Source organism: Oceanobacillus profundus, from assembly GCF_003515705.1.
Classification (GTDB): domain Bacteria; phylum Bacillota; class Bacilli; order Bacillales; family Amphibacillaceae; genus Oceanobacillus; species Oceanobacillus profundus.
The window spans coordinates 1-115,343 of sequence record NZ_QWEH01000006.1 but is presented as its reverse complement, the minus strand read 5'-3'; the positions used below and the strand labels follow the sequence as shown (position 1 = coordinate 115,343).

The 115,343-nt window shown below is 38.5% G+C and carries 113 protein-coding genes, 3 tRNA genes, 1 other RNA gene, 1 riboswitch and 1 other annotated feature; of the genes, 83 read left to right on the top strand and 34 right to left on the bottom strand.

Annotation, left to right across the window (positions count from 1 at the left end):
• Window positions 1-92: 92 nt before the first annotated feature.
• Entirely contained in the window at window positions 93-716 is a 624-nt protein-coding gene (gene cdaS, locus D1B32_RS10865) for a sporulation-specific diadenylate cyclase CdaS (protein ID WP_118889313.1), read from the top strand.
• 478 nt (window positions 717-1,194) lie between these two features.
• Here the strand turns inward: cdaS and D1B32_RS10860 are convergent, their stop codons facing one another.
• The 5 genes from D1B32_RS10860 to D1B32_RS10840 all read right to left on the bottom strand — a co-directional run bounded on the left by D1B32_RS10860 (window position 1,195) and on the right by D1B32_RS10840 (window position 7,054).
• Window positions 1,195-1,908, bottom strand: a complete 714-nt coding sequence (locus D1B32_RS10860) for an Ltp family lipoprotein (protein ID WP_118889312.1) — start codon at window positions 1,906-1,908, stop codon at window positions 1,195-1,197.
• A 259-nt stretch (window positions 1,909-2,167) separates the two neighbouring features.
• Window positions 2,168-3,541 (bottom strand): replicative DNA helicase, encoded by a 1,374-nt coding sequence (dnaB, locus tag D1B32_RS10855; RefSeq protein ID WP_095314238.1) that lies wholly within the window; start codon window positions 3,539-3,541, stop codon window positions 2,168-2,170.
• A 117-nt stretch (window positions 3,542-3,658) separates the two neighbouring features.
• The gene (gene rplI, locus D1B32_RS10850; protein ID WP_095314239.1) at window positions 3,659-4,105 is read right to left on the bottom strand and encodes a 50S ribosomal protein L9; all 447 of its coding nucleotides are present in this window, start codon (window positions 4,103-4,105) and stop codon (window positions 3,659-3,661) included.
• Window positions 4,102-6,078, bottom strand: coding sequence for a DHH family phosphoesterase (locus tag D1B32_RS10845; RefSeq protein WP_095314241.1), 1,977 nt, complete (start codon window positions 6,076-6,078; stop codon window positions 4,102-4,104). The genes rplI and D1B32_RS10845 overlap by 4 nt, the downstream gene beginning before the upstream one ends.
• A gap of 31 nt (window positions 6,079-6,109) precedes the next feature.
• A complete protein-coding gene (locus D1B32_RS10840) occupies window positions 6,110-7,054 on the bottom strand; it encodes a YybS family protein (protein WP_118889311.1) in 945 nt (314 codons plus the stop codon).
• Window positions 7,055-7,352: 298 nt separating this feature from the next.
• On the opposite strand from D1B32_RS10840, the gene D1B32_RS10835 reads away from it, so the two are divergent.
• Window positions 7,353-7,835, top strand: a complete 483-nt coding sequence (locus D1B32_RS10835; RefSeq protein WP_095314244.1) for a DUF1189 family protein — start codon at window positions 7,353-7,355, stop codon at window positions 7,833-7,835.
• Between the two features lie 49 nt (window positions 7,836-7,884).
• Here D1B32_RS10835 and rpsR read toward each other — a convergent pair whose 3' ends face one another.
• From rpsR to D1B32_RS10800, 7 genes are all read right to left on the bottom strand, one after another.
• Window positions 7,885-8,115 carry a 30S ribosomal protein S18 gene (gene rpsR / locus D1B32_RS10830; protein WP_095314025.1) on the bottom strand — a complete coding sequence of 77 codons (231 nt, stop codon included), beginning with the start codon at window positions 8,113-8,115 and terminating at the stop codon, window positions 7,885-7,887.
• A 35-nt stretch (window positions 8,116-8,150) separates the two neighbouring features.
• Window positions 8,151-8,663, bottom strand: a complete 513-nt coding sequence (gene ssb / locus D1B32_RS10825; protein ID WP_095314023.1) for a single-stranded DNA-binding protein — start codon at window positions 8,661-8,663, stop codon at window positions 8,151-8,153.
• A gap of 15 nt (window positions 8,664-8,678) precedes the next feature.
• A complete protein-coding gene (gene rpsF / locus D1B32_RS10820; protein ID WP_095314021.1) occupies window positions 8,679-8,966 on the bottom strand; it encodes a 30S ribosomal protein S6 in 288 nt (95 codons plus the stop codon).
• A gap of 182 nt (window positions 8,967-9,148) precedes the next feature.
• A complete protein-coding gene (gene ychF, locus D1B32_RS10815) occupies window positions 9,149-10,249 on the bottom strand; it encodes a redox-regulated ATPase YchF (protein ID WP_095314020.1) in 1,101 nt (366 codons plus the stop codon).
• Window positions 10,250-10,511: 262 nt separating this feature from the next.
• The gene (locus D1B32_RS10810; RefSeq protein ID WP_095314018.1) at window positions 10,512-10,706 is read right to left on the bottom strand and encodes a DUF951 domain-containing protein; all 195 of its coding nucleotides are present in this window, start codon (window positions 10,704-10,706) and stop codon (window positions 10,512-10,514) included.
• Window positions 10,707-10,744: 38 nt separating this feature from the next.
• On the bottom strand, window positions 10,745-11,644 hold the full coding sequence (locus tag D1B32_RS10805) for a mechanosensitive ion channel family protein (RefSeq protein WP_118889310.1): 900 nt from the start codon (window positions 11,642-11,644) through the stop codon (window positions 10,745-10,747).
• A 19-nt stretch (window positions 11,645-11,663) separates the two neighbouring features.
• A complete protein-coding gene (locus tag D1B32_RS10800; protein ID WP_095314014.1) occupies window positions 11,664-12,686 on the bottom strand; it encodes a YkvI family membrane protein in 1,023 nt (340 codons plus the stop codon).
• Window positions 12,687-12,777: 91 nt separating this feature from the next.
• On the opposite strand from D1B32_RS10800, the gene yyaC reads away from it, so the two are divergent.
• A complete protein-coding gene (gene yyaC / locus D1B32_RS10795) occupies window positions 12,778-13,401 on the top strand; it encodes a spore protease YyaC (protein WP_095314012.1) in 624 nt (207 codons plus the stop codon).
• Window positions 13,402-13,558: 157 nt separating this feature from the next.
• Here the strand turns inward: yyaC and D1B32_RS10790 are convergent, their stop codons facing one another.
• The 13 genes from D1B32_RS10790 to rpmH form a co-directional block, all read right to left on the bottom strand.
• Entirely contained in the window at window positions 13,559-14,263 is a 705-nt protein-coding gene (locus D1B32_RS10790; RefSeq protein WP_118889309.1) for a DUF554 domain-containing protein, read from the bottom strand.
• 238 nt (window positions 14,264-14,501) lie between these two features.
• Complete coding sequence (locus D1B32_RS10785) at window positions 14,502-15,341, bottom strand: ParB/RepB/Spo0J family partition protein (protein ID WP_118889308.1); 840 nt, start codon at window positions 15,339-15,341, stop codon at window positions 14,502-14,504.
• Window positions 15,322-16,095, bottom strand: a complete 774-nt coding sequence (locus D1B32_RS10780; protein WP_118889307.1) for a ParA family protein — start codon at window positions 16,093-16,095, stop codon at window positions 15,322-15,324. The genes D1B32_RS10785 and D1B32_RS10780 overlap by 20 nt, the downstream gene beginning before the upstream one ends.
• Window positions 16,096-16,280: 185 nt before the next feature.
• Window positions 16,281-17,138, bottom strand: a complete 858-nt coding sequence (gene noc / locus D1B32_RS10775) for a nucleoid occlusion protein (RefSeq protein WP_118889306.1) — start codon at window positions 17,136-17,138, stop codon at window positions 16,281-16,283.
• Between the two features lie 409 nt (window positions 17,139-17,547).
• On the bottom strand, window positions 17,548-18,264 hold the full coding sequence (rsmG, locus tag D1B32_RS10770; RefSeq protein ID WP_095314004.1) for a 16S rRNA (guanine(527)-N(7))-methyltransferase RsmG: 717 nt from the start codon (window positions 18,262-18,264) through the stop codon (window positions 17,548-17,550).
• A 75-nt stretch (window positions 18,265-18,339) separates the two neighbouring features.
• Window positions 18,340-20,226 carry a tRNA uridine-5-carboxymethylaminomethyl(34) synthesis enzyme MnmG gene (gene mnmG / locus D1B32_RS10765; RefSeq protein ID WP_095314002.1) on the bottom strand — a complete coding sequence of 629 codons (1,887 nt, stop codon included), beginning with the start codon at window positions 20,224-20,226 and terminating at the stop codon, window positions 18,340-18,342.
• A gap of 46 nt (window positions 20,227-20,272) precedes the next feature.
• Window positions 20,273-21,649, bottom strand: a complete 1,377-nt coding sequence (mnmE, locus tag D1B32_RS10760; RefSeq protein ID WP_095314000.1) for a tRNA uridine-5-carboxymethylaminomethyl(34) synthesis GTPase MnmE — start codon at window positions 21,647-21,649, stop codon at window positions 20,273-20,275.
• 238 nt (window positions 21,650-21,887) lie between these two features.
• On the bottom strand, window positions 21,888-22,511 hold the full coding sequence (locus tag D1B32_RS10755) for a hypothetical protein (RefSeq protein ID WP_095313998.1): 624 nt from the start codon (window positions 22,509-22,511) through the stop codon (window positions 21,888-21,890).
• 31 nt (window positions 22,512-22,542) lie between these two features.
• Window positions 22,543-23,412 (bottom strand): DUF7587 domain-containing protein, encoded by an 870-nt coding sequence (locus tag D1B32_RS10750; protein WP_095313996.1) that lies wholly within the window; start codon window positions 23,410-23,412, stop codon window positions 22,543-22,545.
• A gap of 355 nt (window positions 23,413-23,767) precedes the next feature.
• Window positions 23,768-24,382 (bottom strand): RNA-binding cell elongation regulator Jag/EloR, encoded by a 615-nt coding sequence (gene jag / locus D1B32_RS10745; RefSeq protein ID WP_095313995.1) that lies wholly within the window; start codon window positions 24,380-24,382, stop codon window positions 23,768-23,770.
• A gap of 14 nt (window positions 24,383-24,396) precedes the next feature.
• On the bottom strand, window positions 24,397-25,113 hold the full coding sequence (gene yidC / locus D1B32_RS10740; protein ID WP_379602079.1) for a membrane protein insertase YidC: 717 nt from the start codon (window positions 25,111-25,113) through the stop codon (window positions 24,397-24,399).
• 132 nt (window positions 25,114-25,245) lie between these two features.
• Complete coding sequence (gene rnpA / locus D1B32_RS10735; protein ID WP_095313992.1) at window positions 25,246-25,587, bottom strand: ribonuclease P protein component; 342 nt, start codon at window positions 25,585-25,587, stop codon at window positions 25,246-25,248.
• A gap of 211 nt (window positions 25,588-25,798) precedes the next feature.
• Window positions 25,799-25,933, bottom strand: a complete 135-nt coding sequence (gene rpmH, locus D1B32_RS10730; protein ID WP_011067894.1) for a 50S ribosomal protein L34 — start codon at window positions 25,931-25,933, stop codon at window positions 25,799-25,801.
• Window positions 25,934-26,876: 943 nt separating this feature from the next.
• Here rpmH and dnaA point away from each other — a divergent pair.
• The 8 genes from dnaA (at window position 26,877) to D1B32_RS10690 (ending at window position 38,342) form a co-directional block, all read left to right on the top strand.
• A complete protein-coding gene (gene dnaA, locus D1B32_RS10725; RefSeq protein ID WP_095313991.1) occupies window positions 26,877-28,220 on the top strand; it encodes a chromosomal replication initiator protein DnaA in 1,344 nt (447 codons plus the stop codon).
• A gap of 290 nt (window positions 28,221-28,510) precedes the next feature.
• Window positions 28,511-29,647 (top strand): DNA polymerase III subunit beta, encoded by a 1,137-nt coding sequence (gene dnaN / locus D1B32_RS10720; RefSeq protein ID WP_095313989.1) that lies wholly within the window; start codon window positions 28,511-28,513, stop codon window positions 29,645-29,647.
• A 569-nt stretch (window positions 29,648-30,216) separates the two neighbouring features.
• Entirely contained in the window at window positions 30,217-30,432 is a 216-nt protein-coding gene (gene yaaA, locus D1B32_RS10715; RefSeq protein ID WP_095313987.1) for a S4 domain-containing protein YaaA, read from the top strand.
• Between the two features lie 108 nt (window positions 30,433-30,540).
• A complete protein-coding gene (gene recF, locus D1B32_RS10710) occupies window positions 30,541-31,653 on the top strand; it encodes a DNA replication/repair protein RecF (protein ID WP_095313985.1) in 1,113 nt (370 codons plus the stop codon).
• Between the two features lie 28 nt (window positions 31,654-31,681).
• Window positions 31,682-31,963 (top strand): extracellular matrix regulator RemB, encoded by a 282-nt coding sequence (gene remB, locus D1B32_RS10705; RefSeq protein ID WP_095313983.1) that lies wholly within the window; start codon window positions 31,682-31,684, stop codon window positions 31,961-31,963.
• Window positions 31,964-32,218: 255 nt separating this feature from the next.
• Window positions 32,219-34,144, top strand: coding sequence for a DNA topoisomerase (ATP-hydrolyzing) subunit B (gene gyrB, locus D1B32_RS10700; RefSeq protein WP_095313981.1), 1,926 nt, complete (start codon window positions 32,219-32,221; stop codon window positions 34,142-34,144).
• A gap of 370 nt (window positions 34,145-34,514) precedes the next feature.
• Window positions 34,515-37,028 carry a DNA gyrase subunit A gene (gene gyrA / locus D1B32_RS10695; RefSeq protein WP_095313980.1) on the top strand — a complete coding sequence of 838 codons (2,514 nt, stop codon included), beginning with the start codon at window positions 34,515-34,517 and terminating at the stop codon, window positions 37,026-37,028.
• A gap of 207 nt (window positions 37,029-37,235) precedes the next feature.
• A complete protein-coding gene (locus D1B32_RS10690; protein ID WP_095313979.1) occupies window positions 37,236-38,342 on the top strand; it encodes an HD-GYP domain-containing protein in 1,107 nt (368 codons plus the stop codon).
• 27 nt (window positions 38,343-38,369) lie between these two features.
• On the opposite strand, the gene D1B32_RS10685 is transcribed toward D1B32_RS10690, so the two are convergent.
• Window positions 38,370-39,329 carry a YaaC family protein gene (locus tag D1B32_RS10685; protein WP_095313977.1) on the bottom strand — a complete coding sequence of 320 codons (960 nt, stop codon included), beginning with the start codon at window positions 39,327-39,329 and terminating at the stop codon, window positions 38,370-38,372.
• A 360-nt stretch (window positions 39,330-39,689) separates the two neighbouring features.
• Here D1B32_RS10685 and guaB point away from each other — a divergent pair, with 360 nt between their 5' ends.
• The 4 genes from guaB to D1B32_RS10665 all read left to right on the top strand — a co-directional run bounded on the left by guaB (window position 39,690) and on the right by D1B32_RS10665 (window position 44,654).
• Entirely contained in the window at window positions 39,690-41,162 is a 1,473-nt protein-coding gene (gene guaB / locus D1B32_RS10680; protein ID WP_095313975.1) for an IMP dehydrogenase, read from the top strand.
• A gap of 171 nt (window positions 41,163-41,333) precedes the next feature.
• Window positions 41,334-42,668: a serine hydrolase gene (locus tag D1B32_RS10675; RefSeq protein WP_118889305.1), complete on the top strand. Its 1,335-nt coding sequence runs from the start codon at window positions 41,334-41,336 to the stop codon at window positions 42,666-42,668.
• 85 nt (window positions 42,669-42,753) lie between these two features.
• Window positions 42,754-42,978: a binding site (T-box leader), on the top strand.
• Between the two features lie 70 nt (window positions 42,979-43,048).
• Complete coding sequence (gene serS, locus D1B32_RS10670) at window positions 43,049-44,323, top strand: serine--tRNA ligase (protein WP_095313972.1); 1,275 nt, start codon at window positions 43,049-43,051, stop codon at window positions 44,321-44,323.
• 238 nt (window positions 44,324-44,561) lie between these two features.
• Window positions 44,562-44,654, top strand: a tRNA-Ser gene (locus D1B32_RS10665).
• A gap of 65 nt (window positions 44,655-44,719) precedes the next feature.
• Here the strand turns inward: D1B32_RS10665 and D1B32_RS10660 are convergent.
• The gene (locus D1B32_RS10660; RefSeq protein WP_095313971.1) at window positions 44,720-45,454 is read right to left on the bottom strand and encodes a GTP pyrophosphokinase; all 735 of its coding nucleotides are present in this window, start codon (window positions 45,452-45,454) and stop codon (window positions 44,720-44,722) included.
• Between the two features lie 363 nt (window positions 45,455-45,817).
• Between D1B32_RS10660 and proC the strand changes: the two genes are divergently transcribed.
• Both proC and D1B32_RS10650 read left to right on the top strand, forming a co-directional pair.
• Complete coding sequence (gene proC, locus D1B32_RS10655) at window positions 45,818-46,630, top strand: pyrroline-5-carboxylate reductase (protein WP_118889304.1); 813 nt, start codon at window positions 45,818-45,820, stop codon at window positions 46,628-46,630.
• A gap of 14 nt (window positions 46,631-46,644) precedes the next feature.
• Window positions 46,645-46,929, top strand: a complete 285-nt coding sequence (locus tag D1B32_RS10650) for a TIGR04104 family putative zinc finger protein (protein WP_118889303.1) — start codon at window positions 46,645-46,647, stop codon at window positions 46,927-46,929.
• Between the two features lie 33 nt (window positions 46,930-46,962).
• On the opposite strand, the gene D1B32_RS10645 is transcribed toward D1B32_RS10650, so the two are convergent.
• Together D1B32_RS10645 and D1B32_RS10640 are read right to left on the bottom strand one after the other, a co-directional pair.
• Window positions 46,963-47,646, bottom strand: a complete 684-nt coding sequence (locus D1B32_RS10645; RefSeq protein ID WP_095313965.1) for a deoxynucleoside kinase — start codon at window positions 47,644-47,646, stop codon at window positions 46,963-46,965.
• Between the two features lie 19 nt (window positions 47,647-47,665).
• On the bottom strand, window positions 47,666-48,301 hold the full coding sequence (locus D1B32_RS10640; protein ID WP_095313963.1) for a deoxynucleoside kinase: 636 nt from the start codon (window positions 48,299-48,301) through the stop codon (window positions 47,666-47,668).
• 141 nt (window positions 48,302-48,442) lie between these two features.
• On the opposite strand from D1B32_RS10640, the gene D1B32_RS10635 reads away from it, so the two are divergent.
• From D1B32_RS10635 to D1B32_RS10620, 4 genes are all read left to right on the top strand, one after another.
• A tRNA-Arg gene (locus D1B32_RS10635) sits at window positions 48,443-48,518 on the top strand.
• 102 nt (window positions 48,519-48,620) lie between these two features.
• Window positions 48,621-49,847: a dicarboxylate/amino acid:cation symporter gene (locus D1B32_RS10630; RefSeq protein WP_095313962.1), complete on the top strand. Its 1,227-nt coding sequence runs from the start codon at window positions 48,621-48,623 to the stop codon at window positions 49,845-49,847.
• 244 nt (window positions 49,848-50,091) lie between these two features.
• Window positions 50,092-51,804 (top strand): acetate--CoA ligase, encoded by a 1,713-nt coding sequence (acsA, locus tag D1B32_RS10625; protein ID WP_095313960.1) that lies wholly within the window; start codon window positions 50,092-50,094, stop codon window positions 51,802-51,804.
• A gap of 91 nt (window positions 51,805-51,895) precedes the next feature.
• Window positions 51,896-52,432: a hypothetical protein gene (locus D1B32_RS10620; RefSeq protein WP_118889302.1), complete on the top strand. Its 537-nt coding sequence runs from the start codon at window positions 51,896-51,898 to the stop codon at window positions 52,430-52,432.
• Between the two features lie 75 nt (window positions 52,433-52,507).
• Here the strand turns inward: D1B32_RS10620 and hmpA are convergent, their stop codons facing one another.
• The gene (gene hmpA / locus D1B32_RS10615; protein ID WP_095313957.1) at window positions 52,508-53,737 is read right to left on the bottom strand and encodes an NO-inducible flavohemoprotein; all 1,230 of its coding nucleotides are present in this window, start codon (window positions 53,735-53,737) and stop codon (window positions 52,508-52,510) included.
• A 140-nt stretch (window positions 53,738-53,877) separates the two neighbouring features.
• On the opposite strand from hmpA, the gene D1B32_RS10610 reads away from it, so the two are divergent.
• Together D1B32_RS10610 and D1B32_RS10605 are read left to right on the top strand one after the other, a co-directional pair.
• The gene (locus D1B32_RS10610) at window positions 53,878-54,318 is read left to right on the top strand and encodes an Rrf2 family transcriptional regulator (protein ID WP_095313955.1); all 441 of its coding nucleotides are present in this window, start codon (window positions 53,878-53,880) and stop codon (window positions 54,316-54,318) included.
• Between the two features lie 63 nt (window positions 54,319-54,381).
• The gene (locus D1B32_RS10605) at window positions 54,382-54,897 is read left to right on the top strand and encodes a general stress protein 18 (RefSeq protein WP_095313953.1); all 516 of its coding nucleotides are present in this window, start codon (window positions 54,382-54,384) and stop codon (window positions 54,895-54,897) included.
• 143 nt (window positions 54,898-55,040) lie between these two features.
• Here the strand turns inward: D1B32_RS10605 and D1B32_RS10600 are convergent, their stop codons facing one another.
• Window positions 55,041-56,327: a glycoside hydrolase family 18 protein gene (locus D1B32_RS10600; protein ID WP_095313951.1), complete on the bottom strand. Its 1,287-nt coding sequence runs from the start codon at window positions 56,325-56,327 to the stop codon at window positions 55,041-55,043.
• A 64-nt stretch (window positions 56,328-56,391) separates the two neighbouring features.
• Entirely contained in the window at window positions 56,392-56,925 is a 534-nt protein-coding gene (locus tag D1B32_RS10595) for a cysteine hydrolase family protein (RefSeq protein WP_095313949.1), read from the bottom strand.
• A gap of 88 nt (window positions 56,926-57,013) precedes the next feature.
• Here D1B32_RS10595 and tadA point away from each other — a divergent pair, with 88 nt between their 5' ends.
• From tadA to rsmI, 20 genes are all read left to right on the top strand, one after another.
• Window positions 57,014-57,472 carry a tRNA adenosine(34) deaminase TadA gene (gene tadA / locus D1B32_RS10590; RefSeq protein ID WP_095313947.1) on the top strand — a complete coding sequence of 153 codons (459 nt, stop codon included), beginning with the start codon at window positions 57,014-57,016 and terminating at the stop codon, window positions 57,470-57,472.
• A gap of 66 nt (window positions 57,473-57,538) precedes the next feature.
• Window positions 57,539-57,804: signal recognition particle sRNA large type (ffs, locus tag D1B32_RS10585), an RNA gene on the top strand.
• A gap of 185 nt (window positions 57,805-57,989) precedes the next feature.
• Window positions 57,990-58,092, top strand: a riboswitch (TPP riboswitch).
• A 130-nt stretch (window positions 58,093-58,222) separates the two neighbouring features.
• Window positions 58,223-58,549: a hydroxyethylthiazole kinase gene (locus D1B32_RS24245; protein WP_168927293.1), complete on the top strand. Its 327-nt coding sequence runs from the start codon at window positions 58,223-58,225 to the stop codon at window positions 58,547-58,549.
• A gap of 24 nt (window positions 58,550-58,573) precedes the next feature.
• Complete coding sequence (gene tenA / locus D1B32_RS10575; protein WP_095313946.1) at window positions 58,574-59,263, top strand: thiaminase II; 690 nt, start codon at window positions 58,574-58,576, stop codon at window positions 59,261-59,263.
• A gap of 202 nt (window positions 59,264-59,465) precedes the next feature.
• On the top strand, window positions 59,466-61,148 hold the full coding sequence (dnaX, locus tag D1B32_RS10570) for a DNA polymerase III subunit gamma/tau (protein ID WP_118889301.1): 1,683 nt from the start codon (window positions 59,466-59,468) through the stop codon (window positions 61,146-61,148).
• Between the two features lie 237 nt (window positions 61,149-61,385).
• Entirely contained in the window at window positions 61,386-61,700 is a 315-nt protein-coding gene (locus D1B32_RS10565) for a YbaB/EbfC family nucleoid-associated protein (protein ID WP_095313943.1), read from the top strand.
• Window positions 61,701-61,797: 97 nt separating this feature from the next.
• On the top strand, window positions 61,798-62,394 hold the full coding sequence (gene recR / locus D1B32_RS10560; RefSeq protein WP_118889300.1) for a recombination mediator RecR: 597 nt from the start codon (window positions 61,798-61,800) through the stop codon (window positions 62,392-62,394).
• Window positions 62,395-62,410: 16 nt separating this feature from the next.
• Window positions 62,411-62,626, top strand: a complete 216-nt coding sequence (locus D1B32_RS10555) for a YaaL family protein (protein ID WP_095313940.1) — start codon at window positions 62,411-62,413, stop codon at window positions 62,624-62,626.
• 375 nt (window positions 62,627-63,001) lie between these two features.
• Window positions 63,002-63,265 carry a pro-sigmaK processing inhibitor BofA family protein gene (locus D1B32_RS10550; protein WP_095313938.1) on the top strand — a complete coding sequence of 88 codons (264 nt, stop codon included), beginning with the start codon at window positions 63,002-63,004 and terminating at the stop codon, window positions 63,263-63,265.
• Between the two features lie 95 nt (window positions 63,266-63,360).
• The gene (locus D1B32_RS10545) at window positions 63,361-63,558 is read left to right on the top strand and encodes a sigma factor G inhibitor Gin (protein ID WP_095313936.1); all 198 of its coding nucleotides are present in this window, start codon (window positions 63,361-63,363) and stop codon (window positions 63,556-63,558) included.
• 230 nt (window positions 63,559-63,788) lie between these two features.
• Window positions 63,789-65,213 carry an aminotransferase class I/II-fold pyridoxal phosphate-dependent enzyme gene (locus tag D1B32_RS10540; protein ID WP_118889299.1) on the top strand — a complete coding sequence of 475 codons (1,425 nt, stop codon included), beginning with the start codon at window positions 63,789-63,791 and terminating at the stop codon, window positions 65,211-65,213.
• A gap of 15 nt (window positions 65,214-65,228) precedes the next feature.
• Window positions 65,229-65,855 (top strand): dTMP kinase, encoded by a 627-nt coding sequence (gene tmk, locus D1B32_RS10535; RefSeq protein WP_118889298.1) that lies wholly within the window; start codon window positions 65,229-65,231, stop codon window positions 65,853-65,855.
• A gap of 15 nt (window positions 65,856-65,870) precedes the next feature.
• Complete coding sequence (locus tag D1B32_RS10530) at window positions 65,871-66,200, top strand: cyclic di-AMP receptor DarA (RefSeq protein WP_095313931.1); 330 nt, start codon at window positions 65,871-65,873, stop codon at window positions 66,198-66,200.
• Between the two features lie 38 nt (window positions 66,201-66,238).
• Entirely contained in the window at window positions 66,239-66,673 is a 435-nt protein-coding gene (locus D1B32_RS10525) for a YaaR family protein (RefSeq protein WP_095313930.1), read from the top strand.
• A gap of 177 nt (window positions 66,674-66,850) precedes the next feature.
• Complete coding sequence (gene holB / locus D1B32_RS10520; protein WP_118889297.1) at window positions 66,851-67,840, top strand: DNA polymerase III subunit delta'; 990 nt, start codon at window positions 66,851-66,853, stop codon at window positions 67,838-67,840.
• Window positions 67,841-67,846: 6 nt separating this feature from the next.
• Complete coding sequence (locus tag D1B32_RS10515; RefSeq protein WP_118889296.1) at window positions 67,847-68,671, top strand: PSP1 domain-containing protein; 825 nt, start codon at window positions 67,847-67,849, stop codon at window positions 68,669-68,671.
• Between the two features lie 14 nt (window positions 68,672-68,685).
• Entirely contained in the window at window positions 68,686-69,033 is a 348-nt protein-coding gene (yabA, locus tag D1B32_RS10510; protein ID WP_095313925.1) for a DNA replication initiation control protein YabA, read from the top strand.
• Window positions 69,034-69,255: 222 nt separating this feature from the next.
• Window positions 69,256-69,999 (top strand): tRNA1(Val) (adenine(37)-N6)-methyltransferase, encoded by a 744-nt coding sequence (locus D1B32_RS10505; RefSeq protein WP_118889295.1) that lies wholly within the window; start codon window positions 69,256-69,258, stop codon window positions 69,997-69,999.
• Complete coding sequence (locus D1B32_RS10500) at window positions 69,989-70,279, top strand: GIY-YIG nuclease family protein (protein WP_095313922.1); 291 nt, start codon at window positions 69,989-69,991, stop codon at window positions 70,277-70,279. The genes D1B32_RS10505 and D1B32_RS10500 overlap by 11 nt, the downstream gene beginning before the upstream one ends.
• On the top strand, window positions 70,257-71,132 hold the full coding sequence (gene rsmI, locus D1B32_RS10495; RefSeq protein WP_095313919.1) for a 16S rRNA (cytidine(1402)-2'-O)-methyltransferase: 876 nt from the start codon (window positions 70,257-70,259) through the stop codon (window positions 71,130-71,132). The genes D1B32_RS10500 and rsmI overlap by 23 nt, the downstream gene beginning before the upstream one ends.
• 157 nt (window positions 71,133-71,289) lie before the next feature.
• On the opposite strand, the gene D1B32_RS10490 is transcribed toward rsmI, so the two are convergent.
• Window positions 71,290-71,565, bottom strand: a complete 276-nt coding sequence (locus tag D1B32_RS10490; RefSeq protein ID WP_095313918.1) for a transition state genes transcriptional regulator AbrB — start codon at window positions 71,563-71,565, stop codon at window positions 71,290-71,292.
• A 410-nt stretch (window positions 71,566-71,975) separates the two neighbouring features.
• Here D1B32_RS10490 and metG point away from each other — a divergent pair, with 410 nt between their 5' ends.
• The 25 genes from metG (at window position 71,976) to D1B32_RS10365 (ending at window position 97,103) form a co-directional block, all read left to right on the top strand.
• Window positions 71,976-73,994, top strand: a complete 2,019-nt coding sequence (gene metG / locus D1B32_RS10485) for a methionine--tRNA ligase (protein ID WP_095313916.1) — start codon at window positions 71,976-71,978, stop codon at window positions 73,992-73,994.
• Window positions 73,995-74,210: 216 nt separating this feature from the next.
• Window positions 74,211-74,978 carry a TatD family hydrolase gene (locus D1B32_RS10480; RefSeq protein WP_118889294.1) on the top strand — a complete coding sequence of 256 codons (768 nt, stop codon included), beginning with the start codon at window positions 74,211-74,213 and terminating at the stop codon, window positions 74,976-74,978.
• A 258-nt stretch (window positions 74,979-75,236) separates the two neighbouring features.
• Window positions 75,237-76,454 carry a resuscitation-promoting factor gene (locus D1B32_RS10475; protein ID WP_118889293.1) on the top strand — a complete coding sequence of 406 codons (1,218 nt, stop codon included), beginning with the start codon at window positions 75,237-75,239 and terminating at the stop codon, window positions 76,452-76,454.
• Window positions 76,455-76,672: 218 nt separating this feature from the next.
• On the top strand, window positions 76,673-77,239 hold the full coding sequence (gene rnmV / locus D1B32_RS10470; RefSeq protein ID WP_095313912.1) for a ribonuclease M5: 567 nt from the start codon (window positions 76,673-76,675) through the stop codon (window positions 77,237-77,239).
• On the top strand, window positions 77,232-78,107 hold the full coding sequence (gene rsmA, locus D1B32_RS10465; protein WP_118889292.1) for a 16S rRNA (adenine(1518)-N(6)/adenine(1519)-N(6))-dimethyltransferase RsmA: 876 nt from the start codon (window positions 77,232-77,234) through the stop codon (window positions 78,105-78,107). Before rnmV ends, rsmA begins: the two co-directional genes overlap by 8 nt.
• Window positions 78,108-78,363: 256 nt before the next feature.
• A complete protein-coding gene (gene yabG / locus D1B32_RS10460) occupies window positions 78,364-79,236 on the top strand; it encodes a sporulation peptidase YabG (protein ID WP_118889291.1) in 873 nt (290 codons plus the stop codon).
• Window positions 79,237-79,608: 372 nt separating this feature from the next.
• Window positions 79,609-79,875 carry a biofilm formation stimulator Veg gene (veg, locus tag D1B32_RS10455; RefSeq protein ID WP_095313908.1) on the top strand — a complete coding sequence of 89 codons (267 nt, stop codon included), beginning with the start codon at window positions 79,609-79,611 and terminating at the stop codon, window positions 79,873-79,875.
• 239 nt (window positions 79,876-80,114) lie between these two features.
• Window positions 80,115-80,294, top strand: coding sequence for a small, acid-soluble spore protein, alpha/beta type (locus tag D1B32_RS10450; protein ID WP_095314433.1), 180 nt, complete (start codon window positions 80,115-80,117; stop codon window positions 80,292-80,294).
• Between the two features lie 190 nt (window positions 80,295-80,484).
• Window positions 80,485-81,339, top strand: coding sequence for a 4-(cytidine 5'-diphospho)-2-C-methyl-D-erythritol kinase (ispE, locus tag D1B32_RS10445; RefSeq protein WP_118889290.1), 855 nt, complete (start codon window positions 80,485-80,487; stop codon window positions 81,337-81,339).
• Between the two features lie 65 nt (window positions 81,340-81,404).
• Window positions 81,405-82,235 (top strand): pur operon repressor, encoded by an 831-nt coding sequence (gene purR / locus D1B32_RS10440; protein WP_118889289.1) that lies wholly within the window; start codon window positions 81,405-81,407, stop codon window positions 82,233-82,235.
• Window positions 82,236-82,395: 160 nt separating this feature from the next.
• Window positions 82,396-82,686 (top strand): septation regulator SpoVG, encoded by a 291-nt coding sequence (gene spoVG / locus D1B32_RS10435; RefSeq protein WP_010648994.1) that lies wholly within the window; start codon window positions 82,396-82,398, stop codon window positions 82,684-82,686.
• A gap of 322 nt (window positions 82,687-83,008) precedes the next feature.
• A complete protein-coding gene (glmU, locus tag D1B32_RS10430) occupies window positions 83,009-84,388 on the top strand; it encodes a bifunctional UDP-N-acetylglucosamine diphosphorylase/glucosamine-1-phosphate N-acetyltransferase GlmU (protein ID WP_118889288.1) in 1,380 nt (459 codons plus the stop codon).
• 15 nt (window positions 84,389-84,403) lie between these two features.
• Window positions 84,404-85,357, top strand: a complete 954-nt coding sequence (locus tag D1B32_RS10425) for a ribose-phosphate diphosphokinase (protein ID WP_095314427.1) — start codon at window positions 84,404-84,406, stop codon at window positions 85,355-85,357.
• Between the two features lie 191 nt (window positions 85,358-85,548).
• Window positions 85,549-86,184, top strand: coding sequence for a 50S ribosomal protein L25/general stress protein Ctc (locus D1B32_RS10420; protein WP_095314425.1), 636 nt, complete (start codon window positions 85,549-85,551; stop codon window positions 86,182-86,184).
• A 154-nt stretch (window positions 86,185-86,338) separates the two neighbouring features.
• Entirely contained in the window at window positions 86,339-86,902 is a 564-nt protein-coding gene (gene pth, locus D1B32_RS10415) for an aminoacyl-tRNA hydrolase (RefSeq protein ID WP_118889287.1), read from the top strand.
• Between the two features lie 172 nt (window positions 86,903-87,074).
• Window positions 87,075-87,305: an anti-sigma-F factor Fin gene (locus D1B32_RS10410; protein ID WP_118889286.1), complete on the top strand. Its 231-nt coding sequence runs from the start codon at window positions 87,075-87,077 to the stop codon at window positions 87,303-87,305.
• 78 nt (window positions 87,306-87,383) lie between these two features.
• Window positions 87,384-90,908 (top strand): transcription-repair coupling factor, encoded by a 3,525-nt coding sequence (gene mfd / locus D1B32_RS10405; protein ID WP_118889285.1) that lies wholly within the window; start codon window positions 87,384-87,386, stop codon window positions 90,906-90,908.
• Window positions 90,909-91,276: 368 nt separating this feature from the next.
• Window positions 91,277-91,810: a stage V sporulation protein T gene (gene spoVT / locus D1B32_RS10400; RefSeq protein ID WP_095314419.1), complete on the top strand. Its 534-nt coding sequence runs from the start codon at window positions 91,277-91,279 to the stop codon at window positions 91,808-91,810.
• A gap of 195 nt (window positions 91,811-92,005) precedes the next feature.
• The gene (locus tag D1B32_RS10395) at window positions 92,006-93,598 is read left to right on the top strand and encodes a putative polysaccharide biosynthesis protein (protein WP_118889284.1); all 1,593 of its coding nucleotides are present in this window, start codon (window positions 92,006-92,008) and stop codon (window positions 93,596-93,598) included.
• Window positions 93,591-95,039 carry a bifunctional methyltransferase/pyrophosphohydrolase YabN gene (yabN, locus tag D1B32_RS10390; protein WP_118889283.1) on the top strand — a complete coding sequence of 483 codons (1,449 nt, stop codon included), beginning with the start codon at window positions 93,591-93,593 and terminating at the stop codon, window positions 95,037-95,039. Before D1B32_RS10395 ends, yabN begins: the two co-directional genes overlap by 8 nt.
• Window positions 95,040-95,044: 5 nt before the next feature.
• Window positions 95,045-95,299, top strand: coding sequence for an RNA-binding S4 domain-containing protein (locus D1B32_RS10385; protein WP_095314414.1), 255 nt, complete (start codon window positions 95,045-95,047; stop codon window positions 95,297-95,299).
• A 58-nt stretch (window positions 95,300-95,357) separates the two neighbouring features.
• A complete protein-coding gene (gene yabP, locus D1B32_RS10380) occupies window positions 95,358-95,660 on the top strand; it encodes a sporulation protein YabP (RefSeq protein ID WP_095314412.1) in 303 nt (100 codons plus the stop codon).
• Window positions 95,657-96,265, top strand: a complete 609-nt coding sequence (yabQ, locus tag D1B32_RS10375; RefSeq protein WP_095314411.1) for a spore cortex biosynthesis protein YabQ — start codon at window positions 95,657-95,659, stop codon at window positions 96,263-96,265. The genes yabP and yabQ overlap by 4 nt, the downstream gene beginning before the upstream one ends.
• A gap of 4 nt (window positions 96,266-96,269) precedes the next feature.
• Window positions 96,270-96,650, top strand: coding sequence for an FtsB family cell division protein (locus D1B32_RS10370; RefSeq protein ID WP_095314410.1), 381 nt, complete (start codon window positions 96,270-96,272; stop codon window positions 96,648-96,650).
• A gap of 69 nt (window positions 96,651-96,719) precedes the next feature.
• On the top strand, window positions 96,720-97,103 hold the full coding sequence (locus tag D1B32_RS10365) for a S1 domain-containing RNA-binding protein (protein ID WP_095314408.1): 384 nt from the start codon (window positions 96,720-96,722) through the stop codon (window positions 97,101-97,103).
• A 588-nt stretch (window positions 97,104-97,691) separates the two neighbouring features.
• On the opposite strand, the gene D1B32_RS10360 is transcribed toward D1B32_RS10365, so the two are convergent.
• A tRNA-Met gene (locus D1B32_RS10360) sits at window positions 97,692-97,765 on the bottom strand.
• Between the two features lie 384 nt (window positions 97,766-98,149).
• Between D1B32_RS10360 and spoIIE the strand changes: the two genes are divergently transcribed.
• The 15 genes from spoIIE (at window position 98,150) to lysS (ending at window position 114,833) form a co-directional block, all read left to right on the top strand.
• Entirely contained in the window at window positions 98,150-100,606 is a 2,457-nt protein-coding gene (gene spoIIE, locus D1B32_RS10355; protein WP_095314405.1) for a stage II sporulation protein E, read from the top strand.
• Between the two features lie 203 nt (window positions 100,607-100,809).
• Window positions 100,810-101,550 (top strand): VWA domain-containing protein, encoded by a 741-nt coding sequence (locus D1B32_RS10350; RefSeq protein WP_095314404.1) that lies wholly within the window; start codon window positions 100,810-100,812, stop codon window positions 101,548-101,550.
• Window positions 101,513-102,448: a serine/threonine protein kinase PrkT gene (locus D1B32_RS10345; RefSeq protein ID WP_095314402.1), complete on the top strand. Its 936-nt coding sequence runs from the start codon at window positions 101,513-101,515 to the stop codon at window positions 102,446-102,448. Before D1B32_RS10350 ends, D1B32_RS10345 begins: the two co-directional genes overlap by 38 nt.
• Before the next feature lie 112 nt (window positions 102,449-102,560).
• Window positions 102,561-103,979: a tRNA lysidine(34) synthetase TilS gene (gene tilS, locus D1B32_RS10340; protein WP_095314401.1), complete on the top strand. Its 1,419-nt coding sequence runs from the start codon at window positions 102,561-102,563 to the stop codon at window positions 103,977-103,979.
• Between the two features lie 252 nt (window positions 103,980-104,231).
• Window positions 104,232-104,771 carry a hypoxanthine phosphoribosyltransferase gene (gene hpt, locus D1B32_RS10335; protein ID WP_118889389.1) on the top strand — a complete coding sequence of 180 codons (540 nt, stop codon included), beginning with the start codon at window positions 104,232-104,234 and terminating at the stop codon, window positions 104,769-104,771.
• Window positions 104,772-104,912: 141 nt separating this feature from the next.
• Window positions 104,913-106,907 carry an ATP-dependent zinc metalloprotease FtsH gene (gene ftsH, locus D1B32_RS10330; RefSeq protein ID WP_095314400.1) on the top strand — a complete coding sequence of 665 codons (1,995 nt, stop codon included), beginning with the start codon at window positions 104,913-104,915 and terminating at the stop codon, window positions 106,905-106,907.
• A gap of 188 nt (window positions 106,908-107,095) precedes the next feature.
• The gene (locus tag D1B32_RS10325) at window positions 107,096-107,872 is read left to right on the top strand and encodes a type III pantothenate kinase (protein WP_095314398.1); all 777 of its coding nucleotides are present in this window, start codon (window positions 107,096-107,098) and stop codon (window positions 107,870-107,872) included.
• A 32-nt stretch (window positions 107,873-107,904) separates the two neighbouring features.
• On the top strand, window positions 107,905-108,771 hold the full coding sequence (gene hslO / locus D1B32_RS10320; protein ID WP_095314397.1) for an Hsp33 family molecular chaperone HslO: 867 nt from the start codon (window positions 107,905-107,907) through the stop codon (window positions 108,769-108,771).
• A gap of 19 nt (window positions 108,772-108,790) precedes the next feature.
• Window positions 108,791-109,699: a peptidylprolyl isomerase gene (locus D1B32_RS10315; protein ID WP_095314396.1), complete on the top strand. Its 909-nt coding sequence runs from the start codon at window positions 108,791-108,793 to the stop codon at window positions 109,697-109,699.
• Window positions 109,700-109,842: 143 nt separating this feature from the next.
• Entirely contained in the window at window positions 109,843-110,772 is a 930-nt protein-coding gene (cysK, locus tag D1B32_RS10310; RefSeq protein WP_095314394.1) for a cysteine synthase A, read from the top strand.
• Between the two features lie 355 nt (window positions 110,773-111,127).
• On the top strand, window positions 111,128-111,958 hold the full coding sequence (folP, locus tag D1B32_RS10305) for a dihydropteroate synthase (protein WP_095314392.1): 831 nt from the start codon (window positions 111,128-111,130) through the stop codon (window positions 111,956-111,958).
• Complete coding sequence (gene folB / locus D1B32_RS10300; protein WP_095314391.1) at window positions 111,951-112,316, top strand: dihydroneopterin aldolase; 366 nt, start codon at window positions 111,951-111,953, stop codon at window positions 112,314-112,316. Before folP ends, folB begins: the two co-directional genes overlap by 8 nt.
• Window positions 112,313-112,825 carry a 2-amino-4-hydroxy-6-hydroxymethyldihydropteridine diphosphokinase gene (gene folK / locus D1B32_RS10295; protein ID WP_095314389.1) on the top strand — a complete coding sequence of 171 codons (513 nt, stop codon included), beginning with the start codon at window positions 112,313-112,315 and terminating at the stop codon, window positions 112,823-112,825. Before folB ends, folK begins: the two co-directional genes overlap by 4 nt.
• Window positions 112,795-113,016, top strand: coding sequence for a helix-turn-helix domain-containing protein (locus D1B32_RS10290; protein ID WP_095314387.1), 222 nt, complete (start codon window positions 112,795-112,797; stop codon window positions 113,014-113,016). The genes folK and D1B32_RS10290 overlap by 31 nt, the downstream gene beginning before the upstream one ends.
• 335 nt (window positions 113,017-113,351) lie before the next feature.
• On the top strand, window positions 113,352-114,833 hold the full coding sequence (gene lysS, locus D1B32_RS10285; RefSeq protein WP_095314385.1) for a lysine--tRNA ligase: 1,482 nt from the start codon (window positions 113,352-113,354) through the stop codon (window positions 114,831-114,833).
• Window positions 114,834-115,343 lie beyond the last annotated feature (510 nt).

Genomic DNA, 115,343 nt, shown 5'->3' with positions numbered 1-115,343 from the left:
ATATAAACAAAAACTGTATTTATTTTTTTACGCATAAAACAATAACTTCTGTGAAAAAATAAAAGAGATTTTAGAAGAACAGGGGTGGAATCATGGGGTTAATTAAACCAGCTCTATCGTTTTCATTGATCAATCAATTAAAAAAAGACCTCGGAGATTTATCGCTTCGAATTGATCGTTTAATGCATGCAATGGATAGTCCAAATTCAAGCTTACTCAATGAATTTGAGGAAATCCATAATGTATTTCATGATATTCAAGTTAGCACAGCATCCCATTATTTAAATTCTTACTTGGCACCTTTTACAAATCAATTTGAGGTGCTCTCAAAAGCAATCCAACATCTCTCAGACCGAAACCATGGAGCCCTAATTGTAATTCAACGAAACGATGCTTTAGATCCGTACATCCATTCTGGGATTGCAATTAATGCTGATTTATCGTTTCCTTTATTAGAATCGATTTTCCACACTGGTAGTCCATTACATGATGGTGCCGTTCTAGTCTGTGATTCAACAATTGTTTCAGCTGCTAATGTCCTTCCAGTTTCCAAGCAAAAAGTAGTCGAGAAAAAACTAGGAACAAGACATCGTGCTGCACTCGGACTTTCCGAACAATCCGATGCATTAATCCTCATCGTTTCCGAGGAAACAGGGAGAGCAACATTCGCGTTTGCTGGTGAATTGTATCCAATCCGTACAAATGGTGTCACCTAATTTTACGCACGAAAGACAGAGAACTCCTTCTCCTTCTTAACTATTTTCCAATTATGTTTTTATAGAATCCAATAGTAGATATGTTGTCCTCAAAGGTCTCAAGCCTAATAATATTATGTTTTTTAAATAATTCCTTTTCAGCATATTTAAGAAGAAATTTATTAATGGTTATCTAATCAAATTTGAAAAACAATGGCCAAGCAATTAATCTCTTTCTAATGCTTTAGTTTTTCGAGGTCGTGGAAAGTGTCACACGATGGTTCCATTTTGGAATGTATCGTAAAAATGGGTAGTATTTTTATTAAGATTTCTCTTTCTCTCATCTGATTTACCTCCAACGATGGAATTATGTGTAAATACTATTTTATCTGAATTCAATGGAAAAGTTAGGTATTTATGACATTTTATTGGGAATGGATATTTATACCTAAAAAAGAATCACATCTTCGATAAGAAGGTGTGATTCTTATGGATTAACTTATAGCCCGACTTGGTCAACAGCGTAAGTTGCATCTGCCTCACTATGACCTTCGAATATTAATTGGTCAATCAAGCCGCTTCTGGAAAAGGCTGTGTAATCAAGATAACTTTCAGCTTGTAATACCGCTTGTTCTCTCCAATCAACTTCAATATTTTCAACTGCAAACATCGCTTCCTCAGTAGGATATCCTTCAAACTCTAATTGGTCAATCAAACCAGACTTGGAGAAGGCAGTATAATCTAAGTAACTTTCAGCTTGGCGAATTGCGTTCTGTTGTGAAACGGACATTTCTGGTTCTTTCTCAGCTTCTTCCTCTGCTTTAGCCTTCTCTTCGGCTTCTGCCTTTGCTTTTTCCTCCGCTTCTGCTTTTGCTTCCTCTTCAGCTTTTGCTTTTTCCTCTGCTTCTGCTTTTGCTTCCTCTTCAGCTTTTGCTTTTTCCTCTGCTTCTGCTTTTGCTTCCTCTTCAGCTTTTGCTTTTTCCTCTGCTTCTGCTTTGGTATCTTCTTGCTCTGATTCTGCTTTCACTTCTGTATCGGCTTTGTCTGCAACTTCATTTTCTTCTACAGGTGTAGAAACCATTCCTACGATCAAAAACAGTACAAATCCAACACCTAATTTGATTAATCCTTTTTTGCGCTTTGCTTTTTTAAATAACTGAATCAATCCCCAAACCATTAGTACCAATCCTATAAATCCTAAAAATCCTGTCATTTTGTTTATCTCCTTTTATTCCTATATAATTTCTAACTAGTAGGTTATACCCATTTTATATCGTACCAAAATCTCATTTTGTTAATAGTTTCTTTTTATAAAATGACTGCAACGTTCATTATGACCAAGGCCTATGTTTCAATAAAGCTTATTGCATAAAACCAATCAAGCACATTTTTTGGCTAAGATTTCTCTCTTTTAATCAAAATCCAACCTCTCTTGAGTCACAAAAAAAACAGCCTCATATAAGGCTGTTTAGCTACGCTTGCATCATCGCTGGGGGAATATCTCCTTCTTGGTATCGATGATCCAAGTCTACGAACTTATTATATTCCTTCACAAATGCTAGCTCTACTGTACCCGTCGGACCATTACGCTGCTTAGCAATAATGATCTCGATGATATTCTGGTTTTCTGTTTCTTTATCATAATAATCATCACGATAGAGGAATCCGACAATATCAGCATCCTGCTCGATACTTCCCGACTCACGAATATCCGACATCATTGGACGTTTGTCCTGACGTGATTCCACACCACGGGATAGCTGTGACAAGGCGATCAAAGGCACCTTCAGCTCTCGAGCTAACGCTTTTAAGGCACGAGAAATTTCAGATACTTCCTGCTGACGATTATCCTTTGAATTCCCGCTTCCTTGGATTAATTGAAGATAATCAATTAAAATCATCCCAAGGCCATGCTCTTGTTTTAAACGTCTACACTTCGAACGAATTTCACTTACACGAACTCCTGGAGAATCATCAATATAAATTCCAGCATTCGATAAAGATCCCATCGCCATCGTTAGTTTACTCCAGTCATCTGCTTGCAGCTGCCCATTACGTAATCGCTGTGCATCGATATTACCCTCGGCACAGAGCATACGTTGAACTAGCTGATCTGCACCCATCTCAAGACTGAATATCGCCACATTCTGATCTGTTTTTACAGCGACATTTTGAGCAACATTCAATGCAAATGCCGTCTTACCCACAGACGGACGGGCTGCGATAATAATTAAATCATTCGGCTGGAAACCAGAGGTAATCTTATCTAAATCATGGAAGCCTGTTGGGACTCCCGTAACATCACCTGTTTGCTGATGAAGCTGCTCAATATTATCGTAAACATCAATAAGAACATCTTTTATATTTTTAAAGGCTCCGGAATTTTTCCTTCCAGATACCTCCAGAATGTTTTTCTCTGCATCGTTTAAGACACCTTCTACTTCATCTTCATGTTCAAAAGTAGACGTAACAATATCCGTTGCTGTGCGGATTAATCGTCTTAGGATCGACTTTTCCTCAACGATTTTACTATAGTATTCGATATTCGCTGCAGTTGGAACACTCTCAGCAACCTGTGTTAAATACGATACACCGCCAGCCTCTTCCAGCTGCCTCTTGTCATTTAAATAGGTCGTAACCGTGACGACGTCAATTGGTTCGCCTCGTTCGGAAAGGTCCATCATCGCTTGGAAAATTCGTTGATGACTTGCTCGATAAAAATCATCTGGAAGTAATAATTCAGAAGCAGTCGAAAATGCTTCAGGCTCCAGAAAGACAGCACCAATCACCGATTGTTCTGCTTCTATATTGTGTGGCGGTGTACGATCATTTAACGTCTGATTCATTCGATGCTCCCCCCTTTTCTAAGAAGTAAAACCAAGCTCTTTTTTATCTTTATACAGAAGAAATCGGCCCAGTCGCCGATTTCCCTTCATTTTCATTATCCATATTGCAATTTATTATTATTGTTCGCTCACGTGAACTTTAACTGAACCAGAAACTTCTGGATGAAGTTTTACTGGAATTGTTGTGTACCCTAATGAACGGATTGGCTGGTCAAGCTCAATTTTCCGTTTATCCAATTTATGTCCATGTTGCTTCTGTAATGCTTCGGCAATTTGCTTACTTGTAATGGAACCGAATAGACGTCCATTATCTCCCGATTTCGCCTTAATTTCAATGGTTAGTTCTGCCAATGAATCTTTAAGATTCATTGCTTCTTCTTTTTCCTGTTGTTCTAATTGTGCATTTTTACGTTTTTTTGCATCTAGGGCCTTCATATTTCCAGAGGTTGCTTCCTCTGCCAATTTATTTTTTAACAGATAGTTTCGGGCATAGCCATCCGGTACGTTCTTTACCTCACCTTTTTTTGCTTTACCCTTTACATCTTTAAGAAAAATTACTTTCATTCCGATTCTCTCCCTTCATAATACTCGTTTAAAATATCGATTAGGAATGCTTCTGAATCATCGATAGTTGTATCTTCTATTTGAGTAGCCGCATTTGTCAAATGCCCGCCACCATTCATTTTTTCCATGATCACTTGTACATTTACCTTTCCAAGTGACCTGGCACTAATTCCAATTTTACCATCTGCTCTTTCAGAAATCACAAAAGAAGCACTTATTCCGGTCATCGTTAACAAGGTATCGGCTGCCTGAGCAATCATCACAGGGCTATAGGATGTTCCCGATTCAGCTTTAGCAATCGCAATATGATCGCGGAATATTTTTGCACGTTCAATAATTTTACTTCGTATTATATACAGGTCTAAATCCTCTTTTAGGAATTGTTGTACTAAAACGGTATCAGCTCCAACCGAACGTAAGTATGATGCTGCGTCAAACGTCCGTGATCCAGTACGTAACGTAAAGCTTTTCGTGTCGACAATAATTCCTGCTAGCAATGCTGTAGCTTCCAGCATTTTTAACTTCGTACCTTTTGGTTGATATTCCAATAACTCCGTCACTAGTTCTGCAGTCGAAGAAGCATATGGTTCCATATATACTAACGTAGGATTATCAATAAAGTCCTCGCCTCTCCGATGGTGATCGATTACGACTCGATATTCTGTTTTATGAAGCAGGCTTTCATCGGCTACCATTGATGGTTTATTGGTATCAACGATAACAAGCAAGCTACGATTTGTAATAATCTCCTCCGCACGATCCGGATCAATAAAATATTTCCATAATTCCTCATCCGCCTTGATCGCATCAACTAGACGATATACACCAGTATCAACATCATCTGGATCGAAAACAATATGTCCTTCTACATTGTTTGTTTTCGCGATATTCAAGACACCAATAGCTGCACCAAGGGAATCCATATCTGGTGATTTATGGCCCATAATAATGACATTGTCACTTGCTTTCACAAGCTCTTTTAACGCATGTGAGATAACACGTGCCCTTACACGGGTTCGTTTCTCCATTGGATTGGTTTTACCACCGTAAAACCTTACTTTACCTTGATCTTCTTTAATCGCAACCTGGTCCCCGCCACGTCCCAATGCAAGATCAAGGCTGGATTGTGCAAGCTCACCTAACTCTGGTAGTGATATATTTCCGACGCCAACACCGATACTAAGTGTAACAGGGTTATTTTCAACGCCGTTCATTTCACGAACCTCATCCAAAATATCGAATTTAATTTTCTCCAGCTGCCCTAGAATTTCCTTCGTTCCGACAGCCAAAAATCGCTCTTGAGATGTGCGTTTTAAATAAAGGCCATAACGATTCGACCAATTATTCAAAACGGTTGTTACCTCTGAGTTTAATTGGCTCTTAGCTGTATCATCCATATTCTGTGTAATTTCTTCATAATTGTCTAAGAAGATAATGGAAAGCACGGTTTGATCATTATGGTATAGCTTTCTTAACTGCTGCTGATCCGTTCGATCAAGCAGGTATAGTAAACGTTCTTCTTTTTTTATGATGGTGTTAAATTTATAACCATCCAATTCAAGCCAAAGGCTCTCTTTGTTTTCCTTAACCATCGGAATAATATCTTCCGAAAGCTTATTCAACGACTCACCTATTAGCGAATCATCTTCATCACTAAATTGATTCATGTATGGATTTGCCCATTCTATCTGATAATCTTCATTATACAAAATAATACCTAAAGGCATCTCTAATAATGCTTCTTCTCCAACCTTCTTGATCCGATGTGACATGGTTGATATATATTTCTCTGTCTCATTAAGAAGTGTTCTTTCCGTCCTGACACTATAATAAAAGGAAGCGGCTAATAAAACAGTCAAAATGAACCCCAGTATCCACTGGAAATACCAAACGACACCAAGCAGAAGGAAGGATAATAAATATATCACCCATACATGCCTGCTCAATATTGGCTTATTTTGTAAATTCGGCATTGCGTTCAGCTCCTATTACTCGGGTGCAACCTTATTTTTTGCTTGTCAGTCGTTCCCTTAACCTAAATCCTATATCAATTATACCTAAGATTCTTACGAAATAAAGTAGAAACGTTGGAAAAAGTAACGTAATCACAACAATAAAAATTGGCACAGCTTTTGTTATTTTCTTATGGTACGTATAAAGGAAGATAAATGAAAATCCTTGTAATGCCATTAAAAGCCCTGTTAATGCCAATAAATTATGTACAGCTGTATAATATATACCCGCTGGATTCAAATCGAAAAACGAAATGAATAATGCAAAGAAATAAATCCACAGTATAGATGTCGGAAATCTTAAGTTACGGAAAGGCGGGAATCGAAGTTGCTTCTTCTCCAGCCGGTTGATAAATTTATAGCTAATCCACTGGCTGAGAAACGCTAATACAATTGCAGTTAATGCAAGTCCCACTGGCAATAATTCAATAAGCATGTTGACTTGTTGTAAAAGCAACTCTTCCATCTGTTCAGTTTGTCCACTAGCACCAAATTGCTCCATGATGGATGCACTCATGTCCATCGAATCTGTTATAATTACTTTCAGCTCATTTACCAAATTAACTGAAAAGACAACTTGACTAAAAGCAAAGAGAAACAATAGGCCAATAATAAAACCTAATGTACCCCTGGCCAATGTTTCATAAGCGGATACTTCTTTATGAATAGCAGCGCCAATTGCAATTCCTCCAATTCCAGCTAAAACCGTAAACGGCAGGAAGGCAATAGTAGCAATAAGTGCCGTAATAAGCAAGGAGGCTACAAACATTAAAAATGAAGGCTTTAATCCATGCCTAGCTGCATATAGAATAAAAGGTATTGGTAATAAAAACATCCCGAATATCGTTACTATCGGAACAAATATGGTAATCAACAGAAGCACTATATATATAGCTAATAGTAATGCTCCATCTGTTAATTTTTTTGATTGATTCATTTATTGCACCTCATCTAATCTAGATTGACTATTCTACTATCATAACATGATTCGTACCAAAATAGTTGTCTGATCATGTCGAAGCATTTATTCCCCGGGAGATATAAAAAACGTCCTTCGAGCTATTCTTAGCAGTATTTATATACGATTTACAAATGTCATTCTTTCTTCAACACTATAGGCGCATTTCCCACTAATTTCTACTATAATATTATAGAAGGGTGAATTTGCTATAAAAAACGGCATGCTTATTTTATAGCACTCACTTCCTAAGCATACATAGTTAAGGGTGGAAAGCATGACCTTTTTGAACGTCTTTTTGAATAGTATAAAACTACCAAAGAAAAAAGCAATGTTTCAGCTTAATCGAGTTGGTATGGATATTGCTGTTATTTATATGTTTATCCTACTTGGTCTCGTATCAATTCCTTCATTAATCGAACAGCTGACAGCGTCAAGTGGACTCGCAGCTGATTTAAATGTAATTTTCAAGTTGATTTACTTTTTTATGTTTTATTATTTGCCATTAACAATTCTTGTATTTATCGCGATATCATTTGTGGCTTATATTGGAAGAGGGATTACACATTTTATGCAGCGTAAACTGCGCTACTCTCTCCTATGGAAAATGGTTGCATTTACAACAACAATCCCATTTATCTTATACATTATCATCGCATTTATTATCCCAGTTCGTGATGCTTATCTATTGCTTACATTTATTTTTTCGATTGGTTTATTATTGAAGATGATTTCAATTTATCCAAAAAGAAGAAAATAAAAGAACCTCAAAATCGGAATTACATCCAGGTTTTGAGGTTCTTGGTTATTTACTCAGCTACATATGGTAATAAAGCCATTGTACGAGCACGTTTGATTGCAATTGTAAGTTTACGTTGGTATTTTGCAGAAGTTCCAGTTACACGACGAGGAAGAATTTTTCCACGTTCAGAAATGAAACGTCTAAGCAAATCTACATCTTTGTAATCGATGTGTGTGATTCCGTTCGCTGTGAAATAACACACTTTACGACGCTTTGCGCGTCCACGACGAGCTGCCATTGATACCCCTCCTTTTTAAATTCACTTTACCCGTTCTAAAACGGTAAATCATCGTCTGATATATCGATAGGCTCTCCATTATTCTTAAATGGATCGTCTTGTGGTTGGTTATTATTTGGTTGAAACTGATTTTGGTTTTGATTCGGTTGGTATTGATTCTGATTTTGAAATTGGTTCTGATTTCTATTTTGCTGGTAACCTTGCGAATCCTGTCCGCCAGAAGAAGAACCTTTTGATTCCAAAAATTGTACACTATCTGCAACAATTTCAGTCACATATACGGTTTTTCCATCTTGTCCTTCAAATGAACGTGTTTGAACTCGACCATCTACACCGATCATACTACCTTTTTTCATGAAGTTTGCCAGGTTTTCTGCTGGTCTACGCCAAACGACACAGTTAATAAAATCTGCTTCTCTATTTCCTTGTTGGTTAGAAAAGGGACGATTAACAGCAATCGTAAAGTTGGCTACTGCCACGCCATTTGGTGTATAACGTAAATCAGGATCCCTCGTTAACCTGCCTACTAGTACGACACGATTTAACATCAGAACCACTCCTTATTATTTTTCATCTCGAATTGCAATATGACGAATAATATCATCAGAGAACTTAGCAAGACGGTCAAACTCGTTAACAGCTTCTTCGCCACTGCTGAAGTTAATAAGAACATAATATCCATCACGGTAGTCTTGGATTTCATAAGCAAGACGTTTCTTGCCTTTTTCTTCCACTTTTGCGATCTCCGCGCCATTATCTGTTAAGATCTTGTTGAAACGCTCAACTAAAGCTGTTTGAGCATCCTCTTCAATGTCTGGGCGGATGATGTACATGATTTCGTATTTTCTCATCCGTTACACCTCCTTTTGGTCTTAGCGGCCCCTATCTATCTTAAAACAGTTGTTCAACATAATAGGAGCAAGGAATAATCATAATCTAATTACTCACAATAACGTATTATACCAAATCCTGTTTCGTTTGACAAGTATTCGAGAGATACCTAATTGTACGTTTTTAAATTTTATATTCCTGCTTATACATTAAAGCGGAAGTGAATAACATCGCCATCTTGAACGATATATTCTTTTCCTTCTAATCGAACCTTTCCTTTTTCTCGTGCATGTCCCATCGAACCAGCTTCCACAAGGTCTGTATAGGAAACTGTTTCAGCACGAATAAAACCTCTTTCAAAGTCTGTATGAATAATACCTGCTGCTTGTGGTGCCTTAATCCCTTTGCGGAATGTCCAGGCTCGGACTTCTTGCTCTCCAGCAGTAAAGTAAGTTGCTAATCCTAATAAGCTATAAGAAGCTTTAATCAGCTTGTCTAAACCAGATTCTTCAATTCCTAAATCTTCAAGGAACATACCTTTTTCGTCTTGGTCAAGCTCGGAGATTTCCTCTTCAATTTTTGCACAAATGACAATTACTTCTGCATTTTCGTTTGCAGCATAATCTCTTACCTTTTGTACATTTTCATTTGAATCTGGATCTGCAACCTCATCTTCACTTACATTCGCTACATAGAGGATTGGCTTGCTTGTTAACAAATGCAGCCCTTTTACAATTTTCCATTGTTCATCTGTAAATTCCAATGCTCTTACAGGTCTTTCTGCTTCCAGACCCTCTTTTAGGGTTACAAGGATGTCATGCTCAATAACAGCTTCCTTATCCTTCTGTCTAGCCAGCTTCTCGACACGCTGGAAACGTTTATTTACCGTTTCTAAATCAGCAAGAATTAATTCAAGATTGATGATTTCAATATCATCAATTGGATCTACCTTTCCAGATACGTGTGTAATATTCTCATCAACAAAGCAACGGACGACTTGACAAATTGCATCCACCTGGCGAATGTGTGAGAGAAACTGGTTCCCTAACCCTTCCCCTTTACTCGCACCTTTTACAATCCCGGCAATATCCGTAAACTCAAAGGCAGTTGGGACAGTTTTCTTCGGTTTTACTAATTCTGTTAATTTATTTAAACGTTCGTCAGGTACTTCTACAATTCCCACATTTGGATCGATCGTTGCAAACGGGTAGTTCGCTGCTTCAGCTCCAGCTTGTGTGATTGCATTGAAAAGCGTGGACTTTCCCACGTTCGGAAGACCTACGATTCCTGCTGTTAAAGACATTAAACTTTCACTCCTTAAGGATTCCATTCATAAAACGCGTTTGTACTCCAATTATAGAATAGTGGCTACTAAAAAGACAAGTAAGTAAAAAACAAAAATAGGTACACTAAGTATACCTATTTTTGCACTTTTACCCTATTACTTTTGGTTTTTCGTATCTCTTTATAAGAATATAATACTATTTTTAGTAGTGTGTAGTCAATTTTAACTAATTTCAAAAATTAGCTATTTTTAGTTATACAATCCCTACTCCATCAAACCCCTAACTCTCCGCTTTTTCCAGTACTCTTTTCAGCTTTTTAACGAATTCCCTTCGCGGAATCATCACACTATGATCGCAGCCAAGGCATTTAATCCGGATGTCCATTCCCATACGAATAATTTTCCAACGGTTTTCTCCACATGGATGGGGCTTTTTCATCTCTACAACATCATTCAAATTAAATTCTTTCTCCATTTTTGGATCTCCTTTTTTACATACATTATATCCAAATTTTAATGGCTCTGCCCTCTATTTTCACGTTTTAAGTCTTCTCTCTCTTCCTTTGAGTATAAAACAACACGTGGTGATGGGAGTTCAATACCAGATTTATATAATTTATCTTGGAGCTCCTTCCGAATATTTCGCTCACCAGCCCATTGGAAACCTGGTAATGTATCAGCAATAACTCGAATTACAAAATGGGAGACGTCTAAATTCTGTACCCCGATTATTTCTGGTGTTCCAACTAGAAAATCATACTTTTCCGGTAACGTTACAGCAACCTCTTGAATAATCTTTTCAACATCAGCCACATCGCTTTCATATGGAATATTAATATCTACAATCGATAATCCATTATGAACCGAATAATTGGTTACCTGTGTTAAATTTCCGTTCGGGATTATATTCATCTCCCCTGTCCAGCTCAGTACCTTCGTTGTACGAAGGCCGATTTCTTCTACCGTGCCTTCTATACCTGCAACGGCTACATAGTCACCGACAGAAAACTGATCTTCAAAGATAATGAAGAACCCTGAAATAATATCTCGCACGAGGTTCTGTGCACCGAAACCAATTGCTAAACCAAGGACACCAGCACCGGCAAGTAGTGGACCAATATCAAACTCAAACACGCCTAAAATCATTACGATGGCCATAAAGTATACTACATATGCTACCACATTTTTAATTAGCTTTTTCAGTGTGTTTTCTCGTCGTTCCGAAATACGGATTGGACCTGTAGTTCGATTGACAAATAACTTATCAACCAGCTTTCTCGTTACCTTAACGATAATCAATGCTAGACAAATAATGATGATAATCTGTAAAGCTGAAGACAACAATATTCTCCATAGTTCTGGACCTGTTATATAATCCCATACATTTGTTACTTGATCGTTAATTTCATCCATAGTAAAACCTCCAAACATTCTATCTAACCTTCTCCATACGTTTCCAAATTGGATATAATAATAGTCTTGTCAATATATACAAATTGAGAATCCCATATAGTGGATAAATCACACGTATTAATGTAGAGAAACCAAAGGTAGTTAGGGGAATCATAATGATTAATGTAAGCATTACAATTAGGAATAACGGTTTTTGGAAATACTGCTGCAGTCGTGTCGCGATTCCAAGCATACCAGCAGCAGCTGTCGTAAAGATCGCAAACCATAGCATAACTGACATAAATACCAGTATCTCCATCGGATAATGCTTTAATATCGCAAATAATGGAATCTCATACAGTAAAATCTCTTCTGCAATTTGAATTAGACTATTATTATAAATAAAGGAAATTACACCTAATATCAAGCCACTGCCTACGCACGCAAAAATAATCTCATTTCTAGACCGCACTTTATTTCCAATTGCTCCAAGCACGGCTACAAGCGGAAGAATATTCAGGGCGGTAAATGGAAAAGCAGCCATCCAATTTCGTTGTTCATGCCAGTGTGAAAATAGCGCTAATTCCTGATCAACCGTAAACATAATCAGAATAGCAAGCATGCCCACAAGCATAATCGGTAAAATAAACTGATTCACTTGCAGCAGCCCATTCACGCCTTTTAAAAATAATAACATGAGTGCAACTACAATAATACCTATACCCCACCAATAGGAGTAATTAAACGCCTGTCCAGTTGCACCACTGCCAGCAATCATAACAATCGTTGTTGTAAATAAGTATAATAAAATCATAACATCAAATACACCCGTTAACCTAGCACCAACTATTTCCTCTAATACAGGCAAATAATGCGATGATTTTAATCGATAGCTAATTTCCATAATCACCATACAGCAAATCGAAAAGAAAACACTAAACAAAACAATCGCCAAACTGCTTTCATGGCCAAAAAACTGCCATAACTCCGCCCCAGATGCATATCCAGCACCAATTGTCGTTCCAATGATTAGAAACATCCATTTCAACCCAGCAAAAATCATCTACTATTCCTCCAATATTTTAAGGCATTTGTATGTATAGAACGGCAAAATAATCCGTATACTATACCAATATGTTTGTGGAGGATAAGCTATGTATTTAAAGAATCGATTTGAGCAGCCAATAGAGACTTTCCGTATGCCTTATACGGATTCCGAGCTTTCCCATTTAATGTGCGAAAAAATACTATCCTGGTTCCCAGATGCCCCGCGGGAATATATCATCTTATGTATTGGAACAGATCGATCGACCGGAGATGCACTTGGTCCATTAACCGGTACATTTCTTAAAGAAACAAAACCAAAGCATTTGCATGTTTATGGGACGGTTCATGATCCTGTGCATGCTGTAAATATGCAAGAAGCGATTACCATTGTAAAAGAGAATCATCGCAACCCTTTTATTATCGCAATAGATGCTTGTCTCGGAAGGAATTCCTCGATTGGTCATATCATTACGGAAAAAGCCCCTTTAAAGCCAGGAGCGGCTTTAAATAAAGCTTTACCTACTATTGGAGATATGAACATTACAGGAGTAGTCAATATTAGTGGATTTATGGAGCATTCTATTTTACAAAACACGAGATTATCCGTTGTTATGGATATGGCAAAAAAAATAACCGGGATTTTAAGCAACATCGATCAGCAGCTTACTTATAATTATTCGCCTACCGTGGTTATTTCAAAGAAACACCCGGTCAAGAAGTGGACCGTATAATTTTCTGCTTATTATTTATGTGCTATATTCACTAGAAAAGTAATAAATCCTACCATGCCCCTTTCAAAACGAAAGGTTACCAAAAAAATACTGGCAAAGGAAGTATGTATGGACACTTCCTTTGCCAGTATTAAATGGATCGATGTATCAATTTATTTTATAAAAGCGAATAGATATAATAAATAATTCCTACCGTCACAATCGCAGGCAATAAATTACCGATGCGAATTTTTGTGATTTTTAATAGATTTAAACCAATTGCTACGATTAATAAACCACCAACAGCTGTAACTTCTACAATCAATCCATTTAAAAATTCTTCAGGTAACAATCTCTCAATTTGTGTTGCAACCAGCGCAATTATACCTTGGTAGAGAACAACCGGTATTACCGATAATATTACACCAAATCCTAATGTTGTTGTTAATACAAGTGCAGTAAAACCATCAATTACCCCTTTTGTAATAAGCACTTCGTGATCGCCTCGTATCCCACTATCCAATGCACCAATAATAGCCATTGCGCCAATACAAAATATCAATGTTGCTGTAATAAAGCCTTGGGCGATGCTTGTATCACTATCTCTATTCGTGAATTTACTGCCTACCCAATAGCCAAGACGATTTAGCCCCTCTTCCAAATGAGTAAATTCACCAATTATTGCCCCAGTAAGAAGACTTAATAGGACAATTATAATTTGGTCGCCTACCAATGCCATTTGCAAACCTATCAATACAACAGCAAGTCCAATACCGTGCATAACCGTTTCTTTGTATCTTTCAGGTATCTTCGTGAAAAACAATCCAAAAATACAACCTATAAGTATGAGTGCTCCATTTACTAATGTACCAAATAAAATCATTTCTATCTCTCCACCATTTTTTTCGTTATATGTAATTTAAGGGCGGTGTATCTTCGAAAATCTAATGCAATATCAACCGGGTATTCCTTATCCGGTTGAAAATAGTACAGGAAAAGGTCTGAGACCGTGGCCCTGGCAAGTATCTCACCGTGAATGTTTCACGTGGAACATCTTCCATTAACCTTCTTTAAATAAAATGAAAGACTGATAGTAGAAACGATCAGTCTTTCTAAATACCCTATTTATTTAAATATTCGATAAGACGATTTAAATCATCATCCGTGTAAAATTCAATTTCGATTTTTCCTTTACGTTTACCTTTTTGGATATTAACCGCCGTACCTAATCGCTCTCTCAATACCGTCTCTTGTTCTTCCAGAAAAACGTCTTTTTTCGGTTTTTCCTTTTTTGCTGGCTGTTTTTCATTCAACTGGATAATTAATTTCTCAACCTGACGGACATTTAGTTTTTCATGACGAATTTTATTTACCAGCGGGAATAACTTATCCTTGTCTTTTAAACCTAAGAGGGCGCGTCCATGCCCCATTGATAACTCTCCGTTATTAATATAGGCTACAACCTGATCTGGCAATGAAAGCAAACGAACCATATTCGCGATATGTGGACGACTCTTTCCTAATCTCCTTGACAGCTCTTCTTGTGTTATTTTTAACTCCGTCATCAAGTTTGCATAGGCATGAGCTTCTTCAATTGGTGTAAGGTCTTCACGCTGTAAGTTTTCTAATAGAGCAATCTCCATCATTTTTTCATCCGTTAGCTCTTTGACAATGACTGGGATTGTTTTTAAACCAGCTTCTTTAGCAGCCCGAAAACGTCTTTCACCTACAACAATTTCATACCCTTTAATACTTTTGCGCGCAACCAAAGGTTGAATAATGCCATACTCTAAGATAGACTCTTTCATTTCCTCGATTGCATCCGCATGAAATGTTTTTCTCGGTTGATAAGGATTTGGCCTACATTCTGTGATAGCAATTTCTTCTATTGAACCAGCTTCTTCTTGCTCGTTTTCATTCAGAAACAAAGCATTAAGTCCTTTACCCAACCCTTTCGCCATTTGCCATCACTTCCCTCGCTAATTCAAGATAAACCTCTGCACCTCGGGATTTTGGATCATAACTGATAATTGGCATTCCATGACTTGGAGCCTCTCCTAATCTTACATTCCTCGGTATAATTGTTTTATAGACTTTATCTTGAAAGTATTTTTTAACCTCTTCAATCACTTGAATACCTAGATTTGTTCTTGCATCAAGCATTGTTAGTAATACACCTTCAATCATCAATTGTTTGTTCAAATGTTTTTGAACAAGACGAATGGTGTTAAGCAATTGACTAAGTCCTTCCAACGCATAATATTCACACTGGACTGGAATCATGACAGAATCAGAGGCAGTCAGTGCATTAATGGTTAATAACCCCAAAGAAGGCGGGCAATCTATAATGATATAATCATAGTTTTCTTTTAAACTTTCAAGTGCCCTTTTTAAACGAATTTCCCTTGAGATAATAGGGACTAATTCAATTTCTGCACCAGCCAATTGAATGGTTGCAGGTATAATATCTAAATTGTCTATATTTGTCGAAACAATTACCTCTTCTGCAGGCAAATCCTCAACAAGCACATTATAAACACAGTTACTAGCGTCTGCTTTATTAACTCCTACCCCACTTGTTGCATTTCCTTGTGGATCTGTATCAACAAGTAATACTTTATTCCCTAAAGAAGCAAGACAAGCACTAAGGTTTACGGACGAAGTTGTCTTTCCAACGCCACCTTTTTGATTTGCGATGGCCAATATTTTTCCCATGTTGACACCTACCTAACTATATACATACTATATTATCACTAAATGAATAGAAGCGACTATCTTTTTTTCTTTTTTTGTGAAATTGTAATGATAAAATGGCAATTTATCAACTAAAAACAAACTGGTTATGCAAAATACCCACCTTTTCGACAAAGATGGGCTAATGTTAAATAGTATGATAAGTATTATTTCTTTTTAGGTATTTTAATCGTAATTTGATAGTAATCGTCTAACTCTTTTTCATCCGATTCCACTTCTACTCCGGTATCTGACACCATGTTTAAGGATTGTCGAATGGTATTCATTGCTATCCGAATATCCTTATTGACACCTTTTAATTTTGGACGTTTCTTTGTTTGCTCTTTCGGCTCATTCATTTTAGCAATTCGTTCTTCTGTTTGTTTCACATTCAAATCGTTATCCATAATGACCTGCAAAACGTGCAATTGCTGTTCCGGTTCCTTAAGCTTGATTAACGCTCGTGCATGTCTTTCTGTTATCGTTTTATTTAATAAAGCTGTTTGCACTTCCTCTGGAAGCTTTAAAAGTCTTAGCTTATTTGCAATCGTTGATTGATTTTTACCTAATCGCTGCGCCAATGCCTCTTGAGTCAATGAATGTAGCTCTAATAGCTTCGCATATGCTAATGCTTCTTCTATAACGGTTAATTCCTCCCGTTGTAAGTTTTCAATTAGTGCCACAGAAGCTGTCTCTGCATCAGACATATCCCGAATGATGACAGATACCTTCTCCCAACCTAGGGATTGAACAGCTCTCCACCTTCGTTCACCAGCAATCAGCTCAAATTTTTCTTCATCTAGCTTTCTTACTACAATTGGCTGGATCATTCCATGAGTATGAATGGTTTGAGCCAATTCCTTTATCTTTTCTTCATTAAAAATAGTTCTTGGTTGGAAACGGTTCGCTTGAATTCGATCTACTGGAAGCTGAATCACTTCATCTGGATTAAATTCCTCCGTCTCCTCTAATTCAGGGGTTCCTTTATCCCCTAAACCAAATATCCGATTAAAAGGATGTACCACTTACCTGACACCACCTTCATAATTTAACAAAATAAAATCATCTATGTATAAAAATTGTTTCACGTGAAACAATTGAATGTCTAATTTAAATCAAGTATAGCATAAAGTAAAACTTCATTCAGTGGGGTTCCATACGTCTCCCATTTTCACATTTTTTATCTTTCTCAAGCTGATGGGGTTATTACAAACCGTTAATACGTGATAAAAAGGAATTTACAAGAAAAAACGCGCCAGCATTCTGCTGCTGTGCGAAATATACTTACCTTATATTACATTTATTTTACCACATTTGTCCTCAAAAAAGTAATGAATCTTTCGTGAAAAACGATTTGTTCATTTAAATAAAAAAGGAAATTCGTATAGCAGGTGGTGTCTTTTCTATACGAATTTCAAAATAAAATAATAATGCTTATTCAATTGGTTCTTTGTTTGGAAGACCAGCTTTTCTTGGATATTTTTTTGGTGTCTTTCGTTTTTTGCGAATAACAACAATAGAGCGTTCACTTTCCTCTTGTGGTAGTGCAAAGGTATGAATCGCTTCTACTTCTCCGCCAAGTAGCTCAATAGCTTTCTCTCCTATTTGTAGCTCTTCTTTCGCTTGCGCACCCTTCATCGCAATAAAAGCACCCGTTTTTTTCACTAATGGCAAACATAACTCACTAAGTACAGACATTCTTGCAACCGCTCTTGCAGTTACGATATCAAAAGATTCTCGAAACGAACTGTTTTTGCCGAAAGTCTCCGCTCGATCATGATAAAAAGCTACATTCGTTAAATTTAACGCTGCTGCCAAATGATTCAAAAATCCAATTCGCTTTTGTAATGAGTCAACTATCGTAACCTTTAAGTGTGGAAAACAGATTTTCAGTGGAATACTTGGAAATCCAGCACCGGCTCCAACATCACAAATATGTAATTCTTCTCTTAAATCATAATGAAATGCAGCTGTAATACAGTCATAGAAATGCTTTAAATAGACACCCTCTTCGTCTGTAATCGCTGTTAAATTTATTTTTTCATTCCATTCTACTAATATTCGAAAGTAAGTTGAAAATTGCTCACGTTGTGCATCTGTTAACTCAATTCCCTGTTCACCTAGTGCAGCTACAAATTGTTCTGGATTCATTAATCAACTAGTCCCTTCTATGTAATGGAAGAATAGCGACGTACCTTATTCATACGTCGCTATCTCCACCTCATTTTAATTTGCAATTCGTGCAATATTTCCCTGTTGAATATATACAAGCAAGATGGATATATCGGCAGGGTTAACACCAGAGATTCGAGACGCTTGGCCTACAGAGAGTGGACGAACTTTTTTCAGCTTCTCTACCGCTTCTGTTGCCAATCCATGGATAGCATCATAGTCAATATCATCTGGAATCTTCTTGTCTTCCATTTTTAACATTCGCTCTACTTGCTCATTTGCTTTTTTAATATAGCCTTCATACTTCACTTGAATTGCTACCTGTTCACGCATTTCAGGACTCAATTCCGTATTCGCTTCTATCATTTGTTCAATATGATCATAGCTTAGCTCTGGACGCTTCAGCAAATCATAAGCTTTTACTGGTTCCTTTAATGGAGTAGCTCCCGCACTTTCCATAATCGCATTTACTGCCTCCGTTGGCTTAATTGTAAGTTTTTTAAGTCGTTTTTTCTCCAGTTCTACGAAACTTTTCTTCTGTTGGAAATTAGCGTAACGTTCTTCAGAGATTAACCCTAGCTCATATCCCATATCTGTCAAACGTAAATCAGCATTATCATGACGGAGCAATAAACGATATTCCGCACGTGACGTTAATAAACGATACGGCTCGTTTGTGCCTTTGGTAACTAAGTCATCAATTAGAACACCGATATATGCTTGAGAACGATCTAAAATAACTGGCTCTTTACCAAGTACTTTCGCTGCCGCGTTAATACCAGCCATAATCCCCTGCCCTGCAGCTTCTTCATAGCCAGAGGTACCATTAATTTGTCCTGCTGTATACAATCCTGGAATTTTCTTTGTTTCTAATGTTGGCCAAAGCTGGGTAGGTACGACCGCATCGTATTCAATCGCATAGCCAGCACGCATAATAACGGCATTTTCAAGACCTGGTACTGTTTTTAACATCTCTTCCTGAACAGATTCAGGTAATGAAGTAGATAAACCTTGCACATAAACCTCTTCCGTATCTCTGCCTTCTGGTTCTAAGAAGATTTGATGACGCGGTTTATCATTAAAACGAACAATTTTATCCTCAATTGACGGGCAGTAACGTGCACCTGTTCCACGTTTTGCACCGGAATACATCGCGGAGAAACCTAAATTGTCGTTAATTACTTGGTGCGTAAATTCATTGGTATAGGTTAACCAGCATGGAAGCTGATCCGTAATTTGTTCCGTTGTTTCATAGGAGAATGACTGTGGATTGTCATCTCCTGGCTGGATTTCCGTTTTGGAGTAATCAACCGTGTGACTATTAACACGTGGCGGTGTACCTGTTTTAAATCGTGTTAATTCAAAACCAAGCTCCTCTAAGTTTTCAGAAAGCTTCACAGAAACACGTTGGTTATTTGGACCACTTTCATATTCCAAATGCCCCATCAATACTTTACCACGCATAAATGTTCCTGTCGTAACAATGACAGCTTCTGCAGTATACGTTGCCTTTGATTCTGTGACAACGCCTTTACATACACCATCCTCAACAATTAAAGAATCTACCATTCCTTGACGAACAGTCAAATTCTTTTCATTTTCAATAAGTTTTTTCATTTCGCGCATATATATTGGCTTATCAGCTTGTGCACGTAAAGCTTGCACAGCTGGGCCTTTTCCGGTATTTAACATCCGCATTTGGATGTAGCTTTTATCAATCACTTTCCCCATGATTCCACCGAGGGCATCAATTTCTCGAACAACAATCCCTTTAGCAGGTCCACCAATTGATGGATTACATGGCATAAAAGCGATCATATCGATATTCAATGTTAGCATTAACGTTTTGGCACCCATTCTTGCTGCAGCAAATCCAGCTTCGACCCCTGCATGCCCAGCGCCAATAACAATAACATCATAATGACCAGCATTGTATGTCATCACATTCATCCTTTCTAATTTTTTAATTCCGTATACCTATTCCAATCTATTTTCCTAAACAGAACTGCGAGAATAACTGATCAATTAAACTGTCACTCGCAGTATCTCCAATAATTTCACCTAAAAACTCCCATGTCCGGGTAACATCAATTTGCACGATATCCATTGGCATTCCGAGATCAATACCTTCCATCGCATCTTCTAACGCAAGGCTTGCTTGCTGCAGTAATTGGATATGCCTTGCATTCGAAACATAGGTTAGATCACCTGTCTCAATTTCTCCTGCAAAGAATGTATCAGCAATAGCTTGTTCCAATTCGTCTACCCCTTCTTCTTCAATTAGAGAAGTCGTAACTAGCGGTCTATCTCCTACAAGCTCTTTTACACGGTCCATATCCAGCTTCTGTTCCAGATCTGTTTTATTTATAATGACGATATATTCAAGCCCACTTACTGCTTCAAAGAGCTTGAAATCCTCATCTGTTAAGACATCATTGTTATTTAGTACAAATAAAATTAAATCGGACTCTTTTAATACTTGCCTTGAACGCTCGACACCAATTCGTTCCACAATATCCTCTGTTTCACGAATTCCAGCTGTATCGACCAATCGAAGCGGAACACCACGTACATTGACGTATTCCTCAATTATATCACGAGTTGTACCTGGAACATCTGTAACAATTGCTTTATTTTCCTGTACAAGTGTATTCATTAACGAAGATTTTCCGACATTTGGCCTGCCAATAATTGCTGTAGCAAGACCTTCACGTAAAATCTTCCCTTGTTTTGCGACACTTAATAATTCATCAATCTTCTTATGAACTTCCTTTGTTTTCGTACGCATCATTTCGTGGGACATTTCTTCCACATCATCGTATTCTGGATAATCAATATTTACTTCGACATGTGCAACTGTTTCAATCAATTCCTGACGCAGCTTTCCAATTAACCCGGATAAGCGACCGTCCATCTGCTTTAATGCCACAGACATTGCTCGGTCTGTTTTTGCTCGAATGAGGTCCATAACAGCCTCTGCCTGCGAAAGGTCAATTCTCCCATTCAAAAATGCACGTTTTGTAAACTCTCCTGGCTCTGCCAAGCGTGCACCAATGCTTAAGATAAGCTCTAGCACCCGGTTTACGGCTACCATACCACCATGACAGTTGATTTCAACGACATCTTCACGAGTAAATGTTTTCGGTGCGCGCATCACAGAAACCATTACTTCCTCAGCAATCTCACTTGTCTTTGGGTCGATAAGCTTCCCATAATGAATCGTATGAGAATCTACCTGGTTTAAATTTTTCCCTTTAAAAATACGTGCTGTCATTGAAACTGCCTCAGGACCGCTCAATCTTACAATCGCTATTGCCCCCTCACCAATCGGGGTTGATATCGCAGTAATTGTATCTGTCTCCATCACGATCACCTCCAACATTTTTTAAAAGCTTTTATCTATATCAATGGACAATAATTTAAATTTACGTCACTAACAAAATAGAATAACATAATTTCATTAAAAAATAAACTTATCCACAATTATTTTTTTCAGTAAGCTTCCAATAAAAAAGGCGAGAGGTTATCCACATGTGAATAACCTCTCGTCTTTTTATTTTATCAAACTACGCTAGCTGTTGATGATATTGATTTTTTATTCTTTATCCAGCTATCAATTCAAATACTCTTTCATAAGCATCATAAATTTTATCTGCCTCTTCTTCTTGATGGAACTCATTCTGATATACATAAACAAACAAATCCATTTCATAAAAGTTAATCAGAATTGCTACAAATGCTTTTGGTAATGCATCCCAGGAGTGAACCTCCTTTAGGCTCGATTCCAGCTCTTGATATATTTTTTCAAATTGTTGCTCATCCAATCCCTTACCACTACGCAATTTTTCAAAAAAATAACCATCTTCATTTATATACCTGACTAATTTTGTAAAAGTCTGGTTCTCTTGAAGTTCTGCTTCTCCTGTTTCTTCCAAGCATTTTTCGATTACTATTTTTATGTTTTTAGCTGCCTTCAGGATCTGTTCTGATTCTTCACCAGCATAATTAAGCGAAAAGTTATAGAGTTCACCATAAAGCTCAACCATCATTGTAGCTACCTCTTTTGGTATACTACTTACTCCTTTGTATTCCATTTTAAATAAAGTAAGCATTTCAACAACCTTTTCATACGCCTTTTCGTTAAAACCGTCCCCCATTCGAAGATCAACAAGTAAATTTAACGCTGATTCCTCAAAATTATGGATATGCTTATTTATATCACGCACACTTGTCACACTCCTATAAAAGAATCCATCCTTATTCTAGTAATTCAGATGGTCGACCTAACAGCTCAATGGCTGCAGCTGGAATTTCATATTCCACTAATAATTCTTGTGATGCATTGGCATATCTTCTAACCTTCTCCCAAGGTTCACCTTTCGAATTTACGAGATACTTGTCCTGAACTTTTGGATCTGTTAAATCATAATACATATTTGTTACCTTGCTTAAATCAATTTTTACGATTCGAAGATCATGAGCGCTGCCTTTATCCATAATGTTTGATGTTGCGTTTTTTAGTGCTATATCAAAACTTTTCGTTGTTGAAATATATTTTGACCCTTTGAAGTTTTTCTTCCCGCCATTATTAACATGTCCAGCAATGGTTATATGCTCGCGTTCTGGAGCCTTTGCAAAAATGCCTTTCGTCGGATCCTCGTCTTCTCGTAATACGCGATAAACGATATTACCATTTGAATCTTCATCAATATTTATATCGTCGATTGTATCTTTTGCTTGATCAATTGTACCATTGACGTCATCTATTGCATCCGTCGCATCATCGTTTCCAGTGAACTCGCCGACAGCATTGTCAACTGTTGTAATTAATTCACTAATATAGCTAACAATGTTATCAAAAACTTCTTTAATATTCTCTAAAGCTGTATCAATCGTTTCTCCTACACCATCAAACCAGTCCGTAACCGTATCCCAATAAGTCTCCTCTATATCTGTTCCGGTCGTTGTGACAGAACTTCCTATGTAGCTATTCTCTAAATTTCCATCCGAATTAATAGGAAAACTAAATTCCTCTGCCTTTATAGAGGAGGGCTGAAAAAAATGAAAAGAACATATCGATATAAATATTAAAAGTGCAATAATCCCCGGCAAATGGTATTTTTTCACCTTTTGGTTCCTCCTTAATTCTCTTTTCTTATCCAATAAAAAAATGGCTATGTCATTAGCAACTATTTCTTTATGCCATCTGCTCTTTAATCATGGAGAAATTGTTTTCGCTGTAGTTATACGTTATTTTTTGAATAAACTTACTATTTATCTCGTAGATGTTACATCAAATAAGCTGCTAACTTGATGAAAACCTTTAAATAATATGATAACAAAATTACTTTATATACTTTTCCACATACTAAAAATACCACAGTGTCCGACACTGTGGTATAGCCGAAAAGAGCTAGTTTAAGTTAATGTTTTAGTAATATTTATGCAGAACCCCGCTAAAGAATGTCTTTAGCGGGGTTCTTTATGGTTTAATGACGATATGCCGATGTGGTTCTACTCCATCTGAATAAGTCGAAACGTCATTAATACCTTGTAATGCACTATGAATGATTTTTCGCTCAAAAGCCGGCATTGGCTCAAGTGCTACTTTTTTATTGAGACGCTTTGCTTTATCCGCCATTTTATGTGCCAAGGACTCGAGCGTTTCTTTTCTTCTGCCGCGATATCCTTCTGCGTCTAATACAACGGTGTAGTAAGCTTTTTTATCCTTATTAATTGCGAGATGCAATAAGTATTGCAATGCGTTTAAGGTTTGTCCACGTTTCCCAATTAAAATTGCAATGTTTGCACCATCCAATTCATAGGTCACCTGGTTGCTCTCAACAGTAGTCTTCACTTCAACCGAAAGATTCATATTGCCTGCTATTTCTTTAATTAATTTCTCAGTTTCTTTTATTGGGTTTTTAGCAATTGTAACTTTGACAACGGCACGTTTCGATCCAAAAATGCCGAGTACACCCTTTTTTCCTTCATCGATTATATCAATCTCTACTTGGTCCTTCGTGGTGTTTAACTGCTCTAATGCCGATTGGACCGCTTCTTCGACTGTTTGTCCACTAGCAGTTATTTCTCTCACTATTTTCTCCTCCATTACTTATTCGTCATCATCGGTTTGTTAATGAGAAGTGTTTGAACAACCATAAAGATGTTACCTGTTACCCAGTATAATGCTAACGCTGCCGGGAAGAAGAATGCCATAACACCAATCATAATTGGCATTACGTAAAGCATAACCTGCATTTGCATTGCCATTTGCGGATTTTGCTTGGATGCAGAATTTGTTGACATCATTAGTTTTTGTTGCAAGAACGTAAATGCCCCCGTTAAAATCGGCAAAATATAATCTGGTGAACCAAGTTCAAACCATAGGAAGTTATGGGTACTAATTTCGGCAGTACGCATAATCGCATGATACATCGCAATCAGGATAGGCATTTGTACAAAAATCGGCAAACAACCAGCAAGTGGATTTACACCGTTTTTCTGGAATAACTGCATCGTTTCTTGCTGCAGCTTTTGCTGTGTAGTCGCATCTTTCGAACTATATTTCTTTTGGAGCTCTTGAAGCTTTGGCTGAATTTCTTGCATTGCTTTAGAGCTTTTTAATTGTTTAATACTTAGTGGTAAAATCAATAAACGAATTAAAATTGTTACAATAACAATCGATAATCCGTAACCTTCATTAAAAATTTCAGCTATTTTAATAATTACCCATGATAATGGATAAACAAAAATCGTATTCCAAATTCCTTCACTTTCGGCCGTAACCGGTTCATTAATCTCCGTACAGCCAGAAAGGATTGCCATTAAACCTACAAAGGTTATCAGCAAAAAAATCTTTTTACGCAATTTATTTCCTCCTTCATATGACCCTCATCACGCTCTACCTGTTATTTTATCCTAATTACACGTAAGATTCTATCTTTAAATAGATTTTTCCTATTTATTTAAAAGCCTCTCCTTATACAGTAAATGTGTCAGGCTTTTTTTTACTTCCTCAAGGCCCATATCCTTGGTTGGATTTCTAGCAATAATAACGATATCATAGGAGTTTTCGATATTATCCTCTAGATCCTGGAAGGCTTGTCTTAAGAAGCGTTTAATTCTATTTCGCGTAACCGCGTTCCCGATTTTTTTACCAACAGAAAGACCAATACGAAAATGCTCCTGATCTATCTTCTTTACATAATAGATAACAAGCTGTCGGTTAGCAAAGGATTTCCCATGTTTAAAGAGGTACTGAAATTCTTCATTTTTTTTTATACGAAACGCTTTCTTCATCTTTATCACCTTTATTTATACTCAAACACCATCGCCCGCAATAAATTATGTATAAAAAAAGCAGCTTGAATCACTGCTTTTCCGATCATTCTTCCGCTTCAGTTTACGTTCAAAAAGGAGGATAAAAAGGACCAAGAAGTTCGATGTGTCATTTTTACCGGACTTTTGAACATCCTTTAAAGCAGAAAAAGACCACTGACTTTTCAGTGGCCTATGCAGATAATACTTTTCTTCCTTTACGGCGACGACGAGCTAAAACATTACGTCCATTTTTAGTACTCATACGCGCACGAAAGCCATGTACTTTTTTGCGTTTACGGTTATTTGGTTGAAACGTTCTTTTCATTTATTCTGCACCTCCCCAAGGGATCCCTTTTAAATATCTAAATTAAAAATAATAACTTATCAATAGACAGTCCTTGACATTATACGAAAAACAACCATCATCTGTCAACTTAGATTTAAAAAATCTTTATCCACAGAGCCCGTTTATAATTATTTTAGGTTTTTTTTCTATCCACAACACCTATTTACAAGTTAAGCACAAAATATAGTAGTGTGGATAGTTATTATGCACAAGGTCTTGAATATGTGGATAACTATCCAAAAACCATTGCTTTATTCACTTTTATTTGATATTATATTTATGTTTTAACCTGTGGAAATCAAAAACAGCAATAAAACTTATTCACAATCTGTGGATAATATGTGGATAGTTGTTCACAGGGCATCGAATAACCTTTTCCACATACATGTGGATAACGTTTATAAGCAACTTTCTTCTTTATTATTCATATGGTTTACTATCCACAAGTCTCTCTATCGTAGTTATGCATAAAAGGAAACTTTTTATTTTCCTGTCTGCCAAAATAGATTTCATATAACTAAATATTTTCTATTCGTATATGTCAAGATATGTTTTAAACATATATATGATATGCCTTTCCATCTTATTCAAGATTGAGAGAGGCTTTTTCTGTCATTTGCAAAAGCGTAAGCACGTGGTTAGCGGCGTACGGACTGCACCCCAACTTTTGGGTGGTTCGACCTGTCGAACATTCGTACAGAGACAATGTTAACTTTCACCACAAGGGTATAAGTGCGACTAATTCTCATGTATTAACAGTCGGCAAGTCTTCTTTAGCGTGTCATGAGGTGATGGAAGTCTCGCTAGTCGCTGGATGCTGGAGCTGGAGGTGGCTGTTTAGGGAACTAAGCTACTTACAAGATTTGAATTTTGTTTCCTAAAATAACATGTGTAAACCAATTTGAAAGGAGTGAGATTGATATTGGAAAACATCGAAGAATTGTGGGTTGCTACGTTAGAGAAAATTGAAGAAAAAATTAGCAAACCCAGCTTTGATACGTGGTTAAAAAATACAAAGGCTGAAGCTATTGAAAAAAATACATTGATTATATCTGCACCAAATGAATTTGCTAGAGATTGGCTTGAAACACAGTATACAGAACTCATATCCGATATTCTTGGTGAAGTCACTGGTACAAAATTAAATACAAAGTTTATTATTCCTACTTCAAATATGGAAGTAGAAGATACAAAACAAGTGACAAACCAAAAAGCCGAATCCATTACAAATGATATGCCTAAATCTATGTTAAATTCCAAATATACATTTGATACATTCGTAATCGGTGCGGGAAATCGATTTGCTCATGCTGCTTCTTTAGCTGTAGCAGAAGCGCCAGCCAAAGCTTATAACCCACTCTTTATTTATGGTGGTGTTGGTCTTGGTAAGACACATCTTATGCATGCAATTGGACACTATGTTCGTGAGCATAATCCAAAAGCAAAGGTTGTTTATTTAACATCTGAGAAATTTACGAATGAATTCATCAATGCCATTATGGACAACAAATCCAATAGCTTCCGTAATAAATATCGAAATATCGATGTTCTATTAATTGATGATATTCAATTTATTGCTGGAAAAGAATCGACACAGGAAGAATTTTTCCATACATTTAATGCTTTACATGAAGAAAGTAAACAAATTATTATCTCGAGTGATCGTCCACCGAAAGAAATTCCAACATTGGAAGATCGCTTACGATCACGCTTTGAATGGGGACTAATTACCGATATTACACCACCAGATTTGGAAACGAGAATTGCAATTTTAACAAAAAAAGCAAAGGCTGAGGGACTTGATATACCAAATGAGGTCATGCTTTATATTGCAAATCAAATCAATACGAATATCCGCGAATTAGAAGGAGCGCTTATCCGCGTTGTTGCCTACTCCTCACTCGTTAATCAAGATATTGATGCCTCGCTTGCAGCAGATGCATTAAAGGATATTATTCCAAGCAGTAAGCCTAAAGTAATAACCATTGAAGGAATACAGGAAATTATAGCGGAAAGATACAATATTCGTATTGAAGATTTTGCAGCAAAGAAACGTACAAAATCGATTGCCTTTCCTAGACAAATTGCAATGTATCTTTCCAGAGAGCTTACCGATTTCTCTTTACCAAAGATAGGAGAGGAATTTGGTGGACGAGACCATACGACGGTCATTCACGCACACGAAAAAATTTCGAAATTACTCGAAGAAGATTCCGATCTAAATCGTGATATTGAAGATATAAAAGAAACATTAAAAACGATATAAGTCTCTTTTTTTGTTTTTCGACTTAGCTGTCCACATGTGAATAATGTTTATAAGTGTGCAAGCATATAAACAGGTTATACACATGTGGAAAACTTTACTGGTTTTGATGGAAATGCACTTATCCACATAATCACAGCGCCTATTACTATTATTACTGTTTTTTATAAAAATAAATATATATATAAATACATGTTCAAAAAGGAATAAAAAGAGTTAGAAAGTAAATCCGACATTTTTACCTAACTTTTGAACAATCTATAAAAGAACTTCCAAATTAGGAGGATATTTTCATGAAATTTATTATCAAACGTGATCGATTAATTGCAGGTATACAGGATGTCATGAAAGCAATCTCATCGAGGACCGTTATTCCAATTCTTACTGGAATGAAAATTGAAGCAAAACAATACGGAATTACACTAACAGGAAGTGATTCCGATATTTCCATTGAATCTTACATACCAGCAGAAGAAGATGATATGGTATATGTAGAGCAAATTGAGGAAGGATCTATTGTTTTACAAGCAAAATATTTCCCAGATATTATTCGCAAACTACCAGAGAATACAGTTGAAATTGAAGTTGATTCCAATCTGAAAGTTACCATTCGGTCTGGAAAAGCTGAATTTAATCTAAATGGTCAAGATGCAGAGGAATATCCACTATTACCTAAGCTACAAACGGATGATAGCTTTGAAATGCCAATTGATCTGTTGAAAAGTATGATTAAACAAACTGTATTTGCAGTATCCACAATGGAAACTCGACCAATTTTGACAGGCGTTAATTTGAAATTAGTTGACAAAGTTCTATCTTTTACAGCAACAGACAGTCATCGTTTGGCAAAAAGAGAAATCCCTGTAGCAGATGCTAACATCGCATTTCAGCAAGTTGTTGTACCAGGGAAAAGCTTAAACGAATTATATAAAATACTTGATGATACGGAAGAAACGGTTGAAATAAGTGTTACAAACAATCAAATTCTTTTCCGTACAAAGCATTTAAATTTCTTATCTCGTTTGCTTGATGGGAATTATCCAGAAACCTCTCGACTAATTCCAGAGCAAAGTAAAACGAAGATTCAAGTAAAAACAAAAGAATTACTCAATACAATTGATCGTGCATCACTTCTTGCAAAAGAAGAACGTAATAATGTCGTCAGGCTTTTTACACCAAATGATTCTGTCATTGAAATTTCTAGTAACTCACCAGAAGTTGGTAATGTCGTAGAGGAAATCGGCATCCAAGCAATGGAGGGGGAAGAGTTGAAGATATCATTCAGCTCGAAATATATGATTGATGCATTAAAAGCAATTGAATACGATGAGGTGATCATCGAATTCACAGGTGCTATGCGGCCATTTGTTATTCATCCACTGAACGAGGATTCAATATTACAATTAATTTTACCTGTTCGTACCTTCTAAAAAACTTAACACAAGAGCGAAGTGCCCTTCCAGACTACCATCGCAACGTCTTATCGTAGCAGTCTCGCTGGTCATTGGCACTTTGTGAACGTGTCTGTTTCGAACTAAGTTATACACAGCACTCAAATTTTAATTGCCTGACTGCGAAAAAAGCTCTAATAAGGGCTTTTTTTCGTTCATAGCAAAATATAAGCCCTTTTGCGCGTTTTTATGACAATTAGAGGTCTTACCTTCCCTTTCACCCAAAACTTTAGTAAAATAGTTATATAAGACAAATAAAAGGATGTTTACAGATGTGGAATCGAAATTTAATTTGTTTCTTTTCTAACATCGTATTTTTATCTCGTATTAAAAAACTGTAATATCCCGCCTCTTAGTCTAAGAACCAAAACCTGTAAAATGAGGATTAACAGTCCGTAACTTCTGATTCTGTTCAAAGGCCTGACTGTCTCCCGAATGATGCATTTCATGGGGGCAAAAGAAAGCCTCTGCGGAATGAAGTTTCGCATTATCACATCATCTAAAAAGATGTGCTTGTTTTAAAAAATCATAAGAATTTGGTGATGAACATGCAAGAAGAAATTAAAATAAATACAGAATACATCACTTTGGGCCAATTTATTAAGCTGACTAATATTTTGGAGTCCGGTGGAATGGTGAAAGCCTTTCTAGCAGATGTAGGTGTATTAGTAAATGGAGAAATAGAACATCGACGTGGGAGAAAGCTCTATCCAAAAGATGTAGTCGAAATAGAAGATGTTGGCTCGTATATTGTCGTAAGCTGATTGCATCCAACGCTACCCTGTTGATTAGAATTTAATTTTATTGGTCATTCATGCACGTGCAATGTGAATTTTTACCAATAAAACGAAGGAAAAAGAGGATTAATTTGCATGCACATTGAACAGCTTCAATTAACAAATTACCGTAATTACGAAAAATTGGATATCTCTTTTGATGATAAAGTGAACGTCATTATTGGTGAAAATGCACAAGGGAAAACGAACTTGATGGAAGCAATCTATGTAATGGCCTTTACTAAATCACATCGAACCCCACGTGAGAAAGAGCTTATCGGGTGGGATAAAGAATATGCTAAAATAGAAGGTAGAATAACAAAGCGTAATCATTCCATTCCCCTTGAAATCATTATTTCTTCCAAAGGAAAAAAAGCTAAATTAAATCGGCTCGAGCAAAAACGCTTAAGTGATTACATTGGGGCAATGAATGTTGTGATGTTTGCCCCAGAGGATCTAACGCTTGTTAAGGGGCCGCCCCAAACACGTAGACGTTTTATCGATATGGAGCTTGGTCAAATACAGCCGAGATATATTTATCATTTGGGACAGTATCAAAAAATACTGAAACAGCGCAATCATTTATTAAAACAAATGCAGAAAAAACGTACGACTGATTTTACAATGTTAGAGGTATTATCAGAGCAGCTGATTGAACATGCCTCCACATTATTAGAACGACGTTTTGTTTTCATGGATTTATTACGTAAGTGGGCTAAGCCAATCCATCATGGAATAAGCCGAGAGCTGGAAAACCTTGAAATTCGCTACAGTGCTACAATAGAAGTATCAGAAGATGCAAACATGGAAAAAATAGGTACTATCTATCGAGATAAATTTAAAGAAGTACAAGAAAAAGAAGTTGAACGCGGTACAACATTAATTGGACCACATCGAGATGATTTGATTTTTTATGTAAATGGAAAGGATGTTCAGACTTATGGTTCCCAAGGGCAGCAACGGACAACTGCACTATCCATTAAATTAGCTGAAATTGAACTCATTTACGGTGAAATCGGAGAATATCCAATTCTGCTTTTGGATGATGTTTTAAGTGAATTAGATGATTACAGACAATCGCATTTATTAAATACCATTCAAGGGCGTGTTCAAACCTTCGTTTCAACAACAAGTGTGGATGGAATTCATCATGATACATTAAAACAAGCAGAGCTGTTTCGTGTAATAGACGGAAGTGTGGACAACTAATCTGAAATCAGAGGTGGAGTGTGGTACCGTGTTTATTCATATTGGGGATAGCAATGTAATTCAATCGGAAGATATTGTTGCTATTATTGATTATAATTTGGTGTCATCATCTACGATTATGGATGAGATGATGGCTACAGCACATCAGAAGAAACAGATAATTGGTCCGAAAAAGAACGCTAAATCAGTCATGATTACGAAGAATACAATTTATTACAGTTCTTTATCGGTTTCTACGTTAAAGAAAAGATCGAGCATGATTCGGGCGATAAATAAATTAGACGATTATTCGGATGAAATTGTTCCATAGGCACAAAAGAAGAACCCCCTGTTTTACAATGTATAGAGCAGATGCATATTTTCACTATAAGTATAAATATGCATGTGATTAAGCCTCTTGTGAAGCATGTATCGCTAGTCGCTGCTTCGGTACTTTATTTATCCGCAGCATTCAAATTGTACAGTTTCCTAATAGTAACAACCAACAGTGTATCTAAATTCACTGCTAATTATAGATGATTTTTTACCGTATTACGTGTACTTCAATAGAAATGAGTGTGAGAAAATGTCAATGGAAGACAAAATAACAGATAACCAAGCATATGATGCTGACCAAATACAGGTACTAGAAGGTCTGGAGGCCGTACGCAAACGACCTGGAATGTACATCGGATCTACGAGTGAGAAAGGTTTGCACCATCTTGTATGGGAGATTGTTGATAATAGTATTGATGAAGCACTGGCTGGATATTGTGATCATATTCAGGTCATCGTTGAAAAGGATAATAGTATTACAGTAAAAGATAACGGGCGCGGGATTCCAGTTGATATCCAGAAAAAAACAGGAAGACCAGCATTAGAAGTTATTATGACCGTTTTGCATGCCGGTGGTAAATTTGGTGGCGGAGGCTATAAAGTTTCCGGTGGATTACATGGTGTAGGTGCTTCTGTTGTGAACGCTCTATCTAAAGGTTTAGAGGTGCATGTTCATCGCGATAATAAAATCCACTTTTTAGGCTTTGAAAAAGGTGTCCCAATTGGGGAAATTGAAGTAGTTGGCGAAACCGATATTACTGGTACAATTACGCATTTTACACCAGATCCGGAAATTTTTACTGAAACGACTGAATATAACCTGGAAACATTAGAACAACGTCTCCGCGAGTTGGCATTTTTAAATAAAGGGTTAACGATAACTGTTGAAGACAAGCGAACAGATAGCGAGCCGAAATCGTACTTTTACGAAGGCGGAATCAGCTCTTACGTTGAATTTATTAATAAAAATAAAGAGGTACTTCACGAACCTTTCTATGCTGAAGGAGAAGAAGAAGGAATTGCTATCGAGGTTTCCATTCAGTACAACGATGGGTTTGCGAGCAATTTATATTCCTTTGCGAATAATATTCATACGTATGAAGGCGGGACGCATGAAGTTGGGTTCCGTAGTGGTTTGACTCGTGTGATTAATGATTACGCAAGAAAAAGTAACCTGATCAAAGAAAATGACACAAACCTTTCTGGAGATGATGTCCGTGAAGGGATGACAGCAATTGTTTCTGTAAAACATCCAGACCCTCAATTTGAAGGGCAGACGAAGACAAAGCTAGGAAATAGTGAAGTACGTGCTATTACAGATTCTATATTCAGTGAGTCATTCTCAAAATTCTTATATGAAAACCCGACAATTGCCAAAATAATTGTCGATAAAGGATTAATGGCTTCACGTGCACGTTTAGCAGCAAAAAAGGCGCGTGAATTGACACGAAGAAAAGGTGCTTTGGACGTTTCCAGTTTACCTGGAAAACTAGCAGATTGTTCGTCTAGGGATGCATCAATTAGTGAGCTTTATATTGTTGAGGGAGACTCTGCCGGTGGTTCAGCGAAATCCGGTAGGGATCGTCATTTTCAAGCTATTCTTCCATTGCGTGGTAAGATTTTGAATGTCGAGAAAGCTCGACTTGACCGTATTTTATCCAATAATGAAGTACGTGCTATGATTACTGCCCTTGGTACTGGTATCTCCGAAGATTTCGATATTACGAAAGCAAGGTACCATAAAGTAGTCATTATGACAGATGCAGATGTTGACGGAGCACATATACGAACATTATTATTAACGTTTTTCTATCGTTATATGCGTCCATTAATTGAACATGGATATATTTATATTGCACAGCCTCCATTATATCAAGTGAAACAAGGGAAAACACAATACTATGCTTACAATGATAAAGAATTAGACCGTATCTTAGAAGAAATACCAAAGGCACCAAAACCAGGTATTCAGCGGTATAAAGGTCTTGGTGAGATGAATGCTGAGCAACTATGGGATACAACAATGGATCCGGAAAAACGTACACTGCTTCAAGTTGAATTATCCGATGCAATCGACGCAGACCAAGTTTTCGACATGCTTATGGGAGATAAAGTTGAACCAAGAAGGGTCTTTATCGAAGAAAATGCCCAATACGTTAAAAACCTGGATATCTAAACGGAAAGCGAAGGCGACTGTTTAGAAATGAAAGGCTAGCAAGGCCCGAAAAGCACATGGTTTTAGTGCTTGAAGTGTGAATTGCTTATGACCGTAGTTTCCAGGAGCCATAGCTAGACAGCGAAAAGTGAAGCGGGCTTGCCCAGCGACGTAAGGCAGTGACACGGGACCGTAGAGCGCATGGTTTTAGCGCTCGAAGTGTCCATTGACAATGACTGTAGTCGCTAGCCCACGTGCAGCTAGACAGCGAAAAGTGAAGCGGGCTTGCCCAGATAATGACAAGCAACGGAACTGGATAAATAAAGTAGAGTAGTTATTTTTCGAAGGTAATCACTATTGATGTTAAATAGTGATAGGAGGTAAAGAAGGAATGGCAGAGGAAAAACGTCCAAATGTTCAAGAGATTAATATTAGTAAGGAAATGCGTACATCTTTTCTTGACTACGCAATGAGTGTTATCGTGTCGCGTGCATTACCGGATGTACGTGATGGAATGAAACCAGTTCATCGAAGAATTTTGTATGCGATGAATGACTTAGGGATGCATTCTGATAAGGCGCATAAGAAATCAGCACGTATTGTTGGTGAAGTTATCGGTAAGTATCATCCACACGGAGACTCGGCAGTTTATGAGACAATGGTTCGGATGGCACAAGATTTCAGCTATCGTTATATGCTTGTAGATGGTCATGGAAACTTTGGATCGGTTGATGGAGACTCAGCAGCTGCAATGCGTTATACCGAAGCGAGAATGTCAAAAATCTCGATGGAGTTATTGCGTGATATCAATAAAGATACAATTGATTATCAGGATAACTACGATGGATCTGAACGGGAGCCTGTTGTATTCCCAGCACGTTTCCCTAATCTACTCGTCAATGGTACATCAGGGATTGCGGTTGGAATGGCAACCAATATTCCGCCACATAACTTGGGAGAAACAATTGATGCTGTACTTGCAGTGAGTAAAGATCCGGATATCACGGTAGATGAATTGATGGAAGACTATATCCATGGTCCAGACTTTCCTACTGCCGGCCAAATATTAGGTCGCAGCGGAATCCGAAAAGCATATGAAACTGGAAAAGGTTCGGTTACAATTCGTGCGAAAGTGAATATCGAAGAAAGCTCAAATGGAAAAGAGACAATCATTGTAACAGAATTACCTTATCAGGTTAATAAAGCAAGACTGATTGAGAAAATTGCAGAACTCGTTCGGGATAAGCGGATTGAAGGAATTACAGATTTACGTGACGAGTCTGACCGAAATGGTATGCGCATTGTGATGGAGCTTCGCCGTGATGCGAATGGCAATGTTGTTTTAAATAATTTGTATAAACATACGTCACTACAGACAACATTTGGAATTAATATGCTTGCATTAGTAGATGGCCAGCCGAAAGTATTAACTATTAAACAGTGTCTAGAGCATTATTTAGAGCATCAAAAAGTAATTATTACACGTCGTACTGCTTTTGAATTAAGAAAAGCAGAAGCGCGTGCACATATTTTAGAAGGTTTACGCATCGCATTAGACCATTTAGACGAAGTTATTTCCTTAATCCGTAACTCTAAAACTGCAGACATTGCAAGAGTTGGTTTAATGGAACGTTTCAAGCTTTCAGAAAAGCAAGCTCAAGCTATTCTTGATATGCGCCTGCAGCGTTTAACAGGTTTAGAGCGTGAGAAGATTGAAGAAGAATACAGTGAATTGCAAAAACTGATTAATGAGTTAAAAGCAATTTTAGCGGATGAAGAAAAAGTACTTGAAATTATTCGCGAAGAGCTTACTGAAATTAAGGAACGTTTTAATGATGATCGTCGTACGGATATTGTAGCTGGTGGAGCTGGATTCTTCGAGGACGAAGACTTAATTCCAGTAGAAAACATTGTTATAACCCTTACACATCAAGGGTATATCAAGCGTTTACCTGCATCTACCTACCGAACACAAAGACGCGGTGGTCGAGGAATTCAAGGAATGGGAACGAATGAGGATGATTTTGTAGAACATCTTGTATCGACATCCACACATGATACGGTGCTTTTCTTTACCAATAAAGGAAAGGTATATCGTGCAAAAGGGTATGAGATTCCAGAGTTCAATCGGACAGCAAAAGGAATTCCAATCATCAATCTGCTTCAGGTTGAAAAAGGGGAATGGGTCAATGCAGTTATCTCTGTAAATAGCTATGAAGAGGATGCGTTCCTATTCTTTACAACGAAACATGGAATTGCTAAACGTACTTCCCTGGCCAAATTTGCAAATATCCGTAAAGGTGGCTTAATTGCAGTTGGACTTCGTGAAGAAGACGAGCTAATCTCCGTTCGATTAACCGATGGCAATAAGGATATGATGATTGCAACGAAAAATGGTTATCTGATCCGATTCGAAGAGACACAAATTCGAGAAATGGGACGAACTGCAGCAGGTGTTAAAGGTATTTCGTTACGAGAAGATGATGAAGTCGTATCCATGGAGATCATTGAGCCGGATTCAAAAATTCTCCATGTCACAAGTAAAGGTTTTGGTAAACAAACACCAGAAGCGGAATATCGTCAAATTAACCGCGGGGGTAAAGGTGTTTTCACATGTAAACTCGATGAGAAGACTGGTCATGTTGTAGCTGTAAAAGATGTGACAGGTGAAGAGGATCTCATGTTGATTACCATAGCAGGCGTATTAATTCGAATTCCAGTAGCAGAGATTTCAACAACTGGACGAAGTACAAAAGGTGTCCATTTAATTCGATTACAGGATGGAGAAGAAGTAGCAACGGTTGCTAAGGTAGATAGGGAAGAAGAGGAAACAGAAGAAGAAGAAGTTGTACAAGATACAACTTCAGAAAAAGAAAGCACAGAGACAGATACGAACGAAGAATAATTGGAATCTATCTATAGATGACTCAGAAAGTAGTGTACATCCTGAGTCATCTTCTTTATACAATGATACGAACTGGAATCCCCTCTATGCTGGGGAAATAAAAAAACTGATTCTTTTAACCTTGTGCTGCTAACAGTCTATGCGAAGGAAGAGAATCTTAATGGAATGAAGTATTACCTTCTATCTGAGAAAATGGGGGAAACCGATATGCGAGTAAAACCTTCAAGTCTAATTCCAGGATGTGTATTACTTAAGGAAGTAAGAGGCAAGACAAATCGTCCAATCATCCTAAAAAACACCATATTAAAAGAAGAACATATTACAATTCTTGAAAAATTCCTTGTTGAATCGGTAGATGTATCATCTACCTTGTCTAACGGTGATTCCTTTTTAGGAAAACCTGTTCAGCCAAAGGAAAAACAGCATATGAAGAAGCAAAATTCAATTGATAACGAAAAAAGTCTTCCATTTGCTGAGAGTTATCTAAATGTGGTGGCTGCATATAAACAACAGTTTCAAAAATGGCAAAATGGGATGCCAATTGATATCTCAGTTGTTCGTAAATTGATCATACCACTATTGGAATGTACAGAAACAATAGAGGCCGAAAAAATATATAGGCTTCATACATATAGTACCCAGGAGGATTATATGTATTTCCATAGTGTTGCAGTTTCCCTTCTTTCAGCATTTATCGGTAGGAAAATGGGGCTTTCGAAAGGTGAATGGCTTCAAAGTGGAATAGCAGGATTACTTAGTAATTGTGGATTGGTAAAAGTGGATGATTCTATCCTGAACAAAAAGGGAACGTTAACAGAAGATGAATGGAAAGCTATTAAAAATCACCCTACGTATTCGTATCGAATGATTGAGCATTTACCAATAATCACAGCGGCGGTAAAATTAGGTGTACTCCAGCATCATGAACGTCTAGATGGAAGTGGTTATCCGCTTGGTATTACGAATGAAAAAATCCATGTATTTGCTAAAATTATCGCAGTAAGTGATACATATTTCGCGATAATAAGTAATCGTATCTATGCAAAGGCACAAAGCTTATTTCATGCAATAAAAACAATCGAAAAGGATAGATATATGAAATTCGATGCGCAGGTAGTAAACGTATTCATCGACAATTTCGTTCATTTTTTGATTGGAAAGAAGATAATCCTCTCGAATGGAAAACATGGGGAAATTGTTTTTATAGACACGACAAAACCGACAAAGCCAATGATTCGTATCGAACCAGATGAAGCGATTATCTCATTGGATCAAATGCCCGAACTTTATATTGAAGAAATAATAGGGAGCTAGCTATAGCTCCCTATTCGTATATGTAGGCTATGTTAGGCTGTCAAACGTCGTTTTCATTGCTAGCATCTCACTACCAATTTGCCTTGGGATTTTTTGTGCAGTAACTTGTAGAAAATGGTGGATTAAAGGGTAATCCATATCCGCCTTGGATACAAATAAGTCACCCCACCATTCTGACTCGTAGCGACAGAGCATACTAAGATTAAAAAGCAACAAATAATGAATCATTACTTCTGAAATAGGAAGAAAGGAATCCCGGTTTGCTGGAAAATAAAGCTGATTATTATCCATATGCTTGAAAAAAGGACCATTCGAAAAATCAACGTAATCTTCAAGTTCTATATCAAGCATTAATTTTCCAGATTTAATCTCCTTAATAGCTGGAAGATAGTTTTGTATGCGTGCTATAAATGCCTTTTCTGTTAAATGATAGTTATCAAATAATTTGGTTGGGAATTGTAGATGAACCGAGTTTGCTGAGCCAATGACAGTTAGTTTCTCCTGCTTCTGTAAAGCGAAAAAATTACTCATTTCGGGTAGTAAGCTAAAAAGCGTTTCCATGCGAATTTTTTCAAAAGGGATTCTTTTAGTGGCGTACAAATGCTCCGAGAAATAAGGGAACATGCCATGCTGTTGTACTTTTACTTCATCATCTGTAAATGTATAGAACTTTTTCTTTCGTTTCCTTGCAGTTACGCCATGAGCGAGCAGCGAGGTTGATTCTGGATAGTCCGGACGTTTCGTTAGAAGATATGCTTTTAATAAATGCACCATACCGTAAAAATATAAAACAGGCTGAACAAGTTCATCGGATTTTTTACCATTTTCATAAAAACGCTGGCTATGATCGAGCAAATACATAAAAGTGCTGTAATTTTGATAGCTTTTTGCTTCTGCATCCTCCATTCCTAAATAGCATTGATATAAAAAGCTTTGGGCATGTTGTTGTGCGTTTAAATACGTATAAAATTCATCGACTGTTATCATAATTATGACCTCTTAACTATTATAAAATTTTGAATCTATTTATTTTTTGTTTCTAATCGAACTTTGTTGAAAAACCAAGCGTATTAGAGTAATGTATATAAAAATAGATATTCGTATATATAAATGTGTGCTCAGAAGAAGGATAAAAAGAACCGAGGTCGGCTAAAGTTGCAACGTCCTGGGCTGCGATTACTCGCCCCGCCGAAAATCCTTGTCGCAACACCGACATTAGAACGCCCTGGGCGTCGAAGTTCTATCACTCTCGATGTGTCATTTTTACCGGACTTTTGGGACATCCTCTATATAGTTTGAACGATAGATAGATACACCATACATAAACTTCATAAGGAGGAATTAAAAATGAGAGAAGATAAGTTTGCAAAAGAAGGTTTAACATTTGATGATGTATTATTAATACCAGGAAAATCAGAGGTTTTGCCTAATACCGTTGATCTTAGTACACAGCTTACATCCAATTTGAAGTTAAAATCTCCATTTATTAGTGCTGGTATGGATACTGTTACAGAAGCAGAAATGGCAATTGCAATGGCACGCCAAGGAGGATTCGGTGTCATTCATAAAAATATGTCGATGGAGGAACAAGCTGAGCAGGTAGACCGTGTTAAACGTTCTGAAAGTGGTGTTATTACGAACCCATTCTTCCTTACACCTGACCATCAGGTATATGATGCAGAGCACTTAATGGGCAAATACCGCATTTCTGGTGTGCCAATTGTGAACAATATTGAAGAACAGAAGCTTGTAGGCATTTTAACAAATCGTGATTTGCGCTTCATTCAGGATTATTCAATTGCTATTTCGGAAGTGATGACTAGTGAAAACCTTGTTACAGCTTCAGTTGGGACAACATTAGAGGAAGCTGAAAAACTTCTCCAAAAATATAAAATTGAAAAGCTCCCACTTGTGGATGAAAACAACATTTTAAAAGGTTTAATCACAATTAAAGATATTGAGAAGGTTATTGAGTTCCCGAATTCAGCTAAAGATGAGCAAGGTCGCTTACTTGTAGCAGCTGCAGTTGGTGTAACGGGAGATGCGATGCTTCGAATTGAAAAGCTTGTCGAAGCAGGTGTCGATGCGATTGTGATTGATACTGCTCATGGACATTCAAAAGGCGTGCTCGATCAACTACAAGCAGTAAGAGCGGCATTTCCTGATTTAGACATTATTGCAGGTAACGTTGCTACTGCTGAAGGAACAAAAGCGTTGATTGAAGCAGGTGCATCTGTTGTAAAAGTGGGAATTGGACCTGGATCAATTTGTACAACTCGAGTTGTAGCTGGTGTCGGAGTACCACAGATTACAGCAGTACATGATTGTGCTGTAGCAGCCGCAGAATACGGTGTTCCAGTCATTGCCGATGGTGGAATTAAATATTCTGGAGATATTGTGAAAGCATTGGCTGCTGGAGCACATGCAGTCATGATTGGCAGTATGTTTGCAGGGACAACGGAAAGCCCTGGAGAAACAGAAATCTATCAAGGCAGAAAATATAAAGTATACCGCGGAATGGGTTCTGTTGGCGCAATGAAAGCAGGCTCGAAGGATCGTTATTTCCAGAGTGATTCAGACAATAAAAAGCTTGTTCCAGAAGGTATTGAAGGAAGAGTTGCTTATAAAGGTGCACTTGCAGATACGTTCCACCAGTTAATAGGCGGATTACGATCTGGTATGGGATATTGTGGAACAGGAACAATTGATGCATTGCGCAATGATGCACAGTTTATACGTATAACAGGTGCTGGATTACGTGAGAGCCATCCGCATGATGTACAAATTACAAAAGAAGCACCAAATTATTCAGTCAATTAAAGCCTTATAATTTGAACTGCCTTTTATAATAGTAATGAATAAAAAATAGATGCTTGGTATCTCTAGCATCTATTTTTTTATATTTTTATGTGGTAAAATAACAGATAGCTTATTCAAAAGAGAGAATGGCAAAATTAAAAAGGTTATACCGCAGGTTGGAGGTACAGAAAGTTGAAACACAGCATGAAGAAGATTTTTCCATTAGTACTTGCGATGCTTGTACTAATACAATTGTTTATAACAGAGCCACTTACTGCAAACGCTGCAGAGTCATTGGATATAGGTGCTGAATCGGCAATTCTAGTCGATGCAGAAACAGGAAAGGTTTTATACGCAAAAAACCCTGATGTTGCGCTTCCACCGGCAAGTATGACGAAAATGATGACGGAATATCTCGTATGGGAAGCTGTCGAAAATGGTCAAATCTCGTGGGATACAACTACGCAGATTAGTGATTATGCTTACAGTATTTCTGCCAATACGGTGTTTTCGGGTGTTGGATTGAAACAACAACAGGATTATACAGTTGAAGAATTATATGAAGCAATGGCGATTAATTCAGATAATGCCACAACGATTGCTTTAGCGGAATTAATTTCTGGTTCAGAGGGCGAATTTGTTAAGTTAATGAATCAAAAAGCGGAAGAGTTAGGGCTATCTGAAGCTGAATTTGTAAATTCAACAGGATTGGACAATGAAGACCTAGATGGTAATCACCCAGAAGGAACAGACCCAAATGGGACGAATCTATTGTCAGCACGATCTGCTGCACAGCTTGGTTATCACCTTGTGAATGATTATCCAGGGGCACTCGATGTTGCTAAAATTCCAGTGACTGAATTTGATGGACAAACCATCCGCAACTGGAATTATATGCTTCCACATGAAGGTGAAAATTTAGGACAGTTTTTCTATGAAGGTGTAGATGGCTTAAAAACAGGCTTTACAAATTTGGCAGGCCACAGCTTCACAGGTACTGCAATTCGAGACGGTAATCGATTAATTACGGTTGTTATGAGAACGAGTAGTGATACAGAGCGCTTCGTAGAAACAGCTCAATTACTGGATCATGGCTATTCGAAATTCCAATCTGAGGAGCTTTTTCCTGCTGGTTACCAGTCTGAGGATCAAGGCACAGTTCCTGTAGCAAAAGGAAAACAAGATGAAGTTAACGTTTCATTAAGTGAAGCAGTACGTATTCCAATTCAAGCAGATGAAGCAGAATTGTACAGTATTGAATATCATATTGATGAGGATAAATTAAATGAAGACGGTGAATTAGTAGCACCAATTGAAAAAGGCGAAGTAGTCGGAACAGCAGAGCTTGTTTATGATGGTGATGTTGATTATGGTTATATTTTTGATGATTCAACTAGCCAAATTGACCTTGTAACAGATGAAGCAGTAGAAAAATCAAACTGGTTCATGCTTACACTCGGATCTATCGGTGATTTCTTTGCAAATATATTTACAGCTGCCGTTGATTGGATTAAAGGACTTTTTTAGTTAACAACAAAATCAATTTTTCCAGAAAAACTTGCATTTTGAATTAAAATTGCATATGATAGCAATAATTATAATGACAATCAATTAAAATGTATTGATAGGAAGTAGTAATAGCATGTCTTTCTTAAGAGAGCCGATGGCTGGTGAGAATCGGTGTTAGATTGCTGTGAATCCATCCTTGAACAGGTTTACGGAAAGGATTTAGAATCCAAAGTAAGTAAACCCGGTGAAGAGCCGTTATGAACGATGAGCCGGAAGATAGTATCTTCAACAAGGGTGGCAACGCGGGAAACTTACTCTCGTCCCTATATTTAGGGACGGGAGTTTTTTGATTTTTAAAGGATTTAACAATTTATATAATGCTTAAAGGAGGAATCATTATGTTAGACATGAAGTATTTAAGAAATAACTTTGAAGAGGTACAAAAAAGGCTTGCCCATCGTGGAGAGGATTTATCTGATTTAGATAAGTTCGGTTCTTTAGACGAAAAACGTCGCGGATTAATTGCAGAAACAGAGGCTTTAAAGGCAAAGCGCAATGAAGCAACGAAAGAAATATCTGCTTTGAAAAGAGAAAAGAAGGATGCAGATCCTGCGATTAAAGAAATGCGCGAGCTAGGTGATCAAATTGCTTTACTCGATAAAGACTTGAAGGGTATCGAGGAAGAGCTACAGCATATTATGCTATCCATTCCGAATATCCCGCATGAATCTGTTCCAGTTGGAGAAGATGAAGACGATAATGTGGAAGTTCGCGATTGGGGTACTGTTCCGGCATTTGACTTTGAAGTGCAGGCTCATTGGGACATTGCAACGAATCTTGATATTATCGATTTTGAACGCGCAGCTAAAGTAACAGGGAGCCGTTTTGTTTTCTATAAAGGCCTTGGTGCGAGATTAGAACGTGCATTATTAAACTTCATGATGGATCTCCATGCAGATGAGCACGGTTATATAGAGATGCTACCTCCACAAATTGTAAATCGCGCTAGCATGACAGGGACTGGTCAGCTTCCAAAATTTGAAGAGGATGCATTTAAACTGGAGGATTGGGATTATTTCATGATTCCTACTGCAGAAGTGCCCGTAACAAATTACCATCGTGATGAGATTTTATCAGCAGATAATCTACCGAAAAAATATGTTGCATTTAGCACGAATTTCCGTTCTGAAGCAGGATCTGCTGGGCGAGACACACGTGGATTAATTCGTCAGCATCAATTTAACAAAGTTGAGCTTGTTAATTTTGTGAAGCCGGAAGATTCCTATGAAGCATTGGAAACATTAACAGGAAATGCAGAAAAAGTATTGCAGCTATTAAACTTACCATATCGTGTAATGAGCATGTGTACAGCTGACCTAGGATTTACCGCAGCTAAAAAATATGATATTGAAGTATGGATTCCAAGCCAGGAAACATACCGTGAGATTTCTTCTTGCTCTAACTTCGAAGACTTCCAAGCACGTCGGGCTGGTATACGTTTCCGCAGGGAGGCGAACGGGAAACCAGAATATGTGCATACGTTAAATGGTTCTGGACTTGCAATCGGACGTACAGTAGCAGCTATTTTGGAAAACTACCAGCAAGCAGATGGATCTGTTGTTATTCCAGAGGTATTACGACCGTATATGGGTGGAAAAGAAGTAATGAAGTAATGGGACTTGTGCGGAGGTTATTCATACCTCCGTGTTCTCTTATTTAGCATGGAATGGCCAAAAATTTGACATTCATTTTTGAGCATGATATATTATTTCTTGGCAAATAAGCAAGTATAGAACTTTTTTATTTGTATAAGCAACAAAAGCTTGCATTCCAGAGTATAAGTTTTTCTAAGAAAGCAAAGAACGCCTTCTAAGAATCCCTTTAAAGAATGCTCAGTTTTCTAATCGTTATGGAGGTATACCCAAGTCTGGCTGAAGGGATCGGTCTTGAAAACCGACAGGCGGGTCAAACCGCGCGGGGGTTCGAATCCCTCTACCTCCTCCATTTGAAATCAAGCGTATAATAATTGGAGATAAAGAAAACCGCTGTTTTTCAGCGGTTTTTTCATATTACTTTTCCCTATCAAGGAAGGATTGTAAGAAGTTTAATGGGAGATGAACCTTATCCTCCTCATTTAATTGTAAAAAATGAATATCTTCATTCTCTGCTGCTTTGCTTTTGATATTGTTCACTTCATTATTTAGTTTCTCCATTTTAGAATCCAGTTTATTTGCTACATTTGCTGCTTCCGTTAATTCCGTGATTAACTGCTGTGGAACTTCCCCATTATATTTATAGTAGATTTTATGCTCTAAGCTTGCCCAGAAATCCATGGCAACCGAGCGGATTTGAATTTCGATATAAACCTGTTCGGTTCGATCTGACATAAATACTGGAATCGATAAAATAAGATGCAGGCTTTTATAACCATTCGATTTAGGATGTTTTATATAGTCTTTTACTTCTACAACCGTAATATCCTGTTGATTTTGAATCATTTCACTTACCTTATAAATATCGGAAATAAAGGAACATACGATACGAATTCCCACAATATCTTTAATATTTTCGCGAATTGCATCCATCGATATATCTAAATTTTTACGATACACTTTTTTGAGAATGCTTTCTGGAGATTTTATGCGTGATTTGATATGTTCAATAGGATTATAAGAATGTATATGTTGAAACTCCTCTTTCAGGATATTCAATTTTGTATTCATTTCATCTAGACCAAATTTATAAGTTATCATGAAGCGTGTAAGTTCATTACGGACCTGTTTTAATTGCTGTAATTGGTTCATGCTTTGATTCCTTTCACCTTTATTGATAAACTTATTATATCAAATATGGTGTCATTCAGATAATTTCTTGACAAAATAAAGATAAGAGCTTATAGTCATAGCAATTAAATGATTTGAGACGGAGAATAGGCCAGTAATACAATGACTATCGGAAAGAGAAAGGGATTTATAAGCTGGAAGATCCCTGCGAAATAGCGTGTATGAACCTACCTAGGAGTCGTTAGCGATAAACTAACCGCAGGAAACTGTGTTATCAATTTAGAGATGGGCATGATTGCCAAATTAGGTGGTACCGCGGAAACTGATTCCGTCCTTTGTTAAGGATGCAGAATCAGTTTTTTTAATTTCATAGGAGGTTGTCACATGGATAAAAGAATTGCATTTTTAGGAGCTGGATCTCTCGCAGAGGCGATCCTATCTGGTATTATTAAATCCGAAGTTGTAGCAAAAGAAAATATATATGTAACCAATAAAAGTAATCGTGAACGACTAATATACATTGAAAATCACTATCACGTTCAATGCTCTACAGATAAAGAAACAGTCTTCAGGAATGCTGATATTATTATTTTGGCTAGTAAGCCAAAGGATGCAGTGGAATCGATTACGTCGATAAAACCTTATTTGAATGAAAAGCAATTAATTATTTCGACCATTGCTGGGTTATCGACTGAAAAAATGGAGCAACTTCTGGACATACAAATTCCAGTTGTACGTACAATGCCAAACACATCCGCTCTCATTGGACATTCTGCGACAGCACTTTCGGCAGGGAAATATGTCGAAGCGGAGCATCTCTTACAAACGGATCAATTATTTCAAACTGTAGGTATGACGAAGCTTGTCGTTGAAAAGGATATGCATGCGATTACAGCTGTTTCTGGCAGTGGTCCAGCCTTTATTTATTATTTTGTAGAAGCGATGGAAAAAGCTGCAATGGAATTTGGCCTCGACAGGCAAACTGCTAAGGATCTTATTACCCAAACGGTCATTGGTGCTGGAAACATGCTAAAGCAATCTGGTGAAACACCAGCAGTGCTGCGGAAAAACATTACAAGTCCAGGAGGAACAACAGAGGCTGGTATTGCCGATTTAGATCGTCATAACTTTGAAGAAATGATTTTTTCATGTATCCGACAAGCACGTGATCGGTCAATTCAATTAGGTGAAAAGTAAAGGAAGTGAAATAGATGGAGACACCAGCATGTGCATATTGTAAGAAACAATGGAGTTATTTAACAACATTAAGGAATCTGTTTCGAATTAAAATGAGTTGTCCACATTGTGGAAAAGAAAATTATTATGATTCAGGCGCAAGTAATAGTTTTCTAGCCTTGATGATTGCGCCAGCATTAATTATTATCGGGGCATTTCTAAACCTCCCCTTGGGATGGCTAATCGGAATCTCGCTTATTCTCATTCTGATTCATTTTTTGCTTTACCCTTTCCGGACGAATGTAAGAAAAGCAGATTAAAAAAGGATGCACCGTTATGGTCATCCTTTTTTATTATCTCGCTAATTCTCTTCGTGTATATCGTCTGGAATGCTGAAGTGAGCGTCCAACCTTTTCTAAAATTTGTTCGATTGGGGTTTCTTCCTGCATTAAGTCATAGTCCGAAATGTTAATACGCAAAATTGGACATGCATTAAAGTTATCAATCCAATTCGTATAGCGATTATACATTTCCTCCCAGTAGCTAATTGGCGTACTCTTTTCCATATCCCGACCGCGTTCTTGGATCCTGCTTATAATCTCGTCAAAGGAGCCTTCCAAGTATATGAGTAGGTCTGGATGCGGGAAATATGGTGTCATTACCATTGCATCAAATAAATTGGTATAGGTTTCATAATCAGTTGGTGACATAGTACCTTTATCAAAATGCATTTTGGCAAAAATTCCAGTATCCTCATAAATGGAACGGTCCTGGACAAAGCCGCCGCCATATTCGAAAATTTTCTTTTGCTCTTTAAAGCGTTCTGCCAGGAAGTAGACCTGCAGATGGAAGCTCCATCGTTCGAAGTCATCATAAAATTTTTCTAGATACGGATTTGTGTCCACCTTTTCAAAAGATGTTTTAAATTCTAAAGCCTGTGCTAAGGCTCTTGTCATGGTTGATTTACCAACTCCAACCGTACCTGCAATTGTAATCACACTGTCGTTTGGAATATGGTATTTTTCTCTTAAGTTCATTATTGGTTCCCCTTCATTTTCATTCCACCCGCAAATGCAAATGGTTCGTTACTTTTTCAATAATGCAATCTAAATCCTTTTGATACTGAACAAAATCGGTCGTATCGCCATTTATTCGGATGACGGGAATGTCAGGATGTAATTGTTCAAAAGCATTCATATAGTCCTCGTAATCGTTTCTTAGCTGTGCAAGATAAGAAGCTTTTATATTTTGCTCAATATTTCTGCCGCGCCTTCTGATTCGATCCAAAATTGTATCGAGACTAGCATTTAAATAGATGAGCATATTTGGAGTGGGCATATCGGTTGTTAGGATTTGGTATATTTTTTCATATTTCTCCAATTTATCCTCTTGCAATGTACGTTTTGCAAAAATCATGTTTTTTGATATATGATAATCAGCTATTACAGCTTTGTTTGCTCTAAGATATTTCTTATCGATATCTTCCAATTGCTTGAATCGATTGCATAAAAAAAACATCTCGGTTTGAAAACTCCACTCATCGATATCATCGTAAAATTTGCCAAGAAAAGGATTTTCCTCCACAATTTCTTTTAACAAGTGATAATTAAAGTGATTGGATAGTTTTTTAGCGAGCGATGTTTTACCAATGCCAATCGGTCCTTCAATTGCAATGAAAGGCACTTCAGCCATTATTATTTCCTCCATTCATTGCTTTCATAGACAGAATTTATTTTACCATAGAATATGGCTATCTTCCATGTGAAAATAATGCCGCTTTCCAATTCGACAAAAATTTTGTATAATGTATTTTATCTTGTCCTAAAAATTTTAGGCTCCGTAGCTCAGGGGATAGAGCATCGGTTTCCTAAACCGTGTGTCGCAGGTTCGAATCCTGCCGGGGCCGCCACTGCCAAATATTGCATCTCAAAGTAATTTCTCTTCCGCATTCTGTTCAAACGTCCAGCATACAGTCAAAATAAAAAAATCTAATAACAGAGAGGACATTTATATGAGCTTAACAAAAAAAATTATGATTGCCCTCATATTAGGGGTAATTGTCGGTATCGGTTTAACCTTTGTTCCTGATAAGGCGTTTTCAATGCTAGATACTTATTTATTAGCCCCCGTTGGTCAAATTTTTATTAATTTAATTATGATGCTTGTTGTTCCACTTGTATTTGTTTCTATTACGCTAGGAACAGTTGGGTTAGGTGATCCAGCAAAGTTAGGAAAAATCGGTACGTATACGGTTAGTTTTTTCCTAATTACAACAGCAATGGCCATTTCTATTGGTCTTGGACTTGGATATATCCTCCAACCCGGAAAAGAAGGTGTATTCAATACAGATCAATCATATGAATCAGCTGAAGCACCACCAATTATGGAAACGATTATTAATATCATTCCAGAAAATCCAATCGCATCAATGGCTACTGGTGATATGCTGCAAATTATAGCATTTGCTATTTTCATAGGAGTTGCGTTAGCTTTTCTTGGTGAAAAAACAGCAGGAATTCATCGTTTATTTGAGCAAGCAAATGAAATTTTGAATTGGTTAGTTATGTTGGTTATGAAAGCTGCGCCATATGGAGCATTTGCACTAATTGCCTCTGCGATTGGTGATGCAGGGTTAGATGCAATTGGTTCCATGGCAATGTATATGATTACGGTTGTGCTTGGTTTGTTCATTCATGGAGCGGTTGTCTACAGTCTAGCCATTTGGTGGCTTGGAAGAGCGAATCCGCTTAAATTCTATAAAGGATTCTTCCCAGCGATGTCCGTTGCATTTAGTACATCCAGCTCGAATGCTACGTTACCGATTTCTATGAAAGCTGCGCAAGAAAATCTTGGCGTAAAAAAAGAGATTAGTAGCTTTGTTCAACCATTAGGTGCAACAATCAATATGGATGGAACAGCGATTATGCAAGCTGTAGCTACCGTGTTCATTTCCCAAGTATATGCACTTCCGTTAAGTCCAACAGATTTGCTTCTAGTTGTCCTAACAGCAACATTAGCAAGTATTGGGACAGCAGGTGTACCTGGTGTCGGTATGATTATGCTGGCGATGGTATTAGGTCAAGTAGGTTTACCTGTGGAAGGTATTGCATTGATTATCGGTATTGACCGTATCCTTGATATGTTACGTACGTCTTTAAATATTACAGGGGATGCAGCATGTGCTTTTATTATTTCTGAAAAGGAAAGACGTAAGGAAGAAAAGGCTGCAAAAGCTTAAATTAAAATAAGAATGTTAATGATCACGTTGGATTGCTATTAGTTGCAAACAACGTGATTTTCTTTGGGTTTAAAGATATATCCAAATTTAAGTAATATTTTGAATAATAGTAATTGAGATGAATTACTTTAAAATCGTCACAAAATGTTCTAAACTATATATTAGTTACCGAATGTTTCAATTATTTTCAATTAATTATTTAAGAAATAATGAAATCGATTACAAAGAAGGATGAGGTGATTGGATGGATATGCAAGTAATACCAGCAAGAAGTGAGAACTATAATTTAAAAGATTATCAAAAAGTAAGAGAAAACTTCAAATGGGATGATGTAAACAAGCATTTTGCCTGGAACGAGACTGGAAAGGTAAATATCGCATATGAAGCATTGGATCGCCATGCAGAGAATCCTGCTAAAAAAGATAAGGTAGCTTTATTATATTCTGCTCCAGACCGTGAGGAGCAGCTTACGTTTTCAGATTTAAGTAAACAGAGTAATAAGTTTGCAAATGTACTAAAGAAGCATCAAGTAAACAAAGGGGACCGTGTATTTCTCTTTATGCCACGAAGTCCAGAATTTTATGCAGCATTCTTTGGGATATTAAAAACTGGCGCGATTGCTGGACCCTTATTCGAGGCATTTATGGAGCAAGCTGTCCGAGATCGCCTGCAGGATAGTGAAGCAAGTGTACTGATTACGACCCCAGAGCTAATTGAGAGAGTTCCACAAGATGAATTACCACAATTAGAAACAGTAATTCTTGTTGGGGAAGCAGGGGTAGCTCATACGTATATTGATTATCATACTGAAATGGCCGGGGCCTCTGAAGCATTTGATATCGAATGGGTTGATTTAGAAGATGGTATGCTGCTCCACTATACATCGGGATCTACTGGAAAGCCTAAGGGCGTTTATCATGTGCACAATGCTATGATTCAGCATTACGCTACAGGTGAATGGGTACTCGATCTGAAAGAAGATGATGTATATTGGTGTACTGCGGACCCAGGCTGGGTAACAGGAACAAGCTACGGTATCTTTGCACCTTGGTTACATGGTGTGACAAACGTGATTCGTGGTGGACGTTTTACGCCAGATGACTGGTATGAAACCCTGGAGAAAAATAAGATAACGGTATGGTATACCGCTCCAACAGCATTGCGGATGCTTGTCAGTCACGGTGAAGAGGCATTAAAGAAATATGATCTTTTAGAATTACGTCATATCATGAGTGTTGGGGAGCCATTGAACCCAGAGGTTGTTACATGGGGATTAAAAGCATTTAATCTACGCATCCATGATACATGGTGGATGACCGAAACAGGTGCACAGCTCATTGTAAATCTACCTGCATTGGAAATTCGCCCAGGTTCGATGGGGAAACCAATTCCTGGTATTGTAGCATCGATTGTTGATAATGAAGGAAATGAACTACCTCCAAATCAGATGGGGAATTTAGCAATTAAAGAGGGTTGGCCGTCGATGATGCGGCAAATTTGGAATAATCCTGGTAAATATGAAAGCTATTTTATTAATGGCTGGTATGTCTCTGGTGATAGTGCATATCGTGATGAGGATGGTTATTTCTGGTTCCAAGGACGCCTGGATGATGTCATTAATACATCTGGTGAGCGGGTCGGCCCATTTGAGGTTGAGAGCAAATTAATTGAACACCCAGCTGTTGCTGAAGCGGGAGTCATTGGAAAACCGCATCCAGAACGGGGAGAAATTATTAAAGCATTTATTTCCTTGAATGAAGGATATGAAAAATCGGATGAATTATTAGAAGAAATTCGTCAATTTGTTAAAACAGGTCTTAGTGCACATGCTGCACCAAGAGAAATTGAAATTCGCGATAGCATTCCTAAAACGCGAAGCGGTAAAATTATGCGTCGTCTGTTGAAATCTTGGGAGCTGGGCCTTCCAACAGGAGATACATCGACATTAGAGGAGTAAAATCAAAAAGCTTTGGTTGTCGCTTTAGTGGCGAGGACCAAAGTTTTTCTTTATGCTATACGTTATAGAGAATAGGATAGGGGCGTTTATGATGAGTGATAAGTATGTATCCGACGATCCAGTTCATCTTTATCCCGAAACATCAATCCATATGCTCCCAGGAGATGTGCTTTATTCACATAAGACAGCATTATCTTCCATTGTCGTCGGACATGCTGGGATTATTGGCGAGGATTTTCGAATTTATCATGTAAACAGATGGCCGAGCTATGGGCATGGAGATAGTATGCCTATTTATTTAAGCAGGCATAAAAAGGGCGAGAAGCTGACGATATTACGACATCCGAATAAGGAGGAAGCTAGAAATGCTGCAAGGTGGGCAAAGCAGCATAAAGAACAGGTAAATGCTTATCAGTATACGAGGAATCTTCGAAATCTCCAACAAAACTATTGCTCTAAATTTGTCTGGCAAGCTTTTTACTTTGGAAATGACGGGAAGGTCGATCTTGCAACAACGAAGATAAAGCAATCCACAAATCTTAATCCTAGACGGTATATCATGCCAGCGCAAATTTATCGAGGGCTGCAACGAATTGGAGCATTCGCTAATGTGCTCTATCGTGCGTAGTTTTTTGTGAAAAGGTGCTGCCAAACAAGCGTAGAAAAAAAGACAGCCTGGAACGGCTGTCCTTATAAATGCTATTTACCTGGTGATATCCTCGGACGGTCCAAAGATTTCAAAATGAATATCTGTGTCATTCACTTGATATGCTTTCAAGTGTTGATACATCGCACGCATAAATCCCTTCGGTCCACAGAAATAAAATGCGGCATCGTTTGTTGGAAGTATGGATGATAACCAATCATAATCAATTCTACCTGCTTTATCAAAAGAATCTCCTTCACTAGGGCTGTCATACACGGTATAACTTTTCACATGGTTATTTTGCCCAGCGATTTCTTTGACACGCTCTTTCATTGCATGGAATTTACTTGATTTTGCAGCGTGAATATAAATAACCTCACGTTCAGGCTGCTCCTTAATTGCTGTTTCAAGCATGCTAATCATAGGTGTTAATCCCACTCCGCCACTCATTAGGACGAGTGGTCTAGTGTCTTCTGCATCTAAAAAGAAATCCCCAGCTGGTGCACTGATTGGTAGGATGTCTCCTTCATTAATATGTTCATGTAGGAAACTTGATACAACTCCCTTGGGCTGGTCTTCGAAAGCATCCTCACGCTTTACACTAATTCGGTAAAATTCCCCTCCAGGAGCACAGGATAAGCTATATTGACGTAAATGGTTATAGTTTTCTCCGTCAATGACAGCCTTTACGGTAATATACTGACCGGGTTGATAGGAAGGGAATGCTTCTCCATCTTCTGGCTGCAGATAGAACGATGTAATAACATCACTTTCGACTTCTTTTTTGATTACTTTAAAGTTACGATAGTCTATCCATCCACCAGTTGTTGCTTTTACTTCAGTATACATTTCGGCTTCAACAGAAATAAATACATCTGCAATCACACCATATGCTTTTGCCCAAGCATCGATAATTTCGTCTGTTGCTGCATCTCCTAACACGTCTTTAATTGCTAGTAATAAATTCTCTCCAACAATTGGATAATGCTCTGGCTTAATATTTAAGCTGCGGTGTTTTTGGGCAATTTGCTTTACAACGGGTAAGATAGCTTCTAAATTGTCGATATGGACAGCAGCTGCATAAACCGTATTCGCAAGCGCTTTAGGTTGGTCACCTTTTCGTTGATTTGTTTGGTTAAAAATATTCTTTAATTCTGGGTGGTTTTCAAACATCATTTGATAAAATCGTTTTGTTATTGCAGTCCCGTGTTCCTCTAAAACTGGTACAGTAGCTTTTATTATGTCTCTTGTTTTTTGATCTAATCCAGTAGCTGTTTCTGTTGTCATTTCAAAGCACTCCCTACAGTTTTTTAAAAGATGTATTTCTAATACATGTTTAATTATAGATGTTTTATTTGCACTGTATCAATAGTGAAAACGGGTTTTGTGTTACAATATTGTGAAGAAGTAAACGAGGTGATTCATTCATGCAATTAAAGAAGTATACGGATTACGCATTGCGCGTTTTAATTTATACAGGTACAAAACCGAATGATGAGCTTGCTAGTATTAAGGAAATCTCAGAGGTTTTTAACATCTCGCAGCATCATTTAGGAAAAATTGTCTTTGAATTGAACAAAATGGGCTTACTTGAAACGATTAGAGGGAGAAATGGTGGTATCCGACTGGCAAAGCCTGCATCGGAAATCAACGTAGGTTTACTTGTTCGCAGCCTCGAAAGTGATTTTAATTTACTTGAATGCTTTGATAAGGGAACAAATCATTGTGTGATTACCCCAGCATGTACCTTAAAACACGCATTGAATAAAGCCTTGCATGCTTTTTTTAAGGTGCTTGATGAATATACGGTTCAAGATCTAATTTCGAATGAAGAGGAATTGCGAGCATTAATGGGCATGGATCGGTGATGTTTTATTTTCCTTACAAAGGGAAGACTCTTTATGAATCAAATCATAAGGAGCGGATGAGCAATGGGTAAAAAAATAGCAACCGTCATTACCGATATGTTTGAGGATGTGGAATATACAGAACCAGCAGAGGCTTTTAAAGAAGCTGGGCATGAAGTAATCACGATTGAAAAAGAAAAGGGCAATAAAGTAACAGGGAAAAACAAGGAAACTACGTTAACGATTGACCATGGTATCGAGGATGTAAATGTCGATGATTTTGATGCATTATTCATCCCTGGTGGCTTTTCACCAGATATTTTACGGGCGGATGATCGTTTTGTTAAGTTTGCTAAAGGTTTCATGGATGCGAAAAAACCTGTATTTGCAATTTGTCATGGACCACAGCTGTTAATTACAGCGAAAGCGTTAGAGGGCCGAGATGCAACAGGCTACAAATCGATTCAAGTTGATATGGAGTATGCAGGAGCCAAGGTTGTCGATAAAGAAGTAGTCGTTTGTCAGGATCAGCTTGTGACAAGTCGTCAGCCAGATGATATTCCAGCTTTTAATCGTGAAGCTTTGAATCTGCTCAAGTAAGAATTAAAAGTGGGAGTCTATTGTTAGATAACGGAAAAGGAAACCACAATTAACAATATGTAAAAATAGGAAGACCGTCTCTAATCAAATGGAGACGGTCTTTTCGATCTTCTTGGCGATATTAATATCTAGTACATATTCTATTATAGTTTGGTTATCGTAAATTGATCGTCTAGTAAAAGCCAATTTTGTGGAAAGGCTAGACCTAGCTTCCAATATGCAATACCTAGTAGGTCGAGTTCACGAATCATATCGAATTTTGCCTGAATTGATCTGGCATCTTCAAACCATACCTCGTGTTCATTCCCCTCTGCATCTGTATACGTGAAAAATGGCGCCTGTGCGCTCGTGTCATATTGAATGACAGCATTATTTTCCCTGGCAATTGCAATCGCTTGCTGTGGACTTACGGCACGAGCAGCTTCTCCACCTTCAACAAAGGGTAACGTCCAATCGTATCCATATAAATTTTGGCCTAATAATATTTTATCTGCGGGAATAACTGTTAAGGCGTAATCAACAACATTACGAACTTGATCAATTGGCGAAACAGCCATCGGAGGACCGTAGCTATAGCCCCATTCATACGTCATTAATACAACAAAGTCTGCTATTTCCCCATGAGCAGCGTAATCGTGAGCTTCATACCACTGCCCTGTTTGAGTGGCGCTTGTTTTTGGCGCGAGTGCAGTAGATAAGAGTAAGCCTTCCTGAGAAAATCGCTCCTTTGCTTTACGCAGAAATGCGTTGTATGCTTCCCGATCATCAGATGGCAGAAATTCAAAGTCAAAGTGAATATCGGTAAATCCTTGTGTCTGCGCTGTATTCACAATGTTATCCAATAGCTTATTTTGAACCGCTTGTACGGTTAAAATGATATGACCAAGCTCATCACTAAACCCAGGTCCTTCCAAATTTGTCACAACCATTGCCATTGCTGTATCTGTGTTTGCGGCAATCTCCTGTAGATTCCCGATGGGTGGTGAAGTCAATGAACCATCGCGATTGACTCGATAGCTAAATAATGCAAGGAAAGTTAGATAAGGAGAATTTTTAGCAGCAGCATTTTCCAAGGTTTCAGAAACCGTATCACCAAAGGGTTCAATATAAGCATACGATGTAATCGCGCGCTTAGCACGAGGCGGGATGTAAAGCCGCAAGCCAATAGGAAGTGTCATCTCTGGTGAAATATTATTAATCGTTGCTAGTTCCTGATAGGTCATCCCAAATCGGTTGGCAATGGAATAAAGGCTATCACCTTGTTGAACAAAGTAAAACTGACCAAAAATGGGGATGACCAGTGCTTGCCCGATGACGAGATCATTTGGAGCATCTAGTTCATTGGCATTCGTAATGGCGACAGCAGTTGTATTATATGTATTAGCGATTGAAGTTAATGTTTCCCCTTCTGTAACAACATGAATTTGCAAGAGAACTTCCTCCTTCAAAACAGTTTCTCATTTTAACTTATGTGAAGGAGGTCAGCTATATGACTTAAAGTGGATCGATATTTGCCTTCATTACAGAACGGATTAAATATAATGCATAATCATTGTTCTCCTTTGCTTCGGATGCCATGCAATTTGCAGGAACGTGCATTCCAAATTGGTACATATACGCATCCTTGGCAGTAAAAAGAATGCAAATGTCTCCGGCAATACCAGCCATTAGGAGATGGCTTCGTTTTAAATCTGTAAGCAAAGATTGCAGTGGCGTCTGGAAAAAGGCAGAATGCTGTGGTTTAATAAGAAAGTAATCATCTTCCTCTGGTGCGAGTGCCTCAATAATTTCCTTGCTTCTATCATTTTTACAGTTTTCAATAATTTTATGAAAGTCTGCTTGCCATAATCCGTAATGGTCATTAACATAAATAGTAGGTAGATTTTTTTCTTTGGCGAATTTCTTCAGCTTAATGAGGTTCGGGAGGATTGCTTTCGTATTTCGATATAAATCATCACCGCCATCAAAGTCAAAATCGTTGATAATATCGACAAATAGTACAGCAGTGTTATTTAATGATGTATCCATTTATGAGTCTCCTTTATTCGGTATGACTACTTAACAGTATTTCCTCTTTTGGATTGATTCAAACTTTAAAACAAAGTGTTGTGATAATATGAGTGATGTAAAATTTATGGAAGCGGCAATTGAAGAAGCCCAAAAAGCTTTAACATTAAATGAAGTTCCAATTGGTGCGGTTATCGTATATAACGATGAAATCATTGCAAGGGGCTATAACTTGCGAGAATCCTCGCAAACGACGCTATCCCATGCTGAGCTTATTGCCATTCAAGAAGCAAATGAAAAGATTGGAAGCTGGCGACTAGAGGATTGTACGCTCTACGTTACATTGGAGCCATGTCCGATGTGTGCAGGTGCTATTGTCCAATCGCGAATTAAACGTGTTGTATATGGAGCAACTGATCCGAAGGCAGGATGTGCGGGCACATTAATGAATTTATTGAATGAACCTCGCTTTAATCATCAGGTTGAATTAACGGCAGGTGTTTTACAAACAGAGTGTGCTGCATTACTAACGGATTTCTTTCGAGCACTTCGAAAAAGAAAAAAATAGTCGGTAACCGGGCGCTTCCGCTTTTGATGTTGCATTTTGTCGATAATTTCGCTATAATGGTAAATACCGTGCTAGGTGGGGAGGTAGCGGTGCCCTGTACTCGCAATCCGCTATAGCGAGGCTGAATTCCCACTCTAGGTGTGGCGATTTTATGGTCTGCCTTAAGGGAGTGGTGTTGACGCCCGGGTCCTACGCAACAGGAACCCATGAACCCTGTCAGGTCCGGAAGGAAGCAGCAGTAAGTGGAATTTTCTGTGTGCCGTGGGGAAGCCTAGGCCGAGCCATGAACTTAAGTAACGCATAGGGTCGTCACATCGAAAGTGGGTGCACGGCTACATAATGCAATCAAACACTCTTTTAAACGCTATAAAGCATTTGAAAGAGTGTTTTTAAATTCACCTAGATAAAATCTATCTAAGCTGCATGCCATATGGATAAGAGTTGGATGTTGGGATTTTTTTCGTATGAATAATTTTACTTTTATGAAAAAATGGAATAAGATAGAACTAGAATATAAAAAATCCACTAGGGGTGCCATTTGGCTGAGATAAGATTCATTTCTTGATCCCTTTGAACCTGAACTGGCTAGTACCAGCGTAGGGAAGTGGAGCTGGTGACGTATACATAATTCTGTAACTGTATATATAACCACTCCATTTCGGGGTGGTTTTTTTGTTCTTCATTCTAAATTTATAGAAAGGAGATGTTTTGATGGATGTTATTGCAAAAATAAGAGAAGACTAGCCGTTTATTTTTAATATTACCAATGAAGTTGCGAGTAATTTTGCTGCTAATGGTCTAATCGCAATCGGCGCGTCTCCTGCAATGTCACATACACTAAGAGAATCAAAAGACTACGGAAAAATTGCCGACGCTGTAGTGCTGAACAATGGGACATTAACGGAGTCCTGTGGAGAAGCAATGTTAAAGGCTGGAAAAGCAGCAAACGAGAATGGGGTTCCGGCAATTCTTGGGACCGGAGGTATGGCTACCACCAGTGGGATTTTTCTTGAAGATCAGCAGGATAAAAACGATTTGATGTATATTGTTAACGCTGTATTAGAAGTAATCTATTAAACAAAATTAGGGGAGGAATTTTCTATGCGTTTTTCAGAGTTATTGCGAGAGGCTACGAAAGAGAGTTGGAAATTAAGTCTAAATCACCCGTTTGTACAGGGTATTGTAAGTGGTGATTTGCCACTGGAAACATTCAAAAATTATATTCTGCAGGATATCTATTATTTGAAGCATTACGGCAAGGTGCATGCTTTTGCGGCTGCACATTCAGATGACTTTCATGTTGCTGCTAAACTGGCTGAAAAAGCAAAGAAAACAGCAGAAGCAGAGCTAACAGTGCATAAGGAGCATGCAGGGATTTTAAAGATTACCAATGCAGAAATTGAGAATTTTAAACCTGCACCAACTGCCTATGCTTATACATCGCATTTGTACCGTGCATCGTTGTCCGGAAGTTTAGCTCAAATTGTAGCTGCAATGCTACCATGTTACTGGTTATATGCTGATATTGGTTTGACTTACAAGGACGCAAAACCGAAAGAAGAAATTTACCAAAATTGGCTGAACACGTATGGTAGTGAATGGTTCCAAGAGTCCACACAGGAAATGATTGACCTGCTCGATGGATTAGCGGAAAAGGCAAGTGAAACAGAAAAAGAGAAAATCAAAGAGCAGTTTATTCTTGCGAAAGAATATGAGCTCGCATTTTGGGAGATGTCCTATACGTTTGAAACATGGCTTTCGGAAAAAGCAACGAATCCGGCATCTGTTTAAAATTATAAAAACCAGGGTGGCTGATGATATGCCATCCTGGTTTCTTAGTCCCATAGAACAAACCAATCCCCTCCACCTATAACGAAATGTGACAGTAACTCCAGATGAATGTTACAAAAAATATATTTAACCCTGTTTTGGTTCACATTCACCCCTAAAATCGGGTATAATTAGAAATAGATCATAGAGGGGAATCTGTATTATGAGCTATCAAGCTTTATATCGCGTTTGGCGTCCAAGAACTTTTGAGGATGTCGTAGGACAAACACATATTACGAGAACATTGCAGAATGCGATTGTACAAGATAAATTTTCGCATGCTTACTTATTCTCTGGGCCAAGAGGGACAGGGAAAACAAGTGCTGCCAAGATTTTTGCCCAAACAATTAACTGTGAGCATGCACCAGTCAAAGAACCATGTAATGAATGTGATGCATGTCGTGGCATTTTGGATGGCTCGATTTCAGATGTTATCGAAATTGATGCTGCATCCAATACGAGTGTCGATGATATTCGTGAAATCCGAGACAAGGTAAAGTATGCTTCAAGCGCAGTACCATATAAAGTGTACATCATTGATGAGGTACACATGATTTCTATTAATGCATTCAACGCATTACTAAAAACGTTAGAAGAACCACCAAAGCATGTCGTCTTTATTTTGGCAACGACCGAGCCACATAAAATTCCATTAACGATCATTTCTAGGTGTCAGCGATTCGATTTTAAACCGATATCCAATCAGGCAATTGTAGATCGTATGCAAACGATTATGGAAGCAGAGAATATTTCTGTTTCGAAAGAGGCATTGGATACTGTTGCATTAGCAGCAGAAGGTGGAATGCGTGATGCGTTAAGTATTCTGGATCAAGCAATTTCCTATAGTGAGGACCAGGTAGAACTCGATGATGTGTTGGCTGTTACTGGTGGTGTTTCCCAGAAAGTGCTCACCGATATCGTAAAGGCCATGCATGAAAAAGATGTGGAACAGGCGTTACAGCTATTGGATGATTTGATCCAACGGGGGAAAGATCCTGGACGATTTGTATATGATCTGATTTATTTTATGCGTGATCTATTGCTTTTCAAAAGTGCTCCATCGCTAGAAGGATTGTTGGAGAGAGCAAGAGTGGATGATAACTTCCTTGCACTTTCTGATTCTGTATCAACCTCATGGATTCAGGATGCAATTATCCAACTGAATCAGTGCCAACAAGAGATCAAGTGGACGAATAGTCCCAAGGTATTTATCGAAATAGCGATACTCACGATTACCAATCGATATCATGCCGGTGAGCAGGCGACAGCTGATGTTGATTCAGAAGCAGTAACAAAACTGATGAGCAAAATGTCACAATTGGAAAAAGAGCTTACCAATCTGAAGCAGCAGCCTGCACAGCCTGTTCAAGCACCAGCTGCATCTGAGAAGAGAAGGCAACCTGCGAGAGGATCGAAAAATAGCTATAAAATCCCGTTTGAGCGAATTCGTGATGTGCTTGGAAAAGCAGAAAAGCCTGCATTAAAGCAAGTACAATCACAGTGGGCCAACTTTTTAAGTAAGCTAAAGCAAGTGAATGCACCTGCACATGCAACGATACAGGATAGTAAACCTGCAGCTGCATCCGCAGATTCACTCGTTGTCGCATTTAAATATGAAATCCACTGCTCCTTATTTTTAGATAATCGGGAGACAGTTGAATCCGTACTTACGAGTGTGATGGATAAGCAATTAACGATTATCCCAATTCCAGATAATGATTGGACACAGCTCCGTACGGAATATATAAGCAAACAAGATAAGCCTAAAGATGAAGAACAAGGAGACCCACTAGTGGATGAAGCTAGGAAGCTCTTTGGAGATGAATTACTGGAAATACATGATTAGGAAACAAAAGCGCAAGCGCCCGGTTAGCGACGTACGGACTGAGCCGTAGGGAGTCGATGTTGACTTTCACCACAAGGGTATAAGTGCGACTAAGCCTCTGGAGCAGCCAATCGGCAAGTCTTCTTTATCGTACGGAGGTGAGGGAAGTCTCGCTACAGCTTTAGCGCTGGAGCTGGATGTGGCTGTTCCAGTATAAGGAAAAAAATAATAATGAATAATCTAAAGGAGGTATTTTCCATGAAGGGAAATATGAACAATATGATGAAGCAAATGCAAAAAATGCAAAAGAAAATGATGCAGGCACAGGACGAATTGCATGAAATGTCTTTTGAAGCATCAGCTGGTGGTGGAATGGTTACCATTACAGCAAATGGGAAAAAGGAAATTACAGATATTGCAATTAAAGAAGAAGTTGTAGATCCAGATGATATCGAAATGCTACAAGATCTTATCATTGCTGCAACAAATGATGTATTGAAGCAAATTGATGATAAAACGAACCAACAAATGGGACAGTTCACAAAAGGCTTAAACATGCCTGGTATGTTTTAATTAAAGGAAAAATGGCAGGGGATTACGATCCCCTATGCCAAGTATAAGCACCCGGTTTGAAGCGGGTGCTTATGTTTTCGTGTAGGAGGCAGGCTTGATGTATTATCCAGAACCAATATCGAAGTTAATTGACAGTTTTACAAAATTGCCTGGCATTGGACCGAAAACAGCTGTCCGTCTGGCATTTTTTGTTTTGAATATGAAAGATGATGATGTGCTTAATTTTGCCAATGCATTAGTGAATGCCAAAAGAGAGCTCTCCCATTGCAGTATTTGTGGACACATCACCGATCAGGATCCATGCGCGATATGTTCGGATACATCTCGAGATAATTCGGTTATTTGCGTCGTGCAAGATCCAAAAGATGTCATTGCAATGGAAAAGATGAAAGAATTCCACGGAAAATACCATGTTCTTCATGGCGCAATTTCACCAATGGATGGAATTGGACCAGAAGATATTAATGTCCCTGATCTAATCAATCGTCTGAAGGATGAGGAAGTAAAAGAAATCATCCTAGCAACTAACCCAAACATCGAAGGGGAAGCAACCGCAATGTATATTTCACGCCTTGTTAAACCATCAGGTATCCGCACGACTCGAATTGCACATGGCTTACCTGTTGGCGGCGATTTGGAATATGCAGATGAAGTAACATTATCAAAAGCTTTAGAGGGTAGAAGAGATTTGTAGAAGTTAGGTGAAGTGCATGGGGAAAAAACGAAAGACAAAAGATGTCAATCATGAGCTGCTTGATACAATCATTCAAGCAGAACAAGAGTGGAAACAAATTAGGTCTATTGTAGAACAAAGTATGGAGCCTTCAATCAATGGAATGCAGCAAGAAGCAATTGCTCGGGCTAAATATTTATTTCTTCTGCGTGAGGCAAGACTGCGTAATATTAGTGCAGTGCGAGTATACTAGAATTATAGATTAAGGGAGACAAGGTTTGTGAGTATAGATGGCCTTGTCTTTTTTTATTGAGAAACCACAGTTTGAAAAATGTGTAGAAAAAATAAATGAAGAATTGAGGGAGAAACAGGACATGTTGACGGTTCAGTTTTAGAATGGGGAAAAGGGGCGGTTCTTTTACTGAACGTTTGGCAACATCTCCTAACGACTTTTAATAAAAGGCTGTTAAATCAAGCTTTATATAAAATCACCTACTTTCTTACAAAGATTCATGATCATGTTTTTTCACAGAGAGATTCTTTTCTTTCCCCGCTTCCTTGGTTCTTTTTTACGAAATACAAGCATAAATTTACTAAAAAAGAGGTTGAGGAAGAGGGTTGATTTCAGTTGAGTTCTGCAATTGTTATTTCGGTCATTGTTGGACTAATTATTATTTTATTATTCGTTGGTGCCCCTGTTAAGCCAATGAAATTCATTGGACAGGCTACAGTAAAGCTTGGAATTGGTATTCTGTTTTTATTTTTCTTTAATGTATTCGGTGGGATGTTTGGGCTGCACATTCCAATTAATTTATTTACAGCTGTCGTATCTGGTTTTTTAGGGTTATTTGGATTGGCGTCCTTGGTGGCGATTCATCTGTTTATTATTTAGCTAGACCATTTTATTCCAAACTTAAAAGTTTCAAAGTTTCCCCGTATAGTTTTCCTTAGATTGGGAGATACTAGTTTCTAACGGAGGTGGGGAAGGTGGAACAAGCTAATTCATTAGGACTTTCACAATGCGGCATCTGTGAGGAACAAAAGGAGAAGGGAATTCATTTATATACGATGTTCATTTGTACGGAATGCGAGTATAATATGATTCATACGGAGCCAAGAGAAGAAAAGTATAACTATTACTTACGAAAATTAAAGAATATTAATCAACCGAAATTATATTCATAGCTATTCAGGGAGTCTTTGCTTGCAAAGGCTTCTTTTGTTGGTCTGAGAATGATAAAATTGCCATGAAATGCAAAAGCGAGGTAGGATAAACTTTCTACCATCCACATCCATGCTATATCTAAGAAAATCTCACGTGGCAATGATACGATGCTCGTAAGGGAAGCATCGTCATTACGTCGTTCGTTAATTTGCGATTATTATAATCGAAAGAAACTAAAGGAGGGACAATGATGAATCAGAATCACAATCGAATGCCGATCTTTGAAAGATTGCAGCAATTTACATACAAAGACCCGATATCCTTTCATGTCCCAGGTCATAAAAATGGTGAAATATTCCCGAAACATGTAAGGTCTTATTTTGATTCCATCTTAAAGTTAGATATGACAGAGCTACATGGATTAGACGATCTTCATGCGCCAACGGAAATGATTGCAGAAGCAGAAGGGTTAGCTGCGGATTTTTTTGGCTCAGACCATACGTTTTTTCTTGTTGGCGGGAGTACGGCAGGGAATTTAGCAATGGTGTTAGCAGCCTGTTCACCAGGTGAAAAAATTATTGTTCAACGTAATTGCCATAAATCCGTTATGAATGGCTTGGAACTTAGTGGTGCAAAGCCAGTATTTATCGCCCCCAATTATGATGAAGCAGTCGATCGCTATACGAGTCCAAGTTTGTCTACATTAGAAGAAGCGTTACAAAAGCACTCAGACGCAAAAGCGATTGTACTCACCTATCCTGATTATTTTGGAAGAACGTATCCAATTAAAGCCATGATAGATTTGGCACATTCGTATAACATTCCAGTTCTCGTCGATGAAGCACATGGAGTTCACTTTGCTTTAGGGAAACCTTTTCCAGCATCTGCTTTAAGGTTGGGAGCAGATGCTGTTGTGCAATCAGCTCATAAAATGGCCCCGGCAATGACAATGGCTTCTTATCTACATATAAAATCCAAACTTATTTCCAAAGAGCGAATTGCCCACTATTTACAAATCATTCAATCGAGCAGTCCATCCTATCCATTAATGGCTTCGTTAGATATTGCACGTTTCTTTTTAGCCAAATTGGAAAGCAATGATATAGAACGTATTTTACGAAGTGTGAACGAAGTGCGGACGATACTTGATAAGTGCGAGGCATGGAATGTCCTGCCAATTGAAGTACAGGATGATCCACTTAAAATAACGTTACACGTGAAACAATCGTATTCAGTTCAAGATGTGACACGGCTTTTTGAAGAAGAAAATTTATATCCAGAGCTTACAACACATAATCAGCTATTGCTTATTCATGGGCTTGAGCCGTTTAATAAGCAGACCCAGCTTCAAAAAATAGTAAAAAGAGTAGGGGAACAATTAAAAATTGAACTAAATCATGATACAATAGAAATAGCAAAGTTATTTCCAGAAGCCATTCAGGAATTGGCTTTGTCGTATCAAGAAATGCAGGCAAGATCTTACAGACGTGTACCTTTTGGTGAAGGTATCGAACATATAGCAGCAGAGGCAGTCATAGCCTATCCGCCGGGAATTCCGATCATTCTTAAGGGTGAACGTATTACAACAGCACACCTTGCTACTACCCGACAGCTTCGTAATCAAGGTGTTCGAATTCAGCAACGGGAATCAGGCATCAAGATCTACAGGAAATGATGAAGGAGATATAACATGAGGGCTTTTTTTATAACATTTGAAGGTGGCGAAGGTGCTGGAAAAACAACCATCCTTCAAGCGATCGCATCAAGGCTAACGGATTTGGGGTATGACGTGATAACGACCCGTGAACCAGGCGGTATCAACATTTCTGAGAAAATCCGTGACATTATTCATGACCCGGATCATACAGAAATGGAAGAACGTACGGAAGCACTTCTCTATGCAGCAGCACGCAGGCAGCACCTTGTAGAAAAAGTACTTCCAGCACTGGAACAAGGGAAGGTTGTTCTCTGTGATCGTTTTATTGACAGTAGTTTAGCATATCAAGGGTATGCCCGTGGATTAGGAATTGATGAGGTCTTTTCCATCAATCAATTTGTCATTGGGGATTGTATGCCAGATTTGACTTTATTTTTTGATATTACGCCAAAAAAGGGATTAGAGCGTATTGCAGCGAATAAAGATAGAGAGAGGAATCGACTTGATCTTGAAAACCTTAAGTTCCATGAAATGGTTTATGAAGGTTATCAGATTCTTAAAGACAAATTCCCCAACCGAATTCAAACGATTGATGCAGATCAATCCATAGACATAGTTGAACAGGCTGTGCTCGACCGTATTATCAGTTTTATAAAATAAAGGGGGCTTATGCACATGAAACTAATCATGGCAGTTATCCAAGACAAGGATTCCAATCGTTTAGTAAATGCTTTGGGAGAAAAGGATTTTAAGACAACAAAGCTTGCTTCAACTGGTGGTTTTCTGAAGGAGGGTAATACCACCCTGATGATTGGATGTGAAGACCAAGAAGTAGATAATGCCTTAGACATTATTAAGGATAATTGTTCGCATCGTGAACAGATGGTCGCACCAATCTCCCCAATGGGAGGAAATGCAGATTCCTATATTCCGAAGCCAGTTAAAGTTGAGGTTGGTGGAGCAACGGTATTTGTACTTCCAGTCGAATCATTTTTACAGTTTTAATAAATAAGTGTATTACCTCTAAGAAAGGGGCTGGACCAATGAAAATTACAAACGAAATACAAGCTAATTTAGAGCCGAAATATGCGCGTAAAGCAAGTGCAGATAAACAGGCTTTCAGTCAAATGGTTCAGTCCCAAACACAAAGTTTAAAGCATCAAGAGTTACAACAGCTTGTTAGTAATATTTCGAAGCAAGGAAATAAGCTTGCTCGTTATCGGTCATTTCGTGAACTGGCCGCATTTAAACGAATGGTGAAAGGGTTTCTGCAGAGGACAGTTTATGCTGGATATGCCTTGGATAAATCACATCATTTCGGTTTAGATGGACAAACTCGGAAGTTAGCAATCGTTAAGCAAGTCGATGAAAAGCTAATCAAACTTACAGAGGAAATTATGAACCAGGAAAAGAAGACAGTAGATATCCTAGCACTTATCGGAGAAATTAAAGGATTACTGATTAATATATATACGTAAGGGAAAAAGCGGAGGCGCCCGGTTAGTGACGTACGGACTGTACTTATCGTGTCATGATGTGGGGAAGTCTCGCTAGTCGTTGGGTGCTGGAGCTGGGCGCGGCTGTTCCAGTACAAGGAATTATGTAGTCAAATCATTATATCTAAGTAAGAAGTTAAAGCTTAAGGACGGATACATATGAAAACATGGTCTCAGGTGGCCGAAGTACAACCACTAGCAACACGTATTATAACAAATAGCATTAAAAAAGATCGGATTTCTCATGCGTATTTGCTCCAAGGCGAAAGAGGAACAGGTAAAGGAGCAATTGCTTTACTCATTGCCAAAGGCCTGTTCTGTCCAAACAAATCAAGCGTAGAGCCGTGCAATGAATGCAATAACTGCAAACGAATTGATTCACATAATCACCCTGATGTACATTGGATTGAGCCTGATGGACAATCGATTAAGATTGAACAAGTGCGTAATTTGCAGAAAGAATTTACGTACTCAGGTCTTGAATCGAATCAAAAGGTATATGTGATTAAGGATGCAGACACATTGACTGTAAATGCCGCAAACCGGATTCTGAAGTTTTTAGAGGAGCCAAGTAAAGAAACGACAGCAATTATGCTGACAGAGAATAGTCAATCGATTATTCCAACCATCCGTTCACGCTGCCAAGTTATTGATTTAAAGCCACTCCACGCTGCTTCTTTCCAAAACCAACTAATCGAGCAGGGGATGGAAAAAAATCAAGCCGTGCTCATCAGCGCCCTCACGAATAATTTAGATGAGGCCTTTAGATGGAGCGGAGATGCGTGGTTTGCAGAAGCTAGAAAACTAATGGTACAATTAATAGAAATGTTTACCACAAAGCCTGAAGACGTTTATCTCTTTATTCACAGTCGCTGGGTAGCCCACTTTAAGGAGCGACAAGAGCAGGAGCAGGGATTGGATTTATTACTTCTGGCTTTTAAAGATATTCTCTATTTCCATATTGGAAATGAGGATATGATGGTATGTTTCACCTCCAAGGATCCGCTCGTTGAAAAGGCAGCAATGTCTTTTTCCCAGGAAAATCTTGTGAATAGCTTGAATTTCGTTCTACAGGCAAAGAGGAAATTGAAGCAAAATGTTCAACCCACCTTGGTGATTGAACAACTAGCGCTTCAAATACAGAGGTGAAATGTAATGATTGAAGTTATTGGTGTCCGTTTTAAAAAAGCGGGTAAAATATATTATTTTGATCCAGGAACAGATACGATTTCCTTGGATAGTTATGTTATAGTAGAGACAATACGAGGGGTTGAATTTGGGAAGGTAGTTATTACGAATAAACATGTTGATGAAGAAGATGTTGTCCTCCCATTGAAAAAAGTAATCCGTATTGCTGACGAGAAAGATAAGCTATCCGTTTTAGAAAATCAAGAGCAAGCGGATAAAGCATTTCATATATGTTCAGATAAGATTGAGCAGCATAAGCTTGATATGAATCTGGTTGAAGTAGAGTACACATTTGATCGCAATAAAATTATTTTTTATTTTACAGCAGATGGCAGGGTCGACTTCCGGAACTTAGTGAAGGATTTGGCCTCCATGTTTAAAACGAGAATTGAACTACGCCAAATTGGTGTACGCGATGAAGCGAAAATGCTTGGTGGTATTGGACCTTGTGGCAGAATGCTTTGTTGTTCAACGTTTTTAGGGGATTTCGAGCCAGTATCAATAAAAATGGCGAAGGATCAAAATCTTTCCCTTAATCCTGCTAAAATATCTGGGTTATGCGGCAGACTCATGTGCTGTTTAAAATATGAAAATGATACGTATGAAACTGCAAAGCGTGATTTGCCGGATATTGGCGAAGCAATTGTAACGCCATATGGAAAAGGAAAAGTAGTTGGTCTCAATATACTTGAGCGGCTCATCCAAATCGAAATTCCGGAAAAAGAACGCGTTGTTGAATATACTTTAGATGAATTAATAGATGAAGGAATTTTAGCGCAAGCCACAGAATGATGAGGTGAGTGGGCGTGAGGAACAGAGAAATTTTTGACCAGGTTTCGGATATGGAAAAGCAAATTGGTGAACTGTATGAACAGCTTGGTGATTTAAAGGGGCGATTAAGTGAATTGCTTGAGGAAAATCATCGATTAGCTGTAGAAAATCACAATTTGCGTAATCATCTCGATCATCAAAAGGAAGCTGCGGATGAAGCGTCAGATAAGAAAACTTCCAAAGGTAGCTTCCCTGGTGAAGGGTATGATAATCTTGCTAGATTATATGAAGAAGGTTTTCATATATGTAATCTGGAATTTGGAAGCCCAAGGAGAGATGAAGACTGTATTTTCTGCCTTGACTTTTTTGAGAAAACAAAATAAAAGCTTTTTTGCATACGTGCAACGAAGGTATTCGCTTAGGGAGACACGAACTCCAACTTAGAAGGGATCCTTAGAAAGCAAAGAACGACCATCTAAGGATCTCTTTAACGGATGCCACGTTTTTTAAATGAAGGCTATTACTGCTGTCTCGATATATGTCCGAGGCAGCTTTCTTTTCATTAGACAGTTTTATGAACAACGTTAAATAGTAAGGAGTTAACCATGGTACAATTATTTAATGACGAACGTATGGATTATTTGTTAAATGATGAGCAGATGCAAATTATCCAAAGCCCAACAGCTTTTGCCTTTTCCCTGGATGCAGTATTACTTGCTCATTTTGCCTATGTGCCCGTAAAGCGAGGGAAAATATTGGATTTATGCACCGGCAATGGTGTCATTCCCCTGCTCCTATCAAAAAGAACAAACGCTGAAATAACAGGTGTAGAAATTCAAGAGCGGATTTTTCATATGGCAGAAAGGAATGTGGAGTTAAATAAACTTTCCAATCAGTTAATGATGCTACAAGGCGATTTAAAGGAAATGCAGCCGATACTCGGACAAAGCAGTTTTGATGTCGTTACGTGTAATCCTCCATATTTTAAAACACCTTCCCGTACAGAACATAATCATAATGAATTTTTGACGATTGCTCGGCATGAAGTATTTTGTACGTTAGAAGATGTTGTAAAAGCCTGTAAATTACATGTTCGACCAGGCGGGAAAGTCGCGATGGTCCATCGACCAGGGAGACTCGTTGATATAATAGAGCTTTTTAGAAAGTATAAATTAGAACCAAAGCGTATGCAGCTTGTATATCCGAAGCGGGAAAGGGAAGCAAATATGCTTTTAATTGAAGGTGTCCGGGATGGTAAAGCAGACTTGAAAATCCTGCCGCCATTATATATCTATGAAGAGGACGGTACGTATACCAAGGAAGCAGAGGAAATTATTTATGGTATGTGAACATGTTGTCTACATTCTTCGATGCAAGGATGGTTCACTTTATACAGGATATACAAATAATTTAGAGCGTCGCTTAAACATGCATGAAACTGGTAAAGGTGCGAAATATACACGTGGAAGAGGGCCTTTTCAGGTTGTATTTGTGGAACGTTTTTTGACGAAGGAAGCAGCGATGCAACAGGAATATCGGATTAAACAGCTTTCACGAAATGAAAAAAAGCTGCTGATTCAGGAAAAGCAGAAGGAGACGTTGCAATATGAACATTCAAAAGAGCTTTGACGATGAAAAAGCAGGCGTTTTATACGTTGTTCCAACACCGATTGGTAACCTTGAGGATATTACCTATCGCGCGCTGAAAATTCTAGAATCTGTTAGTTTAATTGCAGCCGAAGATACAAGAAATACAAAAAAGCTTCTAAATCATTTTGAGCTTACAACGCCTTTGATTAGTTATCATGAACATAATAAAGTAGCTAGGGAAGAGCAGCTATTGGAAAAAATCAAGCGTGGCGAATCAATCGCTATTGTAAGTGATGCCGGAATGCCGACGATTTCGGATCCTGGGGTTGAAATTGTTCAAGCTGTAATTGAAGAAAATCAAAACGTCGTCGTCCTGCCAGGTGCAAATGCTGCATTATGCGGCTTAATTGGTTCTGGTTTACCAACAGATGAATTTTATTTTTATGGATTTTTACCAAGAAAGAAGAAGGATAAAGCGTCTGAGTTGGATCGTTTAAAACGGTTGAAAGCAACATTGCTCTTTTATGAGTCTCCATATCGAATAAAGGATACGTTAAAGATAATTCATGAACAGCTTGGAAATCGGAATATCGCAATTGCCCGTGAATTGACGAAACGATTTGAAGAATTTGTTCGGGGAACTGTGGAGGAATTAATTGAGTGGGCTGAAAGTCAGGAAATGCGCGGTGAATTTGTGCTCGTCGTCGAAGGGTCAACCCTTGCTGCAGAGGAAGAAGCCGATAACTTATGGTGGGAATCATTATCTGTTGTTGCGCATGTTAATCATTATATTGAAGAAAAAGGATTTTCGAGTAAGGATGCAATCAAGCAAGTGGCGGTTGATCGAAATATTCCAAAACGCGATGTTTACCAGATGTATCATATTGGATGAGCAAGTTGAAAGGTGAAAGGATATTTCAAGATTATAAATAAAATTAATGAATTTTTACTTCATCCACTAAAAAAGAGAGTTGACGTGCTATCAACAAGCGTCAGCTCTCTTTGTGATTGTAGTTTTAGTTTATTCCTGGTTTGGAGACTTGCGCCAACTATTTTAAGCGCGATTGAATTTCTTCTAAAAGTGCGTGTGCGCCTTCTGGGCTAACGACAAGCTTTCCATGAGCTAGAGACAGATTATCGTCCGAAATTTCGCCTGTAATTTGGCAAGTCATATTTGGCTTATATTTCTTAAGGACAATTTTATCATTGTCTACGTAAATTTCCATTGTATCTTTTTCATGGATATCTAGTGTGCGTCGAAGTTCAATAGGTATGACTATTCGCCCTAGTTCATCAACTTTACGTACAATACCAGTAGATTTCATTATTTTCCTCCCCCAAGGTTTGGGAAAAAACACGAAAAAATTCTTCTCAGAAAGAAGATATTTGTGCTTTTTGCCTTAATTTTTTTCTTTGGAACAAAAAAACGCCATATTTCGACACCTATATTAGCATTAGGATATCAACTATTGATTATTCTGTCAACAAATTTTAGTATTAGTGGGAAAATTTATTTATCTAAATAATCGGTTTAATATGTTGGTTAACTATAATAATAAATACATACGAAGTTGCTTTTCTTAACTAGCTTAAGCGCCCGAGGCTTAGCGAGACTATCTTCAACTTATGAGACGTTATATACTTTTGTTCTATTACACAGCATTTGGCAAATTGCGTTATAATAGCTACAATAGATTTTATAAAATAATTTGGTTTGGACCTAGGAGGTAAATGCATGTCACAGGATAGAAAGACTTTTTATATAACGACCCCAATTTATTACCCGAGCGGAAAGTTACATATTGGGAATGCCTACTCAACGATTGCTTGCGATGTGATGGCACGTTATAAGAGAATGACAGGGTTTGACGTTTTCTACCTAACAGGTAGTGATGAACATGGGCAAAAAATTGAAAACAAAGCGAATGAGTTAGGCATTACGCCACAGGAATATGTTGATGGTATGGCTGAGAGCATGCAGGAGTTATGGAAACTGCTTGATATAAGCAATGATAAATTTATCCGCACAACGGATCAGACACATAAACAGGTAGTTGCCGATATTTTTGAACGCTTTTTAGAACAAGGAGATATTTATTTAGATGAATATGAAGGCTGGTATTCGATTCCAGACGAAACGTTCTATACGGAAACACAATTAGTCGATGTAGAGCGTGATGATGCCGGAAATGTTATTGCTGGAAAATCACCAGATAGCGGGCATCCGGTGGAATTGATTAAAGAGGAATCGTATTTCTTTAGAATGAGTAAGTATGCGGATCGCCTGCTGGATTATTACAATACACATGCAGACTTTATTCAACCGGAATCTCGTAAAAATGAGATGATTAACAACTTTATTAAACCAGGATTAGAGGATTTAGCGGTATCGCGTACCGTTTTCTCTTGGGGAGTGAAAGTACCGAGCAATCCGAAGCATGTTGTCTATGTATGGATTGATGCCTTATCTAATTATATAACGGCATTAGGCTACGGAACAGATAATCAAAGCCTATTTAATAAATATTGGCCAGCAGATGTGCATATGGTTGGAAAAGAAATCGTTCGTTTCCACACAATTTATTGGCCAATTATGTTAATGGCACTTGACTTACCATTACCAAAGAAAATCTTTGGCCATGGCTGGTTACTAATGAAAGACGGCAAAATGTCGAAATCAAAAGGAAATGTTGTTTATCCAGAAATGCTTGTGGAGCGCTATGGTTTAGATGCTCTGCGCTATTACCTAATGCGTGAAGTGGCATTTGGAAGTGATGGCATCTTTACACCAGAGGATTTTGTTTCGCGAGTTAATTATGATTTAGCGAATGACTTAGGGAACCTATTAAACCGTACGGTAGCGATGATTAACAAATATTTTGACGGCGAAGTTCCTGCACTCGATGGAAATGTCACAACTTTTGATGAAGATTTGAAGGCTACAGCAGAAAAAACAATTGCTGATTATCAAGAAGAAATGGAGAACATGCAATTTAGTAGTGCCCTAAGCCATGTTTGGACATTGATTTCCCGTGCGAACAAGTATATCGATGAAACAGAGCCTTGGAAGCTTGCTAAGGAAGCAGATAAGCAGTCAGAACTTTCTAGTGTTATGGCTCATTTAGCTGAAAGCTTACGTGTTTCTGCAATTCTTTTACAGCCATTCCTGACGCATGCGCCGAAGGAAATATTTGCGCAACTAGGTATCCATGATGATGCTGCAGGTGATTTTGCAACTGTTCATTTCGGTCATTTCCCAGGAAATACGAAAGTTATAGCGAAAGGGACACCAATCTTCCCGCGTTTGGATATCGATGAGGAAGCTGGTTATATTCGTGAACAAATGGCTGGTGGAACTAAGCTGGAAGAGGAAGAAGCTAGTGATTGGGACCCAATGGAAACAGAACTTGTTTCAACGAAGGATAAGCAAATTAAATACGATGATTTTGATAAAGTCGAATTAAAGGTAGCTGAGGTGATTGATTGCAGCAAAGTGGAAGGTGCTGATAAGCTGCTAAAATTCCGCCTCGATGCTGGCGACAAGGCACATCGCCAAATTTTATCGGGGATCGCTGAATTCTATCCAAACCCAGAAGATTTGATTGGGAAGAAGGTAGTTATTGTAGCGAACCTAAAACCACGAAAAATGCGCGGAGAAATTAGTCAAGGTATGATTCTTTCTGCTGAGCATGATGGTCAATTACAAGTGATTGAAGCACCAGTTAATGCTCCAAATGGATCTGAAATTGCATAACGATTAATAAATACCCTGCTGATTTCTTAGCAGGGTATTTGCAATTAGATGATGAAATTGGAGCACTTTTTTAGGGGAATGCTGATGATTAAAGGAAAAATGCTGAAGTTTACATTATAATTATTGAAGTTCACAATAAAAGCCAGGAGGAGTGACAGTCCGAGCCAGCGCACTAACTCTAAGCTTAACAATTTACAAATGAAAAGGATGAAAAATATGCTATTTGATACACATGTCCACTTAAATGCAAGACAATTTGCAGAAGACCTGCCAGAAACAATCAGTCGGGCGTTAGATGCAGGTGTTACGCGAATGGTTGTTGTTGGATTTGACCGAGAAACGATTCCACTTGCAATCAAAATTGCAGAACAGAATGAAAATATTTATGCAGCTGTTGGCTGGCATCCAGTCGATGCGATTGATATGACAGAGGGAGATCTTGCTTGGATTGAGGAATTATCGGCCCATCCAAAGGTTGTAGCCATTGGTGAAATGGGGCTGGATTATCATTGGGATAAATCCCCGAAGGACGTACAAAAGGAAGTATTCCGAAAGCAAATCCATTTAGCTAAAAAGGTAAAGATGCCAATTATTATCCATAACCGTGAGGCAACAGAAGATATTATCGAGATTTTACAAGAAGAAGATGCGAAGGAAGTTGGAGGAATCATGCATTGCTATAATGATTCCATAGATTATGTCCAAGCATGTCTGGACATGAATTTCTATATTTCACTTGGCGGCCCTGTTACGTTTAAAAATGCACCATTACCGAAAGAGGTTGCAAAGCAGGTACCGCTAGACAGATTATTAATTGAGACAGATGCACCTTATCTTGCACCACACCCAAATCGCGGGAAGCGTAATGAGCCGGCGTATGTAAAATTAGTAGCGGAAAAAATTGCTGAATTAAGAGGAATGAGCATTGAAGAAATTGGTGAAGCTACAACCCGAAATGCATGTAATTTATTTGATGTGAAGTAAAATAACAGTAATTTTATGTAACAATACGCCCTAAATATGGAAGGAAAAAGGAGACTGATAACGCTAGCAGTCTCCCTTTTATTTCAATTATGTAACATAGAATAACATTGATTTATCAAGGTTAAATTTGTTTTTGTAGACTCAATTCCATAGAAAATAAAAAATGCGTAATATAACTGTAAATGAATCGTAACCCCAGTGGCTTTGACTTTGCCACTCTCTGTTTATATAATCAATTGGGAATAAGGGGGCAGGCACATGGAATTAGTTCATAAGCTTTTGCCGGCATCGAAAAAGAAGCTGGTTATTTCAAGTATTGGTGTTTTAGCACTTGTTTTATTTTCAGTGTTTGTACTAGTGGAAGCAACGAAAGCTGAAGTAGTAATGACAGACAACGGAGAAATACAAACAATCAGCACAAACTCAAATACAGTTGGAGACTTGCTTCAAGAACTAGGAATAACTGTTGGAACGTACGATTTCTTATCTCATGATGAGACAGAATCCATTGAAGATGGAATGGAAATAACGTATAAGACTGCAAAGCAAATTACAGTAAGTATTGATGGTAAAGAACAGGTTTATTATACAACTGCAGATACAATTGAAGATTTCCTAAGTGAACAAGATTTATCTTTCCAAGAACGTGATGAAATATCTCATCAGCCAGCAGAGGTAACGGAAGATGGCTTACATATCGAGGTTGAGAAGGCATATCAGGTAACTATCAATGACGGCGGCGAAAAGAAAAAAGTCTGGACAACAGGTGGAACAGTAAACGATCTGCTAAAGGAAGCTGATGTAGACTATGAAAAAGACACGGATGATCGAATCACCCCAGCGCTTGATGAAGAAGTAACCAAAGGGAAAACGATTGCCATTGTACGTGTAGCTATCGAAGATGAAGAAGTTACAGAAACCATCGCATTTGACATAGAAGAACGTCAAGATAGCTCGCTTTTAAAAGGGGAAGAGAAGGTTATTTCAGAAGGTGAAGAAGGCACGGTTACAAAGCGTTTTAAAGTAACCAAGGAAAACGGTGAGGAAGTAAGCCGTGAATTAGTTAGTGAAGATGTAAAAGAAGAAAGTGTTACGCGTGTGGTAGCAGTTGGTACAAAGGAAGAAGTCCAGGAGTCAAATCTTGTTACACTTGCTAATGAAACACCAAAGGACAGTAGTCAAGACGGGGAAACAATAACAGTGACAGCAAGTGCATTTACGTCAGAATGTGGTGGATGTTCAGGTGTAACAGCTACAGGAATTAATTTGGGAGCTAATCCGAATATGAAAGTAATTGCTGTGGACCCGAATGTAATTCCACTTGGATCGAAGGTATGGGTTGAAGGCTATGGAGAAGCAATTGCAGGTGATACAGGCGGGAATATAAAAGGAAATCGCATCGATGTCCATGTACCATCCAAATCTGATGCTTATTCATGGGGAGTGAAAACCGTTCAAGTTAAGGTGTTGAATTAATAAGATACGTTTTTATCATACTATGAAGGTTTGTTGTAATCTCTACTGTGAAGTTTCACTTTATAAACGATAGAATAAAATGCTCTTATCATGCTAAAATGGTAAGAGCATTATTTTATTATAGAAGGTGCTTAAAAAGTCCAGTATTTTTGCTTAAAATACTCCGGTCATCTAACATTTTTAGAACCGTATAAAGATAAAGCAGTGGAGGAAATCGATTGAAAATAAAAGAAATTATTGTTGTTGAAGGAAGAGACGACACAACGAAAGTTCAACAAGCAGTTGACGCAGATACAATAGAAACGAATGGATCAGCTATTAATAAAGAGACGTTAGCTCGAATAAGACATGCGAAAGAAAAGCGCGGTGTCATTATTTTTACAGATCCAGATTATCCTGGTGAGCGTATCCGCCATATTGTCGATCAAGCTGTTCCAGGGTGTAAGCATGCTTTTCTTACGAGAGATCAAGCAAGGGCCAAGCATCCGAAAAATAAAAGTCTCGGTATTGAACATGCTAGTATCGAAACGATTCGGCATGCACTAAAAAAGGTATATGAATTAGCAGATATACGCGAAAGTGAGATTGAAAAAGCAGATTTAATTGAACATGGTTTGATTGGTGGACGGGAAGCAAGCATACGTCGGGAGAAACTTGGTGAATTCTTGCAAATCGGGCATACGAATGGAAAGCAGCTGCTGAAACGACTAACACAATTCCAAATAACAAAAGCACAATTTGAGCAAGCTATAAAAGTGATCCAACAGGAGGAAAAGGATGTCTAAAAAATATATAGCAACTCCTTCAAGAACGAAAGAGATTTTAAATAAATACAAGTTCTCTTTTAAAAAGAGTCTTGGACAAAACTTCTTGGTAGATGTCAATGTATTAGAGAATATTATTAAACATGCTGGGATTGATGAAGCAGCTGGTGCAATTGAGATTGGACCAGGGATGGGGGCGTTAACGGAACAGCTGGCAATTCATTCAGACAAGGTTGTAGCTTTCGAAATTGATCAGCGGCTCTTGCCAATCTTGAAGGATACGCTTCACGATTATTCCAACGTAGAAGTTATTCATCAGGATATTTTAGAAGCGGATGTGGAAACTGTTATTCGTACACATTTCAAACCAGATCAGCCAATTCATGTTGTTGCAAATCTGCCTTATTATATTACGACACCGATTTTAATGAAGCTTGTTCGTGATAGATTACCGGTAACAAGCTTGACTGTTATGATTCAAAAAGAGGTTGCAGAACGAATGGCTGCAAAGCCGAATAGTAAGAGCTATGGATCACTGACCATTGCCGTTCAGTATTACACAGAGGCGAAAGTTGTTATGACCGTACCGAAAAGCGTGTTTATGCCACAGCCAAATGTGGATTCGAGTATTTTGCAGCTTGTAATAAGGGAAAAGCCTCCGGTTGAAGTAGTAGATGAAGATTTCTTTTTTGAGCTTGTGCAAGCATGCTTTGCGCAAAGAAGAAAGACATTGCGCAATAACCTAACTAGCTTTTTTAAAGAGCAATTTACAAAAGAAGAAATTACATCGATTTTAGATACCACTGGAATCGATGGTTCCAGACGGGGTGAATCACTTAATATGGAAGAGTTTGCCTTACTTTCGAATACATTTTATAAAAATAAATAATGCAAAAAAGCTATTGTTGTATTGCTGTGACAATAGCTTTTTTGACAAATAAAAAAATTTAAATCTTCTCTATCATTTATCTTTGTTTTCTAACGTCCACGAGCTCCCCAGATTTCCTCAGGTCCTTACGAAGTGTATTTATGTAGGGATTCTTCCTTTTTAAATTTTCATGAACGCCCATGCCTGATATTTCTAAGCACAGGCTTCTAGGCCATCACATAGTCTATAGAATAACCGAAGGCTAAGAGGTGGATATATGGGCATAACTATTGGAGAACTTGTTACACGTAGTTCCTATCAGCATGACCTGCTATTCCGTGTAGCCGCAATAAATAAAAACACAGCAATTCTACATGGTGCAGAAATGCGACTTGAGGTAGATGCTCCACTTCATGATCTTGTTGTAGCAAAGCGTCAGGATGTAGAAAGGCGGCAACAGAAGGAAAAGGAGAAAGAAGAATTTTCCTATCGATTATTTCGTCAGGATTATCAGTTGATGAAGGAAAAAAGAATGTACCATTCAACGGATGGTTATTTGAATAATGCCAAATTTTTTCAGCTCCCTGCAAAGGTCCTCCATTTAGATGGAGACCCGATGTACTTAAGAAAATGTATTTCCCTGTACCAGCGCATTGGGCTACAGGTGCATGGAGTTCATTTAAATGAGAAAGAAATGCCGGATGAGATTGGCGGCTTAGTAGAAAGAATAGGACCGGATATTATCGTTATTACAGGGCATGATGCTTATTCAAAAAATAAAGGATTTAAAAATGACTTACGAGCCTATCGTCATTCTAAATATTTTGCCGAAACTGTACGAGAGGCAAGGAGGAAAAGCTCTAATTTAGACCAGCTTGTTATCTTTGCAGGTGCTTGCCAATCACATTTTGAATCACTTATACGTGCTGGAGCCAATTATGCCAGCTCTCCATTAAGGGTAAATATTCATGCATTAGACCCTGTTTATATTGCGGCTAAAATAGCCTATACCCCATTTATGGAGAGTGTTAGCGTATGGGATGCATTACGCAACACGATGACGGGGGAAAAAGGAATGGGTGGAGTGGAGACGAGAGGTCTACTTCGTACAGGTTTGCCTTATTTAGAAAATGGTGAGGATGAGGAATAAGAATATTGCTGTCCTTTCTAAACAAAGATAACTAAAAAAAATACTGTAATGCCATCCGCGTCCAAGAAGCGTTCAATCTGCAGGGGACTTCTCTCACCTCGGTACATCGCTAACTGGACGCTTCTGCTTTTATAGTAAGGGGTGAGTATTCAAAAGGAATTTAGCACCGCGAAATGGTGTATTTAAATTTATGCTAAAGTTCGATAAAAATTTTCGGCAAAATTATACATAAATTGTTAACATATGCAAATAATATAAGAAATAGACAAAAATTATTGTTGACAGGTAAAAAGACTTACTGATATAATATTAAGTTTTGTTTGACTGTCGGACAAGTTTATGTTACACTATTAACTAGTGAGGTGGAGTGTAGTGGCTAAAACATTAATCGAAATTAAGCAAGGTCTTGAATGCCATGTTGGAAAGCGGTTGAAATTAAAAGCCAATGGAGGGAGAAGGAAAACGGTGATACGATCGGGAGTACTTGCAGAGACGTATCCTTCAGTCTTCATTGTTGAGCTTGACCAAGACGAAAATGCATTCGAACGTGTTTCATACAGCTATGCAGACATATTGACAGAGACGGTAGAATTAAAATTTTTAGATGAACGGAATAAAGCGTTATTAATGGAACAGTAGACAGTTGTCTGCTGTTTTTTATTGGAAAAAAGTGTGAAATTTAATCGGTGTTTTTAGCTGCCAAAATTCCAAAGTGCGGGCTAGTCTGTACACCACTAATTAGGCACTTCTGCTTTTGTCCTAAAAGGTGTAACTTTCCATTGTTTCATACTTCTTACTCGTTTTGATTTAGCATATAGACATAAACTAAGCATGTCGTAAGGGTAAACTAACTTAAAATGGAAAGGGGCTGTTCTTTCGTGGGAAGACGTAGAGGAATGATGTCAGACCAGTTGAAAGAAGAAATTGCTAAGGAGTTAGGGTTTTACGACACTGTCCAACAAGAGGGCTGGGGTGGCATTAAAGCGCGTGATGCAGGTAATATGGTGAAACGCGCAATTGAAATAGCCGAGCAGCAAATGCAAAGGGGCAAATCCTAAGGGGTTTGCTTCTTTTCATATTTAGTTAAAAAGTCGACCGTTTTTTAGGAAGTGAAAACCATTTGCACTCAATCTTCACCCTTTCACATGCCTTTCAAAACTTGACCTAACTTCAATCTGGTCGCCTATGCTTTTTTAATATGGTACAATTATTTATATTTTTTAGTACGTGGCAAGGTAGGTGACGTTAATGACAATAATATTGGAAAAAGCTCCTGCAAAAATTAATTTATCCCTTGATGTATTAAGAAAACGAACGGATGGGTATCATGATGTAGAAATGATTATGACGACGATTGATTTAGCTGATCGCATTGAATTGTATGCTTTGGAAGAGGATAAAATTGTGATAGCTCTTGAAAGCAGGTATGTACCAAATGATGAACGGAACTTGGCATATAAGGCCGCACGTGCTTTTAAAGATACCTATGGAATTAAGACAGGTGTCCATATTAATATGGAAAAACATATACCAGTGTCAGCAGGTCTTGGCGGGGGGAGTACAGATGCGGCAGCAGTACTCAGAGGGCTCAATCGATTATGGTCATTAGACATCTCACTCGATGAGTTGGCAAAGCTTGGCTCTACAATTGGTGCGGATGTGGCGTTTTGTATCTATGGTAACACCGCAATTGCGCGAGGTTATGGAGAAAAAATCGAAAAGCTACCTTCTCCACCCCCTTGTTGGGTAGTATTAGCAAAGCCGGATATTGGTGTATCGACGAAGACAATTTTTGGCCAAGTGAACGTGGACAAACTTACCCATCCTAATACAAATCAAATCCTGCATGCAATCGAAAAGCAGGATTTCAATAACCTTTGCAGGCATATTGGCAACTCCTTAGAATCTGTTACGTTTAAGCTCCATCCAGAGGTGGAACGTATTAAAGAAACAATGATTCAAGCAGGTGCTGCTGGTGTTTTAATGAGCGGGAGTGGACCTACGATTTACGGATTGGTTGAGCACCAAAGTAAAGCAAAGCGAATCTATAACGGAATGCGCGGATTTTGCGACGAGGTTTACCTTGTTCGATTATTAGGGTAAATATTGCCAAAAAACGTATGAAAATGGTATATTATTAATTAAATATACGGTTTTGAGGTGTGAAAATGAAAAGAAGTAACCGGTTAGTTGTTTTGACTGATTTCTTTCTGGAGAACCCACGGAAACATATACAATTACCTTATTTTGTAAGGTTATGTGATACAACGAAGTCTTCTATTAGCGAAGATTTAGATATAATACATGCTGTTTTTCAAAGTCAAGGCATGGGATATCTGCAACGATCCACTGGTGCTGGTGGAGGGGTGAAGTATATCCCTGAATATTCGCAGGAAAATAATATGCAATTTATTGAGGAGTTACGAAAAAAATTAGAAGACCCGAGCAGAATATTGCCAGGGGGATACCTTTACATGAGCGATTTACTTGGTGACCCACAGACCGTCAGAGAAATCGGTCGTGTATTTGCTTCGAAGTTTTCCAAAATGGATATTGATGTGATTGTAACAGTAGCAACGAAAGGGATTCCTTTGGCATATGCTGTTGCATCTTTCTTGAATGTACCAGTAGTCATTGCAAGAAGGGACCCCAAGGTGACAGAAGGATCATCGGTTAGTATTAACTATGTATCTGGTTCGTCTAGGAAAATACAAACAATGGTCTTACCAAAACGCAGTCTGGAAGAAGGGGCAAATGTTTGCATCATCGATGACTTCATGAAAGCTGGCGGAACAATTACAGGTATGATTAATCTGTTATCTGAGTTTGATGCCCATGTTCAAGCGATTGGTGTACTTGCAGAAGCAGACGACGAAGAAGAAGAACGAATTGTCGATCATTACACATCACTTGTTAAAATATCAAATGTAGATATGCGACATCATACGATTGAAATTCAAGCAGGGAATTTTGTGGAAGATCTCACCAATTTTGAATGATCCCGATTGAAAGATGGCAATTTATGAATGACTCCACCTTTTTCTAAAAAAACATCCTATATTTAAAATATTTAACTTTTTTTATATTTTAAGCAGGATTTTAAATTCTTTTGTTGAACTAGTTACAGTAAGTTCAAATGGGAAAAGGTGGTGAAACATCATGGAAGTAACAGACGTTAGATTACGCCGCGTTAATACAGAGGGCAGAATGCGAGCAATTGCATCTATCACGTTAGATCAGGAATTTGTTGTTCACGATATCCGTGTCATTGATGGAAATAACGGGTTGTTTGTGGCAATGCCATCTAAAAGAACTCCTGATGGGGAATTTCGCGATATTGCACACCCGATAAACTCTGGTACTCGTTCTAAAATTCAAGATGCGGTGCTGGAAGAATATCGCCGGGCAGGAGAAAGTGAAGTTAAATACGAAGAGGCGGGAGCTTCCTAAATCGTCATGACTATATTAAAAAGGGGTCTAATCTGTTCTAGGTTAGCCTTTTTTCTTTGTGGTAAGCTAACTGGTAATATATTCCGAAATATACCTGTCATATTTTTTATTACAATTGGCAGAAGGACTGAATACGCCTTATATAAAAAAGCTCTCCGTATATAAAAAATATCTCCCCTGATTCAAAACAAACCAAATTAGTGAAATCAACATAGGTTGAATAGCTCTGTTTCATATGATTTCCTCCCCCTAACCTGTTGAAATCAAACGTTTTTTACGATATATTTTAAAATGGATAATTAGAAAACCTGGAGGTTACCTTATGAATAATCGTTATGCTGTTATTCTGGCGGCAGGGCAAGGAACGAGAATGAAATCAAAGCTTTATAAAGTGTTGCACCCTGTCGCTGGACGTCCGATGGTAAAGCATGTAATAGATCAGTTAAATACCGTACATTTAGATAAAATGATAACTATTGTTGGCTTTGGCGCTGAACAGGTAAAAGAGCAAATTGGGAACGTCAGTGAATTTGTTATACAAGAAGAGCAGTTAGGTACAGGCCATGCGGTGTTGCAAGCGGAGGATTTGCTTAAAACAAAACAAGGTACAACTATTGTTGCTTGTGGTGACACGCCTTTAATCACGGGAGAGACCTACCAAGCATTATTCGCCTATCATGAACAGCAAGGTGCCAGCGCAACAATTTTGACAGCTAAGACAGAAAATCCGGCAGGTTATGGCAGGGTTATTCGCAATGAATCAAGCGAAGTAGAACGAATTGTCGAGCACAAGGACGCAACTGAATCAGAGCTTCTTGTTAACGAAATCAATACTGGAACCTACTGTTTTGATAATGAGGCGCTTTTTGCTGCATTACAAGAGGTTTCCAATGATAATGCGCAAGGTGAGTATTATTTGCCGGATGTCATCGAAATTCTGCGAAATAAAGGCCAGAAAATTAGCGCTTATTTAACGCCAGATTTTGATGAAACATTAGGGATTAATGATCGAGTTGCACTTGCACAAGCAGAAAAGACAATGAAAAAGCGTATTAATGAAATGCATATGCGAAATGGTGTCGCGATTATCGACCCAGATAATACATACATTGAGCCAGATGTTGTGATTGAATCTGACGCTATCATTCACCCCGGAACAGTTTTAAAAGGAACGACGACGATTAAAGCAAATGCAGAAATTGGACCAAATAGTGAGGTTAACAATTGTTATATTGGAGAAAGTACGGTTGTTAAACACAGTGTAGCAAACGAAAGCAGAATTGGAGATCGTGTTAACATTGGCCCATTCGCACATATAAGGCCAGACTCAACTATCGGAAACGATGCAAAACTAGGTAACTTCGTAGAAATAAAAAAGACATCACTTGGTGATAATAGCAAGGTTTCGCACCTAAGTTATATTGGTGATGCAAATGTAGGAAGCAATGTGAACGTTGGTTGTGGTACAATAACAGTAAACTATGATGGAACAAACAAGTTCTTGACGACAATTGAGGATGACGCATTTATTGGTTGTAACTCCAACCTTATCGCACCTGTAACGATAGGAAAAGGATCTTATGTTGCCGCAGGATCTACAATCACAGATGACGTCCCAGAAGATGCCTTATCTATCGCAAGAGCAAGACAAACGAATAAAGACGGTTACGTAGCAAATTTAAAAAATAGAAAAAAAGATTAACGGAGGTTATATTTCATGGCATCTAGCTATAAGGATTCATCGTTGAAAGTATTGTCGCTGAACTCCAACCCTAAATTAGCGCAGGATATTGCTGCCCATATTGGAACGACATTAGGAAAATGTACCGTATCCAAATTCAGCGATGGTGAAGTGCAAATCAATATCGAAGAAAGTGTTCGTGGGTGTGACGTATATGTCATCCAATCCACTTGCGCTCCCGTTAATCAGCACATTATGGAACTGTTAATCATGATTGATGCGCTAAAGCGTGCTTCAGCAAAATCAATCAATATCGTTATGCCTTATTATGGGTATGCAAGGCAGGACCGTAAAGCACGGTCACGTGAACCAATTGCAGCTAAATTGGTTGCAGACTTAATTGAAACAGCAGGTGCAAATCGTGTTATTACGCTTGACTTACATGCACCGCAAATTCAAGGTTTCTTTGATATTCCAATTGATCATTTACAAGGTGTTCCAATTTTATCAGATTACTTTGAAGCGAAAGAACTAGAAGATGTGATTATTGTTTCCCCGGATCATGGCGGAGTTACACGTGCACGTAAAATGGCAGATCGTCTAAAAGCTCCAATTGGAATTATTGATAAAAGACGTCCACGTCCAAATGTTGCTGAGATCATGAATATTATCGGGAACATTGAAGGAAAAACAGCTATTTTAATTGATGATATTATTGATACTGCAGGAACAATTACACTTGCTGCGAACGCTTTAATAGAAAATGGAGCGAAAGAAGTGTATGCTTGTTGTACACACCCTGTATTATCTGGACCTGCAATAGAGCGTATTAATAATTCACAGATCAAAGAGCTTGTCATTACGAATAGTATTCCACTTCCGGAAGAAAAGCATAGTGACAAAATTACCGCTTTATCTGTCGCACCGTTAATTGGAGAAGCAATCGTACGTGTGCATGAATTGCAATCTGTAAGTATCTTATTTGATTAATGGTTTAGATTGACCGAATTTCGGGAATTAATTGTACTAACAGTTTTTTAACTCCGTGATTTACACATATTTTGTTTAGAAATAGAGTATGAACGAAGGTGGAGGCGACCGGGTAGCGACCTATTGAGGTGAGAGAAGTCTCGCTAGTCGCTGGGAGCTGGAGCTGGATTAAAAATTGGAGGATGATGAACATGGCAGTAAAATTAAAAGCAGCGAAACGGGAAAGTCTTAAAAAATCAGCAAATAAAGAAATTAGACTAAGCGGACAAGTTCCAGCAGTAGTCTACGGGAAAAATAAAGAATCAAAGAATGTAGCAGTGGATAGTATCGAGTTATTGAAAACTGTTCGTGATGAAGGTAGAAACGCAATTATTTCCCTTGATATCGAAAATGATAGCTCGGTCGATGTCATGCTACACGAATATCAAATGGATCCAATTAATGATCAGTTAATTCACGTCGATTTCTACGTTGTAAATATGGCGGAGGAAATGGACGTGGCTGTAGCTATTCGATTAGAAGGAGAAGCGCAAGGCTCAAAAGACGGAGGCGTATTACAGCAACCGTTATATGAAGCACAGGTACGTGCAAAGCCTAGTGATATTCCGGAAGAAATCACGGTTGATGTTTCCTCTCTTGGTTTAGGAGAAGGATTAACAGTAGGTGATTTAAAAGTTACAGGAAGCTTTGAGATTTTGGAAGATCCTGAAACAACAGTTGTTACAATTGTAGCACCTGATACAATGGAAGATATTGAACAGGCTCCGGATGAATCTGCTGAACCAGAATTAGTTGGAAAAGAGCAGAATAATTCAGAAGAAGCATAACAACGATATGGAATAACAACATGTACCCTCCTTTAAGAATCTGGTAGTATATTCTTAGTAGGAGGGGTTGTTGTATTGAATCCCTCTTTAGGAGGAAGTTCAAAAAGTCCTTTTTATCCTCCTTTTGAACATACACTTTTAGGAGGATGTTAAGATGAAATGTATTGTAGGATTGGGTAATCCTGGTAAAAAATATGAAAAAACGCGTCATAATATTGGTTTTATGGTGATTGATGAATTATTGGATCGTCATCACTGGAAATTGGATAAAACGAAATTTAAAGGCGATTATGCACTGGAGAATTATTCTGGTGAAAAGCTTATACTCCTTCAACCGCAGACATATATGAATCTTTCTGGAGAATCTATTCGTCCACTAATGGATTATTATGATGTTGATTTAGAAGATGTTCTTGTAATTTATGATGACCTTGACCTTCCTTCAGGGAAGATTCGCCTTCGTCAAAAAGGAGGACATGGTGGTCATAATGGTGTAAGATCAACAATAGCTCACTTAGGAACAAAGGAATTTAAACGTATTCGTCTTGGAGTTGGCAGACCTGTATCGCCTCTTCCAGTAGTGGATTACGTGCTAGGCTCCTTTCCAAAGGAAGAGAAGGAAGATGTTGAGCGTAGCATCGGGCATGCGGCAGATGCTTGTGAGTCATGGCTGGGAGGAAAAGCGTTTGTTGAAGTAATGAATGATTATAATAATTGATACATAAGCTTATAGTAATTAGCTTCCTATAGCACATGTATAAAATAAGACCAACAGGATAAACTTTTAAGAGGTTGTTCAAAAAGTCCGGTGAAAATGACACTTCGCATTACTTCATTCCTTTTTGAATACGGACTTTAGACATTTTAATGTTTATTCGAGGTGGTAACTTATGACAATTATATATCGGTGCAGACATTGTGGGCAAACCGTTGGAAGGCTAGAGCAGAAGGTTGTCGACACAACAATGTTGGGTTTTGATCAATTAAACAAGAAAGAGCTAGAAGAAATGATCCGTTATGATGGGAATGGAAATATGCAAATACAAACGATTTGTGAAAACTGTGAGCATGCTCTAGGACAGCATCCAAATTATCATGAATTGGATTATTTTATACAATAACATACGCAGCAAAAGCTTTGGTTATGTAGACCAAGGCATTTTTGCGCTTATATATACATGTTTAAGAGGAGTTTGACAATGAAGGGTATTAATTATTATTTACAATCAAAAGAAGATATCCAGTCGATTATTAATGGAATTGACAGTGGAATGCGTGAGCAATTAATTGCGGGTCTCTCGGGATCTGCAAGAAGCATTCTTGTATCCGTAATCGATCAATCGATTAACAGGCCTGTGCTTTTGGTAACACACCAACTAGTACAGGCCCAGCAGCTATATGATGACCTATCCGAGTTTATGGGCGAAGATGATGTACACTTATATCCGGTCAATGAATTGATAGCTTCTGAGATATCGATATCCAGTCCGGAATTGAGAAGTCAGCGTATTGAAGCGCTGACAGCATGGTCCCGTAAGAAATCAGGCATTCTTATTACACCAGTAGCGGCATTAAAACGGATTTTGCCACCTAAAAGTTATTGGAGTAAGTATCAACTCCGATTTGTAACTGGGGAAGATATTGCAATTGATTCGTATTTGTCCTCACTTATCGATATGGGGTATGAACGAACCTCTATGGTTGCTACACCTGGTGAATTCAGTCGGCGCGGTGGAATTATTGATATTTATCCAATTACCGAACAACACCCGATTCGCATTGAATTATTTGATGAGGAAATTGATTCTATTCGTTATTTTGATGCAGAGACACAACGATCGCTTGATCGGGTAGAGAACGTTACAATTGGGCCTGCCACAGAACTATTGCTAACAGATGAAGATGTGCTGGCATCAGCGAATAAACTCGAGGAAGCATATGCGGCAACGCTTAAAAAAATGAAAGCATCAAGTGCAAAAGAAAAGCTCATCGAAGTCATTGAACAGGATATAAGCCGGTTAAAGAATTTAGAGCGCTTTCAGGAAATGTATAAATATATCGGTTTTCTATATGAAAACCCTGCTAGTTTATTAGATTATCTCGATTCTGATGGTCTAATCGTATTAGATGAAATGAGCAGGATTCAAGAAACAGCTACACATCTGGATATGGAAGAAGCCGAATGGTACAGCAGCTTGCTTGAGTCAGGCCAAATGGTGCGAAACAGCAGGTTTTCTCTAGATTGGGATACAGTTTTAGAGATGATGAAGCAGCAACGAATCTATATGTCTGTATTTTTACGTCATATACCAAATACACAGCCACAAAATATTATTAACTTATCGTCGCGGGCAATGCAGGAATTTCATGGCCAAATGCACTTATTTAAAACAGAGCTGCAACGATGGGAAAAGAGTGATTTCTCGGTTGTGATTCTTGCTCCGAATGAAGAGCGAGCAGAAAAAATCCATTCAATTTTAGCAGATTATGATATTGAAGCGGGCATTGCATCTGAATTAAGGTTGCCAGTAGATCAGCCAACGATAGCGATTGGAAATATTACGAGCGGGATTGAACTCCCGATGCATAAGCTATCCATTATCACGGAAAATGAGTTATTTAAAAAACGCGTTAAGCGTACACGCAAGCAGCAAAAAATTTCCAATGCGGAACGAATTAAAAGCTATCAGGAACTTAAGGTCGGTGACTATGTCGTTCATGCTAATCATGGGGTAGGGAAATACCTTGGGATTGAGACACTTGAGGTAAATAATCTGCATAAAGATTATATGCTGCTCAAGTATTCTGGAGATGACAAGCTATTTGTTCCAATTGAACAAATCGATCTTGTACAGAAATTTGTAGGCTCAGAAGGTAAAGAACCGAAAGTGTATAAACTTGGCGGAACCGAATGGACAAAGGTGAAGCGGAAAGTCCAATCATCCGTTGAAGATATTGCAGATGATTTAATCAAGCTGTATGCAGAACGAGAAGCGAAAAAGGGATTTGCCTTTTCCGAGGATACCGAAATGCAGCGGGAATTTGAGGCCTCATTTCCGTATCAAGAAACAGATGACCAGCTTCGTTGTATCGAGGAGATTAAACAGGATATGGAAAGGCAGCAGCCAATGGATCGCCTCCTCTGTGGAGATGTTGGTTACGGAAAAACAGAAGTAGCAATCCGGGCGGCGTTTAAAGCAGTAGCTGATGGGAAGCAAGTAGCGTTACTTGTTCCAACGACAATTTTAGCACAGCAGCACTTTGAAACGATTCGCGAGAGGTTTCAGGATTATCCAATCAATATTGGACTTTTAAGCAGATTCCGTACGAGAAAACAACAAACAGAGACGTTAAAAGGAGTACGCCAAGGGACTATCGACGTAGTAATTGGTACACATCGCCTTCTATCCAAGGATGTTGAATATCGTGATTTAGGTTTACTGATTGTCGATGAGGAACAGCGTTTTGGTGTAAAGCATAAAGAGAAAATTAAGCAATTGAAAACGAATGTTGATGTATTAACTTTAACAGCAACCCCAATTCCAAGAACATTGCATATGTCGATGCTCGGTGTTCGAGATTTATCTGTTATTGAAACACCACCGGAAAACCGTTTCCCAATACAAACCTATGTGATGGAGCACAATCCGCTTTTTGTTCGAGAGGCGATTGAACGCGAGATGGCACGTGGTGGGCAAGTGTTTTATCTCTATAACCGTGTTGAAAACATTGACAAGGTTGCTCGTGACATTGGGATGCTTGTCGATGATGCCCGAATTGCAGTTGCACATGGTCAGATGAATGAAACAGAGCTTGAAAATGTTATTTTTGGTTTCTTAGAAGGTGAATATGATGTGCTTGTCAGTACAACGATTATTGAGACGGGTGTAGACATTCCGAATGTTAATACACTAATTGTCAGTAATGCTGACCGAATGGGGCTCAGTCAGTTGTATCAATTAAGAGGACGTGTTGGGCGTTCGAATCGTGTTGCGTATGCATACTTTACGTATCAAAAGGATAAAGTTCTGACAGAAGTTGCCGAAAAGCGCCTGCAGGCAATCAAGGAGTTTACAGAACTTGGTTCGGGATTCAAGATTGCAATGCGTGACCTTTCTATTCGTGGAGCAGGTAACCTGCTTGGTGCACAGCAGCATGGATTCATTGATTCTGTTGGGTTTGATATGTATTCACAAATGCTTAAGGATGCTATTGATGCACGGAAGGCTGGGAAGGAAATAGAGGATATTACACCGTTTGAGCCTGAGTTAGCACTTCAGATTGATGCCTATATTCCAGATGGGTATATTAAAGATGAGAAACAGAAAATTAATATTTATAAGCAATTCCAAGCGATGGATTCTGCTGAAGATGTTTCGGAGCTTAAGGATGAATTAATTGACCGTTTTGGCGATTACCCAGTAGAGGTAAGCAACCTTTTCACAGTGTCTTCTCTAAAAATGTATGCCAAAAGAGAACGTGTCGAGTCCATTACAGAACGGAACAAAAAAATTGTCATCCTTGTCGATGATGCGCGTAGTCAGCAAATTGACGGTTCAAAGGTATTTGAAGTGGCGAATACGTTTGGGCGTAATGTCGGCTTAGGGACAGAAAGCAATAAATTGAAAATTGCCTTTAAGTGGACGAGTGAAACAGAACATAGCAGATACGATTTAGTTGAGGAATTTATCAAAAAACTAAACAGCGTTAATCGGGATAAATAAAAATACGCTTCTTCTAAAATATATTTTCCATGGAATGTATAGTTATTTTTGGATGATTTATACTAAAACCACACCTGGTGATTTTTACACGTTAAATGAGTGTTCAAAAGGAGGATAAAAAGGACCGCGGTCGGCTAAGGTCGCAACGTCCTTTGTGACGCCGACACTAGCACGTCCTGTGCCTCGAAGTTCCACGTACCGGGCTTCCACAGGATGTGGTGACTTTGACATTCGACACAGGACGTGTCGGAACTTAGTCGAAGGTCTACTGCTCTTGGAGTGTCATTTTTACCGGACTTTTTTGAACTTCCTCGTTAAGCAAACAACAAAACATGAGTAATCATCATTAGAAAGTGAGGCTGCTTAGAATGAAAGCAACAGGAATTGTACGTAGAATTGATGATTTAGGCAGAGTGGTTGTGCCAAAGGAAATTAGAAGAACGTTACGAATCCGTGAAGGAGATCCGCTCGAAATTTTCGTTGACCGAGAAGGAGAAGTTATTTTAAAGAAATATTCTCCTATTAATGAATTAGGGCACTTTGCCAAAGAATACGCAGAAGCTTTATTTAACTCGCTTCACTCACCAGTACTGATTAGTGATCGAGATGAAGTCATTGCGATTGCTGGGGAGTCGAAAAAGGATTATTTAAATAAAAGTATTGGCGATCCATTAACACAAACAATTGATAAAAGGTCGCAAGTATTTGAAGTTGATCCCACAAAATTAGAGGTTATAGAAGGGCAAGAGCAGGATCTGCAATCTTACTGTATCAGTCCTATTATTGCAAACGGAGATCCCATTGGGTGTGTAATGATATTTTCCAAAGAGGAAAAGCTTAGTAAAGTAGAGCAGAAAGCTGCCGAAACGGCTGCCGTATTCTTGGCCAAACAAATGGAATAGTACTTAATTTCATACATGCTGTCTCAGAGAGGATTTTATCCTTTGGAGACAGCTTTTTTAAATGTCAGAAAGAAAACAGAAACAACAGATAAAAGTGCGGATGATTTAAATACGCATCGGGTATTTCTTCTTTCGTTATTTGGTCCCAAACCTATGGTATACTAATAGCAAATTTAAGTTAAAGGGCGCTTACGAATGAATGAGAATGAAACAAATAAGCTGGTGAAAGGTGCATTGCTGCTCATGCTAGCAGGACTCATCAGTAAGGTATTAAGTGCGGGCTATCGAGTGCCGTTACAGAATCTAACAGGAGATATAGGATTTTATATTTACCAGCAAGTCTATCCAATTCTTGGGATCGCCATGATGCTTGCGTTGTATGGCTTTCCATCTGCTGTTTCCAAAATGACCGTGGAGTTAAAAGCAGCTGGCAAAAGCTTATCTCTTCACAGTTTTTATATTCCAGTTTTTTTGCTATTACTAGCATTGAATGGAGCAATATTTCTTTTTCTTTTTTGGAATGCAGATTCAATTGCCGGCTTGGTTGGTGATGTACAATTAACATATACATATCGGTTAGCTGCATTTGCTTTTCTGCTTGTTCCTTTTTCTGCTTTGTTACGAGGGGTTTATCAAGGAACTTACGAAATGAAGCCGAGCGCTTACTCACAAGTGATTGAGCAGCTTGTTCGAGTATGTATCATTATCGCAGCAGCAATATATGTTGCTTTTGGAAATCATTCCTTGTATGTGATTGGTCAAGCAGCTGCAATTGCATCCATTTGCGGGTCTTGTGCTGCTATTGTTATCTTGGGTATTTACGTTGCGAAGCGTCGTCCATGTTCGAGAGAGCGTTATGAAATCCCTTGGAAATATTATGTCCGCACGTTGCTGATTCTTGGGCTTGTTGCTGCATTAAACCATATGGTACTGCTCGTTATTCAGTTTGCGGATGCATTCACATTAATTCCAGGACTTAGGGAGTATGGGCTGTCCAAAATAGAAGCAATGGAAGCCAAAGGGATATTTGACCGCGGCCAACCATTGATTCAGCTTGGTACTGTGCTTGGCTCATCCTTTGCATTAGCATTACTCCCATCGATCTCCAAGCAGAAGTTAAAAGGCGACCCATCCACATTTTATCCGTATATCCGTGGTGCAATGCTATTTAGTTTTTATCTAGCTATTGGTGCGACCATTGGATTGATTGCTATTTTTCCAGAGGCGAATCGATTATTATTCCAAGATGAAAGTGGAACACAGGCATTGCAATTACTTGTACTTGCCATCTTTCTTTGCTCGGTAGCAATTACAGCGGCATCCATTCTTCAAGGCTTAGGACATATAAAACGAACTGCAGGCTTTATTCTCGTTGCCTTTTTTGTAAAATGGATCGGAAATCAGTTATTAGTACCATTATGGGGAATAGCCGGAAGTGCAATGGCTACGGTAGTTAGCTTACTTATTTTCTTTACGCTCGTCATGTATGAGCTAAGGAGAAAGTTGCCCGAGCTCCGATTGTTAAAACGCGTTCGTTTTCGAGCTCTTATTCTAGGAAGTGTTTCGATGCTTGTTTTTATAGCTCTTATGGATTGGTTATTCTCGGCACAAGCTTCTGCTTCTCGCATTGCCTTGCTCATATATATTGTATTTATTGCAGTCATTGGCGGAGTTATTTTTATCATTTGTTTGCTGCGTTTTCGAGCCTTTACGAAGGAAGAATTACGCATGTTACCGAAATCAGAACTATTTATACGTTTTTATAAAGGGAGGAATTATGATGAGTAAAATTGAAATTATCGGTCTCGGTGCCGGTGATGTGAATCAGCTGCCATTTGGTATCTATAAAAAATTAGTACATGCAGAGATGGTTGTCTATTCCCGAACATTGGACCATCCAGTTATTGAATCATTACAAGATGAAGGGGTGCGATTTGAAGCCTTTGACCATATGTATGAGGAAGAAGAGCAGTTCGGTGCGGTATATGAGCGGATAACGAATGCTCTATTGGAGCAAGCAAAAGCAGTAGAAACACTTATTTATACTGTTCCCGGTCATCCAATGCTTGCAGAAAAAACGGTCCAGCTTTTATTAGAGCAGACAGAAATTGAGGTCGAGGTTATGGGAGGGCAAAGCTATTTGGACAATTTATTCACCTCGTTAAAAATTGATCCTATTGAAGGCTTCCAATTTGTAGACGGTACGTCCTTTACTCGAAGTCAACTGGATTACCGACATCATATTATTTTTTGCCAAGTATATGATCGCTTTGTTGCTTCGGAAGTAAAGCTTTCACTTCTTGAGGATCTGCCGCCAGATTATGAAGTGATTATTGTTGAGGCTGCAGGTAGTAAACAGGAAAGCATAACGAAAGTTTCTTTGGAAGAGCTTGATCACACGATGGAGATCAGCAATTTAACGAGTGTTTATATTCCACCAGCTCCCGACAACTTATTACACCACACGTTCGATCACTTACGAGAGGTAATGGCAACATTGCGATCTCCAGATGGTTGTCCGTGGGATAGGAAGCAAACACATGAATCACTAAGGGAATATAGTATTGAAGAAGTATATGAGCTTGTTGATGCGATTGATGCTGGGGACGATAACAATATCATTGAGGAATTAGGAGATATACTAATGCACGTGATTCTCCATAGTCAAATTGGTGAGGATGATGGCTATTTTACGATAGATGATGTAATCCGCTCCGTTACAGATAAGATGATCTATCGCCACCCGCATGTATTTTCAAATACGAAGGTCGATTCTGTCGAGGATGTAAATCGAAACTGGGAAGAATTGAAGAAGGCGGAAAAGGGAGAGGAAAGGGAATCCGTGCTAGATGGTATTCCAAAACACCTTCCATCGCTTGCAAAGGCTTTTAAACTGCAAAAGAAGGCTGCAAAGGTCGGTTTTGAATGGGAAGATGTATCAGGTGTTTGGGAGAAGCTTGATGAGGAACTAAAAGAAGTCCAAGAAGCGATTGAAGAAAACACACTATTGGAAATGGAAGATGAATTTGGCGATGTATTGTTTGTGCTAGCAAATCTAGCGAGGTATTATAAAATTAACCCAGAACTAGCTTTAAACCGAGCGAATAATAAATTCCGTTCCCGCTTTACGTATATTGAAGAACAGCTTACGAAAAAGGGTATAGATATAAAGCAAGCGAGTCTTGAGGAAATGGATGCTTATTGGGATGAAGCAAAAGAAAGAGAGTGATGACCATGCGATTAGATAAGTTTTTGAAAATATCTCGAATCATTAAGCGAAGAACGTTAGCAAAGGAAGTTGCCGATCAAGGACGAATCACGGTAAACGGTAATCAAGCAAAGGCTTCAACAGTCCTTTCCAAAGGGGACGAGCTTATTATTCGATTTGGCCAGAAACTTGTAACTGTAAAAGTGAACGACTTAAGAGAAACGGTGAAAAAGGATGAAGCAGAAACGCTCTACACTATTGTGAAAGAAGAAAATGCCTGAATAAAGTTCTATACTTGTCCCTCCTATCATAAATTAATAGTGATAAGGAGGGCTTTCTATGAACTATTATGATAACAAGGAAACGGTAAATCGCGTACAAACAGAGCATATGGTAAAACTGAATAATCGAAAGAACTTGGAAATATCAGGTGTAAAAGAAGTGGATAGTTTCGATAATGAAGAATTTTTACTGGAGACAACAATGGGCTATCTAATTATACGAGGGCAAAATTTGCAGCTGAAAAACTTAGATGTGACTGAAGGAGTTGTAACGATAAAAGGTAAAATCTATGAGCTTTCCTATGTGGACGAACAGCAGCAGGAGAAAGCTAAAGGATTCTTTAGCAAGCTGTTCCGATGAGCCTGAGTATCCAGTTTCTTACGATGATTACGATGGTTTTAAGTGGCTTTTATTTGGGTATTGTACAAGAAACCTTTCGTCGGCTGACATATTATTGGAAACGAAGGGTTTTTTTAACCTATTTTTTAGAAATCAGCTTCTGGCTAACGCAAACTGCAATTATATTGTATGTATTATTTCGTGTGAATGCTGGGGAAATTAGGGTCTATGTCGTTTTAGCTTGTATTCTTGGGTTTTCCATGTACCAGGTTTTTGCGAAAAAGACGTATAAGCAGTTACTAGAATGGATAATTCGTATTGTAGCTGCAGTGTACCGCTTTTTCAATAATTTAATTCACACACTGATTATTGCCCCGATTTCATGGGTTATACGTACTCTTTTTCGTCTTGTTATTTGGGTGGTCACGGTAATTTTAACTATTATTCTCTTTATTTCGAAAATTGTTATAACCCCGTTTATATGGATTGGAAAGGGTATTTACCAATTAATTCCCGACGGTTTCAAAAAAAATTTACACAAATTAGCAGGATTTTATAGTACAATGAAGAATATATGTTATAAAGGATACAAAAAGTTGGAGAAGCTATTGTTTAAAAGGGGGTAGTGGCTTGTCATCAAAGAAAAAAACAGTAACAAGATTAGACTCGAATTATATGCAGCAGTACGACGCATACATAGAACGACAGAAACGAAAAAAGCAGCGGTTAATTCGTCGTCTTGTGTTATTTTCTATCGTAGCAGCGATTGTTATTGGGGGCTTGTCTTCATACCATATTAAACAGCGTGTAGTTCAGGCAGAGAAATTGGAGCAGTACGAACAGTTAGAGGACGAGCTGAAAGCTATGAAAGTAGAGGAAGCCAATTTAACAGAAGAAATTGAACTGTTGAATGATGAGGAATATGTGCTGGACATTGCTCGTACGAATTATTTCTTCTCGAAGAAAGGGGAATTAATCTTTAAAATCCCGAATGAAGACCCCTCTTATTGACACTTTTTCAGTTGATGAATATACTATATGAGAACTACATTTAATCTTTTAAGGAGGAGCATTTTTTTTATGTCAATCGAAGTAGGCAGCAAGCTGCAAGGGAAAGTAACCGGAATAACTAATTTTGGAGCATTTGTAGAGCTAGAAGCAGGAAAAACTGGATTGGTCCATATTAGTGAGGTTGCTGACAACTATGTGAAAGACATTAATGAGCACTTAACTGTTGGCGATGAAGTTAAGGTTAAGGTCATTAATGTTGAGAAAGATGGTAAAATTGGTTTATCTATTAAAAAAGCGAAAGATCGACCAGTACGCCAAAAAAATCCAAGAGAACGCACTGAGAATTTTGAAGCAAAAATGAATCGTTTTCTTAAAGATTCAGAGGATCGTTTAGCCTCTTTGAAGAAGCACACGGAATCCAAACGCGGGGGTCGAGGTGCTAGAAGAGGATAGCAGTTGCTGTCTATAGACAATGCTCTAATATAAATGAAACAGGCGCTGATCATATGATTGAGCCTGTTTTTTGTTTGCCAAAAAGGTTTGGAATGGGATTATACTTCTGTTTAAGAATCTTTTATACAGAGAAATATAAACTGCGAACCAATGTGTATTAAGAGATTGTGCGTATACCGCTCCGGAAACACACTACGCTTTCCGCGGGTGATCCGTGAGCCTTCTTGAACTACGTTCTGCGAAGTCTCACTCTGGCCACGTATCCCGCAGGAGTCTTCGTGTGTTTCCTCCGCTAGTGCTGGTTCACTGGCTATACTAACATGGTTTATCAAAATAAAAATGTTGTTCTAACCAGTCCGGGTGAGCGTAGGGCGGTGACTCCTGTGGGAACAGCACGTGTCTGAAGACTCGCAAGAAGTGGTTTTCTTCCGCAGAGGCTGAAGCCGTGCCCACGGAAAGCATCCAACCGGAGCGATCCCGGACGGCGATTGTTCCACAGATTAAGCAAATAATCACTAGTTCGGATTTTCTTTCAAATACGAAAAAAACCAATCGGCATGAAATATACCGATTGGTTTTTATTTTTGATAGCGGCGGAGGGGATCGAACCCACGACCTCACGGGTATGAACCGTACGCTCTCGCCAGCTGAGCTACGCCGCCAAAATAAGCCAACAAAAAATATATTACAGCAGGTTTTCATTTGTGTCAATAGGATTTGTAAAATACTTTAACGAAAAGTCACTTTTCGTATCTATATTCAAAGAAATTCTGGATTTGTTCCTCATTTTCCTTCACAACCTCAGCCAATTCGGCAAAATAATCGCTTTCTATTTCATTTCTCAGCAAGTTATTCTTCTGCTTGTTGCGCTATCAACAGAAGGAAAGTTAACACCAACACGTAAAAAATGAAGATTTGCTCGTCTGCTTGTTGATGCCAAGATTACTAAAAAGCAGTCGAACGATTTTTTGAATAAGCTCTGCCTTTTTGACAAAAAAAGAACACATAATATGGTTTACTATTCTGAAAGATAGGAGTGGTAATCGATGATGGAATCAATCCCAAGGGTGGAATCACGAGGATTTGGAGTAGAGAAAAAGGGACAAAAGGGTAAATGGCGGAAAGGAATCTATTTCAAACTGAAAAGCATTCTTCTTGAACAAGGCTGGCTTTTCTATTTCGGAGGTTTTTTACTTGGACGGGCTGTTATTTTATCTGCAGTATCACCATTTGCAATCGCATTTGTTGCTTCCATGTGGTTTGTCTACAGGGAAAAGAGTTTTAAATCGATGCTTGCTGTCCTTGCGGGTGCACTTACTTACTCAATGACACATGCGATTTTTATTGGAGTTGCTATGCTTGTATTTATTTTCCTTGCCGCACTAGGGAAGCAGATGAAAAATCAACAAGTTGTCTTACCACTGGCGGTATTTGCTTCAACAACACTTTCGAGGATGTTTTTGTACTCCTTACGTGACACAATTACTTCCTACGAATGGTTGTTACTTGTAGTCGAAGGTGTCTTAGGAGCCGTTCTTGTATTGATATTTATGCAAAGCATTCCGCTTTTATCACCAAAAAGATATAAACCTGTACTTAAAAATGAAGAAATCGTCTGTATGATTATTTTAATTGCCTCTGTACTAACAGGGATGATCGGCTGGCAAATATATGGAGCGTCTGCAGAACAGATTTTTTCCAGATACTTCGTGTTAATATTTGCATACATTGGTGGCGCTGCCATTGGTTCAACGGTTGGTGTAGTTGCTGGGTTAATTTTATCGCTCGCGAATGTGGCAAACCTTTATCAAATGAGTCTGCTTGCCTTTTCAGGGTTGCTTGGCGGTTTACTGAAGGAAGGCAAAAAGATTGGGACAAGCATCGGCTTACTCGTTGGTACTGGCTTGATTAGTATCTACGGTGATGCTGTGACATTGATCCCCTCTCTTCTTGAGTCATCTATTGCGATTTTGTTGTTTTTCTTAACACCAGCATCCTGGTTCAGTAGAATATCCAGGTATATACCTGGAACAGAAGAATACACCCATGAACAAGAGCAGTATTTACAGAAGGTACGAAATGTGACAGCAAGAAGGGTAGGGCAGTTTTCCGAGGTGTTTCATGCGCTATCCAAAAGCTTCTCGGTGTCGCAAGCAGCAACGACTGATGAACAGGAGGCAAAACGTGAGACGGATTATTTTCTGAGTCAGGTGACAGAGAAAACATGCCAAAGCTGTTTTATGAAGGATAGGTGCTGGCAGAAGGAATTTGATCAAACGTATACGTACATGGAGGAGATGAAAGAAGACATCACGAGTGGCCAAGAACCAAATCGGAAAGTGATGCGAGAATTTGAAAACCATTGTGTGAAATCAAGGAAAGTAGTAGAAGCCATGAAGGAGGAAATGACCTTTTATGAAGCAAATCGCAGGCTGCGGCAACAAGTGTTGGAGAGTAAACGGCTCGTTGCTGATCAGCTGCAAGGTGTTTCTGAAGTAATGGACGACTTCGCAAAAGAAATATTAAAGGAGCGTCAGCATCATGACTTACAAGAAACACAAATTATCCATGCGTTAAAACATATAGGAATTGAGCTTGAAAAGGTGGATATTTATCAATTGGAAAAGGGTAATGTAGATATAGAAATTACCGCATCCTTCTACGAATATAGAGGGGAAGGTGCTAAATTAATTGCACCTGTATTATCAGATATTTTAAATGAAATGATTATTGTAAAAGAAGAAGAGATTTCCCCCTTCCCGAATGGATATAGCCATTTGGCATTCGGTTCAGCAAAAGAATATACAATCCAAACAGGGGCAGCAAATGCAGCAAAGGGAGGAGGGCTGGTTTCAGGAGACAGCTTTACAACGATTGAGCTTGGAGCAGGGAAGTTTGCGATGGCAATTAGTGATGGTATGGGTAATGGAAATCGGGCAAGAGAGGAAAGTATGGAAACTTTACGCTTATTACAACAAATCCTGCAGACAGGAATTCCAGAGAAGGTTGCAATAAAATCGATTAATTCGATTCTCTCCTTACGTACAACAGATGAAATGTTTGCAACGCTGGATTTAGCTATGATGGATTTACATGATGCTTCAGTTCGTTTTTTGAAAATTGGCTCGACGCCAAGCTTTATTAAACGCGGCGAAAAAATGATAAAAATAGAGGCAAGCAATTTGCCAATGGGAATTATCCAAGAGTTTGATGTCGATATTGTAAGTGAACAGATGAATGCAGAGGACTTACTTATTATGATGAGTGACGGTATTTTTGAAGGTCCAAGGCATGTAGAAAATATTGATTTGTGGCTTAAACGAAAAATTAGAGAAATGGCAACGGATGATCCGCAGGAAGTTGCAGATCTTCTCCTAGAGGAGGTTATTCGGACAAGGTCGGGGGAAATTAAAGATGATATGACTGTCCTAGTTGCTAAAATTGCAAAGAATCAACCGGAGTGGGCAGCAGTCCCGGTCTATCGAAAAAAAGCTCTGTCATAATCTGATGAAATATCCTTTTTAGAGGATGTTCAAAAAGTCGGGTACTTAAAACTGCGCGGCATCGAACTTCTCGGACCTTTTTATCCTCCTTTAGAACAGTTGTTTTTGGCTTGTAGAATGATTGGGATCTACTCTACCTTTCTATGTATATTCTCTTTCCATTGTGGTGATGATGGTAGTGAAATAAATAGGAGGTTAGGGCTTTGAAAAATGGATCGTTAAAACAAATTTTACTACTGACAGATGGGTGTTCAAACAAGGGAGAAGATCCTTCTGCAACTGCTGCGCTTGCTTACCAGCAAGGGATAACGGTAAATGTTATTGGGATATTGGAAGATGATCAGACGGAAAGCCCGGACGGATTACAAGAAGTAGAGGATATAGCTCTGTCAGGTGGTGGGGTCAGTCAGATTGTTTACAGTGAATCTTTATCCCAGACTGTTCAAATGGTTACGAAACAGGCAATGAACCAAACATTACAAGGATTTGTGAATAAGGAGTTAAGACAAATTCTCGGTTCCGACCAAGGAATAGAAGATTTGGAACCTGAGAAGCGCGGAGAAATTATGGAGGTTGTAGAAGACTTAGGAGAGACGAGTGATTTAGAGGTACTTGTACTCGTTGATACGAGCGCAAGTATGCATAATAAGCTTCCAACAGTGAAGGAAGCGCTTGTTGATCTATCAATTAGCTTAAACTCACGGATTGGTAGAAACAAGTTTTGTATTTATAGCTTTCCGGGAAAGCGTAAGGATATTCAACTGGTGTTTGACTGGTCACCGAAGCTTGATACAATTTCAACCGTATTTCCCAAACTAACTAGTGGGGGAATTACGCCAACTGGTCCTGCAATTCGTGAAGCAATGTATCAATTCGGTAAAAAAAGTTTATTAAGGAGCTTCAGACATGAAGATGAATCAGGTATGGAAGAAACAGGGTATTGATCTAAGACCAGGTTCCCAGATTAAAGGAAAGTGGCACCATAAAACCTATACCATTCAGAGAAAACTTGGAGCGGGAGCAATTGGAACGGTTTACTTATGCAACCATGGCGACCGACCCGCTGCACTGAAAATCAGTGACAAGGGTACATCGATGACGGTGGAAGTAAATGTGTTAAAGTCGCTGGAGAAGGTCCAAGGAAGTCGCCTTGGGCCTTCTTTGCTTGATGTAGATGATTGGGTTTCGCCAACAGGGAATACGTATTCCTTTTACGTGATGGAATATTTACAAGGGGAGACGATGGTTGGTTTTATTCGAAAGCATGGGAAAGATTGGATTGGCGTTTTTATGCTGCAGCTTTTGGAAGATTTGGAGAAACTGCATCAAACAGGGTGGATCTTTGGTGATTTAAAGACGGAAAATCTCTTAGTCGTGTCATCACCACCGACAGTGAGGTGGGTGGATGTTGGTGGAACAACGAAACAAGGCAGGGCAATTAAAGAGTATACAGAGTTTTATGACCGTGGTTACTGGGGACTGGGGTCAAGAAAAGCGGAACCAAGCTACGACCTTTTTGCTTTTGTTATGGTTTTTTTAACAATTTACTATCCAAACCGATTTGAGAAAGAACATGAAGCAACTGAAAAATTGTTATTTAAAAAGATTGACCATGTTAACGATTTAATCCCATACAGAAGCGTGTTAAAAAAAGCTTTAAAAAGTGGGTATGCATCCAGCGCGGAAATGAAGCGGGATTTAATTCATGTTTTAAATGCTGCCAAAAAGCGCGAGTTTTATCATAAGCAAAAACCGAAAACATCATGGAAGCGACTATTTATGGAGTCAGGTGGAATAGGTGTTCTTGCATTAATGTATTATCTTTTCTCTCTACTTTTTTGATAACTAAACGTATAATAGGGTATAGATAATGAGGCGGATGTTTATCGTCAGCTCTCTTCGAACATTTAAGCTGCATGAGTGAACGAAAATAGTCGCTTAAGGATGGCAATTTATGAGACAGGAAATTCTTACATTTATAAAAAAGCATCATTTACTGAAAGAAGGTACAACCGTTATTGCTGGAGTGTCTGGAGGCCCAGACTCGATGGCGTTACTTCATTTTTTAAACACGATCAAGCAAGAGTGGGAGTTAACCGTAATTGCGGCTTCTGTTGATCACCAGCTAAGGGGAGAGGAGTCGTTAAGCGATTTACAATATGTGAAACGTATTTGTGAGGCATGGGGAATAGAGTTTGTAGGTGCCTCATTGGATGTACCAGCATATCAAGTAAAGCATAAGTTGGGTACAGAGGTGGCTGCCAGAGAGGTTCGGTATCGGTTTTTTGCCGAACAAATGGAACGTTATCATGCAGATTATTTAGCACTTGGTCATCACGGCGATGACCAGATAGAAACGATGCTTATGAAGCTTGCACGCACTGCATCTTCTAGTGCACTAACAGGTATTCCGGTTCAACGTGCGTTTTCTACAGGAATGATTATTCGCCCTTTTCTCTGCGTAAACAAGTCTATGCTGGAGACTTATTGCAAAAAAAATCAAATTGAGGTGCGATTGGACCCAACAAATGAAGAAACCGACTACACTAGGAATTATTATCGAAACAAAATTGTTCCATTAATTAAAGAACGAAATGATAATATACATCGTACTGCTCAACATTTAAGTGAAACACTAGCTGAGGATGAAAAATACCTACGTGAGGCTGCCAGGGAAATGGTTAATGAGCTCATTGTTTTTCATGCTGAAAACAAGACAGCCTCCTTCGATGGGAATTTGTTTAAAAACCGCGCCCATGCTTTACAAAGGCGTGCATTTCATCTAATATTAAACTATCTATACAATGACTTACCAAAGGACCTATCCTATACACATGAGGAACAGTTTTTTGCCTTGTTGCAACGTGATGAAGGGAATACCCAAATTGACTTTCCAAATGGTCTAAAATTGGAAAACACCTATGGAAAAATTATATTTTATTTCTCCAATCACAGTAAGGCCCCAAACAGCCAACCTTATTCTTTTCTTTTGGATATTCCAGGTAAACTTGAGTTACCAGGTGGTTCTACAATTACAGCAAACTTCGTTGAAAAACACATCGCACAAGACCAATTTTCCCATACCTTTTTTACGGAGCAGGTTGTGTTACCTTTACATATCAGAACTAGATTGCCGGGCGATAGAATGAGTTGGGATGGACTTAATGGAAGTAAGAAACTGAAGGATATATTTATTGACGCTAAAATACCTATTGGTGAAAGAGACGGCTGGCCGATCGTAACCGATGCGAATGGCACGATTTTATGGCTTATCGGTTTAAAGAAAAGTCAGCTAAATTCACAGCAGGAAAATGGCTCAATAATTCAATTAAACTTTGAAAAAGGGGATTATTCACGCAATAATGCGCTGTAATACCCCGCCTCTAAGAAGCAAAATCATGCTAGAGAGGGAGGGATTGTGATAAAGCAGCTCGCAAATCAATCCCTGATTGTATTTTGCCTACGGGAAGTAGGTTGCAAAGCCATTGAGATAAATGTTTTCGGTGGGACGAGTAACGACGTCCAAACTAAGCATTTATTCTTATGATCAGTGGGACAAAAAAGGAAGCCCCACTGAAATGAAGTTTCATTTTATAGGAGGATTTTTTATATGCTTCAAGATAACATGCATGGTGAGATTGACCATATTTTAATTACAGAAGAACAAATCAAACTGAAGTGCCAAGAAATTGGAAAACAGCTATCAGAAGAATATGATGGTAAATTTCCACTTGCAATCGGCGTGTTAAAAGGTGCAATGCCTTTTCTATCAGATGTGATTCGCCATACAGACATCCATTTGGAAATGGATTTTATGGATGTATCAAGCTATGGTGATGGTACGCGTTCTACTGGAGAAGTAAAAATTGTGAAAGATTTAAACACAAAGGTCGAAGGGCGAGATCTAATTATTGTTGAAGACATCATTGATAGTGGTCTAACGCTCAGCTACCTAGTGGATTTATTTAAATATCGGAAAGCGAGATCAATTAAAATTGTAACGCTATTGGATAAGCCATCTGGCAGATCAGCAGCAATCCAAGCTGACATTATAGGATTCGAAGTTCCAGATGAATTTGTTGTCGGTTATGGATTGGATTATGCGGAAAGGTATCGTAATTTACCTTATATCGGTGTTCTGAAACCAGAAATTTACAGCGAATAATAAATGTATTTTATTTTATTAGTGGTACGCTATATTAAAAAGAAAAATAAATCCCAGTTTTAAAGTTATTTCAGTTGTATTTAAACTTTTTCATATGATACGATGAACTATAGTTTTTCCCCGTTTGGGAGGAGGTTGGCAATGAGTCAGATATTTCGTAATGTCCTGTTTTGGATGCTGATTTTCTTCGTCATTATTGGCGTAATTGGCGTATTTAACGGACAAGGTGAAGATAGTGAAGAATATAATGTACAGCAATTTGTAGATGCTTTAAATAATGGTGAGATTGAAGAGTTAACATTCCAGCCATCACATGGAATTATTCGTTTTACTGGAACATTGACAGATGGCGAGACTACATTTATCGCCCAGGTTCCTGATAATACGGAGATTATTTCTTCGATAACGGATGCTGCAACACAACAGAGTATATTAAAAGTTGCCGAAGAGGAGCAGCCAAGTCCATGGCTAACCTTCTTGACTGGAATCGTTCCGTTCCTATTAATTGGACTCTTCTTCTTATTTATCCTTAGTCAAGCGCAAGGCGGAGGCGGCGGTGGCCGTGTCATGAACTTTGGTAAGAGTAAAGCGAAGATGTACACAGAAGATAAGAAAAAAGTTCGTTTTAAAGATGTTGCAGGTGCTGATGAAGAGAAACAGGAATTGGTCGAGGTTGTTGAATTCCTAAAGGATCCACGTAAATTCTCAGCAGTTGGTGCACGTATTCCGAAAGGGGTTCTGCTTGTAGGACCTCCAGGTACTGGTAAGACATTACTTGCTCGTGCTGTTGCTGGTGAAGCTGGTACACCATTCTTCTCCATCAGTGGTTCGGATTTTGTTGAGATGTTCGTCGGTGTAGGTGCTTCCCGAGTACGTGATTTATTTGAAAATGCAAAGAAAAATGCACCATGTATTATCTTTATTGATGAGATTGATGCAGTAGGTCGTCAACGTGGAGCTGGTCTTGGTGGTGGTCACGATGAGCGTGAGCAAACATTGAACCAATTGCTAGTTGAGATGGATGGTTTTGGTGCAAACGAAGGAATTATTATCATTGCTGCAACAAACCGTGCAGATATTCTAGACCCAGCATTATTACGTCCGGGCCGTTTCGATAGACAAATTATGGTAGATCGTCCAGATGTTAAAGGGCGTGAGGCAGTATTGCATGTCCATGCAAGAAATAAACCGTTAGACGATACGGTTGATTTGAAGACAATCGCAATGCGAACTCCAGGGTTCTCTGGAGCTGATTTGGAAAACTTGCTAAATGAAGCAGCACTTATTGCTGCAAGAGATGACCGTAAATCAGTCAACCAATTAGATATTGATGAAGCAATTGACCGTGTTATTGCAGGACCTGCAAAGAAAAGCAGAGTTATTTCCAAGAAGGAAAGAGACATTGTTGCATACCATGAAAGTGGACACACAATTATTGGTATGGTGTTAGATGATGCAGATGTGGTGCATAAAGTAACCATTGTACCTCGTGGTCAAGCTGGTGGCTACGCCGTTATGCTACCAAGAGAAGACCGTTATTTTATGACAAAACCAGAGTTGTTTGATAAAATAACTGGATTATTAGGTGGACGTGTTGCCGAGGAGATTATCTTCGGTGAAGTAAGTACAGGTGCATCAAATGACTTCCAGCGTGCAACAAATATTGCTCATAAGATGATAACGGAATATGGTATGAGTGATAAAATCGGACCAATTCAATTTAGTAGTGGTGGAGGCGGTAATGTATTCCTTGGCCGCGATATCCAAAATGAACAAACGTATAGTGATGCGATTGCTCATGATATTGATAAAGAAATGCAAAACTTCATCAACTATTGTTATGATCGTGCGAAGAAGATCCTTACCGAAAACCGCGATAAGCTGGAGCTTGTAGCTCAAACATTGCTTGAAGTAGAAACACTGGACGCGAAACAAATCAAATCCTTGTTTGAAGATGGCAAGCTACCTGAACCAGATGCAGAGGATGTTAAAGTAAACATTCAGTCAAAAGATGATGAAGAGAACTTATCTTATGAAGAAGCAAAGGAAAAAGCAGAGACAGAAGATAAGAGTTATATTAACGATCCGATCATGGGCGATAGGAATTCGGATGAAGATCAAACAGATAAAAAATAATTAATTTAACTATAAAAGCAGCCAACTTAACGAATGGCTGCTTTTATTGTGCAAGGAAAAAACAAATAGCTACCCTACAACCATGGCATAAGTTCGTACCTTGCACTCCCGGGTGCTTGCGCTTTTGTTCTGGTTTCTGAAGTATGTTATATTTAAAAAATAGAAATGATAGGAAGGTTTGGTGACACATGCTATTTGTTCTTGACGTTGGAAATACAAATACAGTCCTTGGTGTATTTGAGAAAGATCAGTTGAAACATGAATGGCGGATAAAAACTGATCGCTATAAGACAGCAGATGAATTTGGAATGTTAATAAAATCGTTATTTGACTATAAAGGCATAGCTTTTTCAGATATCAATGGTGTCATCATATCTTCTGTAGTACCGCAAATTATGTTTGCATTAGAGGAAATGAGCAGAGAGTATTTCCATATGGATCCAGTTGTTATTGGGAAGGAAGAAACCCAAACATATTTAAAGATGAATTATCCTAATCCAAAAGAACTCGGTGCAGATCGTATTGTCAATGCAGTAGGAGCTATTGAAGAATATGGCGCACCATTAATTATCATTGATTTTGGGACTGCGACAACCTACTGCTATATTAATGAGCAAGAGGAATATAGCGGTGGGATTATTACTCCAGGAATTAAAATTTCGATGGAAGCATTGTATGATAAAGCCTCCAAGCTACCTAAAATCGAAATTCAAGCTCCAGATCAAGTTGTCGGAACATCTACCGTAGAAGCGATGACAGCCGGCGTTTTCTATGGTTATGTTGGAGAGGTAGACGGTCTTGTTAACCGAATAAAGCAGGAGAAAAATGTAGAACCAAAGGTTATTGCTACTGGCGGATTAGCTAAGCTAATTGCTAACGGTGCGACTACAATCGACAAAGTTGATTCACAGTTAACATTAAAAGGTTTGTATCTGATCTATCAAAGATTAAATCTTAAAGGGTAAGTAACCTCTAATGAAAAGGAGAATAAAATTTCATGAAAGACTATCTAGTAAAAGCAATTGCATTTGATGCTAAAGTTCGTGCATTTGCAATTCGATCGACAGAAACAGTTGAAGAAGCAAGAAGAAGGCAGGACACTTGGGCAACTGCTTCCGCAGCGCTTGGTCGCACAATTACAATTACTGCGATGATGGGTGCGATGTTAAAAGGAGAAGACTCAAACACGATAAAAGTACAGGGAAATGGACCAATCGGTGCAATTATAGCTGATGCAAATGCGAAAGGGCACGTCCGTGGATATGTAAGTAACCCACATGTTGACTTTGAGTTAAATGATAAAGGGAAGCTAGATGTTGCTCGAGCAGTTGGAACAGAAGGCAGTTTGAGTGTTATTAAGGATTTAGGCTTGAAGGATTATTTTACAGGCGAAGTCCCAATTGTCTCTGGTGAGATCAGTGAAGATTTCACATATTACTTTGCTACATCTGAACAAGTGCCTTCTGCTGTTGGTGCTGGAGTGCTGGTTAACCCAGATCATACGATTCTTTCTGCTGGTGGTTTTATTGTACAAGTGATGCCAGGAGCAGATGAGACTGTTATTACAAGGTTAGAAGAACAAATCGGGTCCCTTCCACCAATATCTAAACTGATAGAGGAAGGTAATACACCAGAACAAATCTTACAACGTTTATTTGACAACGAAGTAAAAATCCTTGAGACCATGCCAATTGAATTTCGTTGTAAATGTTCGAAGGAACGATTAGCGAATGCGATTATTGGATTGGGAAGTGAAGAAATACAAAACATGATTGATGAAGATCATGGAGCTGAAGCAAGCTGTCACTTCTGTAATGAAACCTATTATTTTACAGAGGCGGAATTAGAAGAATTGAAACAGTAAGAAGGGAAATAAAATTGACATGTCTAAAAAGCTGTTATTAGGTGTTGTTGTTGTACTACTAATTACAAATGTTGCTTCCTTGTTAATTTTAAACAACAATGAAGACTCGGTTGTTATGAACGATAATGATGAGCGAACAATATCAAGCAAAGAGGCCGTTGCATCTATTGGCGATGAAGAAATTAGCTACCAGCAATGGATAGAAGCGTTACGATCGGCTTATGGTGAAAAGCAATTAAAGCAAATGGTTGATCGAGCTGTTGTGAACCAATTGGCAGAGTCAGAAGGAATTAAAATAGATGAGAAACTGATTAATCGAGATGTTGCCTTTTTAATAACGATGCAAGGTGTTATGACAGAAGAGCAGGCTGCGAAAGAAGAAGAGCGTTTGCGCGATGAGGTCAATTACCGTTATCAGCTACAACAACTCCTCGCTGCAGATGCATCTACTATACCAGAAGAAGAACTTAAGAGCTTTTATGATAGCTATGGAAGTCAATACAACTTTACCGCATCACTACAGCTATCTCATATTCTCGTAGAAAATATGGAAACGGCAGAAAAGGTTTACGATGAACTAGAGCAAGGAGCATCATTTGAATTACTTGCCGAGGAGTATTCTCAAGATGATGAAACGAAAGATGATGGTGGCTATTTAGGCTATATCTATACTTCCAGTCAATTTCTCCCAGGCAGTTATGATGATGTAACTTCGGAAATGGACGAGCACTCCTATAGTGAGCCGTTTATAGCAGATAATGGTGTGGCTATCCTCTACTTACACAGAAAGCTTCCGGCTATCGAATTCACGTATGATGAAATTAAGCCTTATATGGAAAGTGAATTAGCATTACAGGAAATGGATCAATCATTGATTGCAGATCCTTTATGGGAGCAACTGGATATAGATTGGATTTATAGCGAGTAGCGCAGGAATGATTATTCTAGGCAGATAGGAAAAAGTTCCTTATCTGCCTTCGTTTTTAAAGAGATATTAGTTGACTTTTCCTTGAAATAGACATACATTTATATTAATTCATATAAAATCACTTGGGATTAGGAGGGGTTGTCATGAAAGTAGCTGAGAACATTACGGGTTTAATTGGTGGAACACCGATTGTAAAATTGAATAATTTAACGGATGCTGAAAGTGCAGATGTATATGTTAAGCTGGAATTTATGAATCCTGGGAGCTCTGTAAAGGATCGTATCGCAATTGCTATGGTGGAAGCGGCCGAAAAAGAAGGTTTGCTTCAAGCTGGTGCTACTATTATTGAGCCAACAAGTGGTAATACGGGTATTGGGCTTGCGATGGTTGCAGCTGCAAAAGGCTATCGAGCAGTATTAGTGATGCCAGATACAATGAGTCAAGAACGACGAAACTTATTACGTGCTTATGGTGCAGAACTGGTATTGACTCCAGGAGCTGATGGGATGAAAGGCGCTATCGCAAAGGCAGAGGAGTTAAAAAATGAGCATGGCTATTTTATGCCACAGCAATTTAGTAATCCTGCTAACCCAGACATTCACGAGCTGACGACAGGTAAAGAAATTGTAGAACAAATGAAGGATGGTCTTGATGGCTTCGTATCCGGAATTGGTACTGGTGGAACAATAACAGGAGCAGGGAGAGTATTAAGGAAACATTTTGATGATATCAAATTGTACGCAGTTGAACCAGCTGCTTCACCTGTTTTGTCAGGAGGGTCACCGGCACCTCACAAAATTCAAGGAATTGGTGCAGGCTTTGTACCTGAAGTTTTAGATACAGATATTTATGAAAAAGTACTAACAATCGAGAATGAAGAAGCATATGAAGCTGCTCGCAAAGTAGCGACAACAAATGGTATCCTAGGTGGCGTCTCATCTGGTGCTGCAGTTGCAGCTGCACTAAAAGTCGCGAAAGAATTAGGAAAAGGGAAAAAGGTTCTTGCTATATTGCCGGATAATGGAGAAAGATATTTGTCCACACCTTTATATCGATTCGAAGAGAATGAATAAGAAAATATAAAATAAAAGGATTGGCATCATTGTGCCAGTCCTTTTTTTGAGCGTAAAAGAGGAAGCCTGTGGTTGGCGACGTGCAGTCTGAATCCCGAACTTTGGGGTGGTTCGACGAGTCGGCATCCTTTTACCTGGAGACGATGCCCGATTTCACGGCAACGGTATACGTGTAACTATGCCTCATGTCTTAGCCGGTCGGCAAGTCTCGCTAGACGTTGGGGCTGAAGCTGAACGAGGCAGTTTTGGTACGCTAGTTATTGGAAGCACCAAAAAAATTTAAAGGTTTCCTCAGCATTGAAAAATTGATACGATAGAAAATATAAAGAAATTATGAAGGCGGTCAAAGATAAAAATGATTTTACAAACTTCAAACCGGACATTTGATTTATCAGAACGTACACATATTATGGGGATTTTAAATGTCACACCAGATTCATTTTCTGATGGCGGCAAGTATACAACGATCGAGAAGGCTGTTGAACAAGCCATGCTGATGGAGCAACATGGGGCAGATATGATAGATGTCGGTGGTGAATCCACCCGTCCAGGTCATATACCTGTAACTGCTGAGGAAGAAATTAAACGTGTGGTACCAGTTATCAAGGCACTGAAGGAAAATGCCGCAGCTGCAATTTCCGTTGATACCTTTAAAGCGGAAGTAGCAAGAATGGCTGTTGAAGCAGGAGCAGATATTATCAATGATATTTGGGGAGCGAAACATGATCCGGAGATTGCAAAAGTTGCAGCTGAATATGGCGTTCCAATTATATTAATGCATAACCGTAAGAATGAGGATTATCATTCGATTATGGATGATATGAAAAAAGATCTTGAAGAAAGTATTCAAATAGCACTAGATGCAGGAGTTACAAAAGAGAAAATCATTTTAGACCCAGGAATCGGCTTTGCGAAATCAACAAAGGATAACTTTGTTGTGATGAATAATCTTGAGCAGCTAACAAAAATGGGATACCCTCTGCTATTAGCAACATCACGGAAACGATTCATTGGCAGTGTTCTCGATATATCTGCCGAAGAACGTGATAACGGAACAGTTGCGACGACATGTCTTGGTATTACGAAAGGAGCACAAATGGTTCGTGTCCATAATGTAAGACGAAATCGAGAGGCTGCGCAAATGATGGATGCGATGCTTGCTGAGGGAGGTCACTTCGTTGGATAAAATTATACTCAATCAAATGCAATTTTATGGTTATCATGGGCTTTTCCCAGAAGAAAACAAGCTAGGGCAGCGATTTAATGTTGATCTGGAGCTCTATCTAGACTTAAAAAAGCCAGGCGAATCCGATAACATGTATGATTCAATTCATTATGGTCATGTCTATGAACTTGTTCAGGAATTGGTTGAAGGTGATGTGAAAAATTTGATTGAAGCTGTTGCTGAAGGAATTGCAGAAAGACTATTAGCAATGTTTTGTCTTTTACAGGCTTGTAAAGTGACCGTGACCAAGCCGGATCCACCGATTCCAGGGCACTATGCCTCTGTGGCAGTAGAAATCTATCGGGAGCGATCGATATGAATCAAGCATATTTGGCATTAGGTACCAATATTGAACCGAGAGAAGCATATCTTAAAGAGGCTTTGGAATTACTAGAAACTATGGGAGAAGTTACACTTATCCGACGATCATCTATTTACGAAACCGCCCCTGTCGGATATTTGGATCAAGCGGATTTTCTAAATATGGTCATTGAAATAAAGACTGCTTTATCTTCTCTGAAACTTCTAGAATACTGTCAGTCTGTGGAACAGCACCTTGGACGCAAACGTGGTATACGTTTTGGACCACGAACAATAGACCTTGACATTTTGACATTTAATCAAGAAAATAGTACAGTAGAACGATTAATAATCCCGCACCCTAGAATGCACGAGCGCGCGTTTGTACTCATTCCTTTACAGGAAATTGCACCAAAGCTAATCTTGCCTGATTGGAATAAGCCTATTGAGGAAATGATTCTTGATCTTCCTGAAACAGACATAAAGGATGTAAGGAAATGGACGCAAAAAGGGTCGGTAAAAGAATAAAAGCTTTCCGTAAGCTAAAAGGATATACACAAATCGATTTTGCAAAGGAACTGGATGTTTCGATTGCACAAATAGGTAACATAGAACGAGGTACAAAACTTGCAACAGATGACTTTTTAGAGATGATTGCCAAGAAGTTGTCTGTATCAAAGGATGAGATTACAATGGAATCACTTAATAGTGAGAAATAAGCTAGGACATAAGATGTTTCAAATAGGAGACATTCCTGTTCTCAACCAAGTTGTGACTTCATGTTACTCAGACCTAGAAAATAATGGCACTGTGCGATAAAAGCATTATTAGGGCAGAGACTCGCACGGAATAGAAGTTAAGTCTTTACATTTGTAGATCAGCTTTAGGCAGTGAATAAAGTGTCAAATCTGTTTGAATTGTTGTAGGAAATCTGTCGGTCTGCTTCCGGCAGTTTTTTCTGCATGAACACCCTATTGCAAAGTTTAGAGACTGTACGTGAAAGAAGTTGGATTTTTAGATATACTAACTAATATAAATGAGTGGAGTGATCACAATGTCTGAAGAAATGAATGAACAAATGCGTGTACGACGCGACAAATTAAATGATTACCGAGAACAAGGTCTGGATCCATTTGGAGAGAAGTTTCCAAGAACCCATTTAGCAACAGAACTTATCGAGAAATATGACCGCTATTCCAAAGAGGAGTTAGAGGAAATTACGGATACAGTGACGATTGCTGGCCGTCTTATGACGAAGCGGGGAAAAGGAAAAGCTGGTTTTGCACATATGCAGGATTTAAGTGGACAAATACAGTTGTACGTACGTAAGGATGCAATTGGTGAGGAAGCCTATGAGGTTTTCAAAACAACAGACTTAGGAGATATTGTTGGCGTAACTGGTGTAATGTTCAAAACAAACGTAGGAGAACTATCTGTCAAAGCTACAGAATTCCATTTACTAACGAAATCATTACGACCATTGCCGGAAAAATACCATGGCTTAAAAGATATCGAGCAACGCTATCGTCAGCGTTATTTAGATCTTATTACAAACATGGATAGCAGAGAAACATTTGTACAACGAAGCAAAATTATCCAATCGATGCGTGAATACTTGAATGGTCAAGGTTTCCTTGAAGTAGAAACTCCAATGATGCATAGTATTCCGGGTGGAGCGGCAGCACGTCCGTTTATTACACACCATAATGCCTTAGATATTGAGTTATACATGCGTATTGCGATCGAGCTGCATTTAAAACGGCTTATTGTTGGTGGTTTAGAAAAAGTGTATGAAATTGGACGCGTATTCCGTAATGAAGGAGTTTCTACAAGACATAACCCTGAATTTACTATGATTGAGCTTTATGAAGCCTATGCGGATTATAATGATATTATGGAACTAACTGAGAACGTGATAGCGCATATTGCAAAAGATGTTCTTGGCTCAACGAAAGTGATTTATGGAAACCATGAAGTTGACTTAGAGCCGAAATGGACAAGGTTGCATATGGTAGACGCAGTTAAAGAGGCAACCGGTGTAGACTTCTGGAAGCATATAACAGATGAAGAGGCACGGACGTTAGCCAAAGAGCATGGTGTTGAAATAAGAGACACGATGACATTTGGTCATGTTGTAAATGAATTCTTTGAACAAAAAGTAGAAGAAACTTTAATACAACCAACGTTTATTTATGGACACCCAGTAGAGATTTCTCCGTTAGCAAAGAAGAATACAGAAGATGCGCGTTTTACCGACCGTTTTGAATTATTTATTGTTGGCAGAGAACATGCAAATGCATTTAGTGAATTAAATGACCCAATTGATCAGCGAGAACGTTTTGAAGCACAAGTAAAAGAAAGAGCTGAAGGAAATGACGAAGCACATCTAATGGATGAAGACTTTTTAGAAGCTCTAGAATATGGGATGCCGCCAACAGGTGGACTTGGAATTGGAATAGATCGTCTTGTTATGCTGTTGACAAATTCTCCATCTATACGAGATGTACTGTTGTTCCCGCAAATGCGTCATAAATAAGTGATACGAAAAAACCTTCTTGTTTCAATTTGAACTGGAAGGTTTTTTGTTTGCCGACATAATTATCTAAAGACGGTTTTATCACTTATTGATTAGGGTATTATAAATATAATAGATATCCTCGAAAATGGTGTTGTTATCTAAGTAAATAAGTTAAATGGAGAAGCGTGAATTGAATAAATAATAGAACTTTAAATTCAATGCTATAATTTTGCGTTTTGCTATTGATTTCATTTTCAAATCGTGGTAAATTAATTAACGTTGCGCTGGAGAAACAGTCCAGGCAAGAGGTCGAAGCTAACCTCAAAAAAATAATTGAAAAAAGTGTTGACATCAAAAGCTCAACATGTTATATTAGTAAAGTCGCTTTTAAAAAAGACAATAAATTTGCTCTTTGAAAACTGAACAAAACAACCAGTATGTCAAGAAAAAGGAAACTCGTTTTTCTTTTTAAAACAAGTAGAAGTCAGCTTCTACAAAAGCTAAGTATTACAAACTTTTATGGAGAGT

Excerpts from the sequence above, each read along its gene's own strand:
- cdaS (WP_118889313.1), top strand. The coding sequence starts at position 93 with ATGGGGTTAATTAAACCAGCTCTATCGTTTTCATTGATCAATCAATTA.
- D1B32_RS10860 (WP_118889312.1), bottom strand. The coding sequence starts at position 1,908 with ATGACAGGATTTTTAGGATTTATAGGATTGGTACTAATGGTTTGGGGA.
- dnaB (WP_095314238.1), bottom strand. The coding sequence starts at position 3,541 with ATGAATCAGACGTTAAATGATCGTACACCGCCACACAATATAGAAGCA.
- rplI (WP_095314239.1), bottom strand. The coding sequence starts at position 4,105 with ATGAAAGTAATTTTTCTTAAAGATGTAAAGGGTAAAGCAAAAAAAGGT.
- D1B32_RS10845 (WP_095314241.1), bottom strand. The coding sequence starts at position 6,078 with ATGCCGAATTTACAAAATAAGCCAATATTGAGCAGGCATGTATGGGTG.
- D1B32_RS10840 (WP_118889311.1), bottom strand. The coding sequence starts at position 7,054 with ATGAATCAATCAAAAAAATTAACAGATGGAGCATTACTATTAGCTATA.
- D1B32_RS10835 (WP_095314244.1), top strand. The coding sequence starts at position 7,353 with ATGACCTTTTTGAACGTCTTTTTGAATAGTATAAAACTACCAAAGAAA.
- rpsR (WP_095314025.1), bottom strand. The coding sequence starts at position 8,115 with ATGGCAGCTCGTCGTGGACGCGCAAAGCGTCGTAAAGTGTGTTATTTC.
- ssb (WP_095314023.1), bottom strand. The coding sequence starts at position 8,663 with ATGTTAAATCGTGTCGTACTAGTAGGCAGGTTAACGAGGGATCCTGAT.
- rpsF (WP_095314021.1), bottom strand. The coding sequence starts at position 8,966 with ATGAGAAAATACGAAATCATGTACATCATCCGCCCAGACATTGAAGAG.
- ychF (WP_095314020.1), bottom strand. The coding sequence starts at position 10,249 with ATGTCTTTAACAGCAGGAATCGTAGGTCTTCCGAACGTGGGAAAGTCC.
- D1B32_RS10810 (WP_095314018.1), bottom strand. The coding sequence starts at position 10,706 with ATGGAGAAAGAATTTAATTTGAATGATGTTGTAGAGATGAAAAAGCCC.
- D1B32_RS10805 (WP_118889310.1), bottom strand. The coding sequence starts at position 11,644 with ATGGATGAAATTAACGATCAAGTAACAAATGTATGGGATTATATAACA.
- D1B32_RS10800 (WP_095314014.1), bottom strand. The coding sequence starts at position 12,686 with ATGATTTTTGCTGGGTTGAAATGGATGTTTCTAATCATTGGAACGACA.
- yyaC (WP_095314012.1), top strand. The coding sequence starts at position 12,778 with ATGTATTTAAAGAATCGATTTGAGCAGCCAATAGAGACTTTCCGTATG.
- D1B32_RS10790 (WP_118889309.1), bottom strand. The coding sequence starts at position 14,263 with ATGATTTTATTTGGTACATTAGTAAATGGAGCACTCATACTTATAGGT.
- D1B32_RS10785 (WP_118889308.1), bottom strand. The coding sequence starts at position 15,341 with ATGGCGAAAGGGTTGGGTAAAGGACTTAATGCTTTGTTTCTGAATGAA.
- D1B32_RS10780 (WP_118889307.1), bottom strand. The coding sequence starts at position 16,095 with ATGGGAAAAATATTGGCCATCGCAAATCAAAAAGGTGGCGTTGGAAAG.
- rsmG (WP_095314004.1), bottom strand. The coding sequence starts at position 18,264 with ATGAATCCAGAACAATTTGTAGCTGCACTAGGTGAACAGGGAATTGAG.
- mnmG (WP_095314002.1), bottom strand. The coding sequence starts at position 20,226 with ATGACATACAATGCTGGTCATTATGATGTTATTGTTATTGGCGCTGGG.
- mnmE (WP_095314000.1), bottom strand. The coding sequence starts at position 21,649 with ATGGAGACAGATACAATTACTGCGATATCAACCCCGATTGGTGAGGGG.
- yidC (WP_379602079.1), bottom strand. The coding sequence starts at position 25,113 with ATGGCAATCCTTTCTGGCTGTACGGAGATTAATGAACCGGTTACGGCC.
- rnpA (WP_095313992.1), bottom strand. The coding sequence starts at position 25,587 with ATGAAGAAAGCGTTTCGTATAAAAAAAAATGAAGAATTTCAGTACCTC.
- rpmH (WP_011067894.1), bottom strand. The coding sequence starts at position 25,933 with ATGAAAAGAACGTTTCAACCAAATAACCGTAAACGCAAAAAAGTACAT.
- dnaN (WP_095313989.1), top strand. The coding sequence starts at position 28,511 with ATGAAATTTATTATCAAACGTGATCGATTAATTGCAGGTATACAGGAT.
- yaaA (WP_095313987.1), top strand. The coding sequence starts at position 30,217 with ATGCAAGAAGAAATTAAAATAAATACAGAATACATCACTTTGGGCCAA.
- recF (WP_095313985.1), top strand. The coding sequence starts at position 30,541 with ATGCACATTGAACAGCTTCAATTAACAAATTACCGTAATTACGAAAAA.
- gyrB (WP_095313981.1), top strand. The coding sequence starts at position 32,219 with ATGTCAATGGAAGACAAAATAACAGATAACCAAGCATATGATGCTGAC.
- gyrA (WP_095313980.1), top strand. The coding sequence starts at position 34,515 with ATGGCAGAGGAAAAACGTCCAAATGTTCAAGAGATTAATATTAGTAAG.
- D1B32_RS10690 (WP_095313979.1), top strand. The coding sequence starts at position 37,236 with ATGCGAGTAAAACCTTCAAGTCTAATTCCAGGATGTGTATTACTTAAG.
- D1B32_RS10685 (WP_095313977.1), bottom strand. The coding sequence starts at position 39,329 with ATGATAACAGTCGATGAATTTTATACGTATTTAAACGCACAACAACAT.
- guaB (WP_095313975.1), top strand. The coding sequence starts at position 39,690 with ATGAGAGAAGATAAGTTTGCAAAAGAAGGTTTAACATTTGATGATGTA.
- serS (WP_095313972.1), top strand. The coding sequence starts at position 43,049 with ATGTTAGACATGAAGTATTTAAGAAATAACTTTGAAGAGGTACAAAAA.
- D1B32_RS10660 (WP_095313971.1), bottom strand. The coding sequence starts at position 45,454 with ATGAACCAATTACAGCAATTAAAACAGGTCCGTAATGAACTTACACGC.
- proC (WP_118889304.1), top strand. The coding sequence starts at position 45,818 with ATGGATAAAAGAATTGCATTTTTAGGAGCTGGATCTCTCGCAGAGGCG.
- D1B32_RS10650 (WP_118889303.1), top strand. The coding sequence starts at position 46,645 with ATGGAGACACCAGCATGTGCATATTGTAAGAAACAATGGAGTTATTTA.
- D1B32_RS10645 (WP_095313965.1), bottom strand. The coding sequence starts at position 47,646 with ATGAACTTAAGAGAAAAATACCATATTCCAAACGACAGTGTGATTACA.
- D1B32_RS10640 (WP_095313963.1), bottom strand. The coding sequence starts at position 48,301 with ATGGCTGAAGTGCCTTTCATTGCAATTGAAGGACCGATTGGCATTGGT.
- D1B32_RS10630 (WP_095313962.1), top strand. The coding sequence starts at position 48,621 with ATGAGCTTAACAAAAAAAATTATGATTGCCCTCATATTAGGGGTAATT.
- acsA (WP_095313960.1), top strand. The coding sequence starts at position 50,092 with ATGGATATGCAAGTAATACCAGCAAGAAGTGAGAACTATAATTTAAAA.
- D1B32_RS10620 (WP_118889302.1), top strand. The coding sequence starts at position 51,896 with ATGAGTGATAAGTATGTATCCGACGATCCAGTTCATCTTTATCCCGAA.
- hmpA (WP_095313957.1), bottom strand. The coding sequence starts at position 53,737 with ATGACAACAGAAACAGCTACTGGATTAGATCAAAAAACAAGAGACATA.
- D1B32_RS10610 (WP_095313955.1), top strand. The coding sequence starts at position 53,878 with ATGCAATTAAAGAAGTATACGGATTACGCATTGCGCGTTTTAATTTAT.
- D1B32_RS10605 (WP_095313953.1), top strand. The coding sequence starts at position 54,382 with ATGGGTAAAAAAATAGCAACCGTCATTACCGATATGTTTGAGGATGTG.
- D1B32_RS10595 (WP_095313949.1), bottom strand. The coding sequence starts at position 56,925 with ATGGATACATCATTAAATAACACTGCTGTACTATTTGTCGATATTATC.
- tadA (WP_095313947.1), top strand. The coding sequence starts at position 57,014 with ATGAGTGATGTAAAATTTATGGAAGCGGCAATTGAAGAAGCCCAAAAA.
- tenA (WP_095313946.1), top strand. The coding sequence starts at position 58,574 with ATGCGTTTTTCAGAGTTATTGCGAGAGGCTACGAAAGAGAGTTGGAAA.
- dnaX (WP_118889301.1), top strand. The coding sequence starts at position 59,466 with ATGAGCTATCAAGCTTTATATCGCGTTTGGCGTCCAAGAACTTTTGAG.
- D1B32_RS10565 (WP_095313943.1), top strand. The coding sequence starts at position 61,386 with ATGAAGGGAAATATGAACAATATGATGAAGCAAATGCAAAAAATGCAA.
- recR (WP_118889300.1), top strand. The coding sequence starts at position 61,798 with ATGTATTATCCAGAACCAATATCGAAGTTAATTGACAGTTTTACAAAA.
- D1B32_RS10555 (WP_095313940.1), top strand. The coding sequence starts at position 62,411 with ATGGGGAAAAAACGAAAGACAAAAGATGTCAATCATGAGCTGCTTGAT.
- D1B32_RS10540 (WP_118889299.1), top strand. The coding sequence starts at position 63,789 with ATGAATCAGAATCACAATCGAATGCCGATCTTTGAAAGATTGCAGCAA.
- tmk (WP_118889298.1), top strand. The coding sequence starts at position 65,229 with ATGAGGGCTTTTTTTATAACATTTGAAGGTGGCGAAGGTGCTGGAAAA.
- D1B32_RS10530 (WP_095313931.1), top strand. The coding sequence starts at position 65,871 with ATGAAACTAATCATGGCAGTTATCCAAGACAAGGATTCCAATCGTTTA.
- D1B32_RS10525 (WP_095313930.1), top strand. The coding sequence starts at position 66,239 with ATGAAAATTACAAACGAAATACAAGCTAATTTAGAGCCGAAATATGCG.
- holB (WP_118889297.1), top strand. The coding sequence starts at position 66,851 with ATGAAAACATGGTCTCAGGTGGCCGAAGTACAACCACTAGCAACACGT.
- D1B32_RS10515 (WP_118889296.1), top strand. The coding sequence starts at position 67,847 with ATGATTGAAGTTATTGGTGTCCGTTTTAAAAAAGCGGGTAAAATATAT.
- D1B32_RS10505 (WP_118889295.1), top strand. The coding sequence starts at position 69,256 with ATGGTACAATTATTTAATGACGAACGTATGGATTATTTGTTAAATGAT.
- D1B32_RS10500 (WP_095313922.1), top strand. The coding sequence starts at position 69,989 with ATGGTATGTGAACATGTTGTCTACATTCTTCGATGCAAGGATGGTTCA.
- rsmI (WP_095313919.1), top strand. The coding sequence starts at position 70,257 with ATGAACATTCAAAAGAGCTTTGACGATGAAAAAGCAGGCGTTTTATAC.
- D1B32_RS10490 (WP_095313918.1), bottom strand. The coding sequence starts at position 71,565 with ATGAAATCTACTGGTATTGTACGTAAAGTTGATGAACTAGGGCGAATA.
- metG (WP_095313916.1), top strand. The coding sequence starts at position 71,976 with ATGTCACAGGATAGAAAGACTTTTTATATAACGACCCCAATTTATTAC.
- D1B32_RS10480 (WP_118889294.1), top strand. The coding sequence starts at position 74,211 with ATGCTATTTGATACACATGTCCACTTAAATGCAAGACAATTTGCAGAA.
- D1B32_RS10475 (WP_118889293.1), top strand. The coding sequence starts at position 75,237 with ATGGAATTAGTTCATAAGCTTTTGCCGGCATCGAAAAAGAAGCTGGTT.
- rsmA (WP_118889292.1), top strand. The coding sequence starts at position 77,232 with ATGTCTAAAAAATATATAGCAACTCCTTCAAGAACGAAAGAGATTTTA.
- yabG (WP_118889291.1), top strand. The coding sequence starts at position 78,364 with ATGGGCATAACTATTGGAGAACTTGTTACACGTAGTTCCTATCAGCAT.
- ispE (WP_118889290.1), top strand. The coding sequence starts at position 80,485 with ATGACAATAATATTGGAAAAAGCTCCTGCAAAAATTAATTTATCCCTT.
- purR (WP_118889289.1), top strand. The coding sequence starts at position 81,405 with ATGAAAAGAAGTAACCGGTTAGTTGTTTTGACTGATTTCTTTCTGGAG.
- spoVG (WP_010648994.1), top strand. The coding sequence starts at position 82,396 with ATGGAAGTAACAGACGTTAGATTACGCCGCGTTAATACAGAGGGCAGA.
- glmU (WP_118889288.1), top strand. The coding sequence starts at position 83,009 with ATGAATAATCGTTATGCTGTTATTCTGGCGGCAGGGCAAGGAACGAGA.
- D1B32_RS10425 (WP_095314427.1), top strand. The coding sequence starts at position 84,404 with ATGGCATCTAGCTATAAGGATTCATCGTTGAAAGTATTGTCGCTGAAC.
- D1B32_RS10420 (WP_095314425.1), top strand. The coding sequence starts at position 85,549 with ATGGCAGTAAAATTAAAAGCAGCGAAACGGGAAAGTCTTAAAAAATCA.
- pth (WP_118889287.1), top strand. The coding sequence starts at position 86,339 with ATGAAATGTATTGTAGGATTGGGTAATCCTGGTAAAAAATATGAAAAA.
- D1B32_RS10410 (WP_118889286.1), top strand. The coding sequence starts at position 87,075 with ATGACAATTATATATCGGTGCAGACATTGTGGGCAAACCGTTGGAAGG.
- mfd (WP_118889285.1), top strand. The coding sequence starts at position 87,384 with ATGAAGGGTATTAATTATTATTTACAATCAAAAGAAGATATCCAGTCG.
- spoVT (WP_095314419.1), top strand. The coding sequence starts at position 91,277 with ATGAAAGCAACAGGAATTGTACGTAGAATTGATGATTTAGGCAGAGTG.
- D1B32_RS10395 (WP_118889284.1), top strand. The coding sequence starts at position 92,006 with ATGAATGAGAATGAAACAAATAAGCTGGTGAAAGGTGCATTGCTGCTC.
- yabN (WP_118889283.1), top strand. The coding sequence starts at position 93,591 with ATGAGTAAAATTGAAATTATCGGTCTCGGTGCCGGTGATGTGAATCAG.
- D1B32_RS10385 (WP_095314414.1), top strand. The coding sequence starts at position 95,045 with ATGCGATTAGATAAGTTTTTGAAAATATCTCGAATCATTAAGCGAAGA.
- yabP (WP_095314412.1), top strand. The coding sequence starts at position 95,358 with ATGAACTATTATGATAACAAGGAAACGGTAAATCGCGTACAAACAGAG.
- yabQ (WP_095314411.1), top strand. The coding sequence starts at position 95,657 with ATGAGCCTGAGTATCCAGTTTCTTACGATGATTACGATGGTTTTAAGT.
- D1B32_RS10365 (WP_095314408.1), top strand. The coding sequence starts at position 96,720 with ATGTCAATCGAAGTAGGCAGCAAGCTGCAAGGGAAAGTAACCGGAATA.
- spoIIE (WP_095314405.1), top strand. The coding sequence starts at position 98,150 with ATGATGGAATCAATCCCAAGGGTGGAATCACGAGGATTTGGAGTAGAG.
- D1B32_RS10345 (WP_095314402.1), top strand. The coding sequence starts at position 101,513 with ATGAAGATGAATCAGGTATGGAAGAAACAGGGTATTGATCTAAGACCA.
- tilS (WP_095314401.1), top strand. The coding sequence starts at position 102,561 with ATGAGACAGGAAATTCTTACATTTATAAAAAAGCATCATTTACTGAAA.
- hpt (WP_118889389.1), top strand. The coding sequence starts at position 104,232 with ATGCATGGTGAGATTGACCATATTTTAATTACAGAAGAACAAATCAAA.
- ftsH (WP_095314400.1), top strand. The coding sequence starts at position 104,913 with ATGAGTCAGATATTTCGTAATGTCCTGTTTTGGATGCTGATTTTCTTC.
- D1B32_RS10325 (WP_095314398.1), top strand. The coding sequence starts at position 107,096 with ATGCTATTTGTTCTTGACGTTGGAAATACAAATACAGTCCTTGGTGTA.
- hslO (WP_095314397.1), top strand. The coding sequence starts at position 107,905 with ATGAAAGACTATCTAGTAAAAGCAATTGCATTTGATGCTAAAGTTCGT.
- D1B32_RS10315 (WP_095314396.1), top strand. The coding sequence starts at position 108,791 with ATGTCTAAAAAGCTGTTATTAGGTGTTGTTGTTGTACTACTAATTACA.
- cysK (WP_095314394.1), top strand. The coding sequence starts at position 109,843 with ATGAAAGTAGCTGAGAACATTACGGGTTTAATTGGTGGAACACCGATT.
- folP (WP_095314392.1), top strand. The coding sequence starts at position 111,128 with ATGATTTTACAAACTTCAAACCGGACATTTGATTTATCAGAACGTACA.
- folK (WP_095314389.1), top strand. The coding sequence starts at position 112,313 with ATGAATCAAGCATATTTGGCATTAGGTACCAATATTGAACCGAGAGAA.
- D1B32_RS10290 (WP_095314387.1), top strand. The coding sequence starts at position 112,795 with ATGGACGCAAAAAGGGTCGGTAAAAGAATAAAAGCTTTCCGTAAGCTA.
- lysS (WP_095314385.1), top strand. The coding sequence starts at position 113,352 with ATGTCTGAAGAAATGAATGAACAAATGCGTGTACGACGCGACAAATTA.